The following is a 112,891-nucleotide window of genomic DNA, read 5'->3' as shown; positions in this document are numbered from 1 at the left end:
GAACGCGACGGTCCTGCCGCGGTACTGCGCCGAGGAGTACTCAGCGACCAGTATCGCGCCCGCGGCCCACTCCGCGCCGAAGCCGATCCCTTGCAGGCCACGGAAAACGAGCAGCGCCTCGTAGGTCGGCGCGAACCCGCACAGCGCGGTGAACACGGCGTAGACGAGCACGCTGATCATCAGCGTGCGGGCCCGCCCGATGCGGTCGGCGAGGATGCCGGCGCCGATGCCGCCGACCGCGGACATGACGAGCGTGACGGTGCTGAGCAGTCCGGCCTGGCCGCTGGAGATGCCGAAGTACGCCGAGATCGCGACGATGCCCAGCGGCAGGACCTGGAAGTCGTAGGAGTCCAGGCCGTAGCCGCCGAAGGACCCCACGAAGGCGCGCTTGCCCTTCGGACCGAGGGTGCGGAACCACGCGAACGGCCGGGTGTCCGCGACCGGTGACGTCGAGGTGGCGCTCATCTGCCCTCCATCTGCTGTGGGGTGGACCACACAGAAGGTAGAGGATTGTTGAACAATCCCTCAAGAGGAAAGTTGTTTCGTTCTGGTTTCCGGTGCTTGACTGGACCAGTGACCGTCTCGCCGGAGCTGAGCGCCCTGGAAGCCGACCGAGCGCTGCTGGGCCGCACCAGCACGGCGGAGAAGGTGGCGGAGATCCTGCGCACCCGGATCATCGAGGGCGCGTTCCGCCCCGGCGAGCGGCTGGCCGAGGACAAGATCGTCAAGGCGCTGAGCATCTCCAGGAACACCCTGCGCGAGGCGTTCCGCCTGCTCACCCACGCCCGCCTGCTCACGCACGAGATGAACCGGGGCGTCTTCGTCCGCGAGCTCACCACGGACGACGTCCGGGACCTCTACCGCGTCCGCCGCATGCTGGAGTGCGCGGTGGTGAGCGCGATCAGCGCACCCCCCGCGGGCCTCGACCAGGTCGCGGCCGCGGTGGCGGAGGGCGAGAAGGCGGAGAGGGCGGGCCGGTGGCGCGAGCTCGGCACCGCCAACATGCACTTCCACCAGGCGCTGACGGGCCTGGCTGGCAGCCCGCGGCTCGACGAGATGATGCAGCAGATCATCGCGGAGCTCCGCCTGGCGTTCCACGTGATGAACGACCCGGAGCGCTTCCACGGCCCGTACCTGAGCCGCAACCAGGAGATCCTGGCAGACCTCCGCGCGGGCAGGGGGCCCGCGGCGGCGGAGAAGCTGGCCGACTACCTCACGGTCGCCGAGAACCAGCTGGTGACGGCCTTCAGCCGCACTCCGCGCGCCTAGCGGGCCCGCGTCGAACGGCTACAGCACCGACTCGATGGCCGCGACCACCTCGGGCGCCTTGGGGTCGGTGTTCGGGCGGAACCGGGCGACCACCTCGCCGTCCGGGGCGAGGAGGAACTTCTCGAAGTTCCACTGGACGTCGCCCGCGTCACCGGCGGCGTCGGGGTGGGTGGTCAGCTCCGCGTAGAGCGGGTGCCGGTTCGGGCCGTTCACCTCGATCTTCTCCGTCAGCGGGAAGGTCACGCCGTAGGTGGTCGAGCAGAACGACTGGATCTCCTCCGCCGTGCCCGGCTCCTGACCGGCGAACTGGTTGCACGGCACGCCGATCACGGTGAAACCGCGCCCGGAGTACTCGCGCTGCAACTCCTCCAGCGCGGAGTACTGCGGGGTCAGGCCGCAGCGGGAGGCGACGTTGACCACGAGGGTCGCCTTGCCGCCCGCCAGCTCGTGCGGGGCCGTGATGCCGTTGAGCGAAACCACCGGGAACTCCTGTCGTGACGAGGGACTCGGGAAACTCAGACCCGGTGCAGCGCGGCGGGTTCCGGGAGCACCTTGCGCAGCACACCTCTTGGCAGGCCACGTGGCTGCCATTCGCGCGGGTAGCCGAGCGAGACCTCTTCGAAGCGGACGCCGTCGTAGTTGTCGGTGACCGGGATGTGCAGGTGGCCGTAGACCGCGACGGCCGCGCGGTAGCGGGTGTGCCAGTCCTCGGTGAGCTTGGTGCCGCACCACAGGGCGAACTCCGGCCAGTACAGGCGCTTCGTCGGGCCCGGGTGCAGCGGCCAGTGCGAGATCAGCACCGTGCGCAGGTCCTCCGGTACCGCGTCGAGGCGGCGCTTGGTGTAGGCCACCCGCGCCCGGCACCACGCGTCGCGCCCCGGATAGGGGTTCGCGTGCAGGAACACCTCGTCCGTGCAGACCACACCGGCCTCGTGGGCGCGCTCAAGGGCTTGCTGCTTGGTCTCGTTGTCGTTGCGCAGCGTGTAGTCGTAGAGCAGGAACAGCGGCGCCACGACGAGCTTCTCCGTTCCGGTGTCCCAGACCGGGTACTCGTCCTCCGGGCTGACCACGTCCAGGTTCCGGCACAGTTCGACCAGGTGCCGGTAGCGCGGCTCGCCCTTGAGCTGGACCGCGTCCTTCGGCAGCGTCCACAGCTCGTGGTTGCCCGGCACCCAGATCACCTTGGCGAAGCGCTCACGCAGCAGCCGCAGCGCGTACTCGATGTCCTCGACCTGGTCCGCGACGTCGCCCGCGACGACCAACCAGTCGCCGTCGGTCTCCGGGCGGATGTCGTGCAGGACCTTCCTGTTGGCGTCGCGATCCATGTGCAGGTCGCTGACCGCGAGCAGGTTGGGGCCGGTGGACTGTGGCTGCATGAGCACCGACATTACCCGCGAGTCCTGGCGCGGACGTCGTCGATAAGAGCCACCAAATGTCCCCTCCTGCCGGCGAGCTGGGCGATGCGGTCGTCGAGCGCGGCGAGCACCGCCTGGAGCGCCTCCAGCAGGGGTTCGCACTCACCGGGAGTCGTCGGCACATCGGCTTCGCCGAGGAGGCAGACGCCGTTCCCCACGACGTCGATCATCACCGACACTCAACCCTCACATCAATGTGAGGCTTCAGCGCCGCCCCCGTGCACGCGTGGCTGGCTGGCGTGGTCAGGGTTTTCGCGTTTTGTCACCTTAATGCGCGAAAGAGCGCTCCCAAATCGCGCTAAGGCTCCACAACGCGAATCGAGGGGCAGGTGGGTGAGGGCGCCAGCGCGTTCGCCACCGGGCCGCTGCTCGGCGACGCGGTGATCAGCGGCGGTCTCGGGCTGGACCTGGTACCCACCGGGCCGCTGCTCGGCGGCGCGATGATCAGCGGCGGTCTCGGGCTGGACCTGGTACCCACCGGGCCGCTGCTCGGCGGCGCGATGATCAGCGGCGGTCTCGGGCTGGACCTGATGCCCACCGGGCCACTGCTCGGCGGCGCGATGATCAACGGTGGTCTCGGGCTGGACCTGATGCCCACCGTCGCCGCCGCACCCGCGTTCGCGGGCGCGGCGGTGGCACTGGTGATCGGGTCGCTTGTCAGCTCCCGGGCTCGCCGGTCTCGGCAACCTCGCCATCGCGCACCCGCAGCCATCGGGTCACCCCGATCGCTTTCAGGAACTCCAGGTCGTGACTGACCACCACGAAGGCACCCTGGTAGGCGTTGAGCGCGTTCTCCAACTGCCCGACGCTGACCAGGTCCAGGTTGTTGGTCGGCTCGTCCAGCAACAGCAGCTGTGGCGCGGGCTCAGCGGAGAGCACGCACACCAGCGTCGCCCGTAGCCGCTCCCCGCCGGAGAGCACACCGACCTGGCGGTGCACCGTGTCGCCTCGGAACAGGAACTGCGCCAACCGGTGCCGCAGCTCGGTTTCGGGGCGGTCGGGCGCGAAGGACTTCAGGTTCTCCCACACCGTCCGCCCCTGGTCAAGGGTGTCCAGGCGCTGTGACAGGAAGGCGGTCCGCCCCGCCGACCGCCGCACAGTGCCCTCCGACGGTTCCAGCTGACCGTCGAGCATCCGCAGCAGCGTGGACTTGCCCGACCCGTTGTCACCGATCAGCGCGATGCGCTCCGGCCCCCTGATCGCGAGGTCGAGCGGCTCGTCGAACACCGGGGCGGAGCCGTAGCCGACATTGATCCCCTCGGCGACGAGCACGGTCCGCCCGGCGGGAACCTCGGTGTCCGGCAACGAGATCGCGATCTTCTGCTTCTCCCGGATGTCCTGGTTCGCCTGCTCCAGCTTGGTTTTCGCGTCGTCGAGGCGCTGGGCGTGCATGTCGTTGGCCTTGCCCGCCGACTCCTCGGCGTAGCGCTTGCGCTGTCCCGAGAGGATCTTCGGCAGTCCCGCGGACGCGAGGTTCCGCTTGGCGTTGCTTGCCCGCTTCGCCGCGCGCTCCTTTGCCTCCTGCGCCTCCCGCCGCTGCCGCTTCACCTCCTGCTCGGCGGAGCGAACGGCGCGCTCGGCCGCGTCCTGTTCCCGCTCAACGGCTTCGGTGTACTCGGTGAAGTTGCCACCGAAGAACCGGGGTTCGTTGCCGACCAGCTCCACGATCTGGTCCATGCGGTCGAGCAGCGCGCGGTCGTGGCTGACCACGAGCAGGCAACCCTTCCACGACTCGGCGACGGCGTACAACCGTTCGCGCGCAACCAGATCGAGGTTGTTGGTGGGCTCGTCGAGCACCAGGACGTCGGGCCGCTTCACCAGCTGCGCGGCCAGGCCGAGCGAGATGATCTGCCCGCCGCTGAGCGTCCTCAGTGGACGGTCCAGGTCGACCTCGCCGAGGCCGAGCCGGTCGAGCACCGCCCGCGCGCGCTCCTCGACGTCCCAGTCGTTGCCGACGACGGCGAAGTTCTCCTCGCCGGCGTCGCCTGCCTCGATCGCCGCGATGGCGGCGCGGATCGGGGCGATGCCCAGCACCTCGTCGACCGTGTCGTTCAGGGTCAGCGCGAGCGTCTGCGGCAGGTAGCCGAGCTCGCCGTTGACCGTGACCGACCCCGCGCTCGGCGCGAGCTCCCCGACCAGCAGCTTGAGCAGCGTGCTCTTGCCCGCGCCGTTGGGCGCGACGAGCCCGGTGCGTCCCTGGCCGACGGCCAGCGTCACCCCGTCGAAGACCGGGGTGTCATCCGGCCAGGAGAAGGACAGGTTGGTGCACGAAAGGGAGGGAAAAGACATGGTTCACCGCGCTTGTGTTCACGGTCGCCGAGGACCGAGGAGGACGGACGAGGAGTGTGTGGACGGGCCGACGAGGGCCGGTCGGTATCACTCGGAGATGTCGTCGTCGCTCACGAGCACAGCGCGGGGCCTCCTGGGGCAGGCAATGTCGGGGACGACAGTACCCGCATCCCCGGACGGGCGCCACGCATTTACGCGCTCGGGTCGCTCGGCGCGGCGGGCTCGCTCTCGGTGACCCATATCGGGCCGTCCGCGCATTCGACCCGGACACCCGCCGCTGATGTCCCACGCCTGGACCACGCCACTCGCCTGGCCGGAAAGAGCGGACTCCGTCGCCCCCACCGCTTGTCCGGTCCCTGATGGTCGAACTCTTCCCTCGTCATCTTCGACCCTGGCTCGCTATGCGACCCGCGGTGGTTCCAGCGGGGCCACCCGCTGCTCGAAGAAACTATCTATCCCCTCACTCGCCCAGTACAGTTCCTGAATGAACTCCCGCCAGGCGGTGACATCCAACGACAACTCGGAAAGAACAGCACCAGAAATCGCACCGTCAGCGTCGTAGAGCATTTCATAAACGGCATCAGCGCCGACAGTCACAATTTCCGGCAGTGGTCCCTGCCGCTCGAACCGGGCCACATCCCGCCGACCGACAACGCGAATCCGCTCGCCGAGCTGGGTTCGCTGCCGCAACGAGTGCAACTACCATTGCAGATAAGGAGATATCTCGTCCTCCGCCACGCGAACCCGGTAGGTGACGAACCCGCTGCGAGCCACCCGCGCGTAGTAGTCCCGGTGATTGTCGCGCCGCGACGCGATAAGGGAGAAGGACTCCTCCCAGCCTCCGCAGCTGAACGCGTCCTAGCTCGCGCTCCCCGTTTCCTGGAAGGACTGGATCCGCTCCAGCTTCCAGAAGTCGTCGAGGTACTCGTCCGGCGAGAGCCGGGGCCCTGTCGGCCTGGGCGGAAGGTCACTCATGGGGGATGTCTTCCTTCGCTGCTATCAGCATCCTGCGCGGGAGGACCACCAGGCGCTCGTCCTCCCCGATGCTCACGTCCTCGGGGAGCCGGGAGGCGTACTCCGTCGTCAGGTCCCTGCCGATCACCGCGATATCGCCGTTGTCCAGCTCCCACAGGTCCGGACAGGTCGGATTGTCGTCGGTCATACCCAGTTCCAGAGCGGATTTACCCAGCCGGCGCTTGAACGATGCGGAACTGTCAGCTTCCCATCTGCGAAACACGACGCCCCCCGAACAATTGACGACATGCCAGAATAAATGATCTTAGCATGTTGATCATAGAGAGGACAGGCCGGTCCGCCGCGTGGACGAGGGATTCACCCAGCTCCGCCACCGTGCCACCGGCGCAAGGAACACCGTTCGTGACACATCCACGCAATGGACGGGGTGGACCAACGGCGCTTACGCCATAATGGGGAACCGAATGACTCGTCTCGTCACCACACCGTCCAAAGACTAGAGAAATTCCCGAGTTTTTCTTGGGGAACCACCTTGCGCTGCGCGGACCTGTCCCGGTCAGGCGACGGTCGCCCTGCGCCTGCGGAGCACCAGTGCGAGCGCGCCGACCGCGATCGCCAGCAGCGTCAGGCTCACCCACCCCGCGACGGACGCGACGCGCTCGTAGGCACCGCCCGCGGCCCAGCCGACGACCACCCAGGTCGAGCCCCACAGCAACGACACCGGGATGCTCCACGGCGCGAACCTGCGGTACGGCAGGCCCGCCATCGCCGCGAACCTCGGCATCAGGGTGCGGATCCCGACGACCCACTGTCCAGCCAGGACGGCCCGGCCACCGAAGCGGTCGAGCAGGTTCTCCGTGCGGTGCCAGCGATGCGCGCCGATGCGGCGCACGATCCTGCTGTCCGGCAACCCGTCCGTGCGGCTGAGTCTGCGGCCGGACGCGTAGGCCAGCGAGGTGCCGAGCACCGCGCCGAGCGCCGCGACGCACCCGGCGACGACGATGTCCACATTGCCCAGATAGGCCAGGAAACCGAACAGCAGCAAGCCGCTCACGCCCGGCAGCACGACGCCGAGCACGATCGCGGCCTCCAGCGTCACCAGCACGCCGAAGACCAGGTAGACCACGACGGGCGGAAGACCGGCCAGCGAGTCACGCAAGACGGTCATGGCGGGGCCTTCTGCAGACGTAGGTCAGCGCGGGCAACATGTTGCGCCACACGGTCCGGGTGATGAGCACTTCGTCGAAGCTACCGCGAAGCATGCGGCGGAACCTCCGCGCACCCGCCATCGGGTAGGCGTTGAGGTAGCTGAACGTCGTGAAAGCACCGTCGGGTGTGAGGACCTTCACGATCTCACCGAGGATCCGGCGCTGTTGCGCGAGCGGGAACAGCGTCCACGGCAGCCCGCTCACGACAGTGTCCACTTTGTCCACTCCGCGCGCCGCGAGCAGGTCCCCCAGCCGTGCCGCGTCGCCGTGCACGAGCTCCAGCTCCGGCTTGACGCGCTCAAGCAGCCGGATCATGTCGAGGTCGAGCTCCACCGCGATGTGCCTGCCGTGCTCGGGCAGCCGGTCGGCGATGGCGGTGCTGACGACGCCGGTCCCCGGCCCGAGCTCGACCACGGTCGGCGCCCCCGTGCTGGGCACGACCTCCGCGAGGCGCTGGGCGAGTGAAGGCGAGCTCGGCGCGATGGCGCCGATGACGGTGGGGTTGCGGACCGCTGCCTGCAGGAAGGGCAGCAGTGCTCCTTGGTTGGCGGGCATGTCCCCACGGTCGTCGCTCCGCCGCCCGCCCGCCTCGACCTCTCGGCCCACTGTCGCGGCCGAAGGGCCGATCCTGCTCCTCCTTCGGCAGGAGGCGTCCCCTGACGTTCGGACCTACTGTTCTCGGGGTGCGGCAACGGTTGGCCCTCGGGCCGGGAGCCCTGGTTCGGATGGTCCCCATCTGGCTCGCGGCCGCCTATCTCGTCCCGGGGCTCCTGGTTCCCCGAGAGTGGTGGGAGTCCAACGAGCAGTGGTACTGGGCCCTGATCTTCATGTCGGCGGCGCTGGCGCTCTACAAGGGGCCGCTCGACCTCCACGTGGTGCTGATCCAGTCGATTCTGATGATCACCGTCGACCAGGAGGGGGCGATCGCCAGCGAGGTGACCCAGGTCGCGATGCTGATCAACCTGTTCCACCTGGCATCGGGCCCCCGGGGCAGGCTCGCCGTCGGCACGGCCGCGGTGACCGTCGCGACCACGCTGAACCTCATCGACGTCCCCTGGGACAGCCCGTCGCAGGACTCCCCCTCGGCGCTGCCGCTGGTCACGGTCGCGGCCTGCATCGTGGCCGCGCCGGTGCTGCTCGGGCTGCACCAGCAGGCCCTGCGCGACGCCGCGCGGCAGGCCGAGGAGCGCGTCAGCGAGTCCGAGCGGCGGCACGAGCTGGAGAAGCGGGAGGCGACGGCGAACGAGCGGGCGGCGATCTCCCGCGAGCTGCACGACCTGGTCGCACACCACGTCGCGTCGATCGTGCTGCGGGTCGGCGCCGCCAGGCACGTGGCAGGCGAGACCGATCCGCGCATCCGCGCGGTGCTCGACGACGTGCACTCGACCGCAGCGGCGGCGCTGGAGGACCTGCGCCGCCTGGTCGGCGTGCTGCGCGACGGGGAGCGCACCCCGATCGAGCCGCTGACCGATCCCGCCGGGCTCACCGAGTCGCTCAACGAGCTCGTCCGGCGGACCCGCCGTGCCGGCCCGACGGTGACCGCGGAGCTCGGTCCCGGTCTGTCCACTCTGGACTCGGTGCGGCGGCTCGCCGTGCTGCGCCTGGTCCAGGAGGCGCTGACCAACGCGCTCAAGCACGCGGGACCGGACACGGCGGTGACGGTGCGGGTGCGGCTGACGGCGAAGGACGCGGTGGAGGTCGAGGTGGCCGACAACGGGGGCCCCGGCGGTGTCCGGGTGCCCGGCGGGCACGGGATCACCGGGATGCGCGAGCGGGTGGAGCTGCTCGGGGGCTCGCTGCTGGTGGGCCCGGAGCCGGAGGGCGGCTGGCGGGTGTTCGCGGTGCTGCCGGGGAACGAGGAGCGTGGATGATCCGGGTGTTGCTGGTCGACGACCAACCGCTGGTCCGGGCGGGTCTGCGGATGCTCTGCGAGGCCGACGAGCGGATCGAGGTCGCCGGGGAGGCCACCGACGGCGAGCAGGCGGTGCGGCTGGCCGAACGGCTGGCCCCCGGCGTGGTCCTGATGGACCTGCGCATGCCGAGGCTCGACGGGATCGAGGCGACCCGCAGGATCCTGCGCAACGCGCCCGCGACCCGGGTCGTGGTGCTCACCACCTTCGACGACGACGACCACCTCTACCCGGCCCTGGAGGCCGGGGCCTGCGGTTTCCTGGCCAAGGACGCCGAGCCCGCCGAGCTGCTCGGCGCCATCACCAGGGCCGCCGCCGGGGAGAGCCCGTTCAGCTCCCGGGTGCTGGAGCGCCTGGTCAACCAGGCCGTCCGGTCCCGGGCGCCACGGCAGGACGCCGGTCCCCGACTGCCGGAGGCGATCACCGAGCGGGAGCGCGACGTGCTGGCGCTGCTCGGGGACGGCCTGGCCAACGCGGAGATCGCCGAGCGGCTGAACCTGGGGGTGACCACGGTGAAAACGCACGTCGCGGGCCTGATGACCAAGACGGGGCGGACGAACCGGGTGCAGTTGGCGATCTTCGCGGTGCAGCTCGGACTGTCCACGCGGGACTGAGCGGGGACCGCACGGGGGCCGACCTGGGGGCGAGCGCCCGTGGCGCGGGCCACAGGACCAGTCAGGCCGGGGTTGCGGTCGCTCCCGCACTGGGACACGCTTCATGGGTGACCCAGGAAAGGATCCAGCTCGATCTGGACGACGTGGGCGTCGCGGTGGATCTCCCCCAGCCCACGCACACACAAGACCAGGTTCGAGACGTCCCCTATCGGCCGGTGGAGTTCCGCGACGACGACCTGCCGAGCGCATTGGAACGCACCGCCGAATGGCTACGCGCGACCCAGCAGTGGCTGGGCGAACCGGTTGACGTCATGGCCATTCACCTCGACTACGACGACCGGGAAGGCTCGCCGTACTACGAGGTAAGGCTGTTGTGCAACGAGGAGGACCTGGCAGGCGCACCGATCGCGCTGCGCAAGCAGGCCGGGTAGTTGTCTGTGAAGTACTAGTTGGTCGTCGTTCCAGCGGTGAGACCCGACTTCCGGGTCTCACCGCTTTTCTGTGTCGGCGTCCTGAGTCCGCGCCGAATCACTGCCGTTGACGCCATGACCAGCGCCCCAGCGGTCATCGAGGCAGAGGAGACGGCTCCGGTCGTGCACGCGTGAGCCAGCTGGCGTGGCCGGGTTTTCGCGTTTTGTCACCTTCTTGCGCAAAAGAGCGCTCCCATTTCGCATCAAGGTGACAAAACGCGAAAAGAGGGGCACGGGGGTGAGGGCGCCGCGGGGGTGAGGGCGCCGAGGGGGACTCGACCGGCCGGGTTCCTTCCCCGTCCATCTTGAGCTGGGCCGCCTCATCCGCCGCTGGTGACCAGGCGTTCGTGCAGCTCCGCGGCGGTGAACGGGTCCGGGGCGGTGAGCTCCAGCAACGCCAGCCAGGCCGCCGCGCGCGCCGCGTCCGCACCGGTCGACGCCGCTTCGGGCAGGCGGTCCAGGACCTCGGCGCGCAGCGGGGTGTCCTCGGCGAGCAGGCCGCCCGCGAGCACCAGCGGCCCCGGGACCTCGCCCAGCTCCGCCAGCGTCGCCAGCAGTCGCTCCGCAGCGTCCGACACCAGTGACGCGGCGACCGGATCGGCCTCGACCAGGTCGAACACCTCCGGGGCGAGCGCGGCGATCTCCGCTCGGGAGGCCGTGTACACCGCGGTCAGGAAGTCATCGCGGGCCGTCGCGCCCAGGTGCTCGCGGACCCGCTCGCCCAGGGGGCCGAGGGTGGGCCCCGCGTTGAGGGCCCGCGCGGTGTGCCGGATCGCCTCACGGCCCAGCCAGTAGCCGGAGCCCTCGTCGCCGATCAGCCAGCCGAGCCCGTCGGCGGCGCGCAGCTCCGCCCTGGAGCGGATCTCGGCGGCCACCGCGCCCGTGCCCGCGATGAGCACCCGGCCGCTCGGCTCCGGGGTGCCGGCGGCGAAGGCCACCGGGGCGTCACCGTATGTCCACAGTGGACAGCTCAGCCCCGCCGCGGCCCACTCGGCCGTGTAGGCGGCGCGGATCTCGGGGACGGCGAGGCGGTTGTAGCCCGCCATGCCGACGACGCCGCCGCGCACCATCGCGGGCTCAAGTCCTTCCAGGGCAACGGTGATCGCCTTGCCGAGCTCGGCGGCAGCGCGGGCGGGGTCACCCCCGGTGGGGTTGCCAGGACCCGCTCTGCCGGTGCCGACGACGCGTCCGTCCAGGGTCGTCGCGACGACGCGGGTGGTGCTTCCGCCGCAGTCCGCTCCGAGCACAAGCATGAAAATAATGTTCACCTCTACCGCTCGCAGCCAACTTGTGGCAACAATTCTTACCGACGTCGGCCAATCAGGGAAGAAGCAACGCACATGGCGCTTGACGGCGAAGGTCTGCTCGAACGGCTGCGCACGGAGCTGCCCGGGTTGCCCGAGGCGCTGCAACGCGTCGCCGAGCTGATCCTGAAGGACCCGGAGGAGGCGGCGCAGGCCACGATCGTCGACCTCGCCGAGCGCTCCGGCACCTCCCCGGCCACGGTGACGCGGTTCTGCCGCACGCTGGGTTTCCGCGGCTACGCGGGACTGCGGGTGGCCGTGGCCACCGAGATCGGCCGGGCCGCGCAGGCCCGCTGGGAGATCGACGTCGACAGGGACATCTCCCCCGTCGACCCGTTGCAGCGGGTGCTCGGGGTGATCGTCAACTCCGACACCCGGGCGATCAGGGAGACCGCGGACCGGCTCGACCTGGACGCCGTCGAGGTGGTCGCCACCGGCATCGCCGAGGCCATCGGCTCCGGCAGGAGGGTCGAGGTCTTCGGCATCGGCAGCAGCGCCGCGGCGGCCACCGAGCTGGTGTTCCGGCTCCAGCGACTGCGCGTGGCGTGCTGGCACCGCTCCGAGGCGCACTCCGCGCTCAGCAGCGCCGCGCTGCTGCGGCCCGGCGACCTGGCGATCGGCGTCTCGCACAGCGGGCGCACCCGCGAGGTGATCGAGTTCCTCGCCGAGGCCGGCGAGCACGGCGCGACGACCGTCGCGGTGACCTCCTACCCGCGCTCGCCGCTCGCCGAGACCGCCGAGGTGGTGCTGACCACCGAGACCCGCGAGACGACCTTCCGGCTGGCCGCGCTCTCCGCGCTGCACTCGCAGCTGCTGGTGCTGGACCTGGTCTACGTGGCCGTCGCGCAGCGCAGCCACCCGGCGGTCGACGAGTCCTTCGAGCTGACCGCCCGCGCGGTCCAGACGCACCGGCTTCCCGAGCATCCCATCCGGAAGGGGAAACACCGTTGAGTGTCAGCGCTGAAGCCTATTTGGACGTCATCACCGATCTGGTCAAGACCGTTGGCACCCGACAACTCCCACAGGTGCGCGCCGCGGCCGAGGTGATCGCGGAGGCGGTCCGTGCGGGCGGGGTGGTGCAGGCGTTCGGCTGCGGGCACTCCGAGGCGCTGGCGATGGAGGTCGCCGGGCGCGCGGGCGGGCTGGTGCCGTCGAACCGGATCTCCCTGCGGGACCTGGTGCTCTTCGGCGGGGAACCGGTCTCGGTGCTCGAAGGGCCGCTGCTGGAGAAGGACCCGACCGTGGCGCACCGGCTCTACGAGCTGGCCCCGGTCGGTGCGGAGGACGTGTTCGTGATCGCCTCCAACTCCGGGGTGAACGGGCTGATCGTGGAGTTCGCACTGCACGTGAAGAGCAAGGGCCACAAGGTGGTCGCCCTGACCTCGCGGCAGCACACCGACCGCGTGGAGTCCAACCACCCCAGCGGCAGGAAGCTCGCCGAACTGGCCGACGTGGTGCTGGACAACGGTGCCCCGTACGGCGACTCGACGCTGCCGCTGCCGGGCGGGGGCGCGGTCGGCGCGGTCTCGTCGATCACCGCCGCGCTGCTGGCGCAGCAGATCGTCACCGAGGTCGTGCGGAGGCTGCTCGCCGACGGGCAGACGCCGCCGGTCTACCTCTCGGCCAACATCCCCGGCGGACGCGAGCACAACAAGGTGATCGAGGACCGCTACGCCGGACGCATCCGCCGGACCGCGTGAACGGAGAAACCCTGTGAACCGGACTACACGACGTTCAGTGCTTCGCGGAGCGCTCGCCGCGGCGGCGACGCCCCTGCTCGCGGGCTGTGTGACCGCGGGCGGCGGGGACCAGGGCCCCGCGCTGCGCGGGCAGGTCACCAAGGACAACCCGCTCGGCGTCGCGCCCGACGCCCCCCTGGAGGTGGTGATCTTCAAGGGCGCGTACGGCGACCAGTACGCCGTGGAGGCGGAGCGCTCGTACAACCAGCGGCACCCGCGGGCGAAGATCGCCCACCAGGCCATCCAGAAGGTCGGGGAGGCGCTGCAACCGCGCTTCGTCGCCGACACCCCGCCGGACGTGGTGGACAACACCGGAGCGGGCTCGCTGGACCTGCCGACCCTGGCGAAGGCCAACCAGCTCAGCGATCTCGGCGAGCTGCTGGACGCTCCCTCGCTCGGCGATCCCTCGGTGAAGGTCCGGGACACGCTGCTGCCCGGTGTGGTCGAGGACGGCGTCTTCGGCGGACGCCCGCGCGCGCTCAACCTCGTCTACACCGCATGGGGCGTCTGGTACTCGCGGACGCTGTTCACCGAGCGCGGGTGGAGCTACCCGAAGACCTGGGACGAGATGCTCAGGCTCTGCGAGGAGATCAAGAAGTCCGGCGTCGCGCCGTGGACGCACCAGGGCAAGTACCCCGACTACGTCGGCGACCTGCTGGTGTCGATGGCGTTCAAGGCGGGCGGCGACGAGCTGCTGCTCGCCGTGGACAACCTGGAGCCCAACGCCTGGAAGCACGAGGCGATGGTCGACGCGGCCACCGCGATCGCGGAGCTGGTCGGCAAGGGCTACGTGATGCCGGGCTCGGAGGGCCTGTCGCACACGGAGGCCCAGGCCGCGTGGACCCAGGGCAAGGCCGCGTTCCTGCCGTGCGGCTCGTGGCTGGAGAGCGAGCAGAAGGGCGTCACACCGGAGAGCTTCCAGATGGTGATGATGCCGCCACCTCAACTGTCCACTTCGGACAAGATGCCCGCGACGGCGGTCCGCGCGGGTGGCGCGCAGAGCTTCATCGTGCCGGAGAAGGCCCGCAACCGGCAGGGCGGCATGGACTTCCTGCGCACCCTGTTCGCCGTGCCGAGCGCCCGCCGCTTCGCCGAGCTGGCCAGCACCCTGCCGTCGGTGGCGGGCGCGACGGACGGCCTGCGGCTGTCCTCGGGGGTGGACTCGGTGCGCGCGGCGGTGGACGCGGCGGGGAGCAACGCGTTCCGCTACCGCTTCCGCACCTGGTACGGCACGTTGAAGAAGTCGTGGGATGACGCCACGGGCGAGCTGTTCACCGGACGGCTGACCCCGCGGCAGTGGGCGGAGCGGGTGCAGCGCGCCGCGGACGCCGTCGCCAGGGACCCCAACATCACCAAGTACCGGCGCTGACCCGTGAAACACGGCAAGTACCGCTTCCTGGCGATGGCGCTCCTGCCCGCGCTGGCACTGCACGTGGTCTTCGTGCTCTCGCCGTACGCGCAGGCGTTCTACCTCTCGCTGACCGACTGGACCGGGGTCGCGGGACAGGCGAACTTCGTCGGGTTGGACAACTTCACCCGGCTCGGCGAGGACCCGCTCTTCCTCGCCGCGCTGGGCAACAACGCGCTCATGCTGGTCGTCGTCCCGCTGGCGACGATCACGATCGCGCTGTTCCTGGCCTCCATGCTCAACCTCGGCGGGCGGCGCGGGCGCGCCGAGGTCCAGGGCGTGCGGGGCGCGAAGGTCTACAAGATCGTCTACTTCTTCCCGCAGCTGCTGTCGGTGCCGATCATCGCGGTGCTCTGGCAGTTCGTGTACAGCCCGAACAACGGGCTGCTCAACGGTGTCCTCACCGCGGTCGGGCTCGACGGGCTCGCCCGCACCTGGCTCGCCGACGGCTCGGTCGCGCTGTGGGCGGTGATGGCGGTGATGACCTGGTCGGCGGTCGGCTTCTACGTCGTGCTGTTCAGCGCGGCGATGGACTCGATCCCCCGCGAGCTGTTCGAGGCGGCCCGCCTGGACGGCGCGGGCCGCTTCGCGACCTTCCGCTCGATCACCCTGCCCCTGGTGCGCGACAACGTCAGCGCGGCCTTCGTCTACCTGGGCATCGCGGCACTGGACGGCTTCGCCCTGGTGCAGATCCTCTCGGTCGGCCCCGGCGGCCCGGACGGCGCGACCGAGGTGATCGGCCTGGGCCTGTACCGCAACGCCTTCTCCTTCGGCCAGTTCGGCTACGCGTCGGCGATGGGCGTCGCCCTGTTCTTCCTGACCCTGACCCTGGCCGTGGTCGCGATGCGCGCGGGCCGCCGCGAGAAGGTGGAGATGGCATGAGGAGGCTGAGACACACCCTCGGCGACGGCGCGATCCACCTGTTCATGGCGACCTGGGCGGTCATGGTCGCGTTCCCGTTGGTGTGGGCGGTGGTCAGCTCGCTCAAGACCGACGAGCAGATCCTCACCAGCCCCTGGTCCCTGCCGGACCGCCCGCGCCTGGAGAACTGGTCCCGCGCCTGGGACCAGGCCTCGATCGGCCAGTACTTCCTCAACAGCCTCGTCGTCGTCGGCGGGGCGCTGGTCCTGACCATGCTGCTGGGTTCCCTGGTCGCCTACGCGCTGGCGCGGTACTCCTTCCCCGGCAACCGCTTCCTGTACTACCTCTTCGTCAGCGGCATGCTCTTCCCGATGTTCCTGGCGCTGGTGCCGCTGTTCTTCGTGGTCAAGCAGCTGGGCCTGCTCGGCGGCTACCCCGGCCTGATCCTGGTCTACACCGCGTACGCCCTGCCGTTCACGGTGTTCTTCCTGACCGGCTTCTTCAGGACCCTGCCCACCGAGGTCGCCGAGTCGGCGGCGCTGGACGGCTGCTCGCACACCGGGATCTTCTTCCGCGTCATGCTGCCGATGGCCCGCCCGGGCCTGGTCAGCGTCGGGATCTTCAACTTCCTCGGCCTGTGGAACCAGTACCTGCTCCCGCTGGTGCTCAACCCGGACCCGGCGAACTACGTGCTGGCCCAGGGCCTGGCGGCGCTGTCGGTGAGCCAGGGCTACCGCGGCGACTTCAGCGGCCTGTTCGCGGGCCTGACCATCGCGATGCTGCCGGTGCTCGTGGTGTACCTGGTGTTCCAGCGCAGCATCCGCTCCGGGCTCACCGCGGGCGCGGTGCGGTGAAGCCGGGTCAGGCCAGTGGGAGCAGGATGCGGGCGGTGGTGCCAACGCCCGGGGCGGTGTCCAGCTCGATGCGGCCGTTGTGCGCCGCGACGATCGCGGCGCTGATCGCCAGCCCCAGCCCGGTCCCGCCGCGGACACGGCTGCGGGCCGAGTCCGTGCGGTAGAAGCGGTCGAACACGCGTGGGGCGTGCTCGTCGGCGATGCCGCCGCCTTCGTCGGCCACCTCCACCAGCGCGTACGCGGCAGCGACCGGCAGCCGCGCGCCGGCATGGGCGACCACGCGCGCCTGTTCCTCGATCGGCCGGTAGCGCACCGTGACCCGCACCGGGGTTCCCTGCGGGGTGTGCGCCAGCGCGTTGGTGACCAGGTTGGTCACCACCTGGCGGAGCCGGGCTTCGTCGGCGACCACCCGGACCGGGCCGTCCGGGGCGGCCATGGTGATCGCGCGATCTGGTTCGCGGACGCGGGCGTCGTGAACCACGTCGTTGACCGGGACGAGCAGGTCGACCTCGGTCAGGTCCAGTGCGCGCTGTTCGTCGAGGCGCGCCAGCAGCAACAGGTCCTCCACGAGGCCGCCCATGCGCGTCGACTCGTCCTCGATGCGCGACATCAGTCTGTCCACATCGGACTTCTCGGGAGCGCCGCCCCTGCGGTAGAGCTCGGCGAAGCCGCGGATCGAGGTCAGCGGCGTGCGCAGCTCGTGTGAGGCGTCCGCGACGAACTGGCGCAGGCGCCGCTCGGAGTGCTCGCGCTCGCGCAGGGCCGAGGAGAGGCGGCCCAGCATCACGTTGAGCGACTGGCCGAGCCTGCCGGTCTCCGTGCGCGGGTCGGCATCCGGCACCCTGCGGTCGAGATGGCCGGCCGCGATCGCCTCGGCCGTGCCCTCGATCCTGGTCAGCGGCCGCAGCCCGAAGCTCACCAAAGCGGTGCCGAGCACGCCGAGGCCGACCAGGATCAGGACGCCGACGACCACCTCGATGCTCAGCAGCTCGGCCACGGTCTCGTCCCGCGACCGCAGCCACATCGCCACCGCTATCGTGCGGCCGAAGTGCGAGTCGACGACCCGGACGCGCCAGTCGCTGCCCCACTCGCTGTCCGGCACGGTGAAGGTCTGCCCGACCTTGCCCCTGATGAACTCGAAGTTCAGCACCGGCATGCTGGGCGACTCCATGGAGGCGCCGCCGCGGAACATCTCCACGCCGTCCCGGCTGAAGGCCACCAGCCGGAAGTCCGTCGGCAGCTGCTGCTCGCCGCGCGCGATCATCTTGCCCGGCGGGCCGGTGACCATCCGCAGCGAGGTGGTCAGCAGCTGGTCGTCGATCCTGGTGACCAGGGAGTGGTCCAGCCACACCAGGCTCAGCGCGCCCACCACGGCCAGCCCGGTGGCGCAGAGCGCGAGCAGCGTGGCGACCAGCCTGGCGCGCAGGGTCAACGGCTTGTGGGTCACGAGCGGCCTCTGCCCCTCGGCATGCGCAGCGTGTAGCCGACGCCGCGGATGGTGTGGATCAGCGCGGGCTCCCGGCGGTCGATCTTGCGGCGCAGGTAGCTGATGTAGGACTCGACGATGCGGCTGCTGCCGTCGAAGTTGTAGTCCCACACCCGGTCCAGGATCTGCTCCTTGCTGACCACCCGCTCCGCGTTGATCATCAGGTAGCGCAGCAGGTTGAACTCGGTCGGCGACAGCGACACCGGCTCGCCGCCCCTGCGCACCTCGTGCCCCTCCTCGTCCAGCTCCAGGTCGGCGTAGCTGAGCACGCCGTCGTCCACGGGCTCCTCACCGGGCGGACGGGTGCGGCGCAGGATCGCGCGCAGCCGCAGCACGACCTCCTCCAGGCTGAACGGCTTGGTGACGTAGTCGTCGCCACCCGCGGTCAGCCCGGCGATGCGGTCCTGCACGGTGTCGCGAGCGGTCAGGAACAGCACGGGCAGCCGTTCGTGCCGGGAGCGCAGCTGGCGGGCCACGGTGAACCCGTCCAGGTCGGGGAGCATCACGTCGAGCACCACGATGTCCGGCTGGAAGTCCTGCGCCTTGACCACCGCGTCCGCCCCTGTCTCCGCCACCCGGACCTCGAAGCCGCTGAGTCTCAGCGTCGCCGAGAGCAGTTCCAGGATGTTCGGCTCGTCGTCGACGACGAGCACCTTCGCGGAGTGCGGGTAGTCGATGTTCACCGCGCAACCTTCTCGTTCCCGGCTGAGAGTTTGCTGGGAACACGCTGAGCAGCGGCGGAAGCCCACCCGAGCGGTGCCACCATGGAGGTGTGGATCTACCAGAGTCGCTGCCCGCCCGGCTGTTCCTGCTCGCCTTCGACCAGGACCGGGGCCGGCTGACGGCGGGCGGCAGGCTGGCCCCGCTGCTGCGCGCCGGGGCGCTGACCGAGCTCTACCTCAGCGGCAGGCTGGCCAACGCCAAGGGCAGGGCCCAGGTGGCCGCGGGGGACGCGACGGGCGATCCCGTGCTGGACCAGGTGCTGGCGCTGGTCAGCTCGACCCGGCCACGGCCGTGGCGGCACTGGGTGTCCCGCCAGCCGAAGACGACGAGGGTCGCCGTGCAGGACGCGCTCGCCGCCTCCGGGCACATCGGCGTGACGCGGCACCGGCTGCTCGGGATCTTCCCCACGACCACGGTGACGCTGCTGGACCCGCGCGGCGCGATGCACGTCTCCAGCCTGGCGTCGGAGGCACTGCGCGGCGCCTCGCCCGCCGCCGACGTCGATCTCGCCGACGCGGCCGTGGTGTGCCTGGCGGCGGCGGCCAACCTGCGCTCGGTGGTCAGCAGGTCGGACCGGCGGGTCTACCGCCGTCGCCTCGCCGAGCTGGCCGGGCGGGTCGGCCCGGTGCCCGCCGCGCTGCGCAAAGCCCTGCAGGAGCAGAGCGGCAGCATGCCCGGCGAGGGCGACTGACGTCAGGGGCGGGGCTGCTGCGGCGCCGGGTGGGGCTGGGTGACCTGGTGGGCCTGGTTGACCTGGGGGGCCGGAGCGCCGGGGCGCGGCTGCTGCCACTGCTGCTGGGGCTGCCACTGCTGGGGCTGCTCCTGGGGCGCCGCCGCCGAGGGCTGGGCGCGGTCGCGGTTGCCCAGGACGAAGGACGCCACGACCAGTGCGACGCCGAGGCCGCCCACCACGAAGCCCAGCACGGGCTGCATCGGCTCCGCCCACATCAGGACGACGAACTGCCGGTCGCTGTACTGGGACAGGGCCACCGAGCCGAAGCCCAGCAGGACGAGCGCGAGGCCGAAGCGCAGCATGGTTCCTCTTCTCGGTTCAGGACGTGACCCCGCAACTGACTCCCTCCGGCCGTGACGCGTTCCCCCGAAGGGTGTGACCCAAGACACGATCGGTATTAGGTCAGACGGGTGACGCCTCGGCCGATCCGATCACGATGTGGTCATGCTCCGGGCACCCGGCGGAAGCGTCCTCCTAGCGTTTGGGGACGCACAGCCCAGGGGGAGTCCTCAACGATGTCCGCTCGTCGCGCCGGTGCGCTCGCCGCGGTGTCCGCACCCGTCGGAGTCGCCGTCGGAGTGCTGGTCAACCTGGTCACGGAGGTCCCGAGCGCGGGCATGGTCGCCGGACTCGGCGTCGCCACCGCGGTCGCGGCGGCCGTCGGCTGGCTGCAGACCCGCGACGCGGCGCGGGCGGTGGTCGGCGCGCGGGTCGTCCAGCGCGCCAGCGGCGCGGGCACCATCGCCCGATCGAGTATCACCGTTCGTGGTCAGGCCGAGGTCGAGCAGCGGACGACCCGCCGGGGCTCGATCAGCGACAGCCCGATCACCGTCACGACCGCGCCGAGCCCGGTCCAGGACCGCGCGCGGACGTGGCTGGTCGCGGCCAGGGACGAGGGCGAGTTCACCGACCGCCGCGAGGCGCTCGCCGCCTTCGACCGGCAGGCGCGGGATCGCGTGCTCGTCTACTGGGGCATGTCGGGGCAGGGCAAGTCGCGGCTGCTGCGCAGGCTCTCCGAGCTGCACGACGCGGAGATCATCGACCTGGAGTGGAGCGCCGGGGAGCACCTCGACCTCGCCTTCCCCTTGCTGGACCGCATCGCGGACGTGCTGAGCGGCTGGACCGGCGGGCCGATGCGGCGCTTCGCCCGCGCCCGCGAGGTGGCCGAGCGCGAGCTGCGCGCCGCCTACGAGGCGGTGCCGACCGTCCAGCAGCACGCGGAGGCAGGCGCGACGATCAGCCACTCCCCCATCACGGTCGTCACCGAACCCGCGGCCCTGCGTGCGGCCGAAGTGCGTGCGCTGCACCGCAAAGCACTGGCCTCGGCGCTCGCGGACGATGTTCGCGCGGCGCGGCTGCCGGAGCGCGTGCTGTGCATCGACACCGTGGAGCGGCTGCGCTACGTCGACGGCGCGGCCGGAGTGCCCGACCAGCAGTCGTGGGTGCTGGACGACCTGGTGAGCGGGTTGCTCGCGGCGGCGCCGAACCTGCGCGTCGTGCTGGCCGGGCGGGAGCCCGTCGCCGCCGAGCTGCCGATGACCGAGTTCGAGCTGACCGACTGGGCCGCCACCGACACCGCCGACTACCTGCGCTCGCGCGGGGTGGCCGAGCCGGACCTGCACCACGCGGTGCACCGCGTCTGCGGCGGACTGCCCGGGTGGATCGGCATGGCCGCCGACGCGGTGCTCGCCGGTGAGCGGACCGGGAACCCGCTGACCGCGGGCGAGATCGCCGACGCGGCGCGGACGGAGCCGGTGCACACCTGGCTGCCCAGGATCTTCCTCTCCCGGCTCGTGCCGTGGCTGCGGGAGCTCGTCACGAACTCGGCGGTCCCCCGCGTGGTCACCAAGGAGGCCCTGCGCGCGCTCGTCGACGCCGAGCCGCCGCGGGACTGGTTCGACGAGCTGGCCGGCTACTCGTTCGTGCAGCGGCACCGGGGTGAGCGCGGCCGGGTGGAGCTGCGGCTGCACCCGTTGGTGCGCGGGGCGCTGCTGGAGTGGCTCGACCAGCACGAACCGCTGCGGCTGGCGCGGCTGCACACCAGGGCGCGCGCGTACTTCCGCACCACCGGGAACGCGGTCGAGTCGATGTACCACGGGTTCGCGGTGGGCGATCCGTCCGAAGTGGACACGTGGCGGGCCATGACGAACGCGTCGTGGCAACGGCCGGACAGCGGTGCGACGCTGGCCCTGGCCGACCTCGTGCTCGCGCCGGAGTGCCGGGGTCAGCTCCTCGAAGCCGCTCCGCTCGCCGTCGCCGACGCCGAGCTGGTGGCGGGCGGTATCGCCCAGGAGCGCCACGAGCTGGCGCTGGCCGACTCGCTGCTCGGCTCCTCCGCGTCGATCGCGGGAGAGGCGGGCAGTGACCGGGGCGTCGCCAACGCGCTGCTCGCCCGCGCCCGGCTCGCGCTGCGGCAGAGCCTGCTCACGCCCGCGCACGAGCACGCCGAGGCCGCTTTCGCCCTGTACCAACGAATCGGTGACCGCCGTTCGCTCGCCGTCATCCGCGAGCTGCTCGGCGACCTCGCGCTGCGGCGTGGCGAGCTGGACGTGGCCGAGGACCACCTCACCAGCGCGCTCGCCGGGTACACCGAGGCCGGTGAACCCGTCGGCGCGGCCGACACGCACGACTCGCTGGGCACGCTCGCCAAGCGCAGGGGTGATCGCGGTGAGGCCGAGCGCCACTTCACCGAGGGACTGGAGCTCTACCGGGCCAACGGCCGGCGGCGCGGGCAGGCCAACATGCGGCGGCGCCTCGGTGACCTCGCGCTGGAGGGCTCGGAACTCGCTGCGGCGGAAGAGCACTTCGAGGCCGCGTTGCGCGGTTACCAGGAGTTGGGCGAGGACCTGGGAGTCGCCAACGCGCACCAGCAGCTGGGCCATCTCGCGGTGCGCCGGGGAAGGCACGCGCGGGCGCGCGAGCTGTTCGCCACGGCGATGGAGATCTCCGCCGAGATTGACGACCAGCTCGGCGTCGCCAACGCCCAGCGCGGGCTCGGCGCGGTCGCGGCGGCGGAGGGTGATCCGGTCGCCGCGCACGAGCACTTCTTCGCCGCGCTGTCCGAGTACCTGGAGCTGGACGCGGTCGTCAACCAGGCGATCGTGTGGGGTGAGCTGGCCAAGCTCGCGATGGCGCGCGGCGACCTCGCCGATGCCGCGCAGCAGTTCGCGCTGGCGCTGCACGCGGCCGAGCGCGGCGGCGACCTCGCGGCGATCGCCAACAGCAAGCTGCGGCTCGGCACGATCATCGCCGGGACCGGTCGCTTCCACGAGGGCGTGGCCATGCTGGAGGAAGCCAGCGCGGCTTACGACGAGATGGGGCTGAGCAACTCCGCGGCGGGCACCCTGGAGAAGCTGCGCGCCGACTTCGAAAGGTGCTCGGCGTGGATCGAATCCGTTTCCCTTGCGGCGCAAGCACTTCTGCGCCTGTTGTGCCACTTGGAGACCGACGACCGGATGGCGTTCGTCGTGCACCCCGCGTGGCCGGTGCTGGCACCCGCGTTCGGCGTGCCCGCCGCTGATCCCGAGGCACTGCTCACCGAGCTGGAGGACGCGGGGCTGGTCCACGTGGACGGCGCCCGCTACCACGTCGCGGGTGACGTGCTGCTGACCGCGCTCGCCGGGCTGGACGACGACGTCCGTGACCGGATCGACTCCGCGATGGCGACGTCGTGGGCGGGACAGCTGGTGCGATCCTCCGAGGAGGGCGAACGCGAGAACGTGGTCCGCGCCGGGCTCGGTGCGGCTGTTTACCTTATGCGCCAACAACAATGGGCCGAAGCCTTCGATGCGCTGTCGTGCTGCCTGCACGAGGCCTCCACCGAGGGGCAGCGCACCGCGGTGCTCGCGCACCTGCGCAGGCTGGCGACGCTGAGCGGTCAGCCGGAGATCGCCGAGCTCGTGCGGAACCCGCCCGCGAGCCGCGCGATGACCGATCCCGCGGTGCTCGCCAGGGAGCAGGCCTGGCACGACGAGGTCGGCAGGGCGAAGCAGGCCGGTCAGTGGCGGCACGCGCTCGCGGTGAACGCGAAGCTGCTCGCCAGCGTGCGGGCGCGGGGCGCCGACCGGCACGAGGTGGCGTACTACGAGTTCAGCGACTACGCCGCGCTGATGGAGCTCGGGCGGCTCGACGAGTGCGAGGAGCTGCTGCGGGAGTGCGAGGACGAGTTCGGTCGCGCCGGGAACGCGGACCTGCTCGGCCTGGTGTTCAACGCGCGGGCGATGCTCGCGGTGCGGCGAGAGGACTTCGCCGAGGCGGTGGAGCTCGACCGGGCGGCGCTGGCCCAAGGCTATGTGCGACCAGATCCGCGAACCTTGGTGACCGCGCACCACAACACGGCCAACCACATGATGCGCGCGAACGCGCCGGTGGAGCGGCAGTGCGCGCACCGGCTGGCGGCGTTCGTGCTGCACATGCTCAGCGCCGAGGAGCCCGATCCCGGCACCTACCTGGGGCCACTGGCGATCACCCTGCGCGAGCGGCGGGGGCACGAGCTGCCCGGTGACGTCGCGGCGGTCGGCGCGCTGGTCGAGGCCGACGGCGCGGCGTTCACGGAGCTGGTCGACGAGCTGTGCCCTGATCCGGCGGCTCGCGCCATGATGGACCAGGCCATCGCCGCCGCGGTCGCGGCAACCGGCTGAGCACCGGACAGACTGCAACGTGCATCTCGTGTCCTCGGCGTTACCGCGTTATCGAAGAATTTGACCGGTGGCCGTTGTGTCACCCGTCGACACTGCCAACCGGGCGACATAGGGTGGGCCAACCCCGGCGTAATGGCAGGTCGACGGCAATGTCCACGGCAGTGCAGAGACAACGGTTCGTCGCGGTGACCACCGTGGTGTTCCTCGCTCTGGTGGCCGCGTCGGTCGTGGTCACCACCGAGGCGCTCGGCAACCCGGGCACGGTGCTGGCCGACAAGGTCCTCCAAGTGGTCTTCAGCGTGGTCACCACGGTGACCCTGCTGGTGACGGCGCGCGGCCGGGCGGGGCTGGACCGCAGCTGGCGGCTGTGGATGGCGGCGACCTCGACCTGCATGGGCCTCGGCCTGGGGCTGTGGATCTGGACGAAGCTGATCAGCGGGCTGCCGCTGCCCGCGAGCACGCTCGGCAACATCAGCTACTTCATGGTCCCGGTGTTCGCGCTGATCACGGTGATCTGCCTGATCAACCAGGGGGTCGGCGAGGAGCGCGCCCCGACGACAAGGCCGAAGCGGGCGCGGGCGGTGCTGGTGCTCGACGTGGTGATCATCGCCAGCTCGGTGCTGCTGGTCGGCCACGCGGTGCTGATGCTCAAGAGGGTGCACACGCCGTCGGGCGCTGGCAGCGGGCTGGTGCTGTTGCTGCTGCACCCCACCTCCTACCTGCTGGTCGCGCTGATCGCGGTGCTGGTCGCCGGGGTGCGGGGACTGCGAAGGCAACCCGCGCTCGGCCTGCTGGTGCTGGGCTTCCTCGCGCACTGCGTCTCCGCGGCGATCACCATCAGTCTGGTGCTGAGCAGGACCAGCGTGCCCCCGGTGATCGACATCGGCTACATGACCGGCAACGCGCTGTTCCTGCTCACCGCCGTCGCCCCCGCGGGCGGCGGGGTGCTGACGACCCGCAGGCGCACCGACCACTGGCTGCACCTGGCCGTGCCGTACGTGCCCCTGCCGATCGCCGCGCTGTTCCTGGCCTTCCGCACGAACGACGGCATGCGGATCGAGCCGGTGGAGATCTACCTCGGGCTCGGGCTCACCGCCGCGGTCGTCGGCAGGCAGCTGATCGCCATCGCGGACAACCTGTGGCTGCTCGGGCGGCTGCGCGCCAGCCAGCGGGAGCTGGAGTACCAGGCGTACCACGACTCGCTGACCGGGCTGGCCAACCGCGCGCTGTTCCAGGAGACCCTGCGCAGGGTGGTCGAGCACAACAACCCCAGCGGGCCGCCGCTGCTGGTGCTGTTCATCGACTTCGACGACTTCAAGAAGGTCAACGACCAGTACGGCCACGCGACGGGCGACGCCCTGCTCCAGGTGATCTCCGCGCGGCTGCGCGAGCTGATGCCCAGCACGGACCTGGTGGCGCGGCTCGGCGGCGACGAGTTCGGCATCCTGCTGCACCAGAACGGCAAGACCCCCGAGCAGGTCGGGCAGACCGTGCTGGAGGGCATGCAGCGGCCCTACCAGGTGGACGGGCGGGAGCACGTGGTGCGCGCCAGCATCGGCCTCGCCGAGCTCGGCCCGGACGAGCCCGCGCTCACCGCCGACGAGCTGCTGGCCCGCGCGGACTCCGCGATGTACGTGGCCAAGCGGCGCGGCAAGGGCACCCTGGCCCTGCACTCCTCGTAGTCTGGGGACATGGCGCGGTATCGGGGGCAGCCGGACGAAAGGGCCACGTTCCAGTACTCCAGAACCGTGCTGGCCGTCGGCCGCACCGTCACCTCCACCGCGCGGCTGCTCGACGTTCTCCCGTTGCTGGAACGGGATCGGCGGGTGCAGACGGTCTTCACCATCGCGCCAGGCTCCGGCTTCTCCGACGGCGTGGCCGCGCTGCTGAGCCGCGCCGGGGCCAAGGTGGTGCCATGGGAACGGGCCGTCGAGGCCCGCTACGACCTCGCGATCTCGGCCAGTGCCAACGGGGATCTCCACCTCCTCAAGGCCCCGCTGCTGCTCATCCCGCACGGCGCCGGGCACAACAAGCTGCTCGGCCGCTCGGGGCAGGTGTCCGGCTTGGCGCGGGAACAACTGGTGCACAACGGAAAAGTGACGCCCAGCGTCATCGCGCTCTCGCACTCCGACCAGCTGGGGACGGTGGCGCGGACGTGTCCGGAGGCGCGGGACCGCGCGGTGGTCGTCGGCGATCCGTGCCACGACCGGATGCGGGCCAGCGAGTGGGCGCGGTGGCGGTACCGGGAGGACCTCGGCGTCGGTGACCGCCATCTCGTGCTGGTCAGCTCCACCTGGGGGCCCGAGTCGCTGTTCGGGACCACGCGGGACCTGCCGGAGCGGCTCGCGCGGGAGCTGCCCGTCGACGAGTACCTGGTGGTCGTCGCGGTGCACCCCAACGTCGAGGACTTCCACGGCACGCGACAGCTGGAGTCCTGGCTCGGCGTCGGTTTCCTGCCGCCGCACACCGGCTGGCAGGCCGCGCTGATCGCCGCCGACACGGTGATCGGTGACCACGGCTCGCTGGCGCTCTACGCGACGGCGATGGGGGTTCCCGTGCTGCTGGGCGCTTTCGCGGACTCCGAGATCGCGCCGGGGAGTCCGATGGCGGAGCTGGGCGCGCTCGCCGCGCGGCTGGACCACGACCGCCCGATCCGGCCCCAGCTGGACGACCTCGTTGCCTGGCAGGACGTCGCGCGACGGACCTTCGACCAGCGGGGTGAGGCCGCCGCCAGGCTCCGGCGGCTGATGTACCGGCTGCTGGGGCTGGACGAGCCCGCGACACCGGCCGAGCTGCCCGCGCTGCCGTCGCCGGTCCCCCGGCTCGCCGAGCCGCCGTCGTACTTCGTGGCCTCCCGGTGCCTGGACGGCAACATCGTTGAGCTGGAACGCTTTCCGACCCACGAGCTGGTGTCCGAGCTGCCGGGAAGGCACATCGTCGCGACGCGCGAGGCCGGGCTGCGGCAGCTCCAGGCCGCCGGGGTGCTCCTGCTGCCGGAGGACGCCGACCCCGCGCGCTGGCTGGCCGAGCACCCCGCCTGCGGCGTCGTCGGTGTGGTGACCGGCCCTCGGACCTGCCTGGTGTGGCTGCGGGACGGCAGGCGGCTGCGGATGACCACCTCGGGCGGACCGGCGGACCTGCTGCCTTCCGCGGTGCACGCGTGGGTGTCCAGCGGGCGGGTCGCCGAGGAGCTGAAACGGGGCCTGCGGGTGAACGGGACCAGCGTGGAAGCCTGTTAGCGTCGGGTTCCGTGCGCACCCTCAAGGAGTCCGGCGAACACGAGCTGGAGATCAGGAAGTCGCGTTTCCTCTGCGCGCTGGCCAGGGTCGAGCACGAGGAGCAGGCGCGGGAGTTCATCCGCTCCCGCCGCAGGCTGCACCCCGACGCCGGGCACCACTGCTCCGCCTACGTGCTCGGCGACCGCAGCGACGTCCAGAAGTCCAGCGACGACGGCGAACCCGCCGGGACCGCGGGCGCTCCGATGCTGGAGGTGCTGCGCAGGCGCGAGCTGACCAACGTGGTCGCGGTGGTCAGCCGCTACTACGGCGGCGTGAAGCTCGGCGCCGGCGGGCTGATCCGCGCCTACGGCGGCGCGGTCGCCGAGGCCGTCGACCTGCTCGGCGTGGTCGAGCGACGACCGGTCGCCCTGGTCTCCACCGTGGTGGACTACCTGCGGGCGGGGAAGCTGGAGAACGAGCTGCGGAACTCGCGGTTCCGGCTCGACGAAGCGCTTTACGGCACCGACGTGCGCTTCCGGATCAGCGTCGAGGAGGGGGCGGTCGCGGAGTTCGGCGCATGGCTGGCCGAGCTGACCGCGGGACAGGCCGAGTACACAGTGGACGGTTCGGGGCACGTCGAGGTCGATCTGGCGAATGGATGAGACCCGCTGACGCGCGTCCCCCGCTGTGTCATCGTTCTACTGCGGTGGCGTACGAGGGAGGCGCGTATGTCGGGCTTGTTCCTGTTCACCCTGCTCTGGGTCCTGATCGCGCTGATCCCGGTACCCAGCCCCGGCACCCGCCGGACGCTGCTGCTGCTGGTCGTGGGGCTCTCGGTCGCCGCGATCGGGTACACGTTCTTCCAGTTCACCGCGGCCGGGATGGACCAGCGGGACGACGACGGCGACCGGAACCTGCTGAACACGGCGCTGCTGGTCGCGGGCCCCGGGGCGCTCGTCGCACTGCTGCGCCTCGCGACCGCGAGCCACGACCGCACTTGACGTCCACAGTGGACGAACGCCCCGAGCGGGTCACGGCTTCCTGATGCGCTCGATCAGGCTGGTCCAGCTGTCCGCACCGTGCCCGGACTCGATGGCGCGGTCGTAATGCGCCTTGACCGCCTTGGGCAGACCGGTGTCGATCCCGGCCTCCTCGCTGGCGCCGAGGATGTGGTCGGCGGTGGCGCCCATCATGACGACGCTGGCGCCGTCGCCGGGGTGCTCGCCCGCGTCGATCTGCTTGGCGGCTTCCGGCAGGTACATCGACATCATGGAGAAGTTGTCCTCCGCGTAGGGCCGGAAGCTCTCCGCAGACACGCCCACCGAGTTGAGCAGGGCGGTGGCGTGCATGTAGGCCGACAGCGAGGTCAGGAAGATGTCCAGCTGTGCCTGGTAGTACAGCTGTGCCAGCGCGTAGTCGTCGCCGACGTAGTCGGGGCGACCGATGACCCGCAGCATCGGCTCGTACCTGTCGAACACCTCACGGGAACCGCTGTAGAAGACGTAAGCGCCTTCCTCCCCGACGAGCACCGCGGGGACCATCACACCGCCGGTCAGCAGCTCGGCGCCGTGCCCGGCCAGCCACTGGGCGGCTTCGCGGGTCCTGGCGGGGGTGTCCGAGCTGAGGTTCACCACGACCTTGCCCGCGAGGCCGTCCGTCGCGGTGCCGAGGATGTCGTACATGGCCTGGTAGTCGGTCAGGCTGAGGATGACCACGCCGTTGGCGGCCAGCGCGTCGGCGACGTCGGCCGCGCGGGTCGCGCCCTCGGCGACGACCGCGTCCGCCCGGCTCGCGGTCCGGTTCCACACGGTCACGGCGTGGCCGGCGCCGAGCAGCTTGCGGACCATCGCCTGCCCCATGGGCCCGAGTCCGACCAGGGTCACGCCAATCTTGCTCATGTTCGTTGTCCTGCCTGTTCAGAAGGTGTTCTGGATGACGAGGACGACTCTGCCGACCGCCGCGCACGGTTCGCTGACGGTCCGCGCACGGCCCGCTGTCGGTGGTTCGGGATACGGTCGAACCGTGCGATTCGGAGTGCTGGGGCCGCTGGCCGTGTGGACCGCCGACGGACACCCGGTGCGGGTGCCCGAGGTGAAGGTCCGCGCGCTGCTGGCGACCCTGCTCGCGCACGAGGGCCGCGTGGTGTCGGTGGACCGGCTCGCCGAGGACCTGTGGGGCGACCGCCTCCCCGGCAACCCGGCGAACACGTTGCAGACCAAGGTCTCCCAGCTCCGCAGGACCCTGGAACAGGCAGAGGAGGGCGGCAGAGACCTGGTCGTGCGGGAGGCACCGGGTTACCGCCTGCTGGCCGACTCCGTCGACGCCGACCAGTTCCGAGCGCTGGCCGAGCGGGCCCGCGCGGCCGACGACCCGCGCGAGCGGGCTGCCCTGTTCTCCGACGCGGCGGCACTGTGGCGCGGGCCGGCGCTGGCCGACTTCGCCGACGAACCCTTTGCCGCGCCGGTGATCCAGCGGTTGACGGAGGAACGCCTCGCGGTGGCGGAGGACTGGGCGGAAGCCCGGCTCACCCTCGGCGAGCACAGCGTGCTCATCGGCGAGCTGGCCGACCTGGTCGCCCGGCACCCGTTGCGCGAGCGGCTGCGCGCCCTGCACATGCGCGCGCTCTACCGGGCGGGCCGCCAGAGCGAGGCGCTGGCGAGCCACGCCGACCTGCGCACCCGCCTCGCCGACGAGCTCGGGCTGGACCCGGGCCCGGAGCTGACCGCGCTGCACCGGGCCGTCCTGGCACAGGCGCCCGAGCTGGACGGCGCACCGGCGCCGACGACATCGGCGGCGCTGCCCAGGACCAACCTGCCCGCGGCGGTGAGCGAGCTGGTGGGGCGGGAGGACGCCGTCCGCGCGGTCCGGGAACGCCTCAGCGAGTCCCGGCTCGTGACACTGACCGGACCAGGCGGGGTCGGCAAGACGCGCCTGGCGGTGGAGACGGCGCGCTCGCTCGGCGGCGCCTTCGGCGACGGGGCCTGGCTGGTGGAGTTCGCTGGCCTCGACCTCCAGGGCGCGTGCACGGTGGAGGAGTGGGTCGTCGCGACGGTCGCCTGGACGCTGGGCATCCGCGATGAGCACGTGCCCGGCGGGACTCGGCTCGACCTGGCCGACCGCCTCACGGAAGCGTTGCGCAACAAGGAGATCCTGCTGGTGCTCGACAACTGCGAGCACCTGGTGGAGCAGATCGCCGACATGGCGGCACGGCTGCTGCGCGGGGCGGCGGGCGTGCGGGTCCTGGCCACCAGCCAGGAGCCGCTCGGCCTGTCCGGTGAGGTGCTCTGGTCCGTCCCGCCGCTCGCGGTCCCGGGGCGCTCCAACGACTCGGTCGCCGGTGCCCGTGAGTTCAGCGCGGTGCGGCTGTTCGAGGCCCGTGCGGGCATCACCCTCGACGAGGACACGGCCCCGGTCGTCGGCGAGATCTGCCGCAGGCTCGACGGCATCCCGCTCGCGTTGGAGCTGGCGGCGACGAAGGTCCGCGTGCTCGGCGTGCACCAGCTGCTCAACCGGCTCAGCGACCGGTTCCGCCTGCTGGCCGGTGGTCCCAGGGACGCGCCCGCCCGCCAGCGCACCCTGCGCGCGATGATCGACTGGAGCTGGGAGCTGCTGAGCGGGCCGGAGCGCGTCCTGCTGCGCAGGCTGGCCGTGCACGCCGAGGGCTGCGAGCTGGACGCGGCGGAGGCGGTCAGCGGCGGAGCCGACGTCCTGGAGCTGCTGTCCGGGCTGGTCAACCGTTCCCTTGTGGTCAGCCAGGTCCGCGGCACGGCGCCGCCGCGCTACCGCCTGCTCGAATCGGTGGCGGCGTACAGCCTGGAGCGCGTCCGCGAGGCGGGCGAGCTCGACGAGCTGCGGCTGCGGCACGCGCGCTACTACGTCGAGCTGGCCGAGCACGCCGCCCCGCTCCTACGCGGACCTGACCAACGCCGCTGGCTCGAACGGCTCGACGCCGAGACCGCGAACATACGCGCGGCGCTGGAAACCGCCGTGCGGCAAGGAGAACCGGATCTCGCACTGCGGCTGGTCAACGCGATGACGTGGTACTGGTTCCTGCGCGGCAGACTGGGCGAGGCGACCAGATCGCTGACCATGGCCCTGGCGGCGGGTGGCGGCGCGGCACCGGTCACGAGGGCCTGGCGAACGGGAATCGCGGTCCTGGAAGGACAGCGCCCGGCCCCGGAGGCCTTCACCGAGGCGGAAGCGATCACCGACCCGGCCGCACGCGCCCACGCCCTGTGGTTCCTCGGCTATGTCATGTCCACGGTCGGCGACATGCGGCAGGGCGAACGCCTCACCGTGGCGGCGTTGAAGGACTTCGAGTCGGTCGGCGACGACTGGGGCGTCGCGGCGGCCACCAGCGACCGCGTGAGCCAGGCGATGCACAAGGGCGAGTTCGCCGACGCGAGGCGCTTCGCCGACCGCGGCGCCCGGATGTTCCAGGAGCTCGGCGACCGCTGGGGCCAGCTCCAGGCGTCGTTCACCCTCGGCACCCTGGCGGAGATCTCCGGTGACTACGACCGGGCGGCGGGGCTGCACCGCGAGGCCCTGCGCATGGCCGAGGAGCTGAGCCTGTGGCCGGAGGTCTCCTACCAACTGTCGTGGCTGGGCAGAATCGCCTTGCTCACCAAGGACTTCGACCAGGCGAAGGAGTTCCACGAGCGGGCGATGCGCCTGGGGGCGGAGCAGAACTTCCCCCCGGCGGAGATGTACGCGGAGACGGGCCTGGCCCTGGGCGCGCGCCGCGAGGGCCAGTTCGACGTGGCGGAGAAGCACCTGCGCAGGGTGCTCGACTGGCACCGCCGAGTGGGCCGGGAGGAAGCGGGCGCCCTGATGCTCAGCGAGCTGGGCTTCATGGCGGAACAGCGCGGGAACACCGAGGAAGCCCACCGCCTGCACAAGGAAGGCTTCGTCCTGGCGAACCGGATGGGCGATCCCCGCGCGGTCGCCCTGGCCCTGGAGGGCCTGGCGGGAGCGCACGCCCTGGGCGGCGAGCACACGCGCGCCGCCACCCTGCTCGGCGCCGCCGACGCTGCCAGGCGCTCCGTGGGCGCCCCCCTGCCCCCGGCGGAGCGCGGCGACGTCGACCGGATCACCGCAGCAGCGGAAAGCGCCATGGGCGCCGACGGCTTCGCGGCGGCTTTCGCCCATGGCGCAGGACTTTCCCCCGATTCCCTCGTTGACACTGCCCCCCATTCTTCGGGGAGCTTCTTGTAGCAGCTGCGGCAGTGCGCGGTCCCGCTTTCACGTTCACCGACAGCGAAAGAATCAGCGCACCATTTCACCCTATAGGGCCATGATCACCATTTTTGGCGAGATAGAATAGGAATATGACCCCCGACGAGACCCTCGATTCCATCGAGGACGCCTACCGCGCGGTGAATCACGCGCACGCGGTCCTGGCACGCTGTCTCGCCGATTTGGTGGTCAGCACGGATTTCGCGGAATACCCGTACCTTGGGGATGAGGTCGGCGCGTTGTTGTCGATTTCCTCGCGCAAGGCCAGCACGCTGATCAACCACGCCGAGAACCTCGCCTCCCGCCCGGCCGTCCTCGCCGCCCTGGAGGAGGGTCGGATCGACCAGGGCAAGGCCCTGCTGATCGTGGACCAACTGGAGCCGCTGACCGCTGTGCACGCCGAGATCGTGGAAGCGGTACTGATCGAGTACGCCCGCACCCATCACTACAGCCGGATCCGCCAGCACGCCCAACGCCTGATCGCCAAGCTCGACCCCGAAGCAGCAGCCCGGCGGCACGAGGAGAAGAAGCGCACCCGGCGGGTGGAGAAGCTCAACCTCGACGACGCGATGTGCGCGCTGCGGTTCCAGTTCACCGCCCTCCAGGGCGCCCTGGTGTGGGACCGGATCGACCGCATCGCCCGAGGTCTAGGTGAGGATGAGCGCACCATGGACCAGCGCCGCGCCGATGTCGCGTTCGACCTGTTGATGGGTAAGGAGACCGGCGCACCCCAGGGTGAGGTCAAGGTCCTGGTCACCCTCCCCGCCACCACGTTGATGGGCATGGATCAGGAACCGGGGATGCTCGCGGGCTATGGCCCGATTCCCGCAGATGTGGCGAGGGACATCGCAGCGGGTGGCACGTGGAAGCGGATCCTCACCGACCCCGTCACTGGGGTGGCGGTGGATGTGGGGCGGACGAACTACCGTCCCTCAGCCGCCCTCGCGGACCTGGTGAGAGCCCGCGACGTCACGTGTGTGGCCATCGGGTGCAGGCAACCGGCGCACCGCTGCGACCTCGACCATTGCGAGCCTTTCGACGGCACCAACACCATCGCGGATGACCTCGGTGCGAAATGCCGACGACATCACGTGATGAAACATCACACCCGGTGGAAACGAACCCAGCTCCCGGGCGGTATCCATATCTGGACCACCCCGATGGGAAGAACGTATGTCCGGGAACCTGAGCCGATAGCGGATCCCGCTCCCCCGTTTTAAACCCGACCCCGGCTAGCCCGCCACCACATTAGGTGAGCGGGCTAGCGGCAGTGGATGCCCAAGGAAATCCGCACTCAAGTCCGGGAGAATTATCCGAGGGCAACCCGACGGAGTCGGGGCGGCAGCACGGCCGTAAACGCCACCACAACAAGAACCGCAGCACGACCCTCAACGCCACTACAACAAAAGCCGCAGCACAGCGCTAAACGACCCCAGCACACCAACCACAAGCCAGAACTAGTACCGCGCCACGCGGTCACGCAAAGCCGCGACCCCGGGGTGCCGCGAGCGCTCGTACACCCCGAGCAACCGCTCCAGGTGGCCCTTCGCCACCACCCGGTCCCCCCGCGCCTCGGCGAGGGCGACCAGGCGTTCCAGGGCGTCCGCCTCGTACGTGGGCATGTCCCTAGCGCGGAAGATCTCGACAGCGCGCCGGAGCCACTCCTCGGCGTCACCATCCACTTCGGACAGGGTGACCATGACCCGCGCCTCGGTGCGCGCGTCCTCCTGCCGCCGCGCGAAGGCCAAGGCGTCGCGGAGCAGCCGAACCGCCTCCTCGGTCCGCCCGGCTCTCGCGGCCAGCCGCCCGAGGTAGTGCTTGGCGATGGCCTGCGGGCCGGGGCCGATCCGCTCACCGATCTCCAGGAACCGCTCGTAGGCCCGCGTCGCCTCCGCGTCCTGACGGCGCTCGAAGAGCAGACGGCCGGTCAGCTCGAACACCGAGCCGACCAAGCGCAGGTTGTCGGTGGACTCGGCTAGCTCCCTGGCGGCCGCCATCGTGGCCAGCGCCGCCGCGGAGTCCCCGTTGTCGAGCTCGAACCGAGCGCGTTGACTGAGCATCCTTGCCTCTGCTTCCCCGTTACCCCACCGCTTCGCCGCGGCCAGCCCGATCCGGTCCAGCTCCTGCCACTCCAGCGGGTGCGGCCGGTTCATGTGCAACGCGAACATCGCTTCCGCGATCATGACCACCAGGTCGAACCAGCCGTACCGCAGCGCGGTCGCCGCGATCTCGGCCAGCGCCGACCGCTCGGACTCCAGCCAGTCCAATGCCTTGGCCGCACTGGAGAACGGGTTGTCCACATCGGACGCGAAAGACACGACGGACTCGATGGTCACGATGCGAAGCCGGTCGCGCTTGACCGCCCGGTCGGCGAGCGCGGCCAGCACGGCCATCCACCTCGCCAGCCGGTGCTGGGCCTGTTCGCGCACATCGCCGCCGAGGCGCTGTCCCACCCGCGCGGCGTGTTCGCGCACCGGGCCGAGGAACCGGACCCGGCCGCCGCGGTCCTCGGTCAGCAGGCTCGCGTCCAGCAGCTCGTCGACCACCGCGCGCACGGCTTCCCGGGACACGCCGAGCACCGTGGCGGCCATGTCCTCGGTGAAGGTGGCGCCGGGGCTGACACCCAGCAGCCCGTACAGCCGCTGCGCGTCGGGGCCGAGCTGGCCGAAGGGCACGTCGAAGAGGTCCACCACCAGATTCCCTCCGTCGAGGTCGCGAACCAGGTCCGCGATCTCCCGCGCCGGGCGCTTGCGGAGCCTGGCGGCGACGGCGTGCAGCAGGAGGGGGAGGCGGCCGCACCTGGCGATCAGCTCGGCGACGGCATCGGGTTCCGCGTCGAGGCGCTCGCGGGGGCAGAGCGCGCCCATCAGCGCCATCGCGTGGTCGCCGTCCAGCGGGCTCAACCGCAGGTCCTCGGCGCTCTGGCTCAGGACGTGGTCGAGCTGCCAGTGGCTCACCACCAGCACCGCGCTGGCGGCGGAGCTCGGGATCAACGCGGTGATGTCGTCATGGCGGTCGACGTTGTCCAGGACGACCAGGACCCGGACCTGCCTGCTCTCGGTGCGGAACTGGTGCTTGCGGGCGGGTAGTCCCTCAGCGACCCAGTCCCGCCCGATCCCGAGTCCCCTGATGAACTCACCCAGGATGTCCTGGTAGGCAACGGCTCCGTCGTGCCGGTAGTCGTTCAGGTCGGCGTAGAAGATCTTGTCGAAGTCGTCTTCGAGCTCGCTGGCGCATTCCGCGACCAACGCGGTCTTCCCGGTCCCCGGCAACGCGGACAGGAGCAGCAGCAGCGGGGCCTCCGGGTGCGGGGCGCGCAGCCGGTCGAGCAGCCACGCCCGTTCCTCCGTCCGGTTGACGAAGAAGCGTTGCCGCGCCGGAACACCCCAGGCGTCCGCGACCGGCTCCGCCGGGGTGGTGAGCACGAGCCGGTTGATCGTGCCTGCCTGCACGAGGTTGCCCATGACCTGGCCAGACAGGTCGTTGTGCGTCCTTCCTGAACCGTGCTCCGCGGGCATCTCGTCTCTCCCCATGCGCCTACCGGGACGCGTACGGTGACGATCTTTTCACGGTCCGCAACACCGAGCACGTCTCTTGGGTGAATGCCCAGGTTCACGCGCGGAGCCAGCGCAGCGCCAGCCACAGCTCCGCGCGCGTGTCCGGAGCACTCAGGTCGCGGTCGAGCAGCTCGGCGATCCGGGCGAGGCGGTGCCGGACGGTGTTGCGGTGCACCCCCAAGGCGTCGGCGGCCGCGTCCCACCCGCCGTTGTGCGCCAACCACGCGTGCAACGTGGCGAGCAGCCCCGCCTCCACCACCGGTCGCAGGCACTGCCGAGCGAAGGCCCTAGCGTCCACACCAGACACCAGTGAGTCCACAGTGGAGTCGTCCACTCTGGACCGTCCTTCGACCACCGCCTCCGCAAGCAGCCTCTCGGCCCTGGCAGCGGCAGAACGCAGCTCTGCCAAGGGAACCGGACCGCTGACTCCGACCAACCACCCCTTCGGCGCGGCACCGTGGTTCTCCGGCAGCACCACGAGTACTCCCCCTGCCGAAGCGGGTGCGACCAACGACGTGCCGAACGCGACCGAAGCCTCGGCACTGCCCCTGACACGCCGCGCGCGGACCACTCGCCACCGCGTGTCCGGCGAAGCGTTCAGGGCCTTCGCCAGGAGCTCGGCGGAGTCGACGCCGCCGACGGCGAGGCCGAGCAGACCGGCGGTCAGCTCCGGGGAGGAGCGCGCGGAGGCTTCGAGCAGCGACAACAGCGCGACGCCGACGCTGAGCACGGCGCGGTCCGCAGGCAGGAAGGAGTCCCCCGCGACGAGCACCGAACGCGGTCCGGAACCGGCTCCCTTCAGCGCGTGCGCGACGAGCTGCCGTCCGCCCTGGTGCGCCGTCGCGGCGGAGGGCCCCTTGGCGGACCGCACGCGTTCGGCGAGGCGGAGGACCTCATCGGGCGGGGCCGGGCCGCCGACGGCGACGCGGCGGCCGGAGGGGTCGAACAGCACCGCCCAGCCCGACAGCAGTCCCGCCAGCCGCCGCACAACCGATGCCGGGCCTTCACGGGCCGCCGCCCTGGTCAGCGCGCCCTGTGCGGTGGACAGCCTGCGCATGCCCGCGCGTTCGGCCTCGGCGAGCATCAGCGAGACCTGCTGGCCGATCATCAGGAACGTGACCTGGGTGGAGACCAGCAGCAAGGGCAGGCCGTGCCGCTCGCAGGACTCGACCAGCAGCGGTGGCACCACGTCGTGCACCGGCGTGACACCGAAGCCGAGTGCCGCCGCGCCCGCCTCAGCGAGGCGTCTCACGTAGCGGTCGATCTCGTTGGCCTCCACCGGGAAGTCGACGCCCGCGGTGAACAGGAGCTCCTGGCCGGTCAGGTAGCGACCCGGATCGCGCAGCTCGCTGACGTGCACCCAGCGCACCCTGCGGCCTTCGACGGGGCCGACCAGAACGGTCAGCCCCAGGTCGGGGCGGGCGACGAGGTCGCTCAGGGCCACCGTGGGCATGTCCATGCCAGCCTCCCCGACTAGACAAAACATCCTATGTGAGGGCTGTGGTTGTGCGAGTTGTCCACTTCGATGAGGCCGGGCCGTTTCCTACGGTCAGCGCAACCCATCGATGGAGGACGCGATGCCGATCGACTCCCTGGTGATGGTGGGCTACCTGCTCGCCATGGTCGCCGTCGGCTGGTGGGCCGCGCGGCGCGCCGGAACGAAGAGCGAGTTCCTCGTCGCCGGGCGGCGGCTCGGGTACACCATGTACTCCGGGACCATGTCCGCCGTCGTGCTCGGCGGGGCGTCCACTGTGGGCGGTGTGCGGCTCGGCTACCTCTACGGGATCTCCGGCGCGTGGCTGGTGCTGACGATCGGCCTCGGCGTGCTCGGGCTGAGCCTGCTCTTCGCGCGGCGGATCACCAGGCTGCGGGTCTACACGGTCTCGGAGATGCTCCAGCTGCGCTACGGCGGCTCGGCCGCGTCGATCTCCGGCGTGGTCATGTGGATCTACGCGTTGATGCTGATGGTCACCTCGACGATCGCCTGCTCGACGATCTTCGGCGTGCTCTTCGGGATGGACCGGGTCTCGTCGGTGGTCCTCGGCGGCGGCATCGTGGTGCTGTACTCGGTGCTCGGCGGGATGTGGTCGATCACGCTGACCGACATGGTGCAGTTCGTGGTCAAGACCATCGGCATCCTGTTCGTGCTGCTGCCGATCGCGGTCGGCAGGGCGGGTGGCTTCGACGGCCTGTACGCGGCGCTGCCCGCCGAGTACTTCTCGCTGTGGCACATCGGCGCCGAGACGATCCTGACCTACGTGCTCGTCTACTTCTTCGGGCTGCTGATCGGCCAGGACATCTGGCAGCGCGTGTTCACCGCGCGCGACGACAAGGTGGCCACGGTGGGCGGCACCTTCTCCGGGCTGTACTGCCTGCTCTACGCGTTCGCGGGCGCGGTGGTCGGGATGGCGGCCAAGGCGCTGTTCCCCACCCTCGCCTCGCCGGACGACGCCTTCGCCACGATCGTCACCGAAGCCCTGCCGACCGGCATGCGCGGCCTGGTGCTGGCTGCCGCACTCGCGGCCGTCATGTCCACCGCGAGCGGCGCGCTGATCGCGTGCGCCACGGTGGCCAGCAACGACATCTGGCCGAGGGTGCGCGCCCTGCTCGGCCGGTCCGGCGAGGTCGACGAGGTGCGCACCGCGCGGGTGTTCACCCTGGTGCTCGGTGTCATCGGCATCGCCGTCGCCTCGCTGCTCCAGGACGTCGTCGGAGCGCTGACCGTGGCCTACAACCTGCTCGTCGGCGGCCTGCTGGTGCCGATCCTCGGCGGGCTGGTGTGGCGGCGCGGGACGAGGCAGGGCGCGCTCGCCTCGATCGTGGCCGGCGGGGTCGCCGTGGTGGTGCTGATGTCCACCCACGGCATCCTCGCCAACGAGCCGGTCATGTGGGGCCTGCCGATCAGCCTGGTGACCTACGTCGTGGTCAGCCTGGCCACTCCGCCGACCGAGGACGCCCTGCTCGCCGCGTGGCAGGAGCGACTGGCCGGACAGACAGGAGAGAAGCAGTGATCCCACGGATCAGCACGAAGGTCGCGTCGTTCACCGAGTCGGTGATCAGGGAGATGACGCGGGCCGCCGACGCGCACGGCGCGGTGAACCTGTCCCAGGGGCTGCCGGACTTCCCGTGCCCGCCGGAGCTCAAGACCGCCGTGGCCGACGCCGTGCACGCCGACCTCAACCAGTACCCGACCACGTTCGGCGAGGCGGCGTTGCGCGAGGCCATCGCGGTCAAGACGGAGGCGACCTACCCGGGCTGGTCGGTCGATCCCGAGACCGAGCTGTGCGTGACCTGCGGGGCGACCGAGGCGATGGTGGCGACCATGCTCGCCCTGCTCGAACCCGGCGACGAAGTGATCATGTTCGAGCCGCGCTACGAGAACTACGGGCCGGACGCGATCTTCGCGGGGGCGAAGCCGGTGTTCGTGCCGTTGCACCGTCCCGACTGGACGATCGACGAGGCCGAGCTGCGCGCCGCGTTCACCGACCGCACCAGGGCGATCGTGGTCAACACCCCGCACAACCCCACCGGCAAGGTGTTCTCCGCCGAGGAGCTGGAGCTGATCGCCGAGCTCTGCCAGCGCCACGACGTGCTGTGCTTCACCGACGAGATCTACGAGCACATCCACTTCCTCGGCGAGGGCGGCCACATCCCGCCCGCGACCGTGCCGGGGCTGGAAGACCGCACGGTCACGATCAACAGCCTGTCCAAGACGTACGCGGTCACCGGCTGGCGCGTCGGCTGGACCATCGCGCCCGCGTGGGCGACCAAGGCGATCCGCACCGTGCACGACTTCCTCACCGTCGGCGCGCCGACGCCGTTGCAGGCCGCCGGGGTGACCGCGATGCGGCTCCCCAGGAGCTACTACTCCGATCTCGCCGAGCACTACCGCGAGCTGCGCGACCTGCTGTGCCCCGCGCTGACCGACATCGGCTTCGAGCTGCGCGTGCCGGAGGGCGCGTACTACGTGCTCTGCGGGACCGGGAAGTTCGATCAGGACCGGGACGACGTGGCCTTCGCCCGCCGCCTGATCACCGAGTTCGGGGTGGCGACCGTGCCGGGCTCGTCGTTCTACGCCGAGCCCGCCAAGGGCGGCGACCTCGTGCGCTTCGCGTTCCCGAAGCAGGAGGCCACGCTGCTGGCCGCGATCGAGCGGCTGAGCAAGCTCGGTTGAAGATCGACAACAGTTCCGTGTTCAGCGGGCACCGGCGGTTTTCCCCTGGTACTACAGAAAAAGATCACGACAGAACGGGGGTCGGTGTGAGCGAGACCAGCATTTCCCGAGTAACGAGCCCCGGACGGTGGCTTGCCAAAGCCGCGACCGAGGTGCTCTCCCCGTACACGGTGTTGATCGCGCTGCCGTTCGTGGTCGGCGCGGCCACCCAGGACAGGCAATCCGAGGCGCTGTGGTGGGCAGCGGCGCTCGCGGTGTTCTCCAGCTTCGTCCCGTGGGTACTGATCATGGGCGGAGCACTGCGCGGGCGTTGGGAGGGACACCACGTCCGCAACCGTGAAGGCCGCAAGACACCACTGCTGATCTGCGTGGCGTCCGTCGTCGTCGTTACCGTGGCGATGGTGGTCTTCGACGCCCCGACCAGCATGAAAGCCCTCGGCATCGCCGAGCTCATTTTACTGATGGTGACGATCGGGGTAACCATCGGTTTCAAGTGGAAGATCAGCGTGCACGCGGCGGTGGCGGCGTCGGCGGCGCTGATCACGGCGGTGCTCTACGGGACGGCGTGGCACGCGCTGTGGCTGCTGGTGCTGCTCGTCGGCTGGGCGCGGGTGCGGATCAACGACCATGACCTGCCCCAGGTCGTCGCGGGCACTCTGCTCGGGCTCGTCGGCGGAGCGCTGTTCGTCGGGCTGGCCTAAGTAAGCTCGCCGGGTGCGCAACTACCGGCAGTACTGCGGGCTCGCGGCGGGTCTGGACGTGGTCGGTGAGCGGTGGACGTTGTTGGTCGTGCGGGAGCTGTTGCTCGGCCCCCGCCGCTACGGCGAGCTGCTCGCCGACCTGCCGGGCATGGGGACGAACCTGCTCGCCGAGCGGCTGAAGTCGTTGTGCCGCATGGGTGTCATCACCAAGGACGACCAGGTGTACGAGCTGACCGAGCGCGGTCGGGGACTCGCGGACGCGGTGCACGCGCTCACCCGCTGGGGCCTGTCCTTCCTCGGTGACCCGTCGGCGGAGGCGGTCTGCCGCCCGCACTGGGGCCTGTTCGGGCTCCAGGCGATGGCCGACGGCTCCCGGGTGCCGGGGCTGGACGAGAGCTACGAGTTCCGGATCGACGACGAGGTCTTCCACCTGCGGGTCGCCGGAGGCGAGGCGCGGGCGGAACGCGGTCCGGCCGACCGGCCCGCGATGGTCATGACCACCGACGCGAGGACGTTCGTGCGCCTGGGCTCAGGTTCGCTCACGGCCGCCGAGGCCGCCGCGGCGGGGCTGCTGAGCGTCTGCGGCGATCCCAAGGCGTCCGCGCGGTGCGCGAAGGTCCTCGGTCTGCGGCGGGAAGCGGCATGATCGCGCCGGGGTTCCAGCCGCTGCGGGACGCCTTCGACGACCTGCTCGGCGCGCGGCCGGGGTGGAGCGGGGCGATGGCCGCCTACCACCGGGGCACGCTCGTGGCGCACCTGCACGGTGGGCCGGACTACCGCTCCGACAGCGTGCAGCTGATCTGGTCCTCCTCCAAGGGAGTCGCCGCCATCGCGCTGGCCGTGCTGGTCGAGCGGGGGCGGCTGGACCCGGACGCGCCGGTCGCGGAGTACTGGCCGGAGTTCGCCGAGGGCGGCAAGGCGGAGATCCCGGTGCGGTGGCTGCTGTCCCACCAGGCCGGACTGTCCTCAGTGGACGGCGGGTTCGGGGTGGACGACGTCATCGAGCACGACCAGCTCGCGAAGCGGCTCGCCGCCCAGGAGCCGTTGTGGGAGCCGGGAACCGCGCACGGCTACCACGCGCTGACCTTCGGAACCCTTGTCGGAGAGCTGTTCCGGCGGATCACCGGCGGCACGGTCGGCGGCTGGCTCGCCGAGGAGTTCCCCGACCTGGACGTCTGGTTCGGTCTGCCGGAGTCGGTGGAGCCGCGCCTGGTCCCGTTGTTCACGCCCATCGGGTTCGACCCGAAGAGCCCCGTGGTGCGCGCGTTGCTGACCCGCGACACGTTGACCCGGCAGGCGTACGGCGCGGACTTCGGCGCACGCATCGGCAACGAGCGGCGGCTGCGGGCGGGCGAGGTGCTCTCGGTGGGCGCGGTGGCCTCCGCCAAGGGGCTCGCGGGGCTGTACGCGGCGTGCCTCGGCGGTCTGCTGTCCCCTGCCACACTGGAGTCGATCGCGCGGCCACACGCGTCCGGCCATGACCTGGTTCTGTTGCAGGACACCACTTATGGGCTGGGTTTCCAGGTCTCCGGCGGCACTTTCGGGCACGACGGGCTCGGTGGCTCGCTGGCGTTCGCGGACCCCTCCGCGGAGCTGGCGTTCGCCTTCATCACCAACCACATGCCGATCAGGGGCTTCGCCGACGACTGCACGGACGCCCTTGTCGCGAGCCTCCGCGGTTGCCTGCGGGGCGGGCCCGGAACGCCGCCATAGCTCCGGACCCGCCCCTTCTCCGAGCCACGAGTCGTACGCCTCGAACTCGGAGAGTCTCCGCTATCGGGTGCGAAGCCAGACCGCGGTGTCCGGCGGCAGCTCGCCACCCTCGATCGGCCCGCTCGACAGCAGCACGCTTTCGTGCTCTGGCAACGAAACCGGAGCCGCACCGAGGTTGACGACGCAGGTGAACCCGGGTGGGCGGCGGAAGGCGATCACTTCCGGCAGGTCGGCCACCCACTCCATCGGTCCGTCGCCCAAGGCGGGCTCCGCGCGGCGAACTCCCAACGCCTCGCGGTAGAGCTGGAGCATCGAACCCGGCCGGTTGTCCTGGGCCTGCGCGGTGTAGTCGGCCCACTCAGCGGGCTGCGGCAGCCACGGCGCGGCAGCCCCGAACCCGAACGGCGACTCCGTTCCCGACCACGGCAAGGGAATCCGGCACCCGTCCCGCCCTGGGTCGGCTCCGTTGGTGCGCGCCCACACCGGGTCCTGACGCAGCTCGTCCGGCACGTCCTCGACCTCCCAGAGCCCAAGCTCCTCGCCCTGGTAGACGTAGACGCCACCGGGCAGCGCCAGGGTCAGCAGCGCGGCGGCACGAGCACGTCGCGTGCCGAGCTCCCGGTCGACGACCGTCCCGTGTCGACGGTCCGCGAAGTCGAAGCCGGTGTCCCCGGCACGACCGTAGCGGGTGACGTGCCGCGTCACGTCGTGGTTGGACAGCACCCAGGTCGCGGGCGCGCCAACGGGAGCATGAGCGTCCATAGTGGACTGGATGACCGCACGGAGCCTCGCGGCGTCCCACGGGCACGACAGGAAGTCGAAGTTGAACCCCGAGTGCAGCTCGTCGGGCCGGAGGTAGCGCGCGAAGCGTTCCGGATCGGGCAACCACATCTCGCCGACGAAGACACGCTTGTCCGGATAGGAGTCGGCGATCCTGCGCCAAGCGCGGTAGATCTCGTGCACGCCGTCCATGTCGGAGTACGGCAGCCGGTCGGTGGCCTCGCCGACGTCGGGCAGGTCCGGGTGCTTGACCAGGCCGTCGGCGACGTCGATCCGGAAACCGTCCACTCCCCGGTCGAACCAGAAGCGCAGGATGTCCTCGAACTCCGCGTGCACCTCCGGCCGCGTCCAGTTCAGGTCCGGCTGTTCGGAGGCGTAGAGGTGCAGGTACCACTGGCCGTCCGGAACACGCGTCCACGCTGGGCCGCCGAAGCGCGACTGCCAGTCGTTCGGCGGCAGCTCGCCGTGCTCACCGCGTCCGTCGCTGAACCAGAAACGTTGGCGCGCCGACGATCCCGGCTCCGACCGCAGGGCTTCGACGAACCACGGGTGCGCGTCGGAGCAGTGGTTGGGGACGATGTCGATGATGATCCGGATGCCGAGCGCGTGCGCCTCGGCGATCAGCGCCTCCGCGTCGGCGAGGGTTCCGAAGGCGGGCTCGATGTCGCGGTAGTCGGAGACGTCGTAGCCGCCGTCGGCCATCGGCGAGGGGTACCAGGGGTTGAACCAGATCGCGTCGATGCCCAGTTCGGCCAGGTACGGCAGGCGGTCGCGGACCCCGGCGAGGTCGCCGACGCCGTCGCCGTTGCCGTCGGCGAAGCTGCGCACGTAGACCTGGTAGATGGCCGCCCCGCGCCACCACGCGGCGGTGGTCTGCGTGCTGGTGTCGTCGAGAGTCGGTTGGGAGACGGTCACGCTGTGCCCCTTCTGGAGAAGGAAAGCCGGGTCAGCCCTTGACGCTGCCGGCGGTCAGACCGGCGAGGATCTGACGCTGGAAAACCAGGAAGATCGCCACCATCGGCAGGCTGGCGAGCACCAGCCCGGCCAGCAGCAGGTTCAGCGGCATGTCGGGCTCCATCCGGTGCAACGCCACGCTCAGCGTCTGCGCGCCGGGGTCCGGGAAGACCAGCAGCGGCCAGATGAAGTCCTTCCAGGCGGCCACGACCGCGAAGATCGACACGACCGCGATGATCGGCTTGGACATCGGCAGCACGATCCGCACCAGGACGCGCACCGGCCCCGCGCCGTCGATCCGCGCCGCCTCAAGCAGCTCGCCGGGGATCTGGTCGAAGAACCGCTTGAGCAGGTAGATGTTGAACGCGTTGGCGGCGGCGGGCAGCCAGATCGCGGCGGGCGAGTTGATCAGGTTCACGTGCGCGAACGGAACGTCCACAATGGTCAGGTACGTCGGCACCAGCAGCGCGGACGCCGGCAGCATCAGCGTCGCCAGCATCAGCCCCATGATCGCGTTGCCGAGCACGGGCCGGAGCTTGGACAGCGCGTACGCGGCCGGAACGTCGACGGCGAGCTGGAACAGCCACGCCCCGCCCGCGACGACCACGGTGTTGAGGAAGTACCGCGCGAGGTCCATCTCCTGCCACGCCTGGCCGTAGCTCTCCGGGTGCCACTCCTGCGGCACGATCGGCGACGGCACGCGGGCCAGCTCCGGCGGGGACTTCATCGCCCCGGTCACCGCCCAGTAGAGCGGGAACAGGAACGCCGCGGTGAAACCCACCAGCACCAAGGAGAAGACGGTCCAGTAGACGACCTTTCCCCTGGTGTCTCGCAACCGTGCCGGGGACACGAGCGTGCGAACGTGAGTGCTCATGATCTCCCCTTGGTCAGGCGCACGTAGCAGGCGGAGAACACGCCCAGCACCACGAACAGCAGCAGGCTCATCGCACTCGCGGTGCCGAAGTCGTTGTAGACGAAGGCATAGCGGTACAACAGCAGCAGCACGGTGAGCGTGGAGTCCTCCGGCCCTCCGCCGGTCATCACATAGGGCTCGGTGAAGACCTGCATGGTCGCGATGACCTGCATCAGCATGAGGACCAGCAGCACGAACCTGGTCTGCGGCACCGTGACGTGCCACAGGCGCTTCCACATGCTCGCGCCGTCGAGCTCGGCCGCCTCGTAGAGCTCACCGGGAATGGTCTGCAACGCCGCCAGGTAGATCAGCGTCGCACTGCCCATGTTCGCCCACGTGGAGACGATGACCAGCGAGATCATCGCGGTGTCGCCGGAGTCCAGCCAGTTCAGCGGCGGCGCTCCGACCGCGCGCAGCCCGTCGTTGAACAGGCCGGGTCCGGGGTTGTAGAACCACTTCCACAGCAGGGAGGTCACCACGGGCGGCAACATCACCGGCAGGTAGACCAGCAGCCGGAAGTACGCCCGCGCGTGCCGCATCTCGTTGAGCACCACGGCGGTGAGGAACGGGACGACGAAGCCCAGCAGCAGGGCCAACCCGGTGAACAGCAGCGTGTTGCGCCACGCGATCCCGAACAACGGGTCGGCGAACAGCCGCTCGAAGTTGGCGAACCCCACCCACGTCGGCTCGTTGACGAAGTCGACCTGCTGGAAGCTCAGCAGCACCCCGCGGATGATCGGCCACCACGAGAACAGCGCGAAGCACAGCAGCGCGGCGCAGAGCAGTCCGTAGGCGGTCAGGTTCTCCGCCAGCCTGCGCCGCCACCGCCCGGGAGCCGGGGTCGGGGCGCCTGCCCCCCGCGCGGTCTCAGCCCGCCTGAGCGAGAGCACTGTTGACCTTCGTCTCGGCCTCGGCGAGCAACCGGTCGACATCGGCGTCGCGGTCGGTCAGCACCGCCTGCATCAGGCTGTCCAGCGCGGCGTAGACCCGCTGCGCGTTGGGCGGCTCGATGCTGCCCTTCACCGTGCCGGAGGAGTTGACGAAGGACTGGTAGTTCCCCACGGGAACGGTGGCGTACTTGGCCTTCAGCGTCTCCTGCCGCTCGCGCACCGGCCCCGCGTAGATGTCGGAGAAGGGCGAGACCGGCAGGCCGACGGGCTGCTTCAGCTCGGCGTAGCGCTTGAGGTTGCTCTCGATCCGGTCGGGGTTGAGGTACTTCCACCGCAGCCAGGTCAGCCCGGCCTTGATCTTCTCGGGGCCGGCCTTCGGGTTGATCATGTAGCCCTCACCGCCGATCAGCGTGCCCTTGCCGCCGGGCAGCGGGGCCATGCCGTAGTCGGTGTAGGAGCCGTTGAACTGGTTGACCAGCGTGGGGATGTTGTCCGGGGCGGCGATGTACATGCCGAGCTGGCCCGCGCCCATCATCCGCTGCACGTCGGCGACCTCCAGCAGCTGCTTGCTGCCCATGCTGTCGTCGGTCCAGCGCATCTCGCGCAGGTACCGCAGCGCCTCGCGGCCCTTGTCGTTGTTGAAGTCCGCTCTCCAGCCGGAGCCCTCCTGCCGCGCCACCTGTCCGCCGACCGAGTACAGCCAGCTGGTGAGGTGCCACCCGCCCTGGTTGTTCTTGCTGAGGTCGGCGAACCCGACCGTGCCGTTGCCGAGCGCGCTGATCTTCTTCGCGGCGGCGCGGACCTCCTCCCACGTCGCGGGCGGCTTGTCCGGGTCGAGCCCGGCCTTGGTGAACAGCGCCCGGTTGTACAGCAGGCCCATCGAGTAGTTCGCCGTCGGCAGCCCGTACAGCCTGCCCTTGCCGTCCTTGAAGACGTCCAGCAGCCGCGGCTGCAGCTCCGGGATGCCCTGCACGTGGTCGGTGATGTCCGCGGCCTGGCGGCGGGCGATGATCTGCGCGGGATCGGTGAAGTAGACGTAGAAGACGTCCTCCAGCTGCCCGCCCGCGAGCTTGGCGGAGAACACCTTCGGGTCCATGAAGCCCTCGCGGGGCTGGATGTCGATGTTCGGGTGGGCCGCCTCGAAGGCCGCGACGTCCTCGTCGAAGATCCTGCGCTCGAACGCCTGCGTCTGGGGTGCCTGCCCGTTGACGGTGATCACGATCTTGCCGCCCGACGCGGGCTGGGCGGCGCCGCCGCAGGCGGCCGTGGAGAGGCCGAGTCCGGCCACGAGTAACAGTCCGAGCGCGGTGCGACGGCTTCTGGTCATCGGGATGCCTCTTCTCAGCGTCAATGCTGGGGATGCGGCGGCGCGGTACGGCCCGCTCACCTTAATTTCCCCACCACTCCACCGCAAGATCCCGACGACATCCCGCAATAAACCCACAACCTCCCTCCCCTTCGCACCCAAAAACGGCCATTCGCGGGCTTATGGACGCGTCCGGAGGCCCGGAGGGGTCCATAAGCCCGCGAATGGCCGTAAGGGGTGCGGGGGTTAGCGGGGGGCGGGGGCGGTGGAGGCGCGGACGACCAGCTCGGGTTCGTAGAGGAGCTCCTCCGAGGAGACCTCGGCGCCGTTGATCTGGACCGCCAGGAGGTCCACCGCCGCGCGGCCCATCGCTTCGATCGGCTGGCGGATCGTGGTCAGGGGCGGGTCCGTGCAGTTCATGAAGGCCGAGTCGTCGTAGCCGATCACCGAGACGTCCTTCGGGACCGCCATGCCCCGGCGGCGGACCGCGCGGACCGTGCCGAGCGCCAGGGGGTCGCTGGCGCAGACGATGCCGGTGACCCCGCGCTCGATCAGCCGGGTCGCCGCGGCCTGGCCGCCTTCCAGGGAGAACATCGCGTGGCCGACCCATTCGGCCGGCACGTCCAGGCCCGCCTTGGCCGCGGCCGCGGTGAAGGCGGCGAGCTTGCGGCGGGAGGGGACGTGGTCCGGCGGACCGAGGACCATGCCGACCCGCTCGTGGCCCAGCGACGTCAGGTGGGTCAGCGCCTGCTCGGCGGCGACCGCGTCGTCGCAGGAGACCCTGGGGAAGCCGAGGTCCTCGACCGCCGCGTTGACCAGCACCGTCGGCAGCTGGCGCTCGATGAGCAGGCGGTAGTGCTCGTGCGAGGCGTCGGCCTGGGCGTAGGCGCCGCCCGCGAAGACGACCCCGGAGACCTGCTGGGCCAGCAGCAGCTCCACGTAGTCGGCCTCGGAGACCCCGCCCGCCGTCCTGGTGCACAGCACCGGGGTGAAGCCCTGCTGCGCCAACGCGTTGCCCATGATCTCGGCGAAGGCGGGGAAGATCGGGTTCTGCAGCTCCGGCAGCACGAGGCCGACCAGGCGGGCGCGTTCGCCGCGCAGCTGGGTCGGGCGCTCGTAGCCCAGCACGTCGAGCGCGGTCAGCACGGCCGCGCGGGTCGACTCGGAGACCCCGGGCTTGCCGTTGAGCACCCGGCTCACCGTCGCCTCGCTCACCCCGACCTTGCGGGCCACCTCGGCCAGTCGTCGCGTCATCCCGCAATAATGACGCAAGTTCGCGCAAGCCGCATACATTTCTTGCAGACCCTTGCGAAGACCGCCGACACCCAGGGGTTGGCGCGTTCGGCGTAAACCGACCCCGAAGGTCGTCGTCCACCAAACATACGACTCCTGCCATCAAAAGGATGACTACCCGAGGACCCGACCCGCGGCGGTTTGCTCAGATTCCAGACGGGGAATTCCAACAGCCGGGAACGGATTACCCGAACGGCCGATTAGTTAAATAACGAGAGCCGCCGTTACCGGATGTGACTATGGTCGCCACCGGCCGACATATCCGCAGGCCAGGCGAACGCTCAAGCATCTGTCAAGGATTCGGGGCGATAGCATCGAAGCGTCTACGGCCGACGGCCGAGCCCCTTATCCTCCCCGTTCTTCCTGTTCGCGCGCGCGTGGGCGGGAATCGAGTGCTGCCTGAAGGAGACGCGTTGACACCCGTTTTCGACCGTGCCCGGGTCGACGACATCGACGAGCTGTTGCTGCTCTATCGACGCGTCTACGGCAAGGCCTACGCGCTCCCGCTGGGCACCGACCCGGCCGTCATGGCCCAGGAGATCACCTCGGACCGCACGACCTGGATGGTCGCCCGCGAGCCGAACGGGGGCAGGCTCGTCGCGTCCATCGTGGGCAACGTGGACCCGGCGGACCGGCTCGGCAAGATGCAGGGGCTCGTGGTGGACCCGGAGTGCCGCGGCGGCGGCATCGCCCAGCGCGCGGTGGGCTCGATGAGCGACGAGATGCTGGCCGACGGCCGGATCGACTCCGTCTACGCCACCGCGCGCACGACGGCGACCGCGCCGCAGCGGATCTGCCTGCGCAGCGGGTTCCGGGCGCTGGGCTTCTTCCCCAACCTCCGCAAGGCCGCAAAGCACGAGACCATGGTCCTGCTCGCGCGGCACCGGGACGGCGTCATCGAGCAGCGGCACCCGGTCGAGCGCGTGCCCGCCAGCCTCGGGCCGATCGTCGAGGCGCTGACCACCGTCGCGGGCATGCCGGTGCTGCCAGAACCGGTGCCGGAACAGGAGGTTCCCACCCAGCTGCCGTCACCGGGCGTGGAGCTGATCAACGCGCCGGACTTCGTGCTGCGCCGCTTCGGCGAGGTGGTGGACCCCGTCCGGGGGTTCTACCCGTTCCACAAGCCGAACGTGCTGCTCGCGGCCTGCGACGGCTCGTACGAGGTGTACACGCACCTCAGCGTCAGCGACGGGTACTGCACGCTGATCGGCGCGGCCCCGGACCCGATGGCGGTCTCGCCGCACCTGGACCAGCTGATCGGCCAGCTCGGCGACTTCGGCGCGTTCTACGTGGAGACGCTGGTCCCGCTGCACTCCTTCGAGGAGCTGTCCTCGTTGCTCTCGCACGGGTTCCTGCCCGCCGCCGTCTACCCCGCGATGCGGCGGGACGGCGAGATGTTCCGCGACTACGTGGTGATGGCGCGGACCATGCAGCCGCTGGACTTCCGCGGCCTCGCGATCGACGCGGCGTTCCGGCCGTTCGTCGAGCAGTACATCGACCTCTGGAAGCAGAAGTACCTCAACACGATCGGGGTGTACCGGTGAGCAGCTACCTCGGCCCGATCACGGTGCCGGACCCCTCGGCCCTCGCCGAGGTCCAACGCCTGTGTGATCTCGCGAAGCCCTACGACACCGGCCCCGACGCCGACGCGCTGTTCGTGGCCGCGATGAACGAGTCCAACCGCTGGCACGCGGAGCGCTCGCCGTTCTTCGCGAACCTGCTGGGCTCGCGGCCGCCCTTGGAGTCCATTGTGGACCTCGAACGGCAGCCATTCGTGCACGCGAACTTCTTCAAGATGCACGAGGTCGTCTCGATCCCGCGCGAGGACGTCAAGCTGCACGTGACCTCCTCCGGCACCACTGGCCAGAAGTCCCAGATGTTCTTCGACGACTGGACGTTGCGCTCCGGACAGCGCATGGTGGCGCGGATCTTCGAGCACTACGGGTGGATCGACGACAACCGCCCCGTCGACTACCTCATCTACACCTACCAGCCCAAGCCCGGCGTGAACCTCGGCGCGTCCTTCACCGACCACTACCTGTGCGACTTCGCGCCGGTGCGGCGGGTGGAGTACGGCCTGCCCAGCACCGGCAACGGCCACGAGTTCGACGCTTTCGGTGCTGTGCGGGCACTTCTGCGCTCAGCTGAGGACGGCGTGCCCGTGCGGATCTTCGGCTTCCCGGCGTTCCTGTCCTTCACCCTGGACCGGATGCGCTCGCTCGGCCTGCCGCCGGTCTCGCTCTCCGACGACTCGCTCGTCCTGTTCGGCGGTGGCTGGAAGGGCAACGCGGACAAGCAGATCAGCAAACGCGAGCTGTACGCGAAGATCACCGACCAGCTCGGCATCCCCGACGAGCGGATCAGGGACGGCTTCGGCTCCGTCGAGCACTCGGTGCCCTACATCGAGTGCGCCAGGCACAACATGCACGTGCCGGTGTGGTCACGGGTGCTGGTCCGCTCCGTGCGCACGCTGGAGCCGCTGCCCCACGGCGAGCGCGGCTACCTCCAGTTCGTCTCGCCGTTCATCACCTCGGCGCCCGCGCAGAGCGTGCTCATGGGTGACCTCGCTTCGCTGCACACCCCGGCCGAGTGCGGCTGCGGTCTGGACACGCCGTGGTTCGAGATCCACGGGCGCGCCGGGCTGAGCCGCAACAAGAGCTGCGCCATCGCCGCCGCCGAACTCCTGAAGGACAGGTCATGAACCAGCACTACTGGCAGGGCGAGTGGGTCGACGACGCCGAGGCCGACCGCCGACTGGACACCCTTGAGGAGCGCACCCAGCAGGTGCTCGCGGGTGAGCCGCTGAGCCCGCTGATCGTCATGGCGGCGGCCGACCGGCTGGTCAAGCACCTCTCCGACGCGGAAAGCCCGGTGCGCCAACGGCTTTCGCAGCGCCTGGTGGACTGGAACGTGCCGTCGCAGGAGATCGAGCAGATCCTCGCCGGGCTCACCGGAGCGCTCGCCAGGCCGACGATCGAGAAGAAGGTCGTCCGCGAGCTGGGCACTGTGGACCCGAACCGCCTGGCGCGCTTCGACTTCCGCAAGCAGGTCTTCGAGGCGTGGGTGCCGGTCGGCCTGCTCGCGCACATCGCGCCGGGCAACGCGCCCGCGGCCGGTGCGCTGAGCTGCCTTGAGGGACTGCTGTCCGGCAACCTCAACGTGGTCAAGACGAGCGGTGAGGACTCGCGGTTCACCGCCGAGCTGCTGTCGGCGCTGGCCGATGCCGACCCGACCGGGCAGATCGCCGAGCGGGTCATCGTGCTGCACTACTCCTCCAGCCGCCGCGAGTGGCTGGAGCGGATGTGCGCGCCGGCCGACGCCGTCGCCGCGTGGGGCGGGGAGGAGGCCCTGGCGGGAGTCGCGTCCGTGCTGCGCCCCGGCTGCCGCTTGGTCGAATGGGGCCCGAAGCTCTCTTTCGCTTACCTGACAAGCGATTCCTGGTCCGACCAGGAGACCTTGCGACGCGTGGCCGCCGATGTCTGCGCGATGGACCAGCAGGCGTGTTCGAGTCCGCAGGTCCTCTACCTCGACACCGACGACGACGCGGAGGTCTTCGCCTTCGCGGAGCGCTTCGCCGCCGTGCTGGACGAGGTCGTCCCCACCGCCGATCGCCGCGAGCCGAGCGACCCGGAGTGGGCCGAGATCACCAACACCGTGCTCGTCACCGAGCTGGAGCAGCACCTCGGACTCACCAAGGTGCACAAGGCTTCCGACGGGTCCTGGCGGGTTCTCGCCGACACCCGCTCGGCGCTGCGGGCCTCGCCGTTGTACCGCACGGTTTGGGTGAAGTCCCTGGCACGCAAGCAGATCGCCGCGACGCTGCGGCCGATGCGCCGCTACCTCCAGACCGTCGGGCTCGGCGCGAACCGGCAGGACACCGCTGTGCTCACCCGGAGCCTGATCGGCGCGGGCGTGCAGCGGGTGACCGTGCCGGGCTCGATGCTCGGCAGCTACGACGGCGAACCGCACGACGGCGTGTACGCGTTGCAGCGCTACAGCCGCCGCGTCGACGTGCAGCTCGACGAGCGCTTCGACCGGGACGCCTGCCTGGACGACCTGGTCAGCGCGCGCAAGCTGCCTCCGCCCGCGGTCCCGGTCACGTCCAAGGCGGAGTTCGACCGGTTGCAGGACGACCTCAGCCGGGCCGAGGTGTTCTTCCGCAGCGGCGGCAGCACGGGCGCTCCGAAGCTGTCCGCGTTCAGCTGGGCCGACTACGACGAGCACATGCGCCACGGCGCCGAGGGCATGATCGCCGCCGGGTTCGACCCGCGCACCGACCGGACGATGAACCTGTTCTTCGGCGGCCAGCTCTACGGCGGTTTCCCGAGCTTCTTCTCGGTGCTGGAGCGGCTTGAGGCCGTGCAGTACCCCATGGCGGGCCAGCAGAACGAGCACGAGATGGTTGCCAAGTCCATTGTGGACAACAAGGTGGACACCCTGCTCGGCATGCCCAGCTACCTGCTGCGCCTGTTCGACGAGGCGGGCGAGGCGCTGCGCGCCTACCGCGGGGTCCGCAAGATCTTCTACGGCGGCGAGCACTTCAGCGAGCAGCAGAAGCGGTGGCTGACCGAGGAGTTCGGCGTCGAGCTGATCCGCTCGGCGGCCTACGGCAGCGTGGACGGCGGCCCGCTGGGCTACCAGTGCCTGGAGTCGCCGTCGCGGGTGCACCACCTGTTCGCCGGCTTGCAGACCCTGGAGATCCTGGACCAGGAGGAGGACCGCCCGGTCGCCCCCGGCGAGACCGGCCGACTGGTGTTCACCGCGCACACCCGGCGCGGCCAGCGGCTGGACCGCTACGAGATCGGCGACCTCGGCCGCTGGCTGACCGAGGAATGCCCTTGCGGCAGAAGGACTCCGCGCTTCGAGCTGCTGGGCCGCGCCGGTGACGTGTTCCGCAGCGGCGGGCACTTCCTCAACTACCGCAGGTTCGTCGCGGTGGCGGGTGAGGCCTTCGACTACTCCGGCGACCTCCAGATCGTGCTGGACGAGGCAGGTGACCAGGAGCGGCTGACGATCCGGCTGGACCGCGACCGAGCCCCGTCGGACACCGAGACGGTCCGGAGGGAGTTCGTCCAGCGCTACCCCGACCTGGAGACGACCGCCGTCCGGGACCAGCTGGTGTCCCTGCACATCGAGCTGGCGTCAGCCGAGAAGTTCAAGCGCACCAACAACAGCGGCAAGCTCGTCGCCGTCGTGGACAGCCGGGAGCGTAACGGTGACTGACTACAACCGACTCGTCGAACTCGTCCGCGAGAACTCACCGTTCTACCGCGAGCTCTACCAGGACCTTCCGGACGCGCCCGCGCTGGAGGAGCTGCCCGTGGTGGACCACGGCGCGTACTGGGCGGCGAACACGCTGCACGACAACCGGCTGCACACGGCGAAGCACGTCGGCGGGATCGTCTTCAAGAGCGGCGGAACCACGAGCGCGCCCAAGGTTTCAGTCTACACGCGCGCCGAGTGGCGGGAGATGAGCGAGACCTTCTCGAAGGGCCTGGCCGCGGCGGGGCTGCGTGAAGGCGACCGGGTCGCGAACCTGTTCTACGCCGGAGAGCTGTACTCCAGCTTCATCTTCACTCTCAACGCGTTGCAGGACTCGCCGGTGGACACCGTGCAGCTGCCGATCGCGGGTTCCTCCACGCAGGAGTTCATCACCAACACCCTGCTGGAGTTCGGTGGCACAGTTCTCGCCGCGCCGCCCACGTCGCTGTGCCAGCTCGCGCAGTACGTGCACGACACCGTGGGCTCGCTGCCGCTGATCCGACTCGTGCTGTTCAGCGGTGAGGCGTTCTACGGCGATCAGCGTGAGCTGCTGGCCTCGGCGTTCCCCAACGCGTCCGTGCGCTCGATCGGCTACGCCAGTGTGGACGGCGGCATCCTCGGGTCCCCTGTGGACGGTGAGGAGGACGCTCGCGTGCACCAGGTCTACCCCGGCCGGATCATGGAGATCCTGGACGAGGACACCGGTGCGCCGATCACCGAGCCGGGCAGGGTGGGCCGGATCGTGGTGACCGACCTGGTCCGCACGCTCCAGCCGGTGCTGCGCTACCCGGTCGGCGACCGCGCCGAGTGGGTCGACGTGGACGCGCGGACCTTCCGCCTGCTCGGCCGCTCCGACGAGGGCGCCAGGGTCGGGCCGGTCACGCTGTACCTGGACGACCTGCTGAGCATCGTGAAGACGGCGGTGGGCGGCCAGGGCATCACCGGCGGCCAGGTGGTGCTGCGCCGCCGCGCGGCCAAGGACCAGCTCGTGCTGCGCCTGGCCGGTGACGTGGTGGGCACGGACAAGCTGACCGAGGCGATCGCGGCGCGGCTGGACGAGACCCGCCCGATGTTCGCCGACCACGTGGCCCGCGGCCTGATCCAGCCGCTCGCGGTGGAATGGGTCGGCACCACCGAGCTCACCACCAACCCGCGCACCGGCAAGCTGGTCCGCCTGATCGACGAGCGTGGCGCATGAGCACTCCGACACGCAGGAAGCCCCTGCTGGTGCGCAACCGGAACTTCGCGCTGGTCTGGGTCGGCCAGGTGCTCAGCCAGGGCGGCACCCGGATCTACCAGATCGCGTTGCTGTGGTGGCTGCTCGGCAGCCTGCCGGAGGACGTCCGCGGCATCGCCTCCGGCGCGTTCCTGGTGATGGGCGCGCTGCCGCCGCTGGTGCTGGTGCGCCACATCGGCAGGCTGATCGACGTGCGGCCCAGTCGCGAGGTGATGATCCGCGCCGAGCTCGTCGCCTGCGCCGTGGTCACCGTGCTGGCGGTGTTCGCCTGGCAGGACGCGGTTTCCCCGTGGGCGGTCTACCCCGTCGCGCTGGTTCTCGCGGTGTGCCAGGCGTTCTTCGACCCGTGCCTGCTCAAGGCGATGCCGGAGCTGGTCGCGGCCGAGGACGTCGAGCGCGCGGTCGGCTTCGGCACCTCCACCCAGTCGGTCGCCAACTTCGCGGGCGCGGCCTTCGGCGCGGTCCTGCTGGCCACGGTCGGTTTCCCGGGCGCGGTGATGATCAACGCGGCGAGCTACGCGGTCGCGGCCCTGTGCCTGTACCTCGCCCGCTTCACCCCGCTGCCCGCCTCCCCTGCCCCGCTCGCGGTCGCGGACTCGGCTCCGCAACAGGAGCACAAGAGCACCTGGAGCTTCCTGGGCTCGATGCCGTCGGTGCGACCGCTGTTGGTGTGCTTCGCGGCGGCGAACTTCTTCTCGGCCCCGACCCTGCTGGTGCTGCCGCTGTACACGAAGCTGGTGCTGAACAGCGAAGCGGGCACGCTCGCGGTCCTGGAGGCGGCTCTGTGGCTCGGGCTGCTCGTCGGAGCTTTCAGCGCGGCGAACATCCCGACAGCGGGCCGCACGATCCGCTTCGGAGCGCTGTGCATCGCGGCGTTCGGCTTCTTCCTGGCGATCCCGAGCGTCGTGGCCGACACGACCGTGTACGCGGCGATGCTGGCTCTCGCGGGCCTGTGCCTCGGCATGTCGAACGTGAAGTTCACCGCCCTGTTCCAGGCGGCGGTGCCCAACGAGGTGAAGGGACGCTTCTTCGCGGCGCTGCAAGCGGCGATCAGCGCGACCTTCCCGGTGGCCTTCCTGGCCTTCGGAGCGATCGGCGACGCGATCAACCCGCAGCTGCTCACCCTCGCTCAAGGCGCGGGCCTGCTCGTCTTCGCCGTGGTCCTGTCCCGCATCCCCGAACCCCACTAGCCCCCCGATGCCCCCGGCATGACACGCCGACCCCACGCCGCGGTAGGCGCACGTGGGCCAGCTGGCGTGGTCGGAGTTTTCGCGTTGTGGAGCCTTAACGCGCGAAAGAGCGCTCCCATTTCGCGTTAAGGCTCCACAACGCGAGATGAGGGGCACGCGGAGGTGGGTGTCAGGGGGTGGTGGGATGACCGCATCGGTGTGTGGAGCTCCTGTCACAGGAGGTTGAGCAGGGCCGTGGGTGCGGCGGGCGGACCGGGGAGGCGTTTGGTGGCGCTGGGGCGACGCGCGGGTGGTGTGCGCTCACGGCAGAGCCAGTCGTGCGTCCCCGCCGTGAACTGCCTGAGGTGGTCGATGTGCCGTAAGAGGCGTTCGCCGTCCGCCAGCCCCATCCCGAGCTCGACGGCGAGCGCGGGGACCTCCGTGATCGCGAGGTTCTCGAACCGGCGCAGCCGTTCCGTGCCGAGTGAGTTGAGGACCTCGCCCGCTCGCTGCGGTGGACAGCCGAGGAACCGGGTGTAGACGTGCACGCCGTTGTTGACCTTGGTGTCGCCGCGCACGTCCTCCCGGTAGGTCCGCGCGTCGCTCTGCGGCCCGGTGGCCTCGAAGAACGCGGCGAGCAGTGCGCGCATCGGCCAGGTGTCGAAGACCTCCTGGGGAACCCTGTCGTCGATCGTGTGCCGGATCAGGTCGTGCGCCCAGGCCACTCCGAAGGTCTGGGTACGGGTGGCGAGGTAGCCACTGGGATCGGGCACCCGGTCCTGGCAGAGGTTGGACAGCTCTTCGACATGGCTGTCGCCGTAGCTCTTCACGTTGCGGCGCAGCTGTTCCCGGAGCGCGCCGGGCATCGACGGCGCGGTGCGGACCCACAGGTCGGCGAGGCCGCGCTCGGCCGCGTTGACCGGCGACGCGACCACTGCGGAGTCCAGCGGCATGAATGTGGGCAGTCGCCGGGCGAAGTGCTTCGCTCCGGCGATGTCGCGTGTTCGCCGGTACTCGTCGCCGATGTGCGCGACCAGGTGGAAGCCCCAGATGTGCCACTCGCTGAGCAGGTGCAGCGCCGACTCGGACGCGTCGGGGTGCGTGCGCGCGGCGAAGGTCGCGGCGCCCAGCTCGTCGATGTCCCGTTCCTCCCAGAACGTCCCCAGCATCCCCATCCGTCGCGCCCAGTCCTTCGCGTGCCGTCCCGCGGCGTCCGCAAGGGGGTGGCTCCGCGTGGGATAGGGCCGGTACATCTCGGGTGGCTGGTAGTCCGACATGCTGTGCACCTCTCGTCGATGGCGCCCGCTGGAGCCGGGAGCACCCGATCAAATCGCAGCGAGCACTCGCCAGGCGATGTACCGATCAGGTGACAGGTGCGGGAAATGCCGACCGCCCCAGAATGTCCACAAAGGACGCTCAAGGTGGGGTTTCATCGTCTTGCCACCGGGAGTTCAAAACCAGTCAACCGGCCAACCACGCGTTCTGGGTTTGGTGACGCCATGACACAGAAGCTGAACCGCCGCGACCTCCTGCGCGGCGCGGCGGCCGCGGGGGCGCTCGGCACGGTGTGGCCGCTGAGCGAGTCGTTGTCCCCCAGGCAGGCCATGGCCGCGGCGCGGGATCTCGGCGTCTCCTACGATCCCGCGCCGTTCACCCTGGGCGTGGCATCGGGTGACCCCTTGCCGGACGGGGTCGTGCTGTGGACCCGACTCGCCCCGGAGCCCCTCGCGCTGACCCAGAACCTGCCCGACTCCGTCGAGGTCGAGTGGGTCGTCGCCGAAGATCCCCTCTTGAAAAGGAGAACGGCGCACGGAAAAGTCGCCGCGTCGGCCGCACAAGGCCACAGCGTGCACATTCCCGTGCGCTGCCTGGAACCCGGGCGTCGTTACTACTACCGGTTCAAGGCGCTCGGGAAGACCAGTCGCGTCGGTCGCACGAAGACCGCACCAGTCGGCCCCGTGCGCGAAGTCCGTTTCGCGGCGGCGAACTGCCAGGCTTTCCACGACGGCTTCTACGCGGCTCACCGGGGAATCGCCGGGGAGGACCTCGATTTCGTCGTCCATCTCGGCGACTACATCTACGAGCACGGCCAAGTCGGTGGTCAGCACGTTCGCGACCACGAGGGCCCCGAGGTGTTCACCCTGGCCGACTACCGGCGGCGGCACGCGCTGTACAAAGGCGATCCGGCATTGCGCGCCATGCACGCCGCGCACCCGGTCTTTCTCACGTGGGACGACCACGAGGTCGCCAACGACTACAGCGGCACCAACCCGTCCGAACCGTTCGTCACCCGCCGGGCAGCCGCCTACCAGGCGTATTACGAGCACATGCCGTTGCGCGACGGGAACGGCGTCCAGATCTACCGGAACCGCCGCTGGGGCGACCTGCTGGAGCTCGACATCCTCGACCTGCGGCAGTACCGCTCGGCGCAGAACCTCCCCGACGGCACGATCCTGGGCGCGGCGCAGAAGGCGTGGCTGAAGGAGCGGGTGGACACCGCGGGCGACTCCTGGCACTGCTGGGTGAACTCGATCATGCTCAGCCAGCTCGCCAAGCCGGGCGGCGGCTACTACTTCACCGACCAGTGGGACGGGTTCCGCGCCGAGCGCGCCGAGGTGCTCGGACACGTGCACGAGACGGGCATGCCCGACCTCGTGGTGATCACCGGCGACTGGCACTCCGCGTTCGTCGACGACGTCGTCGCCGACTTCGACCAGCCGGACGCACCGGTGATCGGGACCGAGTTCACCGCGCACTCGATCACCTCCGGCGCGTACTCGGCGGAGTGGAACGCCACGAACGGGCCGGTCATGGGCGGGGCCAACCCGCACCTGAAGTACTTCGAGGGCAACCGGTACGGCTACGACGTCCACGAGGTCACCCCGCGCCGGTGGAGCACGCACATGCGGGTGATCGACGACCGCCGAGACCCCTACTCGCCAGTACGGACGCTCACCACCTTCCACGTGGACCGGGGGCGCGCGGGCAGTCACGAGGACCCGGCGACCGCGAACTCCCCCGCGCAGTACCGCCGCCGTGCGCCAAGTGGATGACTACGACTGATCACGCAGGTCATCACCCCTACGATTGAAGGGCTGACCCCGACCGTCGAGATTGCGAGTGGTTCATGTCGTCTTCGCTGTCCCCTGACTCCTCCGGGCCGGGCCGGGCGCTTGCCCGGTTCATCGGCGGCCCGCTGGACGGGCGCGAGGACGCGATCCCGGTGGCGCGCGCGGTCGCCGGCAGCACCGTGACGCACACCTACCTGCACGGCGGCCCCAAGATCGAGACGCACTACCAGCTGCACTGCACCGAAGAGGGTGGCTGGGAGTACCGGATCAAGCACTCCGGCCCCCCTCTGGGCTAGTTCGCCAGGGTAACTATCTATCGCGTTTTCGATACAGGCGACGCGACCGCGCCGGTCAGGGCCATCTGGATCGGTGCGGCTCGCGTATTCCGGGCATTGCCACCACCCCTTCGGTCTCCGACCGGTCACGAGACTGACCCGATCGGGTTGCCACTGTGGCCGCCGACCGGCCCCCTCCGGCGGCCCAGCCTGGTGCCCACCCGCCGACCTTGGTCGCGTTTGACTCGACAGCACCCCCACTGACCTGCGAAGACGCGCATGTGTACAAACGTTTGATTTTGGTTTCCTGATGGGACCTACATATCAGGGTTGTCTCTGCCGATTCCCTTTTCGGCTCGGCGTACAACACAATTCCGGCAGGCTTCTCCAGGCACCCGGAAAGGACCACAGGCACGCAGCTGCGTCAACGTGAATCCAAGACTCACAAGTTCAGGTTCAGGTTCAGCTTCAGCAGTTCGACGGGGAGAGTTCGTGAAGCACTCCGAAGACCTCGCGGGGTCGAGCATGGTCCCGGAAGACTCGCGCGCACTGCCGCACGGCACCAGGGGGCTGCCGAGCGGACGCGCTGACATCACGGTCGGCCGCTGGTACCTGGCGGCGGCGGGGGCCCACGAGGGCAAGGACCGCGGCCGCGCGCTGCTGCGTGCCGAACAGGCCGTGCACCACCTGGAGAACGCGTTGAACTCGCTGACCGACGCGGACGAGTACGAGCTGGCGATCGTGATGCACGGGCTCGGCCGCGCGCACCGGGTGCTCGGCCAGCACGAGATCGCCCTGCACTGCATGGAGTTCGCCGACCGCTCGCTGCACCGCTTCGGCATGTCGGTGGACCAGGCGGTGGCCGCGGTGGTGGACCCGCGCGCGGAGGCGGTGCGCCAGCACGAGGTCAACGCCTGAGCGAACTTCGGGCGAACCTCGCCCGGGTGGACCTGTTCCGCGGCGGTCCCGGCACTAACTTGAATCACACTCATGTTCGTGTGACGAGGAGGCCGGGATGCGCCGCTGGACCCTGCTGCTGACCGCCGCCGTGGTGCTGGGAAGCGGGCTTCCCGCGACCGCGGCGGAAGCACCACCGGTGCGGGTGCTGACCCACAACGTCAAGTTCTTGCCGAAGATCGCCGCGCCCACCGACGCCCAGGACACCCGCGCCGGGCTGATCGCGACGGCGGACTACGTCAAGGGCTACGACGTCGTCGTGCTCAACGAGGTCTTCGACAACCCCGCGTCGGAGAAACTGCTCCAGGGGTTGCGCGCGGAGTACCCGTACCAGACGCCGGTGGTCGGGCGCGGCGACTCCGGCTGGGACGGCACCTACGGCGACCCGCAGTTCGACCTCGAGGACGGCGGGGTCGCGATCATCAGCAAGTTCCCGTTCAGCGCCCGCAACCAGTACATCTTCACCAACGGCTGCGGCGCGGACGGCTTCTCCAGCAAGGGCTTCGCCCACGTCCGGGTGACCGTGCGCGGGCTGGCGGTGAACGTGGTCGGCACGCACGTCCAGGCCGACGACAGCACCTGCGGGTCCGGGCGGGCCGGGGCGCTGCGCTCCGAGCAGTTCCGCGAGATCGACTCCTACCTGGACCAGCGGGTCACCGGGACGACGATCATCGCGGGAGACCTCAACGTGAGCCGGACGGGGCCGGAGTACCCGACCATGCTCGCCGACCTCGACGCGCTCGCGCCGACGGACTTCGCGGGCCCCGCGTCCTGGTCGCCGGCGCAGAACTCGATGGCAGGGGGCTCCACAGCCGAGCAGCTGGACTACGTGCTGCTGCGGCGCGGCTCCGGCGGCGGCGCGTGGCGGAACGAGACGCTGCTGGTGAAGTCCCCGGAGTGGACCGTGAAGGTGCTCGGCGTGGTGGTCCGCCGCGACGACGAGTACTCCGACCACTTCCCCGTCGCCGGCTACGCGCCCGCGGTGAGACCGTGAAACGGCGCTGAGACGGATTCGGTAACACGAAGCCCGTTTCCGCTGCTCAAAGGCCCTTAGCCTGGCGACCCTCCCCCGTTTCACCTTTCCCGAGGAGGGTCGCGTGCCAGGACTTTCCATGCCGATCACGGTCGACCGCGACTGCGGCACCCCGATCCACCGGCAGATCGCCGGGCAGCTCACCGAGCTGGTCGAGCGCGGTGTGCTGGGGGCGGGCACCCGGCTGCCGTCCACCCGCACGCTGGCCGCGTCCTTCGGCGTCTCGCGCGGAGTCGTCGTCGCCGCCTACGACCTGCTGTTCGCGGCCGGGGTGCTGCGGGGGCGGCGCGGCGCGGGCAGCTACGTCCAGGACCTGCCGAGCGAGCGCCGGACCGCCGCCCCGATGCCCAGCGGGCCCACCCGGCTCGACCTGCGGCCGGGGCAGAGCAGCCTGGCGCGCTTCCCCCGCGAGGCGTGGCGGGCGGCGTGGCGCGCAGCGGGCCACGCGATGCCGCACCCGACCCCGCCACTGGGCCTGCCCCGGCTGCGCCAGGCGCTCACCGACTACCTGGAGCGCAGCCGGGGCCTGCCGATGGCCCGGCACGAGGTGGTCGTGACCTCCGGCCCGAGCCAGTCGGCCGAGCTGCTGGTCCGCGCGGTGTGCCGGACGGGAGACACCATCGCCGTCGAGGACCCGGCGCCGTGGCCGCTGCGCGCGTTCGCGGGCGCGCTGGGCTCGATGGTCCGTCCGGTCCCGGTGTGGCCGGACGGACTGTGGCTGGACCTGCCCGCCGAGGCTCGCCTGGTGTTCACCTCCCCCGACGGGCACGACCTGCTGGGCACCCGGATGCCGCTGTGGCGGCGGCGGGCGCTGCTGGACTGGTCCCGGGCGACCGAGGCGGTGCTGGTGGAACTCGGACAGGAGGTGCCGGAGGCGCAGGACCCCGCGCCGAGCCTGGTGCGGCTCGGCGGGCCCGCGCCGGTCGCGCACATCGGCTCGTTGCGGTCGCTGTTCGGTTCGGCGCTGCCGCTGGGGTACCTGGTGGTGCCACGGCGGTTCGCACCCCGGCTGGAGACGGTGCTGACCGAGACGGCGGCGCGTCCGGCGCCCGTCCCCCAGGAGGCGGCGGCGGAGCTGCTCCAGCGCGGGGCGGTGCAGCGCTACCGGACGAGGCTGTCCGAGGTGCACGCCGACCGACTGGCCACGGTGCGGGCCGGGCTCGCCGAGGCGCCGGTGGAGGTCCGCGGCTCGGTCAGCTCGGGCAACGCCACGGTGCTGCTGCCGCCGGGTATCCCGGCGTCCGCGGTCACCGACCGGCTGCGGCCGAAGCTCGTGCTCGACGCGGTGTCCTTCCTCGGCGGAGAGGGACTCGCGCTCGGATACGCGCACCTGGACGAGGAAGCCCTGCGGGCTGCGATCTCGTTGCTGGCGAGAACGATCAGCGAGCTTGCCCCGGCCGTTGGCAAGCCGCACCGGGTTTCCCCACGAGCGGCGGGTTGATCACTGGCGAGTTGGTTGACGCCGCGCGGCGGTCAAGTCGTTCTAGGGTCGAGGCATGAGCGCGCAGCACCCACGCGGGACGGCTTCGTCGGCCGTGCGCGCGAGCTCGCTGTCTTCGAGCGGGCGCTGACCGGCGGCCTGGACCGCAACGTGCTGTTCGTGCACGGTCCGGGCGGAGTCGGCAAGACCTCGTTGCTGCGCACCATGTTCCGGCGCGCGCAGCGGCTCGGCACGTGCCGACGGAGTCGGACGTGCGCGCGGCGCTGGAGAGCTACCACGTGGCGGCAGAGCTGGCGACCGGTTTCTCCATTGTGGACAGAGCGGAGTCGGTGCGCGCCGCGCTGCGCGAGGCGGCGGGCTCGGCCTTCGGCGCCCCCGAACGCGAGGCACAGCTGCGCGAGGTCCTGGCGCGCAGGTACTTCGAGCCCGCACAGCAGCACGAGGCGATAGCGCGAGCACTGGCCACGAGCCGGGCGACGTACTTCCGCCGCCTCCGCGAAGCGGTCACCCGCGTCGCCGACTACCTGGCCACCACCCGCGTCCCCCGACCGGACACGGCCACCCGCTCAGCAGCGCGCGCGAGGCACAGCCCCGGCCGGAGTTTTCGCGTTTTGTCACCTTGATGCGAAAAAAGAGCGCTCTCTATCGCATCAAGGTGACAAAACGCGATAGAGGGGACGCGGGACACGGTCTAGTGGGGGCGGGTCTGGCCGGTCACCCAGTCCAGGTAGTCCGCGCTGCCGCCGGTGATCGGCACCGCGACCACCTCGGGGAGCTCGTAGGAGTGGTGGGTGCGGATGTGCTTCGTCAGCGCCTCCAGGCGATCCTCATCCGTCTTGATCACCAGTTGCCACTCCTGGTCGACGCACACCTCGCCCCGCCACCGGTAGACGCTGCGCACCGGCCCGACGATCTGCACGCACGCCACGAGGTCGGCGGTCACCAGGGACCGCGCCAGTTCCTCGGCCGCGTCCGCACTGTCCAGGGTCGTGAAAACCATCAGGTGCCCCACACCCGGAAGGCTACCCAGAGCGCCAGGGATGGCAGAACGGAATCGGCAACCTTGGGCGCTTCGTTGACAACCCCACTGGTCCGTCCGCAGCAACCCCGGGCTGCGCGGACCCACCCCACCCGAGGGCGCGGTCCGCGCGGCGTCCACCGGCCCACGCGAAAGGCGAGCAGGATTACACCACCCGGTCGGAGTACGACCGACGTCCGGAACGTCCGCTTCGTCAGGACGAGGCGTCCTGCTTGTCCCGCAACAGGACCGCTCGCTGCACCGCCGTCCACGCGGTGGTGACGAGCAGGTAGATCCCGGCGGCCAGCGGCACGAACAACGCGATCACCACGGTCACGTAGTGCACCAGCCGCAGGCACCCCGGCCCGCCGGGCGGCTGCCTGCGCGCGGTCCACCACCCGACCAGGGCGATCAGCCCGAGCAGCGCGCCGAAGACGACGACGGCCTCAAGGCTGAACGCGTCCAACCCGAACACGTACGAGCCGAGCGGGATGCCCAGCACGTCGTGGGTGAGCAGGTCGTTGGCGTGCCCGTTGATCATGGGCATGCTGAACAGGCGGTACATCACGAAGAAGAACGGGATCTGCGCGATCGTGGGCAGCATCCCGGTGAACAACCCGGAGCTGCGGTAGAACTCCAGCGTCTCCTGCTGCAGCAGCTCCGGGTTGTCCTTGTGCTTGTCCTGGAGCTCCTTGAGCTGGGGCAGCAGCTCGGTGCGCTTGCGTTCGGCCTTCGCCTGGGCGAACCCCAACGGCAGCAACAGGATTCGGACCGCCATGGTGAACAGCACGATCGCGGCGGCGGTGGCCGCCGTGCCGAAGACCGGCTGCACGGCGTCGGCGATCGCGCTGACGAGGTAGTAGGCGCCTTCGACCGGCGCACCGAAGACAGTGCCGAAGAAGTCGGACATGTGAGGACACTCCGCTGACGTGGTTGCCGGATGGGAACAGGGCGGGGTGGCCGCACTGACCGTCCACTGCGGACAGTGGAGGTGCGGTCAGGCGGCCACGGAGCCCGATCCCGGTGCCCTCGGCCGTGGCCGGCCCGGCGCCGTCGGGTCACGCTGCGGGAGGAAGGCGGTCCGCCGCGCGCGCTCGCGCAGGGCCACCGCGACGGCGACGACGGGCCCGGTGGTGACGCCCCTGGGCACGACCCGTCCGGCGACGAGGAGCACGGCCGCTGCGGCCAGCGCCAGGGACAGCGCCGCGAGCAGGCTCGGGGCGGTGAACAGCCCCAGCTCCGCCACCAGTCGCAGCACACCGGCTCCCTTCGACTACCTGCCCAACGCCATCAGCGCCCCGCGGGTTCCCCGCTCGGTTTGAAGGCGCGGAACCGCATGCGCTCCTTGGGCCGCACGGTCATTTCTACCCTGTCGAAGCCCGCGTCGCGCAGCCTCGCGGGCAGCGTGTCCGGATCGACCGGGTTGAACGTGTCGCCGATGTGGATCAGTTTGAAGCCGAGGGAGTGGACGCCGTCGGAGCCGGTGAACACCCCGCCCGGCCGCAGCACGCGGCACGCCTCGGCGAAGAGCCGGTCCTGGAGCGCGGCCGTGGGCACGTGGTGCAGCATCGTGAAGCAGACGACGGCGCTGAAGTCCTCGTCCGGCAACGGCAGCGCCGTGCCGTCACCGTGGAGGACCCGCACCCGCGAACCGTGCAGCCGCTCCAGCCGCCGCGCCATCTCCTCGTCGATCTCCACCGAGGTCAGGTTGGGCACGAGGTCGACGAGCGCCCGCGTGGTCGCGCCGTAACCGGGCCCGATCTCCAGCACGTCCTGGCCGAGCTCCGCCCCCTCCAAGGCCCATGGGATCTGCTTGTCCCGCACGTCCTTCGCCCAGAGCTCCGAGCCGCACAACCACTGGTGGTACCGGTTCATCCCCATGCCGCGACCGTAGGCAGCGGTGTGCGCTGGCCGCTACGAGCTACGCTGTCAACCAATGTCGCCAGACAGCCACGCCACTGGCAGCGTCGTCCCCGAGCCGTCCTTCAACGTGATCATGGTCGGCAGCCTGACCATGCCGGGCGGCCTGCGCTTCGAGCGGCACAGCCATCCGGTGCACCAGCTGAACTGGGCCACCGACGGCGTGATCACCGTGACCGCGACCGGCGGGACCTGGGTGTTGCCGAGCGCCCGCGCGCTGTGGATCCCCGCCGACGTGGAGCACAGCACCGCCGCGATCGGCCCTGCCGTGATGCGCAGCGTCTACTTCCCGCCGCGCTCCTGCCCGGTCGACTGGGCGGAGCCGACCGTGATCGCGGTGGGCCCGCTGCTCGGCGAGCTGATCGACCACCTCAGCCGGGACGACCTCGCCCCGGACGCGCGGGCACGGGCGGAGGCGGTGGTCTTCGACCTGCTGGAGCCGGTGTCGGTGACGACGGTGCAGCTGCCGACACCGGCTGACCAGCGGGCCCGTGCGGTCGCCGACGCGCTGCGCGCGAACCCCGCCGACGACCGCGACCTCGCGAGCTGGGGCCGCGTCACCGGCGCGAGCGAGCGCACGCTGGCGCGGCTGTTCGTCGCGGGCACCGGGATGACCTTCGGCCACTGGCGCGCGCAGAACCGGATGTGCGCCGCGCTGCCGCTGCTCGCCGAGGGCACGGCGGTCGGCACCGTGGCGCGCAAGGTCGGCTACGGCACGGCGAGCGCGTTCGTCGCCGCGTTCCGCCGCGCCTTCGGCGTCTCCCCCGGCAGCTACTTCGCGCGGCCCAGGTAGGTGTTGGTGCGCTCCCTGGCGAGCTCGAAGTCGTCCGCGGCGGAGAGCAGGTCACCCGCCGCCGCGCCGAGCAACGCCATGGCGTCCTGGAGCTCGTAGCCCGAACCGGGGTCCATCGCCGCGTTCAGCTCCGGCCGCAGCTCGTCGAGGATGCGCCCGGCGAGCTCGCGCAGCGGCCCGTCTGGCAGGGTCGCGCGCGCCAGCCGCAGGCGCTCGTGCACCGCGCCGATGGAGGTCATCGCTCCTCCCTCGCCGCGCGTTCGCGGATGGCGACCTCGCGCAGCAGCTCGGCGGCGCGGTGCAGCCGGTAGACGGCGTCGTTGACCTTCTGGGACCCGGTGGCGGCGTACGCCTGGGCCGTGGCGGCTTCCGGATGGACCGATCCGACCCACGCCAACACGAGCTCGGAGTGCGCGTGCTCGGCCGCGTCGCGGTGTCCCGCGGCCTCCCCCGCGCACTCGGCGGCCCGGTCGGCGAGGGCGTGGAGCACCTCGGTCCCGGTTTCCAGCGTCGTCACGCTCGCCCTCCTCACTCTCACGGCCCCGTGCCCTTGATCGTGCCAGCTCCCGGCGCGCGGCCGCGCCCGGGTCACCGCTACGGAGTACGCCGGAAAGGTGGTCGAACAATCGGAAAAGAAGGCGTTTCGAAATAGGCCGAAGAGCGCCGGAAAGTCAACCCCTCTTCCTCAAGAAGAAAGCGGTTAGCCAGATCGGCTCAACCTTTTCACGCTCGGTTGGGCAAAAAACGCCGCCGCCCTCATCGAGGACGGCGGCGGAGTGAACTCCTTCGGCTACTCAGAGCGCCGCCGTGAACGCGGCGAGGTAGCCCTGGGAATGTCCGTTGGTGTTCGGGTGGTAGGACTCGTTGATCGGCCAGGACAGGCCGTTGAGCCATTCCGCCTTGGAGCAGATGCCGTGGCCGTCGAACCGGTCGCGGATGTCGGCGAGGCGGAAGCCCGCCGCGGCCACCCGACCGGAGATGACGCCGGAGAGGGTGTCGGCGGCCTGGTTGAGCCGCTCCCGCTTGGCCTTGCTCAGCCCGCCGAGGCCGCAGGTGCCCAGGTCGAACAGGCGGGGGTAGTTGAAGACGACGACCTTGGCCGACGGCGCCTTCGACTTGATCTTGGAGTAGGTGGCGTCCAGCTTGGCGGGCAGCGTGGTCTTGCCCTGGTTGACCGCCTCGTTGACCTTGGCGAAGCAGTCCTCGTCGCTGCCGAGCTGGCAGGAGGTCAGCACGCTGGCGAAGCCGATGTCGTTGCCGCCGACCGAGACGCTGACCAGCGTCGTGGACGAGCTGAGCTGGTCGGCTTGCTTCTGCACGTCCGCCGTGCGCGCACCCGAGCACGCGACGAACTTGAACGAGGCGGGGCTGTTGGCCTTGGCCCACAGCTGCGCGTAGGCGGCAGGGCTCCTGCGGCAGTCCCCGCTGGAGGAGTCGTAGGTCCGGGTCCCCACACCCGAGTCATAGGAGTCACCGAGGGCGACGTAGTTCTCCGCAGCCTTCGGAGCCGCAATTGCGGGTGCCGCCGCGACAATGCTTAACGAGATTGCTGCGGCTGCCACCGCAAAAACAGATCTAGCGCCCACCAGGGCCTCCCCACGACGTTGTGTGCACTAACACATAACTCATGAGTAGCACGCAGCGTCGTGGGGAGGAAGATGGATAATTCTCCGGGGAGGAGAAATTAGCCTGAACAGCTCCCGGAGGTGCTCCATCCGACTGACGACGTCAGGCGGGGAGAACGCAGACCGGACGCGGGGTGCTCAGCTGCTGCCCCACCTGGGCGAGACCACCCGTGCTCCGGTCGACCCGGAAGACCGCCACTCCGGGGGAGCGCTCGTTGGCCGAGTAGAGGAACCGCCCGTCGCAGCTGAGCACGATGTGCCTCGGCCACGCGCCGCCGCAGGACGGTGTGCCCGCCGGGGTGAGCCCGCGACCGCCGTCGGCGACCGCGAAGATCGCGATGCTGTCGTGGCCCCGGTTGGACAGGTAGACGAAGCGACCGTCCGGCGAGACGGTCACCTCGGCCGGGTAGTTCCTGGTCACCCCGCCCGCCGGGGCGGTGGGCAGCGACGGGCCGGGCTTGAGCGTCCCCGTCGCGGAGTCCCACTCGCAGACGGTGATCGTGGAGTCCAACTCGTTGGCGACGTAAGCGGCGCGGCCGCCAGGGTGGAAGGCGATGTGCCGGGGCCCCGCGCCGGGCTTGAGCTTCGCCTGCGAATGCCTGCTGAGCTTCCCCGTGCCCAGGTCCAGCCGGTAGACGTACACCGAGTCGGTGCCGAGGTCCACCGCGTGCACCCACCGGCCGCTCGGGTCGGTCAGCACCTGGTGGGCGTGCGGCCCCTTCTGCCGGTCGGGGTCGGGCCCGGAGCCGGTGTGCTGCACCAGGTCCGTCGCCGCGCCGAGCGCCCCGCCCTCGCGGATCGGGTGCACCGCGACGGATCCGGAGGAGTAGTTGGCGGTCAGCAGGAACCGGCCGCTGGGGTGCACGGCGAGGTGGCACGGGTCGGCGCCGAGCGCGGACTGCGAGCCGAGCGCCTTGAGCCCGCCCGCCGCGTCCACGGCGAACGCGCTGACCCGGCCGTCGGTGGTCTCGTTGACCGCGTAGACCGTCCGCCGGTTCGGGGCGAGGGTCAGGAAGGACGGGTTGACCACGCCCTCCAGCGTCGAGGTGACGGTGAGCGCGCCGGTCTGCACGTCGGCGTCGGCCAGACCAATGCCCTTCCCACCACCCGCGCCCAGCGTGTAGCAGCCGAGGAAGACCCGCCGCGTCGCCACGCCGTGCGTCGCCGCCTGAGCACCGTGCGACATGAGCACACTCCCGCCGACCACACCGCCGAGCACGCCAAGGAACTTCCGTCGGCCGAGGCCGCTGTCTCGTGCCGCTGAGGACCCGCTCGCGGGGTCGAGCTTCGCCATCGTCATGCCCCTCGTCCAGTGATCGGAGTTCTCAGCACACTGGACTAGACCATTGCCCTTTGGGAAGACCTCCTGCCCAACATTGCGCACCGGGCAACCAGGTGACCGCGCCGTACCTGCCGATGGCGCAGTGGATGACGCCAACAGGCGTCATCCCGGCTTCTGAACCTTCTTGACACAACAGATCTCCGTGAAATCACCCAATCGCGCAACAAACCACTGCCATGAGCAATGCCTGACGGCTGAAATCGTCGGCAGATGCGGCCTAGCCTTACGCCATGACCGCCATCGCCGATCGCCCGACCACCGGCCCGCTGCGCTCCTCGGCCGAGTACGTCGCCCTCGACGAGACCTGGAGCACCCACAACTACCACCCGCTCCCGGTCGTCATCGCCCACGCCGAAGGCGCCTGGGTCACCGACGTGGAGGGCCGCAGCTACCTGGACTTCCTCTCCGGCTACTCCGCGCTGAACTTCGGCCACCGCCACCCCGACCTGGTCGCCGCCGCCGTTGACCAGCTGAACCGGGTGACGCTGACCAGCCGCGCCTTCCACCACGACCAGCTCGGCCTGTTCTGCCAGGAGCTGGCGGAGCTGACCGGCACCGACCTGGTGCTGCCGATGAACTCCGGCGCGGAGGCGGTCGAGTCCGCGATCAAGGTGGCCCGCAAGTGGGCCTACCGGGTCAAGGGCGTCCCGGCGAACCAGGCGCAGATCGTCGTCGCCGGTTCGAACTTCCACGGCCGCACCACCACGATCGTGTCCTTCTCCGACGACGAGGTGGCCCGCGCCGACTACGGCCCCTACACCCCGGGCTTCGTGTCGACGGCCTACGGCGACGCGGGCGAGGTCGCGGCGGCGATCACCCCGAACACCGCCGCCGTGCTGGTCGAGCCGATCCAGGGCGAGGCCGGCGTGCTCGTCCCGCCGCCCGGCTACTTCGCCGAGCTGCGCCGGATCTGCGACGAGAACAACGTCCTGCTGATCGCCGACGAGATCCAGTCCGGCCTGGCCCGCACGGGCGAGCTGCTGGCGCTGGACCACGAGGGCGTCCGCGCCGACCTGTACACCCTGGGCAAGGCACTCGGCGGCGGCATCGTCCCGGTCTCGGCCGTGGTCGGCCGCCGCGACGTGCTCGGCGTGCTGCGGCCCGGCGAGCACGGGTCGACCTTCGGCGGCAACCCGCTGGCCTGCGCGGTCGGCCGGGCGGTGGTCAAGCTCCTGCGCACCGGCGAGTTCCAGCAGCGCTCCCGCGAGCTCGGCGAGCACCTGCACACCCGCCTGGGCGAGCTGATCGGCAAGGGCGTCTCCCAGGTCCGCGGCCGCGGCCTGTGGGCCGGCGTGGAGATCGCCCCCGGCGGCCCGGCGGGCCGGGACGCCTCCAAGGCCCTCGCGGCCAGGGGTGTGCTCTGCAAGGAGACCCACGACAACACCCTCCGCGTCGCCCCACCCCTGGTGATCACCCGCGAGGAGATCGACCGCGGCGTCGACGCCATCGCCGAGGTCGTCTCCCCCTGACCCCTTACGGCCATTCGCGGGCTTATGGACCGTTCCGGAGCACCGAACACGTCCATAAGCCCGCGAATGGCAGCCGCGTGACCACGGACGGGTGGTGTGGCGGGCGGGGGCGCGGAGGCTGGCGCAGGGTTGCGCCATGGCTACGCGGCGGGCGTTGTTGAGTGGGGTTGTCGGGGCGGTCGTGGTCGGAGTGGGAGGCGGAGGCCGGGGCGCCGGAGGCGGAGTGGGAGCCGGAGGCGGAGGCCGGGCCGCCGGGGGCGGGGCGGGAGCAGGAGCCGGAGGCCGGGCAGCCGGAGGCGGGGCGGGAGCAGGAGGCGGAGCCGGAGGCGGAGGCCGGGCGGCCGGGGGCGGGGCGAAGGCGCTCGCCGGGGTGCTCACCCCGGCCGGTCGGCCCGATCTCGCGATCAACGCGCGGCCCAGGGCGGCCTGGGGCGCCAACGAGGCCGTTCGCGTCTACCCGAACGGCGGTGAGCGGTGGGCCTTGCGGTTCTCGCCGGTGCAGGGGCTGGTCGTGCACCACTCCGCCCTTCCCGTCGACGGTGACCGCGACGCCGCGCTGCGCGGCATCCACGAGCTGCACGCGGTCAAGCGCGAGTGGGCCGACATCGGCTACCACCTGCTCATCGACCCCGAAGGGGTGGTCTACGAGGGCAGGTACTCCGGCCGCGACGCCACGCCGATCTTCGACAAGCACCCCAATCCGGGGGTCAGACCGCTCGTGGTGACCGGTGGGCACGTCGCCGGGCACAACATGGGCAACATCGGGATCTGCCTGCTCGGCGACATGACCTCCGCACAGCCCGGCACGGGAGCGCGGACCAGCCTGGTGCGCACGCTCGCCGCGCTGAGCCTGCTGTGCGGCGTCGACCCCGCCGGGTCCTTCGACTACGTCAACCCCGACAACGGCGCCCGCGTGACCAAGCCGGTGATCAGCAGGCACCGCGACTGGGTCACCACCGCGTGCCCCGGCGAGACCTTCGCGACCCGGTTCGACCAGGTCCGCGACGAGGTCGTGCGCATGGTGCGGGGTCAGCGGGCGCGCTGAACGCGGCTCTCGTCCCACACCGGCTCGTCCGACTCGACAACGGAGCCGTCGGAGCGGAACACCACGAACCGGTCGAACGACCGCGCGAACCACCTGTCGTGGGTGACCGCGACGACCGTGCCGGTGAACTGCTCCAGCGCGTCCTGCAACGCCTCCGCCGAGGTCAGGTCGAGGTTGTCGGTCGGCTCGTCGAGCAGCAGCAGCGTGGCCCCGGTCAGTTCGAGCAGCAGGATCTGGAACCGCGCCTGCTGTCCGCCGGAGAGGGTCTCGAAGCGCTGGTCGCCCGACGCCTCCAGCCCGTAGCGCCGCAACGCCCCCATGGCCTTGCCCCGGTCCAGTCCGGGGCGCTGGTCGTCGCCGTGCCAGAGCACCTCGGTGAGCGTCTTGCCGATCCACTCCGGGTGCTCGTGGGTCTGCGCGAACAACCCCGGCTCCACCCGCGCGCCCAGGCGGCACGCGCCGGTGTGCGCCACGGATGCCTTGTCCGCCAACAGTCTCAGGAAGTGGCTCTTCCCGGAACCGTTGGACCCCAACACAGCGACGCGGTCGGCGAAGAACACCTCCAGGTCGAACGGCTTCATCAGCCCGGTGAGCTCCAACCGCTCACAGGTGATCGCGCGGATGCCGGTGCGGCCGCCGCGCAGGCGGGGCGTGACCTTCTCCTCGCGAGGCATCTCCGGTGGCCTGCCAGCCTCCTCGAACTTCCGCAGCCGGGTCTGCATCGCGCGGTACCGCGAAGCCATGTCGGGGCTGCTCGCCGCCTGGTCTCGCAGGGTCCGCACGAGGTCCTTGAGCTTCTGGTGCTCCTCGTCCCACCGCCGGTGGAGCTCGGCGACCCGCTCCCACCGCGCCTCACGGGCCTCGTGCCAGGTGCCGAAGCTGCCCGTGTGCGTCCACGCCGTCTGCGCTTCGACGGTCACCACGTGGGTGGCCGCGGTCGCCAGCAGCTCGCGGTCGTGCGAGACCACCAGGACGGCCTTGTCGGACTCGGCGAGTTTCTTTTCCAGCCAACGCTTTCCGGGCACGTCGAGGTAGTTGTCCGGCTCGTCGAGCAACAGCACCTGCTCGCGGCCGCGGAACAGCGTCTCCAGCACGAGCCGCTTCTGCTCACCGCCGGAGAGCGTCTTGACGCCCCGGTACTGCGCGCGGTCGAAGGGCATGCCCATCGCGGCCACGGTCACGGTGTCCCACAGCACCTCGGCGTCGTACCCACCGACCTCGCCCCACGCCGTGAGCGCGTTGGCGTAGCGCATCTGGGTGGGCTCGTCGTCGACCTCCATCAGCTTCAGCTCCACCGCGTCCAGCTCCGCCGCGGCATCGCGAAGTGGTTGGGGCGAAACGGAAAGCAGAAGATCACGCACGGTGCGGTCGTCGCGGACCGACCCGACGAACTGCGGCATCACCGCGAGCCCGCCCTGCACGACGACCGAGCCCTCGTCGGCCTTCAGCTCACCGGAGAGCAGCCGCAGCAGCGTGGTCTTGCCCGCGCCGTTGGACCCGACGAGCGCGACGACGGTGCCCGAGTTGACCTTGATCGAGACGTCCCGGAACAGCTCCCGTCCGTCGGAGAGGTGATAGGACAGGCTGGCCGCTTCGAGGTATCCCACGGTGGGCAATCATGCAGCAGGCATCACAGCGGCACGAAACGGTTAACGGTTCGCCATGCGCGACAGGGCGGTGAGCCGGCTGATCGCGCGCAGGTACTTCTTGCGGTAGCCGCCGCGGAGCATCTCCTCGTTGAACATCGCCGACAACGGGCTGCCCGAGACGGCGACCGGGATGTTCCGGTCGTAGAGCCGATCCGCGAGGACCACGAGCCGCAGCGCGACGTCCTGGTCGGCCGCCGCGCGCACCCCGCTGACCAACACCAGGGGCACGTCGTCGACGAGGCGCCCATAACGCGATGGGTGCAGGCGGGCCAGGTGCGCGCACAGCTCGTCGAAGGAGTCCAGCGTCGCGCCCTCGGCCTCCTCCGCCCGCGCCGCCAGCTCCTCGTCGGTCAGCGGATCCGGCGCATCGGGCAGGCCGCGGTGGCGGTAGTCGGGGCCGTCGACGCGCGCCACGTCGAAGCGCGCGGACAGCGCCTGGATCTCGCGGAGGAAGCTGTCGGCGGCGAAGCGGCCCTCGCCGAGCTTGTCCGGCAGCGTGTTGGAGGTGGCCGCGACGAACACGCCCGCGGCGGTCAGCTCCGACAGCAGCCGGGTCACCAGCATCGTGTCGCCGGGGTCGTCCAGCTCGAACTCGTCGATGGCCAGCAGCCTGTGCTCGGAGAGCCGCCGCACGGCCTCGGCGAAGCCGAGCGCGCCCACCAGGTGCGTCAGCTCGACGAAGGTGCCGTAGGACTTCGGTGCGGGGGCGGCGTGCCAGATCGAGGCGAGCAGGTGGGTCTTGCCGACCCCGAACCCGCCGTCGAGGTAGAGGCCGGCGGTGCCCTCCTGCCGCTTGCCGCCGCCGAACAGGCCGCTCCACCAGGACTTCGCGCGGCCGTCCCCGGCGACTCGTCCGGCAAACGCCCGACAACGCGCGAGTGCCGCCGCCTGGCTCGGCTCCTCCGGGCTGGGCAGGTAGGTGTCGAAGGACACCGCGTCGAACATCGGGGGCGGGACCATCGCCGCGACCAGCTCGTCCGTGCTGACCTCGGGCAACCGGTCCACCAGGCGGGGCGCGGGCATGGCGGTGAGCCTATCCCGGAGCCGGGTGGGCACCGCAGCGCGCCAGCGGCGGGCGCCCGTGCTGGGATAGGACCGTGGACAGCCTCTGGCCAGCGCAGCCCGGTGCCGAGTTCGACGAGAGCGGGATCGAGGATCTCTACGCCTACCCGGCGCCCTTGGCACGGCCGTGGGTCCGGGTCAACTTCGTGTCCAGTGTGGACGGCGCGGTGACCGTGGACGGCCGCTCGCGCGGGCTGTCCAGCCCCGCCGACCACCGCGTCTTCATGCTCGGCCGCGACCTGGCCGACGTGATCCTGGTCGGCCTTGGCACCGCCGTGATCGAGGGCTACGCGGGCGTCCCGCTCAGCGAGGTCCGCACCGACCGGCGAAAGCGCCTCGGCCTGTCGCCGGTACCGCCGATAGCCCTGGTCACCGGGCGCTGCGCGCTGGACCCGGAGTCCCCGCTGCTGACCGACACCGTGGTGCCGCCGCTGGTGTTCACCTGCGCGTCCTCCCCCACCTCCGCCCGCAGGAACGTCGCGGCGGCGGGCGGCGAGGTGATCGTCGCGGGTGAGGACTCGGTCGACCTGCACCGCGCGCTGGCCGAGCTGGGCGAGCGCGGCCTCAACCGGGTCGACTGCGAGGGCGGGCCGAGGCTGTTCGGCAACCTCATCGCCGAGGACCTGGTCGACGAGCTGTGCGTCACCTTCTCGCCGCTGCTGGCAGGCGGTGACGCCGGGCGGATCGCGACGGGGCCGCTGCCGGTGGCCCCGCGCGGGCTCTCGCTGGTCTCCGTGCTGCACGAGGACGGTTCGCTGCTGGTGAGATACGGACGGGGCCGAACATCATGAGCGACGACGACGTCGCTCTGTTCGCCGAGGCGGCCAAGGGCGATATCACCTCCTTCGACACCCTGGTCCGGCGGCACACCGCCAAGCTCTACCGCGTGGCCCTGCGCATCCTCGGCGACCCCGCGGACGCCGAGGACGTGGTGCAGGACGCGTGGGTCTCGGCGTGGCGGTCGATGGGCCAGTTCCGGGGTGAGTCCGCCCCGACCACCTGGCTCTACCGCGTGGTCACCAACGCCGCGCTCGCGCAGATCCGCAGGCGCAGGCCGACCGTGCCGCTGGAGCCGGAGGGCCAGGCCGAGTCCTCCTTCGCCGACTCCGGCCCGACCCCGGAGCAGGCCGCGCTGCGGCGGGAGAAGGTCGACGCGGTGCTGCACGCGATCGCGCTGCTGGAACCCAGCCAGCGGGTACCCCTGGTGCTGCGGGAGCTGGAAGGGATGAGCTACGAGGAGGTCGCCGCCGTGCTGGAGGTGAGCGTCCCGGCCTTGCGCTCGCGGCTGCACCGGGCAAGGGTTGCCTTGCTCGCCAAGTTGGAGGAGCTGCGATGAGCGGATCAGCGGCCGACCGCTCGCTGCCCTGCGGTCGCACGGTGGGCGAGCTCCTCGACCTCGTCGTCGACGGCGGCATCGAGCCCAGCGACACCGGCCTCGCCGCGCACGCGCGGACCTGCGCGCACTGCCGCGCCGAGCTCGCCGCGCTGGAGAACAGGTGGAGCCCGGTGCGCGAGGCCGCCGCCGCCCCGGTCGAGCTGCCGGAGGGGCTGTTGTCCCGGGTGCTCGGCTCGGTGCGCGGACTGCGCGAGCACGCGTTCGCCGAGCCCGCCGAGGTGGAGCAGGAGGGCGGCAGGCTCCAGGTCAGCCAGCGGGCCCTCGTGCTGCTCGCCCGGCGGCATGCGGTGGAGGCGCTGCACGAGCTGCCCGGCGTGCACCTGCGCGGACTGTCCAGCGTGGACGGTGTGATCACCGTGTCGATCGCGGTGCGCTACGGCGTCCCGGCGACGGTGGCCGCCGAGCGGCTCGCCGCCGGGGTGGCCGAGCGGCTCCGGGAGTCGGTGGGCCCGGCGGCGCCCGAGGTAGCGGTCGAGGTCAGCGACGTGCTCCCACCACGACCGGACCTTCGTCTACCCCCGTTCGAGTGACAAAACGAGATGATCTCCAGGCTGGGGGCATCCGATCTGGTGTGGCCGTCGAAGTACTGCGGACGGCACATCATCGAGGCGTGATCGGAAAGGGAACCCCCATGGCTCAGAGCAGCCCCACCAAGACCGAGTCGGCCGCCGCCCCCGTGCAGCGTTCGGTGAGCTCGACCGCGCCCGCCCGCCTCGCCGACGAGACCTCGCAGGGCAAGACCAGCATCGCCTCCTCGGTGGTGCAGAAGATCGCGGGCATCGCGGCGCGGGAGATCTCCGGCGTGCACGCGATGGGCGGCGGCGTCTCGCGGGCCTTCGGCGCGCTGCGCGAGCGCATCCCCGGCGGCGGCACCTCGGTCAGCACCGGGGTCGCGGTCGAGGTCGGCGAGAAGCAGGCCGCGATCGACCTCGACATCGTCGTGGAGTACGGGGCGTCCATCGTGGACCTCGCACGGGCGGTGCGGCGCAACGTGATCACCGCGGTGGAGCGGATGACGGGCCTGGAGGTCATCGAGGTCAACATCTCCGTCAACGACATCCACCTGCCCAACGGCGACGACGACTCCTCCGCCGAGGAGACCAAGTCCCGCGTCGAGTGAGCGCGCCGATGCCCACCACCGAACCGGCCGACGCCATCGCCGAGGCGGTGCTCGCGCACCCCTCGGTGCGGCGGCTGGACGCGGGCGCCTTCGGCTCGATCACCTCGTACCTGCCCGGCCGCCGGGTGGACGGCGTCCGGGCGGGCGGGCCGGGCGAGCCGGTGGAGATCGGGGTCGTGCTCACGCTCGGCCGCCCGCTGCCCGAGGTCGTCGCCGACCTGCGGGAGCGGGTCCGGCGGGTCGGCGGCGACGTCCCGGTCGACGTCACCGTGGCCGACGTGGTCACCGGCCCCGATGGCTGACCACCCGCAGGAGGAACCCGTTCGACAGCGGCCGGACAAGGACGCGATCCGCGACTTCGTCCGCGCCAACCATCCCGACGTCGGTGGTGATCCGGATGTCTTCATCGAGGGGCTCGCGCGGCTGCGCGCCGAGCTCGCCGGCAGCACCGACCAGCACCGTCCCGCCGCCGACGAGGTCGTCTTCGTCGACCGGCGAAGCGGCGTCCGCGGCCTGGTCCGGCGCGCACTGCGCTGGCGGGCCCGGCGCCGCAGACCACCGCGCGTTCGCTGAGCGCGCAGTCGAGGAAGGCTGAGGACCAGAAATGAACACATCCCAGATCGGTCTGCTCGCCGGTCTCATCCTGGGCGCCGCCGGGGCCATCGGCGGGTTCTCCGCCGTGGTCGTGGCCCTGGCCGTCGGCGTGCTCGGCCTGGTCGTCGGCCGGGTGCTCGACGGCGACCTCGACCTCGGTGAGCTGCTCGGCAGGGGCCGGGACAAGTGAGCGCCCCGACCCTGGACCGGAGCACCGCCCAGGAGCCGGTCCACGTCCCCGAGCCGAGGCCGGAGCCGTCGGAACCGGAGGAGCGGGGTGCGCTGGAGATCCACCCCGGCGTGCTCCGCAAGCTCGTGCAGCGGATCGCCGACGACGCCCCGGACACCCTGCGGACCCGGGGCAGGCTCGGCGGCGAGCACGGCACCACCGCCAGGATCACCGGCGGTTCCGGGGAGATCGACGTCGCGCTGGAGCTGGCGCTGCGCTATCCCGTCCCGGTCCGCGAGGCCGTCGCCGCGCTGCGGGAGCGGGTCGTCGACGAGGTCGGCCGGGTCACCGGCTACCGGGTGCGGACGGTGGACGTGACGGTGTCCGCGCTGCTGCCGGAGAACCAGCCCGCGCGGGTGGAGTGAGGGACGATGCGCCTACTGCTACGACTGCTCTCGACGCTGCTCGGCCTGGCGGTCGCCGCCGCCGGCGTCGTGCTCGCGATCGAGATGACCGCCTCGCTGGCCAGGCCGGGGGCACCGGAGCTGATCGTGCCGTGGCGAGCCTGGATGGCGGGCCTGGAGCCGGTCTCCTGGTCCAGGCAGCCGGTGCTGTGGACCGCCGGCGGGGTGGTCGTGCTCGGCCTGGTCCTGTTGCTGGTCTCCGGCAGCGCCCGGCGCAAGGACATCCGCCTGTCCGACCCGGCCGACGAGGTCGTGGTGACCACCTCGCCGCGTTCGCTGGCCCGGATCGTCGGCACGCGCGTCCGCGCCGCGGAGGGCGTCACGGCGGCCACGGTCACCGCGAGCCGCAAGAAGGTCCGCGTCCGCGCGACCGGCAGGAGCTCCGGCGATCCCGACCTGCGGCCCAAGGTGACGGAGCTGGTGCGCGGCGTGGTCGCGGACCTCCCGATGCCGTCACGGCCGAAGGTCCGCGTGGCGGTCGTCTCGCCCAAGGACCGCCGATGAACCTCGGGGAGGAATCGTGACAACGCTTGCGGGGTCGGACATCGGCGCCAAGACCGGGGATGCTGGACGCCGCGAGGACGTCGCCAGCCGCAAGGGCCGCTCGGTCCGCGCGATCGCCCGCTCCGCCCGTGCGGAGCGGGTGCTGACCTCGTTGACCGGCGTGCTGGCGGTACTGGCGGGTGCTGCGGCGATCGTGGTCGGCCTCGGCTGGCTCGGCGAGTTCCGCGCACAGCGCTCCGTGCTGGACCCGGTCGTCATGGACTGGGTCGCGGAGAATCCACAGTGGACCAAGGCGGCCGGTATCGCGCTCGGCGTCCTGCTGCTCGTCGTCGGTCTGATGTGGACGGTGCGGTCGCTGCGCCCGGAGCACCAGCCGGACATGCTGCTGGACACCACGGTGGACGGCAGGCTGAAGGTGACGGCGGGTGCGGTCACCGAGGCGATCCGAGCGGACGCGGAGGCGGTGAACGGCGTCAGCCGGGCGAAGGCCCGCCTGGTCGGCACGACGGAGGAACCCGCGCTGCGGCTGTACCTGTGGCTGGCGGCGGGCACGGACATCCGCAGGGTCTGGCAGGACCTGGATGGCGACGTGCTGTCCAGGGCCCGCACTGCCCTCGGAGTCCCCGCACTGCCCACTGCGGTGCGGATGGAGCTCGACACCACCAAGTCAACGAGAGTGCGCTGAACCAGAAGTGCGGAGCGGGCCGTTCGTCGCGAACGGCCCGCTTCGCTCGTGGTGGGCTCAGCCGGAGTAGCCGCCGGGGCCGCCCGGCTGACCGCCCCGGTACGGGCCCCACTGGCCAGGCCCGCCCCGGTCGCCGAAGCGGTCCTGGCGCTGCTCGAAGCGCGAGTTGTGCCGGTCCTTGCCGTAGTGGCCGTGGCCGTGGCCGCCGACGCTCGCGATGAGGGCTCCGCCGACGCCACCCACCAGGAGCAGTCCCGCCGCGACCAGTCCCGCCACCCATGCCTTGGCCCGCACCACCTTCGGCTGCTTCTTCGGCGCGGGCGGAGGCGGCGGCATCGGAGCCGCGGCGGCCTGGGGCTGCGGTTCGGGCTGGGCCTGAGGCTGGGGCTGCGGTTCGGGCTGGGCCTGAGGCTGGGCCTGAGGCTGGGGCTGGGCGGCGGGCTGTTCGGGCCGCGCCGGTCCCGGCTGGGGCTGCTGGAACTTCTCGGTCGGCTGGTCCTGGCCCTTGTCCTGCGGGTCGTTGCTCATCTTCTTCTCCTTCTAGTGGTGGTTGGTCCTGTTCGCCGCCGCTTCGACGACGCCGCGGATACCGGTGGTGGTGCCGACCGAACCGTCCAGGGCGACCACGACCGCGTCGTAGCCCTCCTGGACCTGGAGCCAGTCCAGCGCGTCGGGGCCGCGCACGAACGCGGCGGTCGCCAGGACGTCGGCCCACATCAGCGACGGCCCGATCACGGTCACCGAACCGAGCTCGGCGGCGGGCCTGCCGTTGTCCGGGCGCACCAGGTGGCCGCCGCGGTGGGCGTTGCCGGAGGTGGCGACGCCGCCCTCGAACAGCGGCAGCACCCCCACGAGCGTGTCGGCCGACGCGCCCTCGACCCCGATGCGCCACGGCTGGTCTCCCCTGGCGCACAAGGCGATGTCGCCTCCGGCGTTGACGTAGTAGTCGGCTGCCCAGCGCTTGCCGAGCCTGGCGGCGGCGCGCTCCACCGCCCAGCCCTTGACCAGTCCGGAGGGGTCGAGCCGGAAGGTGCCGTCCGGCTCGGGCAACAGCACGTCGAACCACCCGTCGGTGGCCTCGCGGGCCTTGTCGCACAACGAGAGCACCTCGGAGACCAGCGGATCGCAGTCACCGAGCTCAAGCTCTCCCCTGCCCAGCATGCTGATCTGGCTGTCCGGCCGGTAGGTGCTGAAGAGCCGGTCGGCCTCGCGCAGCTCGGCGAAGACGTCCTCGACCGCCCTCGGCATGGCCTCACCGGACGCGGCCCCGCGCAGGTGGACGCTGACCGGCATGCCCATGATCTGCTCGACCCACGCTCCCCTGCTCATGCCAGCCCCGCCTTGTCGATCGCGGCCTGCAAGGACCTGCGATACCCCTCGCTGGTGACCGTCGCGCCGGTGACCGCGTCGATGTCGGCGCTCTGCGCCCGCACGGCCTCCTGGCCGAGCAGCGGGACGGCGCGAGAGTTGATCTCGCGGTACCGCCCGCCCCCGTCCGGGACGCGAACCGCCTCAGCTGTGACAATCTTGTTGTCCTGCAAGGTGATCCGCACCTGAACGACACCGCGCCTGGTGGTCACGACCGGACCGGTCACGGTCCGCGTGCCAGGAACCGCGTCCGGCAGGCTGCCGCTGGGCCCGCTCGCGGGCACCGGCTCTGCCGACTCCCCGGTGCTCGTGCGGTAGCCGAACAGCAGCACCAGCACAGCAACCGTGCTCAACAGCGCGAAGGCAATGCGCCCCATCATCGTCTCCCAGTCACCAGGCGAAGCGTTCGAAGTGGATGCGCGAGCGGCCGACCCCCGCGGCGCGCAACGTGTGGACAACGGACTCCATCCACGGCGCCGGCCCGCAGAGGAACACATCGCGCTCCTCGACGTCGGGCACGAGGCGCCGCAGCGACTCGACGTCATTGCCGGCCGAGAACCGTTGCGGCAGCCAGGAGCCACCGCGCGGACCATCCAAATAGGACAGCTGGACTCCCCGGTTGGCGACGAACCAGTCGAGCTCGTCGGCGAAGACGGCGTCAGCCCGCGAGCGAACCCGGTACAGCACCGTCACGTCCCCTTGCCGCGCGGCCAGTTCCTCGACCAGGGAACGCATCGCGGTGATGCCCACCCCGGCCGCGATCAGCAAGGACTTCTCCGAGCTCCGCCGGGACGAGGTGACCGCGCCGAACGGCCCCTCGATCAGCACGCGCGTTCCTGGCCGGACGGTGGCGACGCGCGCACCGCCGTCGCCGAGGTCCTTGACCGTGATCCTGAGCCGATCCCGTTGTGGCGCGGCGGAAAGCGAGAACGGGTTGGCGCGCGTCCATCCCGGCCCGTCGAGGAAGCGCCACAGGAAGAACTGCCCGGCCCGCGCGGGGAGCTTGTCCAGGTCCCGCCCGGAGAGGTGCACGGACACGACCCCCGGCGCCTCCGGCGTGACCGCGACGACCCGCAACCCGTGGCGCCAGGACCGCCACAGCGGCACTCCGACGCGGAAGACCAGGACCGCGGCGAGCGTGGCCAGGTAGGCGCTCCACCAGTACGCGGTGGCCAGCGGGGAGTCGAGGAAGTCGGCGCCGGTCCACAACTGGTGCGGCAGCGCGAGCCCGACGCCGAGGTAGGCGTAGAGGTGGATCAGGTGCCACGACTCGTAGCGCAGCCTGCGCCGGGCGGCGCGAACGGAGAGGACCACCACCGCGACCAGGGCGACGGCGCCCGCGAACGCGAGCAGCATGCCGGGGTAGGCGGTGACCAGCAGCCAGCCCTGAGCGAGGAAGCCCGCGCCGGCGTCGGCGGCGTACCCGGCGGTGATCAACACGATGTGGGCGGTCATCAGCCAGAACGAGGTGAACCCGACGACCCGGTGTGCGCGCGCGAGCCGGTCCTGGCCGAACTGCCGCTCCAGCAAGGGAATCCGCGCCATCAACAGCACCTGGACCAGCAACAGGTCCGACGCGAGCAGACCGCTGAGCCTGCCGAGGGCGGACACGGCCCCTCCCTGCGCGAACCCGCCGTTGCCCGCCCAGAGCCCGATGACGAGGAGCAGCGACGACGCGCCCGCGGCGATGACGATCCGTCCGCCCCACCGCCCAGGCGCCCGAGCTGCCGAAGATGTCGTGGTCACACCTCAACGGTGCGGCCCCCGGTTGAGCGTTTCTTCGGCCCAGCATGAGAAAACGATGAGACCCCCTCCGCCCCCGTTCGCCATTCGCGGGCTTATGGACCCTTCAGAGCGCTCTCAGAGGTCCATAAGCCCGCGAATGGCGGGAAAGGGCGGTGGGGTCAGGTGGGGATGAGGTGGGCGTAGCCGTGCTGGGTGGCCTGGGCGATGAGCTGGGTCGCCAGGGCGCCGGTGGGGCGGCCGAGGTGAACGGTGGCCGGGAGGCCGAACTCCCGGTCCGCGGTGTGCAGGACGAAGCCCCGGTAGCCGAGGGCGCCCGAACGCGGCGGGGACGGCAGCGGGGTGGGCAGCAGGGCCACCAGGCGCTCCGCCTCCTCGGGGGACAGGGGCCAGCGGGGGTTGGGGATGCCGCTGAACACGTCGAGCTCGATCTCCATCACGGTCCTTCCCGGAGCGGCGGGACCGGAGCCGACCGGTCCCGCCACCCCACGTCAGCGGATCACCAGGCCGATCGGCACCCAGAAGTACCCGCAGAACTGCGTGTACGGGCCGCGGTTGCAGTTGGCAGGATTGAGCGCGCCAGTGATGACGCGCCCGGAGTTGTCGGTGTTGCGGGCGGGCGTCTGGCCGGGCTTGTGCCCCCAGAAGCCGTTGGAGTGGTAGCGGTACCAGTGGTAGTCGCCGCCTGGCCAGCACACCAGCGCGACCAGCCGCTGCTGGCCCGTGCAGGAGGCTAAGACGCCGTCGCACTGGGCGGCGGCCCGCACGGCGGCACAGGTCAGCGAGGTGTACTGGTGGCCGCACTGCCGTCCGGGCTGGGCGAAGGTGTTGGTGCGGCGGTTGACCGCGTAGTTGTAGCAGTTGTTGCTGGTCCGGACCGTGGCGTCGTTGTTCCAGTAGCCCGGGTTGTACGCCGTGTGGTGCGGCCGGCACGGCGCGGCGGGCGCGAGGTCGGCCTTCGCCTCGGTCGCCCGGCTCTCCAGGTCGCCGCGCAGCGCGAGCTCGACGTGCTCGCGGATCTGGTCGTCGACGCGGTCGCGCGCGGTCTCCAGCAGCCAGCTCACCGCGTCACGGATCTCGGCGGCGGCGAGCTGGTCGCCCTCCCTGCCCACCACCCCCGTGACGCCCACGGCGAACCGTTGCGGCAGGTCTCCGATCGCCTGGTCGTCGGAATCGGCGGACAGCACGAAACCGCGGAACCCCAGCTGGTCCGGCAGGTTTTCGGGCTCCGCGAGAGCACGCCCGGAGAACCGTTCCAACGCCGCCCGCACCTCGTTGTCATCCAAGTGCCACACCGGGTTCGGGCGCCCGGAGAACACGTCAAGTTCGACTCGCATGGCAGGACCCCTTCTGTGGAGTGCCCCTCACTCCACAGCCAAAGTTGCTCGGGTCTCCGTTGCCAAATAAGAGGAATTGTCCCCTGTTGTGGCGCACACAGGTGCGGATGTTCAGGCAGGGGACCTAGAGACCCGGCCGCTCCACCGGCAACCGGAGCCGCACTGTGGCGCCGACGCCGTCGAGCGGTTCCACGAACTCCACCGCCCCGCCGTGCGCCGCCGCGGTCTGGGCCACGATCGCCAGGCCGAGCCCGGAGCCGGGAAGGCTGCGCGCGGACGGCGAGCGCCAGAACCGCTGGAACACCATGGCCCGCTCCCCGACGGCGATGCCAGGGCCGGCGTCGGCGACGGTGATCTCGCCCTCGGCCGAACGCACGCGCACCGTGGACGACGGGGGCGAGAACTTCACCGCGTTGTCCAGCAGGTTGAGCACCGCGCGCTCCAGCTCGCCCTGGTCGCCCACGGTCGTCCAGTGTTCGCTGCGCACCTCGAAGACGTGGCCCTGCGCCCGCGCGCGTGCCCGCTCCACGGCGCGGTTCACCACCGCGTCCATCGGCACCGGCACGTGTTCGGTCTCGCGCTCGTCGCGCGCCAGGACGACCAGCTCGCCCACCAGGTCGCCCAGCTCGGTCGCCTGGTCCTGCAAGCTCGCCAGCAGCGCGCGCCGCTGGTCGTCCGGGATCGGCCTGCCGGTCTTCTCGCTGCGCACCAGGAGATCCACGTTGGTGCGCATGCTCGTCAACGGCGTCCGCAGCTCGTGGGCGGCGTCGGCGACCAGGTCCTGCTGCCGCTTCCTGGACTCCGCCAGCGCCGTGGTCATCCGGGAGAACGCCCGCCCCAGCCTGCCGATCTCGTCACGGCCCCGCACGTCGACCGGCGCGGTCAGGTCCTCGGTCTCCGCGATGTGCTCGACCGTCTTGGTGAGCCGCTCCACCGGTCGCAGCGCCAGCCGGGTCAGCAGCAGCCCGGACGCCGCGGCCACCACGACGCCGAGCACCGCGACCACGCCGAGCACGGTCCCGAGCTGGCGCAGCGTGTCCCGCACGTCGGACATCGAGCGGCTGGTCAGGACCGTGTAGCCGCCGCCGAGCGGCTCGGCGAGCACCCGCACGCCCACCCTGCTGACCGTCACGCCGTCGCGGAAGCGCGGCAGCGCCATGTCGTCCCGGCCGTTGTGCCAGATCCTGACCTTGTCAACGCCCTTGGGGCAGCACGTGGTTCCGTCCGGGCGCACGAGCTGCACGCCGACGATGAACTTCTGGTAGCTCTGCCCCTCCTGCTCCCTGCCGCACAGCTCCTCGGGGTCCGGCAGCACGCCGCCGGGGCCGGGCGTGGTCAGCTCCTTGACCGGCGAGCTGGCCTGCAACGACGCGTCGATCTGGCGACGCATCGTGAGGTCCGCTCCGAACCACGCGAACACGCTCACCACGATGATGCCCAGCGCCACGACCAACGCGGTCACCAGCGCGACGCGGCTGCGCAGCAACAGCCTCCGCTCGCCCCTGCTCACGTGCGCGACCTGAGCACGTAACCCACGCCGCGCACGGTGTGCAGCAACCGCGAGCCACCACCGGCCTCGGTCTTGCGCCGGAGGTAACCGACGTAGACGTCGAGGATGTTCGTTCCGGGGTCGTAGTCGTAGCCCCACACCTCGCGCAGCAGCTGCTTGCGCGGGAAGACCTGCTTCGGCGCCGACAGGAACAGCGCGAGCAGGTCGAACTCCGTGCGCGTCAGCTCGATCTCTTGGCCGCCTCGGTGCACCTCGCGGGTGCCAACGTTGACAACAAGGTCTTCGTAGCTGAGCACGCCATCGGACTCGGCGACGATCCGGCCGCGCCGCAGCAGCGCGCGCAGCCTGGCCAGCAGCTCCTCCAGCGCGAAGGGCTTGGGCAGGTAGTCGTCGGCGCCGGCGTTGAGACCGGAGACCCGGTCGCTCACGGCGTCGCGCGCGGTGAGCATCAGGATCGGCACGTCCTCACCGGCGGCGCGCAGCCGCCTGCAGGTCTCCAGGCCGTCCACGCCGGGCATCATCAGGTCCAGCACCAGCGCGTCGAGCTTGCGGCCGTTCGGGTCGAGCACCCGGTCGAGCGCGCGCTGGCCGTTCTCGGCCGTCTCGACCGTGTAGCCCTCGAAGACCAGGCTGCGTTCCAGGCTCTCGCGCACGGCGGGCTCGTCGTCCACCACCAGCAGGTGCATGCCGGCCATCATCGCCCACCGGGACCGGCGGAGGTCACTTCAGCAGGGAGCGCATTCTGGTGATCTCCGAGGACTGCGTCGCCACCACGTCGTCGGCCATCTCCCCGACGAACACGTCGGCCCCGGAGCGGCGGACCTCCTCGGCCATGGTCAGCGCGCCCTCGTGGTGGGCGATCATCAGCTCCACGAAGCGCCGCTCGAACGCCGGGCCGGTCAGCGCGGCCAGCTCCTGGAGCTGCTGCGGCGTCGCCATCCCCGGCATTCCCACATGCTGGGAGGTGTCCGAACCGTGACCGCCGTGACCCGCCCCGGTCTCCGGCACGGGCTTGCCGTTGTTGCGCAGCCAGCCCTTCATCGCCTCGATCTCCGGGGCCTGCGACTTCTCGATTCGGTCGGCGATCGCCTTGACCGGTTCGGAGACCGCGCGCGAGGGCACCAGCCTGGTCATCTCCAGGGCCTGCGCGTGGTGCGGGATCATCCGCTCCACGTAGAGCGAGTCCGCGTCGTTCGGCTTCGGCCGCTGCTGGGCACCCCCGGCCTGACCTGCGGGAATCGTGCTCGCGGGCTGGCCGGGACCACCGGGAAGGATCACCGGCGGCGGGGCCTCCTCCTGACCGGGGCCACCGCATCCGGCGGCCACCATGACGGGCACCGACATCGCCAGCACCAGTCCGGCGGCCCGCAAGGCGCGCCCGCGCCGGTTCCCGTCCGTCACGTCGTCCGCCTCCACGCTCGTCGACCCCAACCATGGGAACGGTAACTGTTAGCACGGCAAGTCTGGCCGGGGAGCCGTATCAAGATGCTCTATTCGGCCCTACTACCGCAGGTCCCGACCGCGCAGACTCCCGTCAACGGGCGTCATGCCCGTGTGTGGTGGAGGGGAGCAACTTAGTGACGCCGGGCAAGAAGAGGACTACGGCGCGGACGATCGCGGTCGCCGCCGCCGGTCTGCTCGCGTTGTCGTTGACGACCGTTCTCGGCGGGACGGCGTCGGCGCAACAGGACACCGCGGCCGCGGTACCGGGCGAGAACGAGATCTCGTCGAGCCGCAACATCCGCCAGATCGCCAACATCCCCAAGCAGGCCCCGTTCAACACCGAGGCCGCGCTGGGCACCGACATCGCCTTCACGGGCAAGTACGCCGTCGTCGGCAACTACGACGGCTTCATCATCTACGACATCTCCCGGCCCGAGAAGCCGAAGATCGTCAGCCAGGTCCTCTGCCCTGGCTCGCAGAACGACGTGTCCGTCTCCGGGGACCTGCTGTTCCTGTCGACCGACTCCTCGCGCAGCGACAACTCCTGCAACAGCACGCCCAAGCCCGCGACCGAGAAGGACGCGTGGGAGGGCATCAAGGTCTTCGACATCAAGGACAAGGCCAACCCCCGCTACGTCTCCGCCGTGGAGACCAAGTGCGGTTCGCACACCAACACCCTGGTGCCGGACAAGCGCAGGCAGAACGTCTACATCTACGTCTCGTCCTACAGCCCGAACGCGACGTTCCCCGACTGCCAGCCGCCGCACGACCTGATCTCCATCGTCAAGGTGCCGGTCAAGAACCCTGCCGCTGCCACGCTGGTCGCGGAGCCGGTGCTGTTCCCGGACGGCGGCAACACTGGTATCCCCGGCTCGTTCCCTGCCAACTACGTCACCGCGACCTCCGGTTGCCACGACATCACCGCGTACCCGGAGAAGGACCTCGCCGCCGGTGCCTGCATGGGTGAAGGCGTGCTGTTCGACATCTCCGACCGCGAGAAGCCGCGCGTGATCAACACGGTCAAGGACGACAAGAACTTCGCGTTCTGGCACTCCGCGACCTTCAACAACGACGGCACCAAGGTCGTCTTCACCGACGAGCTCGGTGGCGGCGGCGCCCCGGCCTGCACCGCGGCGATCGGCTCGGTCCGCGGCGCCAACGGCGTCTACGACATCACCGGCCGCGGCGACAAGCGCAAGCTGGAGTTCCGCAGCTACTACAAGATCCCCCGCGTCCAGGCGGAGACCGAGAACTGCGTCGCCCACAACGGCTCGCTGATCCCGGTGTTCGGCCGCGACATCATGGTGCAGGCCTGGTACCAGGGCGGCGTCTCGGTGTGGGACTTCACCAACTCGTCCCGCCCGGTGGAGATCGCGTACTGGGAGCGCGGCCCGTACAACGCCAGCAAGCTGGTGACGGGTGGCTCCTGGTCGGCCTACTACTACAACGGCCACATCTACTCCAGCGACATCCAGAAGGGCCTGGACGTGCTGGAACTCAACGACTGGCGCACCTTCAGCGCCCAGTTCGTCCGGATGCGTGAGTTCAACCCGCAGTCCCAGGGCCGCTACCTGGGCTGAGGCACCGGAACCGGAGAAGGGCCGTCGCTCGCTGGAGCGGCGGCCCTTTCCCTTGCGGGCCGGCTCCCTTACAGGCCGACGAGGCGGTACAGCTCGCCCACCTCCGCCGCGGTGAGGTCGCGCATGACGCCGGGCCGCTGCGTGCTCAGGTACACCGGGCCGATCGCGGTGCGGACCAGCCGCTGCACCGGGTGGCCGACCGCGTCCAGCAGCCGCCGCACGATGTGGTTGCGGCCCTCGTGCAGCACCACCTCGACCAGCGCGCGGCCGGAGTTGTTGTCCTTGACCTTGAAACCGTCGACGACCACGGGGCCGTCCTCCAGCTCCACCCCGGCGCGCAGCCGCCTGCCGACCTCCTTGGACACCGGCCCCGGCACCTCGGCGAGGTAGGTCTTGAGCACCTTGTACGACGGGTGCATCAGCCGGTGCGCCAGCTCTCCGTCGTTGGTCAGCAGCAGCAGGCCCTCGGTGTCCGCGTCCAGCCTGCCAACGTGGAACAGCCGCTCGTCCCGCTCCCGCACCAGGTCGCCGACGCACGGACGGCCGCGGTCGTCGGACATCGTGGTGTGCATGCCGCGCGGCTTGTTCAGCGCCACGTGCACCAGGTCGTCGGTGATCATCACGCGCAGGCCGTCCACGTGGATGACCGCGGTCTCCGGGTCGACGCGGCGGCCCTGTTCGGTGACGACCTCGCCGTTCACCTTGACCCGCCCGTCGGCGATCATGTCCTCGGCCACGCGCCGGGAACCCACGCCCGCCTTCGCGAGGACCTTCTGCAACCGGACGCCGTCCGGCTCTGAGTCATACATCGTCGATCGTGTCCACTTCGGGCAACAGGGGGGCGAGCGGAGGCAGGTCCTCCAGCGAGGACAGCCCCAGCCGCTCCAGGAACAGCTCGGTCGTGCGGTAGAGGATGCCGTTGGTGTCGGGGTCGGCACCGGTCTCCTCGATCAGCCCGCGAGCCAGCAGCGTACGGATGACGCCGTCGACGTTCACCCCGCGTACCGCGGCGACCCTCGCGCGGGTCACCGGCTGCCGGTAGGCGATCACCGCGAGCGTTTCCAGCGCGGCCCTCGTCAGCTTGGCCCGCTGCCCGTCGAGCAGGAACCGCTCCACGTACGGCGCGAACCGGTCGCGGGTGTAGAACCGCCAGCCGTCGGCGACGCGCCGCAGGTCGATGCCGCTGCCGGACTCGGTGTAGCGCGCCGACATCCGGCGCAGCGCCACCGCGACCCGCTTCACCGGCTGGTCCAGCGCGTCGGCCAGCGCCTCGTCCGAACCAGGGCTGTCGATCACCAGCAGCAGCGACTCCAGCGCCGCCTCCAGCTCGGATTCCTCGACCAGCGCGGGCGCCTCCGGCGCGAACTCGGCCGCGTCCTCGGCGACGTCCTCGGCGGCGGGCTCGGGCGCCTGCGCCACCGGCTCGGCCACCGGAGCGGCGGGGGCTTGCGGCTCCGCCGCGGTCCGCCCGGCGGCGGCGCGCACAGCGGCCTCGGAGTAGGCGTTGAGCCGCTTGGCCTCCGCCGACTCCTCGGCGGCGGGCTCGACATCGTCGGCAGCGCCGTCCGCCACGTCCACCCCAGGCTCGGCGTCAGCGTCCCCGGCAGCGCCAGCGTCGGCGTCCCCGGCGTCGCCAGCGTCGCGCTCGTCGGCAGCGCCGTCGGCGACATCGTCGGCAGCGCTGTCGGCCGCGTCCACCTCGGGCTCGGCGTCGCGCTCGTCGGCGGCATCGTCATCGGCGCGCTCGTCGGCCGCGCTGTCGGCAGCGCTGTCCGCCACGTCCACCACGGGCTCGGCGGAGCCGTCGGCAGGCGCGTCGGCCGGGGCCTCGTCCTCGGCGCGCGGCATGCCGAGCAACAGCTCCACCGGTTGCGGCCGCCGGGACTCCGCGGCGCGCATCCACTCCGGCCTCGGCCGCCCGGCACCCGGTTCGTCCACAGTGGACTCCGAGTCGCTCACCCGTACTCCTCCTCATCGCTGTCGGTCTGCCGCAACGCCTCGGCGGCTGCCCGCCTGGCCTCCTCGACGCTGCCGCCGACCCACCGCACGCACAGCTCGCCCAGCGGCTCCTCCTGGTCGAACTGGAGCACCGCCTCGCGGAAGAGCTCCAGCAGCGCCAGGAACCTGGCGACCACCTCGATGGTGTGCTCGCAGTCGGAGACCAGCTCGGCGAACGTCGCCTGCCCGGCCTCGGCGAGCCGGACCCGGATGGCGGCGACCTCCGCGCGCACCGACACCTGGTGCATGTGCAGGTGGGCGAGGGAGACCGTGGGCGGCGGCTTCGGCCGGAACACCGACGCGGCGATCTCGGCGAACTGCCGGGGGTCGACGCCGAGCATGACCTCGGGCAGCAGGTCGGAGTAGCGCTCCTCCAGCGCCACCGACCGCGGGTAGCGGCGCAGCGCCCCCGCCTCCAGCTCGCCGAACAGGGCCGCGACCTGCTTGTAGGCCCGGTACTGCAGCAGCCGCGCGAACAGCAGGTCGCGGGCCTCCAGCAGCGCCAGGTCCTCCTCGTTCTCCACGTCGGCCGACGGCAGCAGCCGGGCCGCCTTGAGGTCGAGCAGGGTCGCGGCGACCACCAGGAACTCGGTGGTCTCGTCCAGGTCCCAGTCGGTGCCCATGCCGCGGATGTGCGCGATGAACTCGTCGGTGACCTGGTGCAGCGCCACCTCGGTGACGTCCATCTCGTGCTGCGAGATCAGCTGCAGCAGCAGGTCGAACGGGCCTTCGAAGTTGGCGAGGCGGACGCGGAACCGGCCGTCCGGCGGCGGCACGACGACGGGCTCGGCACCGGCTTCCTCCGCGAGCGGGTCCACGGCGGGTTCTTCGGTGGAACTCACCCGTCGCGCTCCTGCGACACGAGCACCGCGACGGCCGCGGTGGGCCGGACCAGCTCATCGGCGCCTGGCAGCTGGACCCGGCGGGTCACCGGGCGATCACCTCGCGGGCCAGCGCCCGGTAGGCCTTGGCACCACCCGAGCGCGGAGCCCAGCTGGTGATCGGCTCACCGGCGACGGTCGTCTCCGGGAACCTGACGGTGCGGTTGATCACCGTGTCGAACACGATTTCTCCGAACGCCTCGACCACTCGGGCCATCACTTCGCGGGAGTGCAGCGTACGGGGGTCGTACATGGTGGCGAGGATCCCGGTGATCTCCAGGTCCGGGTTCAGCCTTTCGCGCACCTTCTCGATGGTGTCGATCAGCAGCGCGACCCCGCGCAGGCTGAAGAACTCGCACTCCAGCGGGATCAGCACGCCGTGCGCGGCGGCCAGCGCGTTGACGGTGAGCAGGCCGAGCGAGGGCTGGCAGTCGATCAGGATGTAGTCGTAGTTGTCGATCACCGGCCGCAGCGTGCGGCCCAGGGTCTGCTCGCGGCCGACCTCGGCGACCAGCTGCACCTCGGCTGCGGAGAGGTCGATGTTGCTCGGCAGCAGGTCCATGTCGGGCACGCAGGTGCGCAGCACGGTCTCCTCGACCGTGGTGTTGCGCTCCATCAGCACGTTGTAGATCGTGCGGTCCAGGTGGTGCGGCTGGATGCCCAGGCCCACCGACAGCGCGCCCTGCGGGTCGAAGTCCACCAGCAGCACCCGGCGGCCGAACTCCGCGAGCGCGGCGCCCAGGTTGATGGTGGACGTGGTCTTGCCGACCCCGCCCTTCTGGTTGCACATCGCCAGGATGCGCGCGGGACCGTGCTCCGCGACCAGCGGCGGCTCGGGGACCTGGCGCAGCGGCCGCCCGGTCGGGCCGAGCCCGCCCTCGGAGAGCTCGACCTCTTCCTCGGTGTGGTCGGCGGGGCGGGGGGCGAGACTGAGATCAGCCACCTCACCACGGGACCGCCCCCAGGACGGCTGCGGTGTTGACATGGCGACCTGGCCCCTCGTCGGCTACCTCGTACTCATGATCGGCGCATAACCTTTCGCAGCCTAAGCGGCTTTCGCGGGCCTCAGCAACGTACGGCGCGGCGTGTTGTCAAGGCAGGTCAGACGGGTGCACCCAAGCGGATGACCCCAAAGTTCACCCGGTACGGAGAACAACGTCCAACAGCCCTGGAAACAGGTCGTCCAATTCGGACTGGCGCAGGGTCAGCCAGCGCTGCGTGCCCCGCGCCTCCGACCGCACCACTCCGGCCTCGCGCAACACGCGAAGGTGTTGGGAGAGCGTGGACTTGGCCACCCCGACGTCGAAGGAGCCGCACATCCGCCGGCCGTCCTCGGCGATCTGGCGCACCACCGTCAGCCGGGTCGGATCGCTGAGCGCGTGCAGCACCGAGGTCAGCTCGATCCGGTCGCGCTCGGGGTGCTCCGGCTCTCCACGTGCCACTGGTCACCTCACTGGTTCTCGGCCCCGCTGTCGGGTCCAGCCCTACGAGACGCCGGTCACCCTTGCCAGGACCGGCTCGGCCGGGTCTACAGTACCTTCATGTTCGTAGTTCGCCGAAATACGAAATTAGCCACCCTGGCCGGGGTCGGCCTCGCCGCCAGCACCGGAGTGCTCTGGGGCGGCCAGTTCGCCGCCAGCGCGGAGGTCATGAAGCACGTCGACGTCGTGCACATGACGCTCGCCCGCTACTCGATCGCCGCCGTCGTGCTGCTCGTGGCGCTGGTCGTGGTCGAGGGACGACAGGCACTGAGCCTCCAGGGCCGCGGCGGACGGGTGCTCGGCCTGGGCGCGCTGGGCTACGTCGGCTTCAACGTGCTGGGCTTCGCGATGGTCGGACCGCTGCCCGCGCAGAGCGTGTCCGTCCTGGTCGCGACGATGCCGATGATCGCGACCGCCGTGGCCTGGGCGGGCGGCGGCGCTCGGCCCCGGCCGGCGCTCGCGCTCGCCGCACTGCTGGCGTTCGCGGGCGTGGTCCTGGTGCTGGGCAAAGGCTCTCCGGGCGCGGCGCTGACCGGAGCGGTGGGCGCGCCCGCGCTGCTGGTGCTGCTCGCGGTGGCCGCGTGGACGATCTACACCAGGGGCGCCGCGCACTTCGCCGACTGGAGCCCGTTGCGCTACACGGCGCTGACCCAGGTGGGCGGGGTGGTAGCCCTGATGGCGCTCACGGTCGCCGGCGAGGCGACCGGGCTGTCGCCGACCGCGCGACTGAGCGACTACGGGGACGCGCTGCTTCCCTTGCTGTACATGGCGTTGCCGTGCGCGGTCTACGGAGTGCTCGCATGGAACGCCGCCGCCCGCCGCCTCGGCCCGGCGACCACGAGCCTGTTCATCACGCTGGTCCCGGTCACGGCGCTGGCCATCGCGGCGGCCTCCGGCGGCAGCACCGGCGTCGCGGAGCTGGCCGGGGTTGCGCTCGTCCTGGCCGCGCTGGTCCTCGGCGTGACCGGGGGCCGGCTCCCGGCGACCCCGGCGAAGAAAATAGGACTATAGTCCGGTTATGCCCTCCACCTCCGCGAGGCAGCCGTTGGAGCTGCTGGTCGGCGCACCGCCGAAGGAACGCACCGACGCCGCGCGCAACCGCGTCCGGATTCTCGAAGCGGCGGCCGAGCTGTTCCGGGCGTCCGGTGTGGACGCGGTGAGCATGGACGCCGTCGCCGAGCGCGCGGGCGTGGGCAAGGGCACGCTGTTCCGCCGGTTCGGCGACAAGGCGGGACTCGCCTACGCGCTGCTGGACGAGCTGGAGCGCGGGATCCAGCAGGACATCCTGGGCGGCGAGCCCCCGCTGGGGCCCGGCGCGCCCGCGCGGGAGCGGCTCACCGCGTTCATGGACGTCTACCTCGGCCACGTGCTCCGGAACCTGGACCTGGTGCGCCTGTCGGAGACGGCGTCACCGGGAGCGCGGTACCGGGTGGGTGCCTACCGGTTCTGGCACCGGCACCTGGTGATCCTCATCGAGGAGGCGGGGGTGTCCTCGGACGCCGACTACCTGGCGCACGCGGTGCTCGCGTCGCTGGCAGCCGACCACGTGGGCGTCCTGGTCGACGAGCTGGGCGAGCAGCGGGCGCGCGCCGGCGCACGGGACCTGGTCGAGCGCCTGGTCCCGAGCGCGGGGGAATCCGCGTGATCAGTAGCGGGGCACCGGCGCGAACCTGGTGTCGGTCTGCTCGTCCGGCGAACCGAGGCCGAGACCGGTGCGGGTGATGCTCTTCGCGCCCAGCCCGATGTTGGCGTACACCCGAGGGCTCCTCCTGCGCAGCCGGAAGCCCCACAGCAGGCCGCCGATCATCAGCACCAGGTAGGCGCCGGGAATCGCCCACCGCAGCGGCGAGCTCGGCGGCACGTCGAGCATCTTGTCGAAGTTGGCCAGCACCAGCACGAGCGCGACCAGGGTGCTCGCCGCGGCCAGCACCGGGGCGATGGTGCGCCGCCACGGCGTCTCGCTGGTGGGGTTCTTGGCGAAGAACGCGACCACGGCGATGGCGGTCAGCGCGATCAGCAGCAGGATGCCCAGGCTGCCGGCGGTGGTCCAGATGAAGAACACGTCGCGCAGCGGGTGCAGCCCGGCGATGGCGCAGATGACGATCGCCACGAACCCGATGGCGCTCTGCAGGATCGAGCCGCCCCTCGGCGAGCTCGTCCGGTGCGAGGTCTGGCCCAGCACCGCGGGAAGCACCCGTTCCCGCCCCATGGCGAAGGCGTAGCGCGCCGCGGCGTTGTGGAAGGCGATCAGGCACGCCAGGACGCTGGTGGCGTAGAGGAACCGGCCGATGCCGACCATCGCGGCGCCGAGCTGGTCCCCGGCGAGGATGAAGATCAGCTCCGATCCGTGCTCCTTGGCCTCGGCGTTGATCTTCGCGGGCCCGGTGGACACGCTCATCGCCCAGGAGCCCAGCACGTAGAGCAGGGTCATCACGCCGAGCGAGAGGTAGGTGGCCACCGGAACGGTCCGGCCGGGGACCCTGGCCTCCTCGCTGAACACCACCGCGGTCTCGAAACCGACGAAACCGAGCACGGCGAGGGCGAACAGCGCGCCGACGCCCGGCTCGAACAGGTGCTCGGGCGCGAGGGTCTCCACGCTGACCGTGCCGCCCGCCGGGTGCAGCAGGAAGGACACCGCGTACACCACGATCACCAGGCACTCCGCGGCCATCAGCACCGCGAGGACCTTGCCGTTGAGGTCGATGTGCTGGGTGCCCAGGATCGCCACGACCGCCCACCCGGCGAGCGAGATGACCCACCAGGCCACGTCGACGCCGAACCAGCTGCGGATCAGCGGCTGGGCCGCGTCACCGAGCGCGCCGTAGACCCCGCACTGCATGGCGTTGTAGGACACCAGCGACAGCCAGCCCGCCGCGACGCCCATCGGCCTGCCGAGGCCCTTGCTGATGTAGGCGTTGAAGGCCCCCGCGTTGGGCACGTACGGCGCCATCGTCACGAACCCGACGCAGAACAGCGCCAGCACCGCGCCCATCACCAGGAAGCCCAGCGGGATCCCGACCTGCCCCGTGATCGCGTAGCCGGTGGTGATGGCACCCGCCACCACCGTGAACGGCGCGCCCATGGAGATGGCGAAGTACGTCACCGCCGGGACACCCAGCCGGTCAGCGGCCAGCGCCGAGGTGACATTGCTGGCCCTGCCGGGCGCTCTGGTGTTGAACATCGCCTACTCCGGGGTGGGGGACGGGACTTCGGGGTTCTAGCGCCGGTGCCGGAGAACCGCGTCACCGACCGCGGCCTCGGTCTCGCTGAGCAGCGCCCGCAGCGCGGGAGGCAGCCCGGCGAGCAGCCTCCGCAGGTGCCTGCCGACATCGGGGGAGGCGTACTGGAACACCTCCATCTCCAGCTCGGTGGCGACGACAAGGCCGGAGAGCACGGTGTCGGGGACGGACAGCGCCTCGTCCTTGGACAACGCGTTCGCCAGCCGGGCGGCCGACCACGCGGCGACGTTCATGTCGGTGGGCACGTAGACGGTGCGGGTCTGCAGCAGCCTGCGGACCTCCGTCGCGCGGACGTGACCGGCGTGCAGCAGCCGCTGCACGACCTGCTTGTGCGCCCGCTGCCCCAGGTACTGCAACCAGTCCGGGACCGAGGTGACGTCGTCGTTGCGGACGAGCTCCTCCAGCAGGGCGCGGGCGAGGGGGTCCCCGGGCGCGGGGGCGTCCAGGATGACGATGTTGCGGCGGTCGATGTCGATGGCGCCGAACAGCACCAACTCCCCCAGCAGGGCACCGGCCAGGCCGAGTCCGGCCCGCCCCTCACCGCAGCGGCTCGCTCCGGTGACGTCGTCGTGCGCTATGAGGTAGTAGTCGTCGGCGAGCAGCAAGGGCACTGTCATAACCCCCTGCTGTGATCGCGGTCGTGCGGCTGGATGGCGCGGGGACGGACGGACGGCCGTCGGACGGCTAAACCGCTCGGATCCGCCCACGGTGCGGCGAGCGCAGGTCTGCCCGTGTCCGCGAGCACGCGGAAAGCGGGGCCCAGAGGAGGCCGGAACGCCACCATCGCTACCACCATCACCTTGTCACCGCAGGGCCGCCGGAGGCCGGGAGCGCCGCGCCGCACGTGCTGTGGCCGCCCCGACCGAGGTGCACCTCAAGAGAACGAGGCGAAATGCTAGCGCCATTGCCAAGAGTAGTTTCGGCAATCACCTTCACCCCGCCGCGTATCCAATCGGACAGTGACCCGCCGTCCATGACAGCACAGGTGTCACTTGCGGTAGATAACAACCCAAAAGAGTGAACACCAGTCTTGACTTGCCTAACCGAGCGCCCGGGGATGCGCCGTCGCGTAGACCTCGCGCAGCGTCGTCACCGTGACCAGCGTGTAGATCTGCGTCGTGGTGACCGACGCGTGGCCGAGCAGCTCCTGCACGACACGGACATCGGCGCCACCTTCGAGAAGATGCGTGGCAAAGCAATGTCGCAGCGTGTGCGGGGAGATCTCCGTGCTCACGCCGGAACGCTCGGCGGAGGTCTTCAGCACCTGCCACGCGCTCTGCCGGGACAGTCTCCCGCCGCGCACGTTGAGGAAGACGGCCGGTCCGCCCCGCGTCGCCAGCGACGGGCGGGCGCGCACGAGATAGGCGTCCAGCGCGGCGAGCGCGGGCCTGCCGACGGGCACCAGGCGCTGCACGCCACCCTTGCCCCGCAACAGAACCGTGCGTTCGGCGGCGTCGAGGTCGTCCAGGTCGAGACCGACCACCTCGGAGATCCGCGCACCCGTGGAGTACAGCAGCTCCAGCAGCGCGCGGTCGCGCAGACCGAGCCGGTCCTGTCCCCCGGCGTGGTCCAGCAGCCTCAGCACGTCCTCCACCGGCAGCGCCTTGGGCAGCCGCTTGGGCGGCGTCGGCGGGCGCACCCCGCGCGCGACGTCCTTGTCCACCAAGCCTTCCCGCGTCGCGAAGCGGTGCAGGCCGCGCACCGCGACAACGGCGCGAGCCGCGGAGGACGCGGCGAGGGGCGGCCGGTCGGGGCCACCCTCCCTGAGCGCGACCAGGAACGAGGCCACGTGCGCCTCGGTCACTTCGGCTGGCGCCGAAACCCCTTCCGCCACAAGGTGTTCGAGATAGCGGCGCAGGTCCCTGCCGTAGGACTCAAGGGTGTTGCGGGCGGTTCCGCGCTCCACCGTCAGGTGGTCGAGGTACCCGGCGAGCAGGGCTGACAGGGCGGGCGGAATGTCCTCCCGCCCGCCCCCGTCGGCCGAAACCGTTGTCACGCCAACAGGTCCGCCAGCTCGGTGTGCGCGAGCCCGTGCGCCTCCGCGACCTCGGAGAGCACGATCTGCCCACCGATCACGTTGGCGCCCTTGGCCAGCGACGGGTCGTCCAGCAACGCCTTGCGCATTCCCTTGTCCGCCAACGCGGTCACGTACGGCAGCGTCACGTTGGTCAGCGCCCACGTCGAGGTGTGGGGCACCGCGCCAGGCATGTTGGCGACGCAGTAGAAGACCGAGTCGTGCACCGTGAACGTCGGGTCGGCGTGCGTGGTGGGACGCGAGTCCTCGAAACAGCCGCCCTGGTCGATGGCGATGTCCACCAGCACCGAGCCCGGCCGCATCCGCGACACCAGGTCGTTGGTGACCAGCTTGGGGGCCTTCGCGCCGGGCACCAGCACAGCGCCGATGACCATGTCCGCCCAGAGGCAGATCCGCTCCAGCTCGTAGGCGTTGCTGTTGATCGTCTGGAGGTGGCCCCGGTAGACGAAGTCGATCTGCCGCAACCGGTTGATGTTGGTGTCCAGCACCACGACCTCGGCCTGCAGGCCGAGCGCGATCGTCGCGGCGTTCATGCCGGACACGCCCGCGCCGATGACCGCGACCTTGCCGGCCGGCACACCGGAGACGCCGCCGAGCAGCACTCCGCGCCCGCCCTGTGCCCGCTCCAGGCAGTGCGCGCCGACCTGCGGCGCCATCCGGCCAGCGACCTCGCTCATCGGGGCGAGCAGCGGAAGCGACCCGTCGGGCAGCTGGACGGTCTCGTAGGCGACCGCGTCCACCCCGGAGCGCGCGATGGCCTCCGTGCACTCCTTGCTCGCGGCGAGGTGCAGGTAGGTGAACAGCGTCTGGCCCGGCCGCATCCGGTGGTACTCCTCGGCGACCGGCTCCTTGACCTTGAGCACGAGGTCGGCCTCTGCCCACACGTCGTCCGCGTCGTTGAGGATCTTCGCGCCTGCGGCCAGGTAGTCCGAGTCGGGGAAGGACGAGCCGGCCCCGGCGTCCTTCTCGATCACGACATCGTGGCCCCGGCGGACGAGCTCCACCACGCCGGCCGGGGTGATGGCCACTCGGTACTCGTGGTTCTTGACCTCGCGGGGTACTCCGACCTTCACTGCCGTTTCCTTCCTCGAAGAACACCGGCCGGCGCCGTTGCCACCCGGATGGAGGCAGCCTATCTGTCGCGGAGGCTCCCGGTTGTGACTCGCTCACGGCTTTCGGATGACATGTCGGAGCTAATTCACAGCGGAGGTGGACACTGTGAGTGCGGGCTAGCCTGCGACGGTGGCCACCATCGCGACCGCGCGCACGCCGAGCCGTGCCGAACTGCTGGACTTCCTCCGCTCACGCCACAACGGCGTCCTGATCACCACCCGCCGGGACGGGCGGCCCCAGGTCTCCCCGGTCTCCTGCGGCCTGAGCACCGGGGGCGAGCTCGTCGTCTCCACCTACCCGGAGCGCGCCAAGGCCCGCAACGCCGAACGCGACCCGAGGGTGACGATGTGCGTCCTGTCCGACGACTGGAACGGGGCCTACGTCCAGGTCAACGGCACCGCCGAGGTCCTGCACCTGCCGGAGGCGCTGGAACCGCTGGTGGAGTACTTCCGCTGCATCTCCGGGGAGCACCCGAACTGGGACGAGTACCGGGAAGCCATGACCCGCCAAGGCAAATGCCTGATCAGAATCACCATTGAGGACTGGGGCCCGATCGCCACCGGCGGCTTCCCGCCCCGCCTGGCCCCGTCCTAGCGCCCGTCCCCCACGTCGTCCCGATCCCGCGCGCGACCCGACGCGCTCGGGAGTTCCGCGTTTTGTCACCTTGATGCGCGATAGAGCGCCCTCTTTTCGCATTACAGCTACAAAACGCGAACGGGCGGCGCACGTGGCGGACTCCGCGCGGGGGCCGCCGCCGAGGTGGCGGGACACAGCCGTGCCCACGCCCCAAGTCCCACGGACAGGCGCCCTGATCCGCGCTTTCGTGCTCATAGCGGGCTTTGAGCGGTTCCAGGCACCGCTATGAGCACGAAACGGGGTTCAGCGGGAGCGGCGGCGGGCGGCCCAGCGGTGGGGCCGGTCCCGCCACGGGGCGTCCGCCGGGCGGGGGTCCACCGCGCCGGTCAGCACCGCGTGTGCGGCCAGCACTCCCGCCACCGACGAGGAGTTGACGATCTCGCCGCCGAGAACCATGGACATGGCCTCCCGCATCGGGACCCGGCGCACCACGAGGTCGGACTCCTCGTCGTCCACGATCTCCCCCCGATCCACTGTGGACAGTTCGCGGGCCAGGAACACCCGCACCACCTCGTCGGTGAAGCCGGGCGAGGCCGCCACGTCGACCAGCGTGGACCAGCGCGCCGCCGCCAGACCGGCCTCCTCGGCCAGCTCGCGCGCGGCGGTCAGCTCCGGCGCCTCGCCGTCCACGTCGAGCAGACCTGCTGGCAGCTCCCACAGCCTGCGCCCCACCGGATGGCGGTACTGGTGGATCAGCACGATCCGCTCGTCGGAGTCCACTGCGGCCACCGCGACCGCGCCGGGGTGCTCGATGACCTCGCGCGCCGCGACGCTGCCGCCGGGCATGGCCACGTCGTCCACGCGCAGCGCCATCACCCGGCCCGCGTAGACGTCCTGGCTGTTCACCGCGCGGAACTCGTGCTCACCGGCGGCCATGGGTCACACTCCCGCGTTCTCGGCCAGCTCCACCGGAAGCCGGTCGGCCGCCCGGTACTCCAGCGCCGCGCCGATGAACGCCGCGAACAGCGGGTGCGGGCGGGTCGGACGGCTCTTGAGCTCCGGGTGCGCCTGGGTGGCGACGAAGAACGGGTGCTGCTCGCGCGGCAGCTCCACGAACTCGACCAGGTGGTCGTCCGGCGAGGTGCCGGAGAACACCAGGCCCGCCTTGGCCAGCTCCTTGCGGTAGGCGTTGTTCACCTCGTAGCGGTGCCGGTGCCGCTCGGAGACCTCGGTCGCGCCGTACGCCTGCGCCACGACGGATCCGGGCTTGAGCTTGGCCGGGTACGCGCCCAGCCGCATGGTGCCGCCCATGTCCCGCTCACCGGCGACCACGTCCTCCTGGTCGGCCATGGTGCTGATCACCGGGTGCACGCTGGTCTCGTCGAACTCAGCGGAGTTCGCCTCGGCGATCCCGGCCAGCCCGCGCGCGGCCTCGATCACCATGCACTGCAGGCCGAGGCACAGGCCGAGGGTGGGGATGCCCCTGGTCCGGGTGTGCGTGATCGCACCGATCTTGCCCTCGATCCCGCGCACCCCGAAGCCGCCGGGGATCAGCACCGCGTCCACCCCGGCCAGCGCGCTCGCGGCACCGGCAGGCGTCTCGCACTCGTCGGAGGCGACCCACTTGATCTCGACCTTGACCCGCTGGGCGAAACCACCAGCGCGCAGGGCCTCGCTCACCGACAGGTAGGCGTCCGGCAGGTCGACGTACTTGCCGACCAGCGCGACGCGCACGGTGTCGCGGGGGTTGTGCACCCGCTCCAGCAGGTCGCCCCACACGGTCCAGTCGACATCGCGGAACGGCAGGCCGAGGCGGCGCACCACGTAGGCGTCCAGCCCCTCGGCGTGCAGCACCTTGGGGATGTCGTAGATCGAGGGCGCGTCCGGCGCGGCGACCACGGCGTCGGTGTCCACGTCGCACATCAGCGCGATCTTGCGCTTGAGACCGTCCGGGATCTCCCGGTCGGCCCGGCAGACGATCGCGTCGGGCTGGATGCCGATGTTGCGCAGCGCGGCGACGGAGTGCTGCGTCGGCTTGGTCTTGAGCTCCCCGGAGGGCGCCAGGTAGGGCACCAGCGACACGTGCAGGAAGAACACGTTGTCGCGGCCCACGTCGTGGCGGACCTGGCGGCAGGCCTCCAGGAACGGCAGCGACTCGATGTCGCCGACGGTGCCGCCGACCTCGGTGATCACCACGTCCGGCGTGCGGCCGTCCTCCCCGGGGGTGGCCATGCCGAGGATGCGGGACTTGATCTCGTCGGTGATGTGCGGGATGACCTGCACGGTGTCACCGAGGTACTCGCCGCGGCGCTCCTTGGCGATCACCGCCGAGTAGACCTGGCCCGTGGTCACGTTGGCGTTGCCGCCGAGGGAGCGGTCCAGGAAGCGCTCGTAGTGCCCGATGTCGAGGTCGGTCTCGGCGCCGTCCTCGGTGACGAAGACCTCGCCGTGCTGGAACGGGTTCATCGTCCCGGGGTCGACGTTGAGGTAGGGGTCGAGCTTCTGCATGGTGACCCGCAGCCCGCGGGAGGTCAGCAGCTCGCCGAGGCTGGAAGCGGTGAGCCCCTTGCCGAGGGAGGAGGCGACGCCCCCGGTGACGAACACGTGCTTTGTCGTACGGCCTTGCAAGACCAAGGAGGGCTCCCGTGGTTCTCAGATCATCGCGCCGATGAGGTAGGCCAGAACGGCCATCCACGGGGTTTCACGGTAACACCTCACTCGGACGGAGCAGTAATCCCACGGCCCGTGTCGCCGGCGTGACACGCCTCTCGCCCGGGTCGGCTGGCGTCCCGGGCGAGAGGGGTGAGCGGAGGTGAGACGGGTCAGCTCGGCGCCACCTGCGGCGCGGGCGCCTGCGCGTTGCCCGCGATCCCGTAGCGCCCGGAGCGGCCCTCCAGCTGCTCCCGGACGGCGAGCACGGTCACCACGCGCCCGGCGAAGGAGTCCACGTTGTCCACAGTGGACAGAATCGAGGTGGACGCGGTGTCCGCGCGGACCACGCCGACCGCGCCGGTGCCGTCGGCCGAGCCGGTGCGACCGGCCAGCACGACACCCGCGCCCGCCCGGTCGAGCTGCGTGGCGAACCGGGCGATCGTCGCCGCCCGGTCGCCCGCCGCGTCCCCGGCGACCGCGCCGCCGGTGAGCACCACGGCCAGCTGCGCGGGCCGCAGGTTCGGCCCGATCCGCACGAAACCGCCGTTGGACAGCCCGCTCAGCGCCGCCGAGCTCTCCTCGCCCCCGGCCTGCGGCTTGTTGTTCTGCGGGTTGAGCAGCACAAGCGGACCGATCAGCCCACCGGCGAGGGTGCCGGGGTCGGACGCGGTCGGCAGCTGAACCCCTGCCGGCAGCACCCTGGGCACCAGGTCCCGCAGCTGGTCGGCCTTGTTCGGGTCGACGAGGGTCTCGGTGAGCTGGAGCTCGCCGGTGATCGTCGCGCCCGCGGTGCGCAGCAGCTGGGTCAGCGCGTCCCGGTCGGCCGGGTTGGCGTCGGCGGTGGTGATCAGCACGACGGTGCGCTGGTCGAGCTGGCCTCGCACGGCCAGCGGCCCGACGGCGCCGCTGAACCGGTCGGCGTCGGTCAGCCGGGCGTTGAGCCCGTTGCGCTCCGCCTGCAGGTCGGCGACGCGCTTGCCGAGGGAGTCCTTGTCGTTGGACAGTCCGGCCAGCAGCGGTTCGCTGACCGTGGTCGAGCCGAGGACGACCCCCAGCGCCAGCGCCAGGAAGACCGCGGCGATGGAGACCAGGTGATATCGCAGCGAGATCACGTGAACAGCCCCTTGGTCCAGGTCATGAGGTCGGTGAGCATCCGGCCCGCCTGCTCGACGTAGGCCTGTCCGACGTTGGTCACGGACAGCGCGGCGGCGAGCACCACGAGCGCGGTGAGGACGAGCAGCAGCACGGCGCCCAGGGAGACGCGGCTGCGGTAGAGCGTGGCGACCGCCTTGCCGTCGAGCAGCTTGCTGCCCATGCGCAGCCGGGTCAGGAACGTCGAGGGGTTGGAGCCGGAGCGGCCCCGGTCCAGGAACTCCGCCAGCGTCGCCTGGAAGCCCACGGTGATCACCAGGCTGGCGCCGTGCGCCTCGGCGAGCAGCAGCGCGAGGTCCTCGGCGTTGCAGGAGGCGGGGAAGGTGACCGCGCCGATGCCGAGGTCCTGGATCCGCTCCAGGCCGGGCGCGTGGCCGTCGACCTGCGCGGGCAGCACGACCTCCGCCCCCGACTTGAGCGTCTCGGTGGTGATGCCGTCCGGGTCGCCGACGATGATGTCCGGCTTGTGCCCGGCGCGGCGCAGCGTGTCGGCGGCCGAGTCGACGCCGACGAGCACCGGCCGGTACTCCTTGATGTACTTGCGCAGCCGGACCAGGTCGTCGTGGTGGTCCCTGCCGGGGGCGACCACCAGCACGGGCCGGTCCTTCAACGGCACGTACAGCTCGGGGACGCCGATGCCGTCGAGGATGAGGGTGCGTTCCTGGCGGAGGAACTCGATGGTGTTGGCGGAGAACGCCTCCAGCTGCGCGGCCATCCCGGCCTTCGCCTCGATCATCTGGTCGGCGATGGACTCGGCGGTCTGCTGGGCGCCGTGCGCGAGCTCGGTCTCCCCGGCGTAGACCACGCCCTCGTGCAGCCTCAGCTGCGTGCCGTCCTTGATCCTGCGCAGCGCCTCGGGGCCGACACCGTCGATCAGGGTGATGCCCGCGGCGACGAGCACCTCGGGCCCCAGGTTGGGGAACCGCCCGGAGATCGACTGGGACACGTTGACCACCCCGGCGACCCGGGCCTCGACCAGCGCGTCGGCGGTCTTGCGGTCGAGGTCGACCTGGTCCAGGACGGCGATGTCGCCGGGCGCGAGCCTGCGGAGCAGACCACCGGTGCGGCGGTCGACGCGCGCGACACCGGTGGTCCCGGGCTGCGCCTCGGTGGTCCGGTGGAGGAGTCCGGTGAGCTTCATGCGTCGATGCTCACAGCGCAACACACGGTGACCGCGACGCCACGCCGGAACGATTTGCGCAGGTCACTCGCCCGAAGGACACGCCGTTACACCGAGTTGACCAACTTCCGCACAATTTCCCCCGTCCTCCGCTGGCGTTCTCGCGATCCCGTGTTCCACGAGTCGCCCTCACGTCTCCAGAGAAGCCGGGGGACGGTTATCTCTTGCGGGTTTTCTTGGCCCGATGGGCTTCCCGGTCGGCCTCGGCGGTGGCCAGCAGCTCCTCCGCGTGCGCCCGGCCGGACTCCGTGGCCTCCATGCCCGCCAGCATGCGGGCGAGCTCCACCACGCGCTGGTTGTGGTTGAGCATCCGGACGCCGCTCCTGGTCACGCCCGCGTTGCCGCTGACCTTGTCCACCACCAGGTGCCGGTCGGCGTAGGCCGCGACCTGGGCGAGGTGGGTCACCACGACGACCTGGTGGCTGCGGGCCAGCCGGGCCAGCCTGCGGCCGATCTCCACCGCGGCCCGGCCGCCGACCCCCGCGTCGACCTCGTCGAAGACCATGGTCGGCACCGGGTCGGCGTGCGAGAGCACCACCTCGATCGCCAGCATCACCCGGGACAGCTCACCGCCGGAGGCGCCCTTGTGCACCGGCAGCGCGGGCGCCCCGGGGTGCGGGACCAGCTGGAGCTCGACCTCGTCGACGCCGTCCGGCCCCGCCTGCACCGCGCGACCCCCGACCTGCAACGCCGTCGGGTCCCCCGCCCCGGCCACCCGGTCGAAGACCGCGACCTCCAGCCGGGCCTGCGGCATGGCCAGCCCGGCCAGCTCCTTGGTCACGGCCGCGCCCAGCTCCCGCGCGGCGGCCAGGCGCGCCGTGGTCAGCTCCCCGGCGAGCTTGGCCAGCTCCACCGCGAGCTCGTCGCGGCGCGCGGCCATCGCCTCCAGCGCCTCCTCGGAGACGTCCATGCCGGACAGCCGCTCGCGGGCGTCCTCGGCCCAGGCCAGCACGCCGTCGACGTCCGCGGCGTACTTGCGGGTCAGCAGCTTCAGCTCCGCCTGTCTGGCGAGCGCGCGCTCCAGCTCCGCCGGGTCCACGTCCAGCCGGTCCAGGTACCCGCCGAGCTCGGTGCCCACGTCGGCCAGCAGCGCGGCGGCCTCGGCCAGGCGCGAGTCCAGCTCGCGCAGCGCCGGGTCCTCGCTCGCGGCGATCCGCCGCCGCGCGTCGCCGATCAGCCCCAGCGCGCCGAGCGCGTCCGAGCCGCCATCGGCCTCGGCGGAGCCGGTCAGGTCGAACTGGGCGCCCGCGGCGGCCTCGCGCAGCACGTCGGTGTCGGCGAGGCGGCGGGTCAGCGCGACCAGCTCCACGTCCTCGCCCGGCTTCGGCGCCACCGAGTCGATCTCGGTCAGCCCGTGCCGGAGCAGGTCGGCCTCGCGGGCCATCTCCCTGGCGTTCTCGGTGCGCTCGGTGAGCTCCCGGGAGATCCGCAGCCACTCCGCGCGCACCTTGCGGTACTCCGCGAGCGGGCGGGAGACGGCGGACCCGGCGGAGCGGTCCAGCACGGCCCGCTGCTCCCCGGCCCGCAACAGCCGGAGTTGGTCGTTCTGGCCGTGCACCGCCAGCAGCTGGTCGGTGAGCTCGGAGAGCACGCCGACTGGGACGGTGCGGCCACCGAGGTGCGCGCGGGAGCGACCGTCGGAGCTGACGCTGCGCACGGCGATGAGGCTGCCGTCCTCGTCGGGGGCGGCGCCGGAGTCCTCGGCGACGGTCAGGGCGGGGCTGTTCTCGGCGAGGCTGAACCTGCCCTCGACCACGGCCCGCTCCGCGCCGGTGCGGACCCGCGACGCGTCGGCGCGGCCACCGGAGAGCAGGTGCAGCCCGGTCACCACCATGGTCTTGCCGACACCGGTCTCGCCGGTCACGACGGTGAGGCCCTGGTGGAGTTCGAGGGTGGCGTCGTCGATCACGCCGAGGCCCTGGATGCGCATCTCGGCTAGCACAGCCCGAACCCTAGCGCCTCGCCCCGACACACCCCCGCGCCCGGGGTCACCGGGACGGGCCCCGCCACCCCTGGGTGGGCAGGGAGAACTTGCGGACCAGCCGGTCGGCGAAGGGCGAGCGCTTGAGCCGGACCAGCCGCACCGGCAGCGACCCGCCGGTGACCTCGACCCTGGCGCCCGGCGGCAGCTCGAAGGTCCGCTGGCCGTCGCAGCACAGCACGGCCGGGTGCCCGCCGACGCCGTCGAGCTCCACCGCGACGACCGACTGCGGCGAGAGCACGAGCGGCCGCGCGAACAGGGCGTGCGCGTTGCTCGGCACGACCAGCAGCGCCTGCACCTCCGGCCACATCACCGGACCGCCCGCGGAGAACGCGTAGGCGGTCGAGCCGGTGGGCGTCGCGCACAGCACCCCGTCGCAGCCGAAGCCGGACACCGGCCTGCCGTCGACCTCCAGCACGGCGTCGAGGATCCGCTCGCGGCTGATCTTCTCGACGCTGGCCTCGTTCCAGGCCCAGGTCCTGGCCAGCTCGGTGCCGTTGATCTTCGCGACCACGTCGACGGTCATCCGCTCCTCGACCCGGTACTCCCGGTTGACCACGGCGGCGACCACGTCGTCCAGCGCGTCCGCGTCGGCCTCGGCGAGGAACCCGACCCGCCCGAGGTTGACCCCGAGCATCGGCACCCCGGCAGGGCGCGCGAGCTCCGCCGCGCGCAGCAGCGTGCCGTCACCGCCGAGCACCAGCACGACCTCGGCGCCCTCCGCGGCCTCGGGCGCGTGCTTGACCACGGTCCCGAAGCACGCCGGGTCGAGGTCGGGCGACTCCTCGCCGAGGATGCGCAGCTTGATGCCCGCGTCGGTCAACCGGCCCGCGACGTCCTTGGCGGTCTTGATGTTCTCCTCGCGCCCGGTGTGCACGACGAGCAGGACCTCGCGCGCGCTCACTGGGGCCCCGCCTCGACCGCGGCCAGCACGAGCCGCTCCACCTCGGCGCGCGGGGTCGGGGTGTCCTTGCGCAGCCACAGGAAGAACTCCACGTTGCCGCTCGGTCCCGGCAGCGGGCTCGCGGTGACCCCGCGCAGTCCGAGACCCGACTCCGCCGCGGCCATCACCACGTCGGTCACGGCCTCGGCGCGCAGCTCCGGATCACGCACGACGCCCTTGGCGCCCAAGCGTTCCTTGCCGACCTCGAACTGTGGCTTGACCATGGGCACCAGGTCCGCTTCGGGGCCGGCGCACGCCGCGAGCGCGGGCAGCACCAGCCGCAGCGAGATGAACGACAGGTCGGCGACCACCAGGTCCACCTGCCCGCCGATCGCTTCGGGGGTCAACGTCCGGACGTTGGTGCGGTCGTGCACCTTCACCCGCTCGTCGGTCTGCAGCTTCCACGCCAGCTGGCCGTAGCCGACGTCGACCGCGACCACCTCGGCCGCGTCCGCGCGCAGCAGCACGTCGGTGAAGCCGCCGGTCGAGGCCCCTGCGTCCAGGCAGCGGCGCCCGGCCGGGTCGATCGTGAACGCCTCCAGCGCGCCGAGCAGCTTGTGCGCGCCGCGCGAGGCCCACGCGGGATCGTCCTCGGCGTCGCGGACCACCACCGGCGCGTCGGCCTCGACGGCGGTCGCGGCCTTGGTGGCGACGGACCCGCGCACGGTGACGCGTCCGGCGGTGACCAGTTCGACGGCGTGTTCCCGGGAACGCGCGAGCCCCCGGCGGACGAGTTCGGCGTCCAGCCTTGCCCTCTTCGGCACGTGCCTACACCCGGTCGATCGCGGAGAGCGCGTCGGTGAGCGCGGCGTGCACCGCGTCGAACCGGCCTACGTGCTCGGCCAGCGGCACGGCCTCCAGGTCGTCGATGCCCACGAGTGCGGCGTCGATCGACTCGGCGGTGAATGCCGCCGAGGGAGTGGCCAGCGCCATCGGCGTCGGCCGATACGGCTGCTCTGGCGTCATGGGTGTGCGCTCCCGAGTTCGACAGTGCCGTTGTGCTTGGCGCTGTGGTGCTTGTTGTGCAGCATCACGCTATCCGATCCGAGCCGTGTTCCGGGTCAGTCCAGCGCCAACCGGTGCAACGCCCGCTCCGCCGACCGGTCGGCCGCGACGGGCTTGGGCGTTCCGGAACCGTGCCGCCACCACGCCGCGCACAGCGACCGCAGCGCGGCGAGCTCGTCGGTCTCCCCGCCCTCGTGGGCGAGCACGAGCCGAGAACCGTCCACAGTGGACTTCCACTGGGCGGTCCCGGTGATCTCCGAGTCCGCCGAGGGCGCGAACAGCCCGTCCAGCCCGGCGCTGACGTACCGGGGCCGCTGGTTCTCGGGCGCGACGAGCAGCGTTGCCGGAGTCGCCACCCCGGTCAGCACCAGCAACGAGTCCATCCCCGCCGCGGCGGCCCCCTCGATGTCGGTGTCCAGCCGGTCCCCCACCACCAGCGGCCGGTCCAGCGCGGCGGAGGCGGCCGCCTGGCTGAGCTGCGTCGCGGCGGGCTTGCCCGCGACGACGGGCTCGGCACCGGTCGCGGCCCGCACGGCGGCGACCAGTGCTCCGTTGCCCGGCAGCATGCCGCGCTCCGTCGGCAGCACGAGGTCGGTGTTGCACGCCACCCACAGCGCACCGGCCTGGATCGCCAGTGTCGCCTCGGCGAACTCGGGCCAGCCCAAGGTCTTCGACAGCCCCTGTACCACACCGGCGGGCTGCTCGTCGGCGGTCCGCACCGGGGTCAGACCGACCCCGGCGATCTCCTCGACGAGTCCCTCGGTGCCCAGCACCAGGACCTTCGCCCCAGCGGGCAGGCGCTCGGCGAGCACGGCCGCGGCGGCCTGAGCGCTCGTGCTGACCTCGTCGGGCCCGGTGCCGAGGCCCAGCTCGTTGAGGTGACCGGCCACCTCGGTCGGCCGTCGCGAAGCGTTGTTGGTGACGAAGCGCACCGCACGACCGTGGTCCCGCGCCGCCCGCACGACCTCGGCGGCCGACGGCAGCGCCTCCTCCCCGCGGTACACGGTGCCGTCGAGGTCGAAGAGCAGGCCGTCGTAGTCCTCAAGCAGCACGCGTTCACTCCCTGTTCATGGGCACCGTAGAAGCGGAAAGCCCCCGCACCCGATGGGCACGAGGGCTTTCCACAACCGTACTTGCTCGGTCAGGACGCGTTGTCGTCCTTCTCGCTCTTCTTCTCGTCGGGCTGCACGAAGGTCGGCACGGCGGCCGACTCGTCCTTGGCCTCGGTCTCCGGTTCGACCACCTCGGTCGCGGCGACGAACGCCGGCACGGCGGGCGCGTCGGCGGTCTCCTGCTTCTCCTGCTCGGCGACCGGCTCGGGCTCATCGGCCTTCTCGTCGGCCTTGTCCGCTTCGGTCTCGTCCGGCACAGCCTTCTCCGCCTCGGCCTCCTCGGTCTCAGCCGGAGCGGGCTTCGCCGGAGCAGGCGAGATGTGGACAGCCTCGAACGTGGTCCGCTCGCCGCCGCTGAGCTCCGAAGCGCGGTCGGAGGCGTCGGTCTCCTCCTCGACGTCGGCCTCGGCGGCGTTGATGAACCACTGCACGGCCTCCTCGGTCCGCCCGGCGGCGGCGAGGTTGTCGGCGTAGGCGTAGAACAGCCGGGCGCTCCACGGGTCCCGCCGCTTCGCGTCCAGGTCCGAACCCTGGAGCGCGACCACGGAGGCGTCGAGCTGGCCCAAGTCCCGGCGAGCGCCCGCGATCACGATGCGCAGCTCCACCGCCTGGTCGGGGGTGAGCTGAGCCGCCTCGGGGCTGCGCGCGAACTCCAGCGCGCGCTCCGGACGGCCGAGCGCCCGCTCGCAGTCGGCGAGGATCGCCAGGTGACCGGGTCCGCCGCCCATGCGGCGCGACGCGCGCAGCTCGGCGATGGCCTCGGCCCACTCACCGGCGTGGTAGGCGGCGAGACCGGCGGCCTCGCGCACCAGCGCGACGCGTCCTGCCTTGGACCGCGCGTACCGGGCGTGCTCCAGCGCCTTCTCCGGGTCCTCGTCGATCAGCTGACCGGCGGCGACCAGGTGCTTCGCGATCGACTCCGCCGCGCCCTTGGGCAGGCTGCGCAGGTCGGCGCGGACCTCGGAGTCGAGGTCAGCGGCCTCGATGCCCTCGGGCAGCTCGGGCTCGGGCAGCCGCGGCGCGTCCGACTCCGAGCGAGGGCCGTCGGCGCCGCGCGGTGCCCGGTCCTTGCGGTCGAACTTCCGGTCCCGGTTGCCGGGCCGGTCATCGCGCGAGCCGAACTTCCGCTCGCCGCCACGGTCGTCCCGCCGGTCCTGGTAAGGCCGGGACCCACCACGGTCGCCACGGTCATCGCGGGAGCCGAACCGGCGCTCACCGGAGCCGCCGCGATCGTCACGGGACTGGTAGCCCCTGCGGTCACCACGGTCATCCCGAGACTGGAACTTCCGCTCACCACCACGGTCATCGCGCGGCACGAACTTGCGCTCGCCACGGTCCCCGCGGTCGTCCCGGTGGTGGAACTTCCGCTCTCCGGAGCCACCACGGTCATCGCGAGAGTCAAACCGGCGGTCGCCACCACGATCGTCACGGGACTGGAACCGGCGCTCACCGGAGCCACCGCGATCGTCACGGGACTGGTAGCCCCTGCGGTCACCACGGTCATCCCGAGACTGGAACTTCCGCTCACCACCACGGTCGTCACGCGGCACGAACTTGCGCTCGCCACGGTCTCCACGGTCGTCCCGAGAGCCGAAGCGGCGGTCGCCCCCACGGTCATCGCGGTGCTGGAACCGGCGCTCACCCGAACCGCCGCGATCGTCGCGGTGCTGGAACTTCCGCTCCCCGGAACCGCCACGGTCATCGCGAGAGTCGTCCCGGCGGTAGCCGCCGCGGTCGTCGCGCTGGACCTGGCCGCCTCGGTGACCGCCACGGTCGCCACGATCGTCGCGGCGAGGACCACGGTCGTTCTCGCGGTATCCACCGGAGCGCTCGTCGCGCTGCCCACGGTAGCCACGGTCATCGGAGCGACGGTCCTGCCAACCGCCCTGGCGTCCCTGACCACCCCGGTCGTCCCGGCGGTCATCGCGACGGTCGTCACGGTCGATGCGGGAGCCGGAGCTGCGGTCCTGCCAACCGCGGTTGTCCCCGCGGTTGTTGTCACGCCGGTTGTCGTAGCGGTCGCCACGGTCATCGCGACGCGGGCCACGGTTGTCCCGGTTGTCGCGGTTGTCACCGCCCTGCCAACCACCCTGACGCGGGCCCTGACCGCCTCGGCGGTCCTCCCACTTGCGGTCGCCACGGTCGTCCCGGCGGTAGCCGCCACGGTCGTCGCGCTGGCCCTGGCCGCCTCGGTAGCCACCGCGGTCGTCCCGGCGGTCGTCGCGGCGCGGGCCCCGGCGGTCGTCGGAGTAACCGCTGCGCTCGTCGCGCGTACCGAAGCCGCGCCTGGAGTCGTCTCGTCGTGGTCCGCGATCACCGGATCCCCGGTTGTCACCACCACGGTTGTCATTGCCATAGCGGCGTTCGCCGCCGGAGTTGGAGCTGGAGCGCCCGGAGAACCCGGACCGTTCCTTACCGGGGCGTCGTTCGCCCCCGGAACGGCCCGCACTGCGGCCGCGCTCGCCTCGGCGGTCGTCGCCGCGCCCATCTGGTGTTCCGAACACAACAACCTCCCGAACAAAGCGAAAAGAGGCAGGTCCACGATAACCGTGGACCGGCCCCTTCTCGAAGAATTGTTCGGCGGCGTCCTACTCTCCCACACCCTCACGAGTGCAGTACCATCGGCGCTG

The 112,891-nt window shown here is 71.1% G+C and carries 112 protein-coding genes and 1 pseudogene (1 of these 113 cut by a window edge); 53 read left to right on the top strand and 60 right to left on the bottom strand.

Features of this window, described 5'->3' with window-relative positions; translation table 11 throughout:
• Positions 1–465, bottom strand: the start of a protein-coding gene (locus ACFFQA_RS31220) for an MFS transporter (protein ID WP_377860141.1). It extends 798 nt beyond the left edge of the window; the window shows 465 of its 1,263 coding nt (coding positions 1–465); the start codon lies at positions 463–465; its stop codon lies beyond the left edge, outside the window.
• Between the two features lie 96 nt (positions 466–561).
• Here ACFFQA_RS31220 and ACFFQA_RS31215 point away from each other — a divergent pair, with 96 nt between their 5' ends.
• Positions 562–1,269, top strand: coding sequence for a GntR family transcriptional regulator (locus tag ACFFQA_RS31215; protein WP_377860139.1), 708 nt, complete (start codon positions 562–564; stop codon positions 1,267–1,269).
• 18 nt (positions 1,270–1,287) lie between these two features.
• Here the strand turns inward: ACFFQA_RS31215 and ACFFQA_RS31210 are convergent, their stop codons facing one another.
• Genes ACFFQA_RS31210 through ACFFQA_RS31200 form a run of 3 tightly spaced genes read right to left on the bottom strand, consistent with a single transcriptional unit; the run spans position 1,288 to position 2,854 of the window.
• On the bottom strand, positions 1,288–1,749 hold the full coding sequence (locus ACFFQA_RS31210; RefSeq protein ID WP_377860137.1) for a glutathione peroxidase: 462 nt from the start codon (positions 1,747–1,749) through the stop codon (positions 1,288–1,290).
• Positions 1,750–1,784: 35 nt separating this feature from the next.
• Entirely contained in the window at positions 1,785–2,645 is an 861-nt protein-coding gene (locus tag ACFFQA_RS31205; RefSeq protein WP_377860135.1) for a metallophosphoesterase family protein, read from the bottom strand.
• 11 nt (positions 2,646–2,656) lie between these two features.
• Positions 2,657–2,854 (bottom strand): hypothetical protein, encoded by a 198-nt coding sequence (locus ACFFQA_RS31200; RefSeq protein WP_377860133.1) that lies wholly within the window; start codon positions 2,852–2,854, stop codon positions 2,657–2,659.
• 159 nt (positions 2,855–3,013) lie between these two features.
• Between ACFFQA_RS31200 and ACFFQA_RS31195 the strand changes: the two genes are divergently transcribed.
• A complete protein-coding gene (locus tag ACFFQA_RS31195) occupies positions 3,014–3,439 on the top strand; it encodes a hypothetical protein (RefSeq protein WP_377860132.1) in 426 nt (141 codons plus the stop codon).
• Here the strand turns inward: ACFFQA_RS31195 and abc-f are convergent.
• From abc-f to ACFFQA_RS31170, 5 genes are all read right to left on the bottom strand, one after another.
• On the bottom strand, positions 3,342–4,973 hold the full coding sequence (abc-f, locus tag ACFFQA_RS31190) for a ribosomal protection-like ABC-F family protein (RefSeq protein WP_377860130.1): 1,632 nt from the start codon (positions 4,971–4,973) through the stop codon (positions 3,342–3,344). The genes ACFFQA_RS31195 and abc-f overlap by 98 nt on opposite strands.
• 399 nt (positions 4,974–5,372) lie before the next feature.
• Complete coding sequence (locus ACFFQA_RS31185; protein ID WP_377860128.1) at positions 5,373–5,663, bottom strand: DUF6879 family protein; 291 nt, start codon at positions 5,661–5,663, stop codon at positions 5,373–5,375.
• 277 nt (positions 5,664–5,940) lie between these two features.
• Positions 5,941–6,135: a hypothetical protein gene (locus tag ACFFQA_RS31180; RefSeq protein WP_377860126.1), complete on the bottom strand. Its 195-nt coding sequence runs from the start codon at positions 6,133–6,135 to the stop codon at positions 5,941–5,943.
• Between the two features lie 369 nt (positions 6,136–6,504).
• Entirely contained in the window at positions 6,505–7,116 is a 612-nt protein-coding gene (locus ACFFQA_RS31175; protein ID WP_377860124.1) for a DedA family protein, read from the bottom strand.
• Complete coding sequence (locus ACFFQA_RS31170; protein ID WP_377860122.1) at positions 7,100–7,711, bottom strand: class I SAM-dependent methyltransferase; 612 nt, start codon at positions 7,709–7,711, stop codon at positions 7,100–7,102. Before ACFFQA_RS31170 ends, ACFFQA_RS31175 begins: the two co-directional genes overlap by 17 nt.
• 128 nt (positions 7,712–7,839) lie before the next feature.
• On the opposite strand from ACFFQA_RS31170, the gene ACFFQA_RS31165 reads away from it, so the two are divergent.
• From ACFFQA_RS31165 to ACFFQA_RS31155, 3 genes are all read left to right on the top strand, one after another.
• Positions 7,840–9,027 carry a sensor histidine kinase gene (locus ACFFQA_RS31165; RefSeq protein ID WP_377860120.1) on the top strand — a complete coding sequence of 396 codons (1,188 nt, stop codon included), beginning with the start codon at positions 7,840–7,842 and terminating at the stop codon, positions 9,025–9,027.
• Complete coding sequence (locus tag ACFFQA_RS31160) at positions 9,024–9,680, top strand: response regulator (protein ID WP_377860118.1); 657 nt, start codon at positions 9,024–9,026, stop codon at positions 9,678–9,680. Before ACFFQA_RS31165 ends, ACFFQA_RS31160 begins: the two co-directional genes overlap by 4 nt.
• Before the next feature lie 107 nt (positions 9,681–9,787).
• Positions 9,788–10,111: a hypothetical protein gene (locus ACFFQA_RS31155; RefSeq protein ID WP_377860116.1), complete on the top strand. Its 324-nt coding sequence runs from the start codon at positions 9,788–9,790 to the stop codon at positions 10,109–10,111.
• Between the two features lie 359 nt (positions 10,112–10,470).
• Here the strand turns inward: ACFFQA_RS31155 and ACFFQA_RS31150 are convergent, their stop codons facing one another.
• Positions 10,471–11,403, bottom strand: coding sequence for an N-acetylglucosamine kinase (locus tag ACFFQA_RS31150; RefSeq protein WP_377860114.1), 933 nt, complete (start codon positions 11,401–11,403; stop codon positions 10,471–10,473).
• An 87-nt stretch (positions 11,404–11,490) separates the two neighbouring features.
• Between ACFFQA_RS31150 and ACFFQA_RS31145 the strand changes: the two genes are divergently transcribed.
• From ACFFQA_RS31145 to ACFFQA_RS31125, 5 genes are read left to right on the top strand one after another with little or no spacing between them, the layout of a single operon-like run.
• Entirely contained in the window at positions 11,491–12,405 is a 915-nt protein-coding gene (locus ACFFQA_RS31145) for a MurR/RpiR family transcriptional regulator (RefSeq protein WP_377860112.1), read from the top strand.
• Positions 12,402–13,154 (top strand): sugar isomerase domain-containing protein, encoded by a 753-nt coding sequence (locus tag ACFFQA_RS31140; protein ID WP_377860110.1) that lies wholly within the window; start codon positions 12,402–12,404, stop codon positions 13,152–13,154. The genes ACFFQA_RS31145 and ACFFQA_RS31140 overlap by 4 nt, the downstream gene beginning before the upstream one ends.
• 37 nt (positions 13,155–13,191) lie before the next feature.
• Positions 13,192–14,562, top strand: a complete 1,371-nt coding sequence (gene ngcE / locus ACFFQA_RS31135; protein ID WP_377860108.1) for an N-acetylglucosamine/diacetylchitobiose ABC transporter substrate-binding protein — start codon at positions 13,192–13,194, stop codon at positions 14,560–14,562.
• A 3-nt stretch (positions 14,563–14,565) separates the two neighbouring features.
• Positions 14,566–15,483 (top strand): carbohydrate ABC transporter permease, encoded by a 918-nt coding sequence (locus ACFFQA_RS31130; RefSeq protein WP_377860106.1) that lies wholly within the window; start codon positions 14,566–14,568, stop codon positions 15,481–15,483.
• Positions 15,480–16,316: a carbohydrate ABC transporter permease gene (locus ACFFQA_RS31125; RefSeq protein WP_377860105.1), complete on the top strand. Its 837-nt coding sequence runs from the start codon at positions 15,480–15,482 to the stop codon at positions 16,314–16,316. The genes ACFFQA_RS31130 and ACFFQA_RS31125 overlap by 4 nt, the downstream gene beginning before the upstream one ends.
• 7 nt (positions 16,317–16,323) lie before the next feature.
• On the opposite strand, the gene ACFFQA_RS31120 is transcribed toward ACFFQA_RS31125, so the two are convergent.
• Together ACFFQA_RS31120 and ACFFQA_RS31115 are read right to left on the bottom strand one after the other, a co-directional pair.
• Positions 16,324–17,763, bottom strand: a complete 1,440-nt coding sequence (locus ACFFQA_RS31120) for a sensor histidine kinase (protein ID WP_377860103.1) — start codon at positions 17,761–17,763, stop codon at positions 16,324–16,326.
• A complete protein-coding gene (locus tag ACFFQA_RS31115) occupies positions 17,760–18,485 on the bottom strand; it encodes a response regulator transcription factor (RefSeq protein ID WP_377860101.1) in 726 nt (241 codons plus the stop codon). The genes ACFFQA_RS31120 and ACFFQA_RS31115 overlap by 4 nt, the downstream gene beginning before the upstream one ends.
• Positions 18,486–18,574: 89 nt before the next feature.
• On the opposite strand from ACFFQA_RS31115, the gene ACFFQA_RS31110 reads away from it, so the two are divergent.
• Positions 18,575–19,216, top strand: coding sequence for a GOLPH3/VPS74 family protein (locus tag ACFFQA_RS31110; RefSeq protein WP_377860099.1), 642 nt, complete (start codon positions 18,575–18,577; stop codon positions 19,214–19,216).
• A gap of 2 nt (positions 19,217–19,218) precedes the next feature.
• Here the strand turns inward: ACFFQA_RS31110 and ACFFQA_RS31105 are convergent, their stop codons facing one another.
• Positions 19,219–19,560, bottom strand: a complete 342-nt coding sequence (locus ACFFQA_RS31105; RefSeq protein WP_377860097.1) for a hypothetical protein — start codon at positions 19,558–19,560, stop codon at positions 19,219–19,221.
• A gap of 213 nt (positions 19,561–19,773) precedes the next feature.
• Here ACFFQA_RS31105 and ACFFQA_RS31100 point away from each other — a divergent pair, with 213 nt between their 5' ends.
• From ACFFQA_RS31100 to ACFFQA_RS31080, 5 genes are all read left to right on the top strand, one after another.
• Complete coding sequence (locus ACFFQA_RS31100; RefSeq protein WP_377860095.1) at positions 19,774–23,898, top strand: tetratricopeptide repeat protein; 4,125 nt, start codon at positions 19,774–19,776, stop codon at positions 23,896–23,898.
• 149 nt (positions 23,899–24,047) lie between these two features.
• Positions 24,048–25,580, top strand: coding sequence for a diguanylate cyclase domain-containing protein (locus ACFFQA_RS31095; protein ID WP_377860093.1), 1,533 nt, complete (start codon positions 24,048–24,050; stop codon positions 25,578–25,580).
• A gap of 9 nt (positions 25,581–25,589) precedes the next feature.
• The gene (locus ACFFQA_RS31090; protein ID WP_377860091.1) at positions 25,590–27,137 is read left to right on the top strand and encodes a hypothetical protein; all 1,548 of its coding nucleotides are present in this window, start codon (positions 25,590–25,592) and stop codon (positions 27,135–27,137) included.
• A gap of 11 nt (positions 27,138–27,148) precedes the next feature.
• Positions 27,149–27,778 carry a YigZ family protein gene (locus tag ACFFQA_RS31085; RefSeq protein WP_377860089.1) on the top strand — a complete coding sequence of 210 codons (630 nt, stop codon included), beginning with the start codon at positions 27,149–27,151 and terminating at the stop codon, positions 27,776–27,778.
• Between the two features lie 66 nt (positions 27,779–27,844).
• Complete coding sequence (locus ACFFQA_RS31080) at positions 27,845–28,117, top strand: hypothetical protein (RefSeq protein WP_377860087.1); 273 nt, start codon at positions 27,845–27,847, stop codon at positions 28,115–28,117.
• A 30-nt stretch (positions 28,118–28,147) separates the two neighbouring features.
• Here ACFFQA_RS31080 and ACFFQA_RS31075 read toward each other — a convergent pair whose 3' ends face one another.
• The gene (locus ACFFQA_RS31075) at positions 28,148–29,014 is read right to left on the bottom strand and encodes an NAD(P)-dependent oxidoreductase (protein WP_377860085.1); all 867 of its coding nucleotides are present in this window, start codon (positions 29,012–29,014) and stop codon (positions 28,148–28,150) included.
• Positions 29,015–29,138: 124 nt separating this feature from the next.
• Between ACFFQA_RS31075 and ACFFQA_RS31070 the strand changes: the two genes are divergently transcribed.
• Both ACFFQA_RS31070 and ACFFQA_RS31065 read left to right on the top strand, forming a co-directional pair.
• A complete protein-coding gene (locus ACFFQA_RS31070; protein WP_377860840.1) occupies positions 29,139–32,330 on the top strand; it encodes an AfsR/SARP family transcriptional regulator in 3,192 nt (1,063 codons plus the stop codon).
• Between the two features lie 113 nt (positions 32,331–32,443).
• Positions 32,444–33,571, top strand: coding sequence for an HNH endonuclease signature motif containing protein (locus tag ACFFQA_RS31065; protein WP_377860083.1), 1,128 nt, complete (start codon positions 32,444–32,446; stop codon positions 33,569–33,571).
• Between the two features lie 237 nt (positions 33,572–33,808).
• Here ACFFQA_RS31065 and ACFFQA_RS31060 read toward each other — a convergent pair whose 3' ends face one another.
• Both ACFFQA_RS31060 and ACFFQA_RS31055 read right to left on the bottom strand, forming a co-directional pair.
• Positions 33,809–35,869: a hypothetical protein gene (locus ACFFQA_RS31060; RefSeq protein WP_377860081.1), complete on the bottom strand. Its 2,061-nt coding sequence runs from the start codon at positions 35,867–35,869 to the stop codon at positions 33,809–33,811.
• A gap of 94 nt (positions 35,870–35,963) precedes the next feature.
• Positions 35,964–37,367, bottom strand: a complete 1,404-nt coding sequence (locus ACFFQA_RS31055; RefSeq protein WP_377860079.1) for a PucR family transcriptional regulator — start codon at positions 37,365–37,367, stop codon at positions 35,964–35,966.
• 118 nt (positions 37,368–37,485) lie between these two features.
• On the opposite strand from ACFFQA_RS31055, the gene ACFFQA_RS31050 reads away from it, so the two are divergent.
• The 5 genes from ACFFQA_RS31050 to ACFFQA_RS31030 all read left to right on the top strand — a co-directional run bounded on the left by ACFFQA_RS31050 (position 37,486) and on the right by ACFFQA_RS31030 (position 42,496).
• A complete protein-coding gene (locus ACFFQA_RS31050) occupies positions 37,486–38,919 on the top strand; it encodes a sodium:solute symporter family protein (protein ID WP_377860077.1) in 1,434 nt (477 codons plus the stop codon).
• On the top strand, positions 38,916–40,082 hold the full coding sequence (locus tag ACFFQA_RS31045; RefSeq protein WP_377860075.1) for a pyridoxal phosphate-dependent aminotransferase: 1,167 nt from the start codon (positions 38,916–38,918) through the stop codon (positions 40,080–40,082). Before ACFFQA_RS31050 ends, ACFFQA_RS31045 begins: the two co-directional genes overlap by 4 nt.
• Before the next feature lie 86 nt (positions 40,083–40,168).
• Complete coding sequence (locus tag ACFFQA_RS31040; protein ID WP_377860073.1) at positions 40,169–40,783, top strand: hypothetical protein; 615 nt, start codon at positions 40,169–40,171, stop codon at positions 40,781–40,783.
• 13 nt (positions 40,784–40,796) lie between these two features.
• Positions 40,797–41,429: a winged helix-turn-helix transcriptional regulator gene (locus ACFFQA_RS31035; protein WP_377860071.1), complete on the top strand. Its 633-nt coding sequence runs from the start codon at positions 40,797–40,799 to the stop codon at positions 41,427–41,429.
• Entirely contained in the window at positions 41,426–42,496 is a 1,071-nt protein-coding gene (locus ACFFQA_RS31030; RefSeq protein ID WP_377860069.1) for a serine hydrolase domain-containing protein, read from the top strand. The genes ACFFQA_RS31035 and ACFFQA_RS31030 overlap by 4 nt, the downstream gene beginning before the upstream one ends.
• Before the next feature lie 60 nt (positions 42,497–42,556).
• On the opposite strand, the gene ACFFQA_RS31025 is transcribed toward ACFFQA_RS31030, so the two are convergent.
• The 5 genes from ACFFQA_RS31025 to ACFFQA_RS31005 form a co-directional block, all read right to left on the bottom strand.
• Positions 42,557–44,191 carry a glycoside hydrolase family 13 protein gene (locus ACFFQA_RS31025; protein ID WP_377860067.1) on the bottom strand — a complete coding sequence of 545 codons (1,635 nt, stop codon included), beginning with the start codon at positions 44,189–44,191 and terminating at the stop codon, positions 42,557–42,559.
• Between the two features lie 31 nt (positions 44,192–44,222).
• The gene (locus ACFFQA_RS31020) at positions 44,223–45,104 is read right to left on the bottom strand and encodes a carbohydrate ABC transporter permease (protein ID WP_377860065.1); all 882 of its coding nucleotides are present in this window, start codon (positions 45,102–45,104) and stop codon (positions 44,223–44,225) included.
• Positions 45,101–46,075, bottom strand: a complete 975-nt coding sequence (locus ACFFQA_RS31015) for a carbohydrate ABC transporter permease (RefSeq protein WP_377860064.1) — start codon at positions 46,073–46,075, stop codon at positions 45,101–45,103. Before ACFFQA_RS31015 ends, ACFFQA_RS31020 begins: the two co-directional genes overlap by 4 nt.
• Complete coding sequence (locus ACFFQA_RS31010; RefSeq protein WP_377860062.1) at positions 46,011–47,360, bottom strand: ABC transporter substrate-binding protein; 1,350 nt, start codon at positions 47,358–47,360, stop codon at positions 46,011–46,013. Before ACFFQA_RS31010 ends, ACFFQA_RS31015 begins: the two co-directional genes overlap by 65 nt.
• A gap of 225 nt (positions 47,361–47,585) precedes the next feature.
• Positions 47,586–48,632: a LacI family DNA-binding transcriptional regulator gene (locus ACFFQA_RS31005; protein ID WP_377860060.1), complete on the bottom strand. Its 1,047-nt coding sequence runs from the start codon at positions 48,630–48,632 to the stop codon at positions 47,586–47,588.
• A gap of 413 nt (positions 48,633–49,045) precedes the next feature.
• On the opposite strand from ACFFQA_RS31005, the gene ACFFQA_RS31000 reads away from it, so the two are divergent.
• From ACFFQA_RS31000 to ACFFQA_RS30980, 5 genes are read left to right on the top strand one after another with little or no spacing between them, the layout of a single operon-like run.
• The gene (locus ACFFQA_RS31000) at positions 49,046–50,176 is read left to right on the top strand and encodes a GNAT family N-acetyltransferase (RefSeq protein WP_377860058.1); all 1,131 of its coding nucleotides are present in this window, start codon (positions 49,046–49,048) and stop codon (positions 50,174–50,176) included.
• Positions 50,173–51,333: a LuxE/PaaK family acyltransferase gene (locus ACFFQA_RS30995; RefSeq protein ID WP_377860056.1), complete on the top strand. Its 1,161-nt coding sequence runs from the start codon at positions 50,173–50,175 to the stop codon at positions 51,331–51,333. Before ACFFQA_RS31000 ends, ACFFQA_RS30995 begins: the two co-directional genes overlap by 4 nt.
• On the top strand, positions 51,330–53,855 hold the full coding sequence (locus ACFFQA_RS30990) for an acyl-CoA reductase (RefSeq protein ID WP_377860054.1): 2,526 nt from the start codon (positions 51,330–51,332) through the stop codon (positions 53,853–53,855). Before ACFFQA_RS30995 ends, ACFFQA_RS30990 begins: the two co-directional genes overlap by 4 nt.
• Positions 53,848–55,092 (top strand): phenylacetate--CoA ligase family protein, encoded by a 1,245-nt coding sequence (locus ACFFQA_RS30985; protein WP_377860052.1) that lies wholly within the window; start codon positions 53,848–53,850, stop codon positions 55,090–55,092. The genes ACFFQA_RS30990 and ACFFQA_RS30985 overlap by 8 nt, the downstream gene beginning before the upstream one ends.
• Positions 55,089–56,321, top strand: a complete 1,233-nt coding sequence (locus ACFFQA_RS30980; RefSeq protein WP_377860050.1) for an MFS transporter — start codon at positions 55,089–55,091, stop codon at positions 56,319–56,321. The genes ACFFQA_RS30985 and ACFFQA_RS30980 overlap by 4 nt, the downstream gene beginning before the upstream one ends.
• Before the next feature lie 212 nt (positions 56,322–56,533).
• Here the strand turns inward: ACFFQA_RS30980 and ACFFQA_RS30975 are convergent, their stop codons facing one another.
• Entirely contained in the window at positions 56,534–57,577 is a 1,044-nt protein-coding gene (locus ACFFQA_RS30975; RefSeq protein WP_377860048.1) for a terpene synthase family protein, read from the bottom strand.
• Between the two features lie 222 nt (positions 57,578–57,799).
• Between ACFFQA_RS30975 and ACFFQA_RS30970 the strand changes: the two genes are divergently transcribed.
• From ACFFQA_RS30970 to ACFFQA_RS38100, 7 genes and pseudogenes are all read left to right on the top strand, one after another.
• Positions 57,800–59,353, top strand: coding sequence for an alkaline phosphatase D family protein (locus ACFFQA_RS30970; protein WP_377860046.1), 1,554 nt, complete (start codon positions 57,800–57,802; stop codon positions 59,351–59,353).
• Positions 59,354–59,427: 74 nt separating this feature from the next.
• Complete coding sequence (locus tag ACFFQA_RS30965) at positions 59,428–59,667, top strand: DUF8847 domain-containing protein (RefSeq protein WP_377860045.1); 240 nt, start codon at positions 59,428–59,430, stop codon at positions 59,665–59,667.
• Positions 59,668–60,138: 471 nt separating this feature from the next.
• Positions 60,139–60,564: a hypothetical protein gene (locus ACFFQA_RS30960; RefSeq protein ID WP_377860044.1), complete on the top strand. Its 426-nt coding sequence runs from the start codon at positions 60,139–60,141 to the stop codon at positions 60,562–60,564.
• A 97-nt stretch (positions 60,565–60,661) separates the two neighbouring features.
• The gene (locus tag ACFFQA_RS30955) at positions 60,662–61,597 is read left to right on the top strand and encodes an endonuclease/exonuclease/phosphatase family protein (protein ID WP_377860042.1); all 936 of its coding nucleotides are present in this window, start codon (positions 60,662–60,664) and stop codon (positions 61,595–61,597) included.
• 103 nt (positions 61,598–61,700) lie between these two features.
• Positions 61,701–63,077: an aminotransferase-like domain-containing protein gene (locus tag ACFFQA_RS30950; RefSeq protein WP_377860040.1), complete on the top strand. Its 1,377-nt coding sequence runs from the start codon at positions 61,701–61,703 to the stop codon at positions 63,075–63,077.
• A gap of 15 nt (positions 63,078–63,092) precedes the next feature.
• A pseudogene (locus tag ACFFQA_RS38105) lies at positions 63,093–63,263 on the top strand (hypothetical protein); the annotation flags it as partial.
• Between the two features lie 47 nt (positions 63,264–63,310).
• Positions 63,311–63,700 carry a hypothetical protein gene (locus ACFFQA_RS38100; RefSeq protein ID WP_512699668.1) on the top strand — a complete coding sequence of 130 codons (390 nt, stop codon included), beginning with the start codon at positions 63,311–63,313 and terminating at the stop codon, positions 63,698–63,700.
• Positions 63,701–63,768: 68 nt separating this feature from the next.
• Here ACFFQA_RS38100 and cutA read toward each other — a convergent pair whose 3' ends face one another.
• The 4 genes from cutA to ACFFQA_RS30925 all read right to left on the bottom strand — a co-directional run bounded on the left by cutA (position 63,769) and on the right by ACFFQA_RS30925 (position 65,976).
• On the bottom strand, positions 63,769–64,077 hold the full coding sequence (gene cutA / locus ACFFQA_RS30940) for a divalent-cation tolerance protein CutA (protein ID WP_377860036.1): 309 nt from the start codon (positions 64,075–64,077) through the stop codon (positions 63,769–63,771).
• A 232-nt stretch (positions 64,078–64,309) separates the two neighbouring features.
• Positions 64,310–65,005: a YidC/Oxa1 family membrane protein insertase gene (locus tag ACFFQA_RS30935; protein ID WP_377860034.1), complete on the bottom strand. Its 696-nt coding sequence runs from the start codon at positions 65,003–65,005 to the stop codon at positions 64,310–64,312.
• A gap of 87 nt (positions 65,006–65,092) precedes the next feature.
• Positions 65,093–65,353 carry a DUF6412 domain-containing protein gene (locus ACFFQA_RS30930; protein WP_377860032.1) on the bottom strand — a complete coding sequence of 87 codons (261 nt, stop codon included), beginning with the start codon at positions 65,351–65,353 and terminating at the stop codon, positions 65,093–65,095.
• Between the two features lie 32 nt (positions 65,354–65,385).
• A complete protein-coding gene (locus tag ACFFQA_RS30925) occupies positions 65,386–65,976 on the bottom strand; it encodes a class I SAM-dependent methyltransferase (RefSeq protein ID WP_377860030.1) in 591 nt (196 codons plus the stop codon).
• 55 nt (positions 65,977–66,031) lie between these two features.
• On the opposite strand from ACFFQA_RS30925, the gene ACFFQA_RS30920 reads away from it, so the two are divergent.
• Positions 66,032–66,808, top strand: coding sequence for an AraC family transcriptional regulator (locus ACFFQA_RS30920; protein WP_377860028.1), 777 nt, complete (start codon positions 66,032–66,034; stop codon positions 66,806–66,808).
• On the opposite strand, the gene ACFFQA_RS30915 is transcribed toward ACFFQA_RS30920, so the two are convergent.
• From ACFFQA_RS30915 to ACFFQA_RS30900, 4 genes are all read right to left on the bottom strand, one after another.
• A complete protein-coding gene (locus tag ACFFQA_RS30915; protein WP_377860026.1) occupies positions 66,787–67,047 on the bottom strand; it encodes a hypothetical protein in 261 nt (86 codons plus the stop codon). The genes ACFFQA_RS30920 and ACFFQA_RS30915 overlap by 22 nt on opposite strands.
• Positions 67,044–67,325, bottom strand: coding sequence for a hypothetical protein (locus ACFFQA_RS30910; RefSeq protein WP_377860024.1), 282 nt, complete (start codon positions 67,323–67,325; stop codon positions 67,044–67,046). Before ACFFQA_RS30910 ends, ACFFQA_RS30915 begins: the two co-directional genes overlap by 4 nt.
• A gap of 277 nt (positions 67,326–67,602) precedes the next feature.
• The gene (locus tag ACFFQA_RS30905) at positions 67,603–68,370 is read right to left on the bottom strand and encodes an SGNH/GDSL hydrolase family protein (protein ID WP_377860022.1); all 768 of its coding nucleotides are present in this window, start codon (positions 68,368–68,370) and stop codon (positions 67,603–67,605) included.
• A 166-nt stretch (positions 68,371–68,536) separates the two neighbouring features.
• On the bottom strand, positions 68,537–69,727 hold the full coding sequence (locus ACFFQA_RS30900) for a lactonase family protein (protein WP_377860020.1): 1,191 nt from the start codon (positions 69,725–69,727) through the stop codon (positions 68,537–68,539).
• A 278-nt stretch (positions 69,728–70,005) separates the two neighbouring features.
• On the opposite strand from ACFFQA_RS30900, the gene rocD reads away from it, so the two are divergent.
• Together rocD and ACFFQA_RS30890 are read left to right on the top strand one after the other, a co-directional pair.
• Complete coding sequence (gene rocD, locus ACFFQA_RS30895) at positions 70,006–71,244, top strand: ornithine--oxo-acid transaminase (protein ID WP_377860018.1); 1,239 nt, start codon at positions 70,006–70,008, stop codon at positions 71,242–71,244.
• Positions 71,245–71,467: 223 nt separating this feature from the next.
• Positions 71,468–72,289: a peptidoglycan recognition protein family protein gene (locus tag ACFFQA_RS30890; protein ID WP_377860016.1), complete on the top strand. Its 822-nt coding sequence runs from the start codon at positions 71,468–71,470 to the stop codon at positions 72,287–72,289.
• On the opposite strand, the gene ACFFQA_RS30885 is transcribed toward ACFFQA_RS30890, so the two are convergent.
• Positions 72,274–73,896, bottom strand: a complete 1,623-nt coding sequence (locus ACFFQA_RS30885; RefSeq protein ID WP_377860014.1) for an ABC-F family ATP-binding cassette domain-containing protein — start codon at positions 73,894–73,896, stop codon at positions 72,274–72,276. The two genes, ACFFQA_RS30890 and ACFFQA_RS30885, sit on opposite strands and share 16 nt — an antisense overlap.
• A 42-nt stretch (positions 73,897–73,938) precedes the next feature.
• Positions 73,939–74,961 carry a cell division protein ZapE gene (zapE, locus tag ACFFQA_RS30880; protein ID WP_377860012.1) on the bottom strand — a complete coding sequence of 341 codons (1,023 nt, stop codon included), beginning with the start codon at positions 74,959–74,961 and terminating at the stop codon, positions 73,939–73,941.
• A 74-nt stretch (positions 74,962–75,035) separates the two neighbouring features.
• On the opposite strand from zapE, the gene ACFFQA_RS30875 reads away from it, so the two are divergent.
• The 10 genes from ACFFQA_RS30875 to ACFFQA_RS30830 all read left to right on the top strand — a co-directional run bounded on the left by ACFFQA_RS30875 (position 75,036) and on the right by ACFFQA_RS30830 (position 79,932).
• The gene (locus ACFFQA_RS30875; protein WP_377860010.1) at positions 75,036–75,791 is read left to right on the top strand and encodes a pyrimidine reductase family protein; all 756 of its coding nucleotides are present in this window, start codon (positions 75,036–75,038) and stop codon (positions 75,789–75,791) included.
• Entirely contained in the window at positions 75,788–76,336 is a 549-nt protein-coding gene (locus ACFFQA_RS30870; protein ID WP_377860008.1) for an RNA polymerase sigma factor, read from the top strand. The genes ACFFQA_RS30875 and ACFFQA_RS30870 overlap by 4 nt, the downstream gene beginning before the upstream one ends.
• Positions 76,333–76,926 carry an anti-sigma factor gene (locus tag ACFFQA_RS30865; RefSeq protein ID WP_377860006.1) on the top strand — a complete coding sequence of 198 codons (594 nt, stop codon included), beginning with the start codon at positions 76,333–76,335 and terminating at the stop codon, positions 76,924–76,926. Before ACFFQA_RS30870 ends, ACFFQA_RS30865 begins: the two co-directional genes overlap by 4 nt.
• 101 nt (positions 76,927–77,027) lie before the next feature.
• Entirely contained in the window at positions 77,028–77,516 is a 489-nt protein-coding gene (locus ACFFQA_RS30860) for an Asp23/Gls24 family envelope stress response protein (RefSeq protein WP_377860004.1), read from the top strand.
• Positions 77,517–77,524: 8 nt separating this feature from the next.
• Entirely contained in the window at positions 77,525–77,818 is a 294-nt protein-coding gene (locus tag ACFFQA_RS30855) for a hypothetical protein (RefSeq protein WP_377860002.1), read from the top strand.
• Positions 77,811–78,089, top strand: a complete 279-nt coding sequence (locus ACFFQA_RS30850; protein WP_377860000.1) for a hypothetical protein — start codon at positions 77,811–77,813, stop codon at positions 78,087–78,089. The genes ACFFQA_RS30855 and ACFFQA_RS30850 overlap by 8 nt, the downstream gene beginning before the upstream one ends.
• A 31-nt stretch (positions 78,090–78,120) precedes the next feature.
• Complete coding sequence (locus tag ACFFQA_RS30845) at positions 78,121–78,300, top strand: hypothetical protein (protein WP_377859998.1); 180 nt, start codon at positions 78,121–78,123, stop codon at positions 78,298–78,300.
• Entirely contained in the window at positions 78,297–78,704 is a 408-nt protein-coding gene (locus ACFFQA_RS30840) for an Asp23/Gls24 family envelope stress response protein (protein ID WP_377859997.1), read from the top strand. The genes ACFFQA_RS30845 and ACFFQA_RS30840 overlap by 4 nt, the downstream gene beginning before the upstream one ends.
• Positions 78,705–78,710: 6 nt before the next feature.
• Positions 78,711–79,247, top strand: a complete 537-nt coding sequence (locus ACFFQA_RS30835; RefSeq protein WP_377859995.1) for a DUF6286 domain-containing protein — start codon at positions 78,711–78,713, stop codon at positions 79,245–79,247.
• Between the two features lie 16 nt (positions 79,248–79,263).
• Positions 79,264–79,932, top strand: a complete 669-nt coding sequence (locus ACFFQA_RS30830; protein WP_446681695.1) for an alkaline shock response membrane anchor protein AmaP — start codon at positions 79,264–79,266, stop codon at positions 79,930–79,932.
• A 57-nt stretch (positions 79,933–79,989) separates the two neighbouring features.
• On the opposite strand, the gene ACFFQA_RS30825 is transcribed toward ACFFQA_RS30830, so the two are convergent.
• The 9 genes from ACFFQA_RS30825 to ACFFQA_RS30785 all read right to left on the bottom strand — a co-directional run bounded on the left by ACFFQA_RS30825 (position 79,990) and on the right by ACFFQA_RS30785 (position 87,321).
• Positions 79,990–80,460: a hypothetical protein gene (locus ACFFQA_RS30825; RefSeq protein ID WP_377859993.1), complete on the bottom strand. Its 471-nt coding sequence runs from the start codon at positions 80,458–80,460 to the stop codon at positions 79,990–79,992.
• 12 nt (positions 80,461–80,472) lie between these two features.
• Complete coding sequence (locus tag ACFFQA_RS30820) at positions 80,473–81,261, bottom strand: FAD:protein FMN transferase (RefSeq protein WP_377859991.1); 789 nt, start codon at positions 81,259–81,261, stop codon at positions 80,473–80,475.
• Positions 81,258–81,677: an FMN-binding protein gene (locus ACFFQA_RS30815; protein ID WP_377859989.1), complete on the bottom strand. Its 420-nt coding sequence runs from the start codon at positions 81,675–81,677 to the stop codon at positions 81,258–81,260. The genes ACFFQA_RS30820 and ACFFQA_RS30815 overlap by 4 nt, the downstream gene beginning before the upstream one ends.
• A gap of 13 nt (positions 81,678–81,690) precedes the next feature.
• Positions 81,691–83,046 carry a ferredoxin reductase family protein gene (locus tag ACFFQA_RS30810; protein WP_377859987.1) on the bottom strand — a complete coding sequence of 452 codons (1,356 nt, stop codon included), beginning with the start codon at positions 83,044–83,046 and terminating at the stop codon, positions 81,691–81,693.
• Positions 83,047–83,204: 158 nt separating this feature from the next.
• The gene (locus tag ACFFQA_RS30805) at positions 83,205–83,528 is read right to left on the bottom strand and encodes a hypothetical protein (protein ID WP_377859986.1); all 324 of its coding nucleotides are present in this window, start codon (positions 83,526–83,528) and stop codon (positions 83,205–83,207) included.
• 6 nt (positions 83,529–83,534) lie between these two features.
• Positions 83,535–84,380, bottom strand: coding sequence for a hypothetical protein (locus tag ACFFQA_RS30800; RefSeq protein ID WP_377859984.1), 846 nt, complete (start codon positions 84,378–84,380; stop codon positions 83,535–83,537).
• Positions 84,381–84,504: 124 nt separating this feature from the next.
• On the bottom strand, positions 84,505–85,890 hold the full coding sequence (locus tag ACFFQA_RS30795) for a HAMP domain-containing sensor histidine kinase (RefSeq protein WP_377859982.1): 1,386 nt from the start codon (positions 85,888–85,890) through the stop codon (positions 84,505–84,507).
• Positions 85,887–86,576: a response regulator transcription factor gene (locus tag ACFFQA_RS30790; protein ID WP_377859980.1), complete on the bottom strand. Its 690-nt coding sequence runs from the start codon at positions 86,574–86,576 to the stop codon at positions 85,887–85,889. Before ACFFQA_RS30790 ends, ACFFQA_RS30795 begins: the two co-directional genes overlap by 4 nt.
• Before the next feature lie 34 nt (positions 86,577–86,610).
• Entirely contained in the window at positions 86,611–87,321 is a 711-nt protein-coding gene (locus ACFFQA_RS30785) for a DUF305 domain-containing protein (RefSeq protein WP_377859978.1), read from the bottom strand.
• A gap of 146 nt (positions 87,322–87,467) precedes the next feature.
• Between ACFFQA_RS30785 and ACFFQA_RS30780 the strand changes: the two genes are divergently transcribed.
• Entirely contained in the window at positions 87,468–88,913 is a 1,446-nt protein-coding gene (locus ACFFQA_RS30780) for an LVIVD repeat-containing protein (RefSeq protein ID WP_377859976.1), read from the top strand.
• 68 nt (positions 88,914–88,981) lie between these two features.
• On the opposite strand, the gene ACFFQA_RS30775 is transcribed toward ACFFQA_RS30780, so the two are convergent.
• The 5 genes from ACFFQA_RS30775 to ACFFQA_RS30755 all read right to left on the bottom strand — a co-directional run bounded on the left by ACFFQA_RS30775 (position 88,982) and on the right by ACFFQA_RS30755 (position 93,234).
• Complete coding sequence (locus tag ACFFQA_RS30775; RefSeq protein ID WP_377859974.1) at positions 88,982–89,722, bottom strand: pseudouridine synthase; 741 nt, start codon at positions 89,720–89,722, stop codon at positions 88,982–88,984.
• Positions 89,715–90,491 carry an SMC-Scp complex subunit ScpB gene (gene scpB / locus ACFFQA_RS30770; RefSeq protein WP_377860836.1) on the bottom strand — a complete coding sequence of 259 codons (777 nt, stop codon included), beginning with the start codon at positions 90,489–90,491 and terminating at the stop codon, positions 89,715–89,717. The genes ACFFQA_RS30775 and scpB overlap by 8 nt, the downstream gene beginning before the upstream one ends.
• 377 nt (positions 90,492–90,868) lie before the next feature.
• Entirely contained in the window at positions 90,869–91,729 is an 861-nt protein-coding gene (locus ACFFQA_RS30765; protein WP_377860834.1) for a segregation and condensation protein A, read from the bottom strand.
• A 109-nt stretch (positions 91,730–91,838) separates the two neighbouring features.
• Positions 91,839–92,777 (bottom strand): ParA family protein, encoded by a 939-nt coding sequence (locus tag ACFFQA_RS30760; RefSeq protein WP_377859972.1) that lies wholly within the window; start codon positions 92,775–92,777, stop codon positions 91,839–91,841.
• Between the two features lie 151 nt (positions 92,778–92,928).
• Complete coding sequence (locus tag ACFFQA_RS30755; RefSeq protein ID WP_377859970.1) at positions 92,929–93,234, bottom strand: ArsR/SmtB family transcription factor; 306 nt, start codon at positions 93,232–93,234, stop codon at positions 92,929–92,931.
• A gap of 99 nt (positions 93,235–93,333) precedes the next feature.
• Between ACFFQA_RS30755 and ACFFQA_RS30750 the strand changes: the two genes are divergently transcribed.
• Together ACFFQA_RS30750 and ACFFQA_RS30745 are read left to right on the top strand one after the other, a co-directional pair.
• A complete protein-coding gene (locus ACFFQA_RS30750) occupies positions 93,334–94,284 on the top strand; it encodes an EamA family transporter (RefSeq protein WP_377859968.1) in 951 nt (316 codons plus the stop codon).
• A gap of 7 nt (positions 94,285–94,291) precedes the next feature.
• The gene (locus ACFFQA_RS30745; RefSeq protein WP_377859966.1) at positions 94,292–94,918 is read left to right on the top strand and encodes a TetR/AcrR family transcriptional regulator; all 627 of its coding nucleotides are present in this window, start codon (positions 94,292–94,294) and stop codon (positions 94,916–94,918) included.
• On the opposite strand, the gene ACFFQA_RS30740 is transcribed toward ACFFQA_RS30745, so the two are convergent.
• From ACFFQA_RS30740 to ald, 4 genes are all read right to left on the bottom strand, one after another.
• Complete coding sequence (locus ACFFQA_RS30740) at positions 94,919–96,454, bottom strand: APC family permease (protein WP_377859964.1); 1,536 nt, start codon at positions 96,452–96,454, stop codon at positions 94,919–94,921.
• 36 nt (positions 96,455–96,490) lie between these two features.
• Positions 96,491–97,129, bottom strand: a complete 639-nt coding sequence (locus ACFFQA_RS30735; RefSeq protein WP_377859962.1) for a GOLPH3/VPS74 family protein — start codon at positions 97,127–97,129, stop codon at positions 96,491–96,493.
• Positions 97,130–97,551: 422 nt separating this feature from the next.
• The gene (xerD, locus tag ACFFQA_RS30730; protein WP_377860832.1) at positions 97,552–98,469 is read right to left on the bottom strand and encodes a site-specific tyrosine recombinase XerD; all 918 of its coding nucleotides are present in this window, start codon (positions 98,467–98,469) and stop codon (positions 97,552–97,554) included.
• A gap of 35 nt (positions 98,470–98,504) precedes the next feature.
• Positions 98,505–99,620 (bottom strand): alanine dehydrogenase, encoded by a 1,116-nt coding sequence (gene ald / locus ACFFQA_RS30725; RefSeq protein WP_377859960.1) that lies wholly within the window; start codon positions 99,618–99,620, stop codon positions 98,505–98,507.
• A gap of 169 nt (positions 99,621–99,789) precedes the next feature.
• On the opposite strand from ald, the gene ACFFQA_RS30720 reads away from it, so the two are divergent.
• The gene (locus ACFFQA_RS30720; protein WP_377859959.1) at positions 99,790–100,254 is read left to right on the top strand and encodes a PPOX class F420-dependent oxidoreductase; all 465 of its coding nucleotides are present in this window, start codon (positions 99,790–99,792) and stop codon (positions 100,252–100,254) included.
• A 285-nt stretch (positions 100,255–100,539) separates the two neighbouring features.
• On the opposite strand, the gene ACFFQA_RS30715 is transcribed toward ACFFQA_RS30720, so the two are convergent.
• The 10 genes from ACFFQA_RS30715 to ACFFQA_RS30670 form a co-directional block, all read right to left on the bottom strand.
• On the bottom strand, positions 100,540–101,172 hold the full coding sequence (locus ACFFQA_RS30715; protein ID WP_377859957.1) for an NUDIX domain-containing protein: 633 nt from the start codon (positions 101,170–101,172) through the stop codon (positions 100,540–100,542).
• A 3-nt stretch (positions 101,173–101,175) separates the two neighbouring features.
• Positions 101,176–102,870: a CTP synthase gene (gene pyrG / locus ACFFQA_RS30710; RefSeq protein ID WP_377859955.1), complete on the bottom strand. Its 1,695-nt coding sequence runs from the start codon at positions 102,868–102,870 to the stop codon at positions 101,176–101,178.
• A 188-nt stretch (positions 102,871–103,058) separates the two neighbouring features.
• Positions 103,059–104,000 carry a copper transporter gene (locus tag ACFFQA_RS30705; RefSeq protein WP_377859953.1) on the bottom strand — a complete coding sequence of 314 codons (942 nt, stop codon included), beginning with the start codon at positions 103,998–104,000 and terminating at the stop codon, positions 103,059–103,061.
• Positions 103,997–105,181 (bottom strand): putative cytokinetic ring protein SteA, encoded by a 1,185-nt coding sequence (gene steA, locus ACFFQA_RS30700; protein WP_377859951.1) that lies wholly within the window; start codon positions 105,179–105,181, stop codon positions 103,997–103,999. Before steA ends, ACFFQA_RS30705 begins: the two co-directional genes overlap by 4 nt.
• Positions 105,182–105,377: 196 nt before the next feature.
• Positions 105,378–107,162: a DNA repair protein RecN gene (gene recN / locus ACFFQA_RS30695; protein WP_377859949.1), complete on the bottom strand. Its 1,785-nt coding sequence runs from the start codon at positions 107,160–107,162 to the stop codon at positions 105,378–105,380.
• Positions 107,163–107,208: 46 nt separating this feature from the next.
• Entirely contained in the window at positions 107,209–108,105 is an 897-nt protein-coding gene (locus ACFFQA_RS30690; RefSeq protein WP_377859947.1) for an NAD kinase, read from the bottom strand.
• Positions 108,102–108,908: a TlyA family RNA methyltransferase gene (locus ACFFQA_RS30685; protein ID WP_377859945.1), complete on the bottom strand. Its 807-nt coding sequence runs from the start codon at positions 108,906–108,908 to the stop codon at positions 108,102–108,104. Before ACFFQA_RS30685 ends, ACFFQA_RS30690 begins: the two co-directional genes overlap by 4 nt.
• Positions 108,909–108,912: 4 nt before the next feature.
• Positions 108,913–109,110, bottom strand: coding sequence for a hypothetical protein (locus tag ACFFQA_RS30680; RefSeq protein WP_377859943.1), 198 nt, complete (start codon positions 109,108–109,110; stop codon positions 108,913–108,915).
• 95 nt (positions 109,111–109,205) lie between these two features.
• Entirely contained in the window at positions 109,206–110,201 is a 996-nt protein-coding gene (locus tag ACFFQA_RS30675) for an HAD-IIA family hydrolase (RefSeq protein WP_377859941.1), read from the bottom strand.
• Between the two features lie 89 nt (positions 110,202–110,290).
• A complete protein-coding gene (locus ACFFQA_RS30670) occupies positions 110,291–111,577 on the bottom strand; it encodes a tetratricopeptide repeat protein (RefSeq protein WP_377859939.1) in 1,287 nt (428 codons plus the stop codon).
• Positions 111,578–111,613: 36 nt separating this feature from the next.
• Between ACFFQA_RS30670 and ACFFQA_RS30665 the strand changes: the two genes are divergently transcribed.
• On the top strand, positions 111,614–112,891 hold a 1,278-nt coding region (locus tag ACFFQA_RS30665), incomplete at its 3' end, for a hypothetical protein (protein ID WP_377859937.1).

Origin of the sequence: Allokutzneria oryzae (assembly GCF_042429765.1) — a bacterium.
Classification (GTDB): Bacteria; Actinomycetota; Actinomycetes; order Mycobacteriales; family Pseudonocardiaceae; genus Allokutzneria; species Allokutzneria oryzae.
Note: the sequence above shows the minus strand (reverse complement) of the source record. Positions and strands in the feature narration are given on the sequence as shown.

Excerpts from the sequence above, each read along its gene's own strand:
- ACFFQA_RS31205 (WP_377860135.1), bottom strand. The coding sequence starts at position 2,645 with ATGCAGCCACAGTCCACCGGCCCCAACCTGCTCGCGGTCAGCGACCTG.
- ACFFQA_RS31200 (WP_377860133.1), bottom strand. The coding sequence starts at position 2,854 with ATGATCGACGTCGTGGGGAACGGCGTCTGCCTCCTCGGCGAAGCCGAT.
- abc-f (WP_377860130.1), bottom strand. The coding sequence starts at position 4,973 with ATGTCTTTTCCCTCCCTTTCGTGCACCAACCTGTCCTTCTCCTGGCCG.
- ACFFQA_RS31180 (WP_377860126.1), bottom strand. The coding sequence starts at position 6,135 with ATGACCGACGACAATCCGACCTGTCCGGACCTGTGGGAGCTGGACAAC.
- ACFFQA_RS31175 (WP_377860124.1), bottom strand. The coding sequence starts at position 7,116 with ATGACCGTCTTGCGTGACTCGCTGGCCGGTCTTCCGCCCGTCGTGGTC.
- ACFFQA_RS31170 (WP_377860122.1), bottom strand. The coding sequence starts at position 7,711 with ATGCCCGCCAACCAAGGAGCACTGCTGCCCTTCCTGCAGGCAGCGGTC.
- ACFFQA_RS31160 (WP_377860118.1), top strand. The coding sequence starts at position 9,024 with ATGATCCGGGTGTTGCTGGTCGACGACCAACCGCTGGTCCGGGCGGGT.
- ACFFQA_RS31150 (WP_377860114.1), bottom strand. The coding sequence starts at position 11,403 with ATGCTTGTGCTCGGAGCGGACTGCGGCGGAAGCACCACCCGCGTCGTC.
- ACFFQA_RS31145 (WP_377860112.1), top strand. The coding sequence starts at position 11,491 with ATGGCGCTTGACGGCGAAGGTCTGCTCGAACGGCTGCGCACGGAGCTG.
- ACFFQA_RS31125 (WP_377860105.1), top strand. The coding sequence starts at position 15,480 with ATGAGGAGGCTGAGACACACCCTCGGCGACGGCGCGATCCACCTGTTC.
- ACFFQA_RS31105 (WP_377860097.1), bottom strand. The coding sequence starts at position 19,560 with ATGCTGCGCTTCGGCCTCGCGCTCGTCCTGCTGGGCTTCGGCTCGGTG.
- ACFFQA_RS31100 (WP_377860095.1), top strand. The coding sequence starts at position 19,774 with ATGTCCGCTCGTCGCGCCGGTGCGCTCGCCGCGGTGTCCGCACCCGTC.
- ACFFQA_RS31095 (WP_377860093.1), top strand. The coding sequence starts at position 24,048 with ATGTCCACGGCAGTGCAGAGACAACGGTTCGTCGCGGTGACCACCGTG.
- ACFFQA_RS31090 (WP_377860091.1), top strand. The coding sequence starts at position 25,590 with ATGGCGCGGTATCGGGGGCAGCCGGACGAAAGGGCCACGTTCCAGTAC.
- ACFFQA_RS31080 (WP_377860087.1), top strand. The coding sequence starts at position 27,845 with ATGTCGGGCTTGTTCCTGTTCACCCTGCTCTGGGTCCTGATCGCGCTG.
- ACFFQA_RS31075 (WP_377860085.1), bottom strand. The coding sequence starts at position 29,014 with ATGAGCAAGATTGGCGTGACCCTGGTCGGACTCGGGCCCATGGGGCAG.
- ACFFQA_RS31065 (WP_377860083.1), top strand. The coding sequence starts at position 32,444 with ATGACCCCCGACGAGACCCTCGATTCCATCGAGGACGCCTACCGCGCG.
- ACFFQA_RS31060 (WP_377860081.1), bottom strand. The coding sequence starts at position 35,869 with ATGCCCGCGGAGCACGGTTCAGGAAGGACGCACAACGACCTGTCTGGC.
- ACFFQA_RS31055 (WP_377860079.1), bottom strand. The coding sequence starts at position 37,367 with ATGGACATGCCCACGGTGGCCCTGAGCGACCTCGTCGCCCGCCCCGAC.
- ACFFQA_RS31050 (WP_377860077.1), top strand. The coding sequence starts at position 37,486 with ATGCCGATCGACTCCCTGGTGATGGTGGGCTACCTGCTCGCCATGGTC.
- ACFFQA_RS31030 (WP_377860069.1), top strand. The coding sequence starts at position 41,426 with ATGATCGCGCCGGGGTTCCAGCCGCTGCGGGACGCCTTCGACGACCTG.
- ACFFQA_RS31020 (WP_377860065.1), bottom strand. The coding sequence starts at position 45,104 with ATGAGCACTCACGTTCGCACGCTCGTGTCCCCGGCACGGTTGCGAGAC.
- ACFFQA_RS31015 (WP_377860064.1), bottom strand. The coding sequence starts at position 46,075 with ATGTCGACCGGTTGCTCGCCGAGGCCGAGACGAAGGTCAACAGTGCTC.
- ACFFQA_RS31010 (WP_377860062.1), bottom strand. The coding sequence starts at position 47,360 with ATGACCAGAAGCCGTCGCACCGCGCTCGGACTGTTACTCGTGGCCGGA.
- ACFFQA_RS31005 (WP_377860060.1), bottom strand. The coding sequence starts at position 48,632 with ATGTATGCGGCTTGCGCGAACTTGCGTCATTATTGCGGGATGACGCGA.
- ACFFQA_RS30990 (WP_377860054.1), top strand. The coding sequence starts at position 51,330 with ATGAACCAGCACTACTGGCAGGGCGAGTGGGTCGACGACGCCGAGGCC.
- ACFFQA_RS30980 (WP_377860050.1), top strand. The coding sequence starts at position 55,089 with ATGAGCACTCCGACACGCAGGAAGCCCCTGCTGGTGCGCAACCGGAAC.
- ACFFQA_RS30975 (WP_377860048.1), bottom strand. The coding sequence starts at position 57,577 with ATGTCGGACTACCAGCCACCCGAGATGTACCGGCCCTATCCCACGCGG.
- ACFFQA_RS30970 (WP_377860046.1), top strand. The coding sequence starts at position 57,800 with ATGACACAGAAGCTGAACCGCCGCGACCTCCTGCGCGGCGCGGCGGCC.
- ACFFQA_RS30965 (WP_377860045.1), top strand. The coding sequence starts at position 59,428 with ATGTCGTCTTCGCTGTCCCCTGACTCCTCCGGGCCGGGCCGGGCGCTT.
- ACFFQA_RS30955 (WP_377860042.1), top strand. The coding sequence starts at position 60,662 with ATGCGCCGCTGGACCCTGCTGCTGACCGCCGCCGTGGTGCTGGGAAGC.
- cutA (WP_377860036.1), bottom strand. The coding sequence starts at position 64,077 with ATGGTTTTCACGACCCTGGACAGTGCGGACGCGGCCGAGGAACTGGCG.
- ACFFQA_RS30935 (WP_377860034.1), bottom strand. The coding sequence starts at position 65,005 with ATGTCCGACTTCTTCGGCACTGTCTTCGGTGCGCCGGTCGAAGGCGCC.
- ACFFQA_RS30925 (WP_377860030.1), bottom strand. The coding sequence starts at position 65,976 with ATGGGGATGAACCGGTACCACCAGTGGTTGTGCGGCTCGGAGCTCTGG.
- ACFFQA_RS30920 (WP_377860028.1), top strand. The coding sequence starts at position 66,032 with ATGTCGCCAGACAGCCACGCCACTGGCAGCGTCGTCCCCGAGCCGTCC.
- ACFFQA_RS30915 (WP_377860026.1), bottom strand. The coding sequence starts at position 67,047 with ATGACCTCCATCGGCGCGGTGCACGAGCGCCTGCGGCTGGCGCGCGCG.
- ACFFQA_RS30900 (WP_377860020.1), bottom strand. The coding sequence starts at position 69,727 with ATGGCGAAGCTCGACCCCGCGAGCGGGTCCTCAGCGGCACGAGACAGC.
- rocD (WP_377860018.1), top strand. The coding sequence starts at position 70,006 with ATGACCGCCATCGCCGATCGCCCGACCACCGGCCCGCTGCGCTCCTCG.
- zapE (WP_377860012.1), bottom strand. The coding sequence starts at position 74,961 with ATGCCCGCGCCCCGCCTGGTGGACCGGTTGCCCGAGGTCAGCACGGAC.
- ACFFQA_RS30870 (WP_377860008.1), top strand. The coding sequence starts at position 75,788 with ATGAGCGACGACGACGTCGCTCTGTTCGCCGAGGCGGCCAAGGGCGAT.
- ACFFQA_RS30865 (WP_377860006.1), top strand. The coding sequence starts at position 76,333 with ATGAGCGGATCAGCGGCCGACCGCTCGCTGCCCTGCGGTCGCACGGTG.
- ACFFQA_RS30860 (WP_377860004.1), top strand. The coding sequence starts at position 77,028 with ATGGCTCAGAGCAGCCCCACCAAGACCGAGTCGGCCGCCGCCCCCGTG.
- ACFFQA_RS30855 (WP_377860002.1), top strand. The coding sequence starts at position 77,525 with ATGCCCACCACCGAACCGGCCGACGCCATCGCCGAGGCGGTGCTCGCG.
- ACFFQA_RS30850 (WP_377860000.1), top strand. The coding sequence starts at position 77,811 with ATGGCTGACCACCCGCAGGAGGAACCCGTTCGACAGCGGCCGGACAAG.
- ACFFQA_RS30845 (WP_377859998.1), top strand. The coding sequence starts at position 78,121 with ATGAACACATCCCAGATCGGTCTGCTCGCCGGTCTCATCCTGGGCGCC.
- ACFFQA_RS30835 (WP_377859995.1), top strand. The coding sequence starts at position 78,711 with ATGCGCCTACTGCTACGACTGCTCTCGACGCTGCTCGGCCTGGCGGTC.
- ACFFQA_RS30825 (WP_377859993.1), bottom strand. The coding sequence starts at position 80,460 with ATGAGCAACGACCCGCAGGACAAGGGCCAGGACCAGCCGACCGAGAAG.
- ACFFQA_RS30820 (WP_377859991.1), bottom strand. The coding sequence starts at position 81,261 with ATGAGCAGGGGAGCGTGGGTCGAGCAGATCATGGGCATGCCGGTCAGC.
- ACFFQA_RS30815 (WP_377859989.1), bottom strand. The coding sequence starts at position 81,677 with ATGGGGCGCATTGCCTTCGCGCTGTTGAGCACGGTTGCTGTGCTGGTG.
- ACFFQA_RS30800 (WP_377859984.1), bottom strand. The coding sequence starts at position 84,380 with ATGCGAGTCGAACTTGACGTGTTCTCCGGGCGCCCGAACCCGGTGTGG.
- ACFFQA_RS30790 (WP_377859980.1), bottom strand. The coding sequence starts at position 86,576 with ATGCACCTGCTGGTGGTGGACGACGAGCCCGCCGTGCGCGAGAGCCTG.
- ACFFQA_RS30775 (WP_377859974.1), bottom strand. The coding sequence starts at position 89,722 with ATGTATGACTCAGAGCCGGACGGCGTCCGGTTGCAGAAGGTCCTCGCG.
- ACFFQA_RS30760 (WP_377859972.1), bottom strand. The coding sequence starts at position 92,777 with ATGTCAACACCGCAGCCGTCCTGGGGGCGGTCCCGTGGTGAGGTGGCT.
- ACFFQA_RS30750 (WP_377859968.1), top strand. The coding sequence starts at position 93,334 with ATGTTCGTAGTTCGCCGAAATACGAAATTAGCCACCCTGGCCGGGGTC.
- ACFFQA_RS30745 (WP_377859966.1), top strand. The coding sequence starts at position 94,292 with ATGCCCTCCACCTCCGCGAGGCAGCCGTTGGAGCTGCTGGTCGGCGCA.
- ACFFQA_RS30740 (WP_377859964.1), bottom strand. The coding sequence starts at position 96,454 with ATGTTCAACACCAGAGCGCCCGGCAGGGCCAGCAATGTCACCTCGGCG.
- ACFFQA_RS30735 (WP_377859962.1), bottom strand. The coding sequence starts at position 97,129 with ATGACAGTGCCCTTGCTGCTCGCCGACGACTACTACCTCATAGCGCAC.
- ACFFQA_RS30715 (WP_377859957.1), bottom strand. The coding sequence starts at position 101,172 with ATGGCCGCCGGTGAGCACGAGTTCCGCGCGGTGAACAGCCAGGACGTC.
- steA (WP_377859951.1), bottom strand. The coding sequence starts at position 105,181 with ATGAAGCTCACCGGACTCCTCCACCGGACCACCGAGGCGCAGCCCGGG.
- ACFFQA_RS30680 (WP_377859943.1), bottom strand. The coding sequence starts at position 109,110 with ATGACGCCAGAGCAGCCGTATCGGCCGACGCCGATGGCGCTGGCCACT.